Annotated in this window: 97 protein-coding genes and 1 pseudogene (1 of these 98 only partly in view); 44 read left to right on the plus strand and 54 right to left on the minus strand. The window is 69.1% G+C overall.

Annotated features, from left to right (window positions below; all coding sequences use genetic code 11):
* Positions 1-2,785, minus strand: partial view of an AAA domain-containing protein gene (locus ABH920_RS27920; RefSeq protein WP_370352120.1) — the 5' portion only. 962 nt of this gene lie to the left of the window's left edge; only the first 2,785 of its 3,747 coding nucleotides appear in the window; the start codon lies at positions 2,783-2,785; its stop codon lies off the left edge, out of view.
* Positions 2,782-3,153 carry a hypothetical protein gene (locus ABH920_RS27925; RefSeq protein WP_370352121.1) on the minus strand — a complete coding sequence of 124 codons (372 nt, stop codon included), beginning with the start codon at positions 3,151-3,153 and terminating at the stop codon, positions 2,782-2,784. Before ABH920_RS27925 ends, ABH920_RS27920 begins: the two co-directional genes overlap by 4 nt.
* 110 nt (positions 3,154-3,263) lie before the next feature.
* Between ABH920_RS27925 and ABH920_RS27930 the strand changes: the two genes are divergently transcribed.
* A complete protein-coding gene (locus tag ABH920_RS27930; protein WP_370352122.1) occupies positions 3,264-3,605 on the plus strand; it encodes a metallopeptidase family protein in 342 nt (113 codons plus the stop codon).
* A 118-nt stretch (positions 3,606-3,723) separates the two neighbouring features.
* Here the strand turns inward: ABH920_RS27930 and ABH920_RS27935 are convergent, their stop codons facing one another.
* Positions 3,724-4,719 carry a hypothetical protein gene (locus ABH920_RS27935; RefSeq protein ID WP_370352123.1) on the minus strand — a complete coding sequence of 332 codons (996 nt, stop codon included), beginning with the start codon at positions 4,717-4,719 and terminating at the stop codon, positions 3,724-3,726.
* 171 nt (positions 4,720-4,890) lie between these two features.
* Complete coding sequence (locus ABH920_RS27940; RefSeq protein ID WP_370352124.1) at positions 4,891-6,048, minus strand: serine hydrolase domain-containing protein; 1,158 nt, start codon at positions 6,046-6,048, stop codon at positions 4,891-4,893.
* Between the two features lie 128 nt (positions 6,049-6,176).
* Between ABH920_RS27940 and ABH920_RS27945 the strand changes: the two genes are divergently transcribed.
* The 8 genes from ABH920_RS27945 to ABH920_RS27980 all read left to right on the plus strand — a co-directional run bounded on the left by ABH920_RS27945 (position 6,177) and on the right by ABH920_RS27980 (position 16,468).
* Positions 6,177-6,971 (plus strand): TIGR03084 family metal-binding protein, encoded by a 795-nt coding sequence (locus ABH920_RS27945; RefSeq protein ID WP_370352125.1) that lies wholly within the window; start codon positions 6,177-6,179, stop codon positions 6,969-6,971.
* On the plus strand, positions 6,968-8,752 hold the full coding sequence (locus tag ABH920_RS27950) for an acyclic terpene utilization AtuA family protein (RefSeq protein WP_370352126.1): 1,785 nt from the start codon (positions 6,968-6,970) through the stop codon (positions 8,750-8,752). Before ABH920_RS27945 ends, ABH920_RS27950 begins: the two co-directional genes overlap by 4 nt.
* On the plus strand, positions 8,749-9,927 hold the full coding sequence (locus ABH920_RS27955; protein ID WP_370352127.1) for an acyl-CoA dehydrogenase family protein: 1,179 nt from the start codon (positions 8,749-8,751) through the stop codon (positions 9,925-9,927). Before ABH920_RS27950 ends, ABH920_RS27955 begins: the two co-directional genes overlap by 4 nt.
* 59 nt (positions 9,928-9,986) lie before the next feature.
* On the plus strand, positions 9,987-11,522 hold the full coding sequence (locus ABH920_RS27960) for an acyl-CoA carboxylase subunit beta (RefSeq protein ID WP_370352220.1): 1,536 nt from the start codon (positions 9,987-9,989) through the stop codon (positions 11,520-11,522).
* 16 nt (positions 11,523-11,538) lie between these two features.
* Complete coding sequence (locus tag ABH920_RS27965) at positions 11,539-13,551, plus strand: biotin carboxylase N-terminal domain-containing protein (protein WP_370352128.1); 2,013 nt, start codon at positions 11,539-11,541, stop codon at positions 13,549-13,551.
* Positions 13,548-14,324 (plus strand): enoyl-CoA hydratase family protein, encoded by a 777-nt coding sequence (locus ABH920_RS27970; RefSeq protein WP_370352129.1) that lies wholly within the window; start codon positions 13,548-13,550, stop codon positions 14,322-14,324. Before ABH920_RS27965 ends, ABH920_RS27970 begins: the two co-directional genes overlap by 4 nt.
* A 60-nt stretch (positions 14,325-14,384) precedes the next feature.
* Positions 14,385-14,984, plus strand: a complete 600-nt coding sequence (locus ABH920_RS27975; protein WP_370352130.1) for a TetR/AcrR family transcriptional regulator — start codon at positions 14,385-14,387, stop codon at positions 14,982-14,984.
* A gap of 98 nt (positions 14,985-15,082) precedes the next feature.
* A complete protein-coding gene (locus ABH920_RS27980; protein ID WP_370352131.1) occupies positions 15,083-16,468 on the plus strand; it encodes a DUF4190 domain-containing protein in 1,386 nt (461 codons plus the stop codon).
* Positions 16,469-16,514: 46 nt separating this feature from the next.
* Here the strand turns inward: ABH920_RS27980 and ABH920_RS27985 are convergent, their stop codons facing one another.
* From ABH920_RS27985 to ABH920_RS27995, 3 genes are all read right to left on the minus strand, one after another.
* Entirely contained in the window at positions 16,515-17,564 is a 1,050-nt protein-coding gene (locus tag ABH920_RS27985; protein WP_370352132.1) for a LacI family DNA-binding transcriptional regulator, read from the minus strand.
* Positions 17,565-17,676: 112 nt separating this feature from the next.
* Entirely contained in the window at positions 17,677-18,465 is a 789-nt protein-coding gene (locus ABH920_RS27990) for a heparin lyase I family protein (RefSeq protein WP_370352133.1), read from the minus strand.
* A 125-nt stretch (positions 18,466-18,590) separates the two neighbouring features.
* On the minus strand, positions 18,591-20,813 hold the full coding sequence (locus ABH920_RS27995; RefSeq protein WP_370352134.1) for an NEW3 domain-containing protein: 2,223 nt from the start codon (positions 20,811-20,813) through the stop codon (positions 18,591-18,593).
* A 175-nt stretch (positions 20,814-20,988) separates the two neighbouring features.
* Here ABH920_RS27995 and ABH920_RS28000 point away from each other — a divergent pair, with 175 nt between their 5' ends.
* The gene (locus ABH920_RS28000; protein ID WP_370352135.1) at positions 20,989-22,995 is read left to right on the plus strand and encodes an ABC transporter ATP-binding protein; all 2,007 of its coding nucleotides are present in this window, start codon (positions 20,989-20,991) and stop codon (positions 22,993-22,995) included.
* Here the strand turns inward: ABH920_RS28000 and ABH920_RS28005 are convergent.
* Together ABH920_RS28005 and ABH920_RS28010 are read right to left on the minus strand one after the other, a co-directional pair.
* Positions 22,929-25,808, minus strand: a complete 2,880-nt coding sequence (locus tag ABH920_RS28005) for a type 2 lanthipeptide synthetase LanM family protein (RefSeq protein ID WP_370352136.1) — start codon at positions 25,806-25,808, stop codon at positions 22,929-22,931. The two genes, ABH920_RS28000 and ABH920_RS28005, sit on opposite strands and share 67 nt — an antisense overlap.
* Positions 25,809-25,815: 7 nt before the next feature.
* Positions 25,816-26,010, minus strand: a complete 195-nt coding sequence (locus tag ABH920_RS28010; protein WP_370352137.1) for a DUF6229 family protein — start codon at positions 26,008-26,010, stop codon at positions 25,816-25,818.
* A 175-nt stretch (positions 26,011-26,185) separates the two neighbouring features.
* Between ABH920_RS28010 and ABH920_RS28015 the strand changes: the two genes are divergently transcribed.
* Both ABH920_RS28015 and ABH920_RS28020 read left to right on the plus strand, forming a co-directional pair.
* Positions 26,186-27,097, plus strand: a complete 912-nt coding sequence (locus ABH920_RS28015; protein WP_370352138.1) for a hypothetical protein — start codon at positions 26,186-26,188, stop codon at positions 27,095-27,097.
* Positions 27,098-27,158: 61 nt separating this feature from the next.
* The gene (locus ABH920_RS28020) at positions 27,159-29,531 is read left to right on the plus strand and encodes an SGNH/GDSL hydrolase family protein (protein WP_370352139.1); all 2,373 of its coding nucleotides are present in this window, start codon (positions 27,159-27,161) and stop codon (positions 29,529-29,531) included.
* 71 nt (positions 29,532-29,602) lie between these two features.
* On the opposite strand, the gene ABH920_RS28025 is transcribed toward ABH920_RS28020, so the two are convergent.
* The 5 genes and pseudogenes from ABH920_RS28025 to ABH920_RS28045 all read right to left on the minus strand — a co-directional run bounded on the left by ABH920_RS28025 (position 29,603) and on the right by ABH920_RS28045 (position 38,638).
* The gene (locus ABH920_RS28025; protein ID WP_370352140.1) at positions 29,603-30,787 is read right to left on the minus strand and encodes a DUF6236 family protein; all 1,185 of its coding nucleotides are present in this window, start codon (positions 30,785-30,787) and stop codon (positions 29,603-29,605) included.
* Between the two features lie 146 nt (positions 30,788-30,933).
* Positions 30,934-36,474 carry a carboxyl transferase domain-containing protein gene (locus tag ABH920_RS28030; RefSeq protein ID WP_370352141.1) on the minus strand — a complete coding sequence of 1,847 codons (5,541 nt, stop codon included), beginning with the start codon at positions 36,472-36,474 and terminating at the stop codon, positions 30,934-30,936.
* A gap of 350 nt (positions 36,475-36,824) precedes the next feature.
* Positions 36,825-37,091 (minus strand): annotated as a pseudogene (locus ABH920_RS28035) (Ada metal-binding domain-containing protein); the annotation flags it as partial.
* Between the two features lie 266 nt (positions 37,092-37,357).
* Positions 37,358-38,083: a 2OG-Fe(II) oxygenase gene (locus ABH920_RS28040; RefSeq protein ID WP_370352142.1), complete on the minus strand. Its 726-nt coding sequence runs from the start codon at positions 38,081-38,083 to the stop codon at positions 37,358-37,360.
* A gap of 48 nt (positions 38,084-38,131) precedes the next feature.
* Complete coding sequence (locus ABH920_RS28045) at positions 38,132-38,638, minus strand: methylated-DNA--[protein]-cysteine S-methyltransferase (RefSeq protein ID WP_370352143.1); 507 nt, start codon at positions 38,636-38,638, stop codon at positions 38,132-38,134.
* 125 nt (positions 38,639-38,763) lie between these two features.
* On the opposite strand from ABH920_RS28045, the gene ABH920_RS28050 reads away from it, so the two are divergent.
* Positions 38,764-39,516 carry an NAD-dependent epimerase/dehydratase family protein gene (locus ABH920_RS28050; protein WP_370352144.1) on the plus strand — a complete coding sequence of 251 codons (753 nt, stop codon included), beginning with the start codon at positions 38,764-38,766 and terminating at the stop codon, positions 39,514-39,516.
* Positions 39,517-39,726: 210 nt separating this feature from the next.
* On the opposite strand, the gene ABH920_RS28055 is transcribed toward ABH920_RS28050, so the two are convergent.
* From ABH920_RS28055 to ABH920_RS28065, 3 genes are all read right to left on the minus strand, one after another.
* Positions 39,727-40,239, minus strand: coding sequence for a GNAT family N-acetyltransferase (locus ABH920_RS28055; RefSeq protein ID WP_370352145.1), 513 nt, complete (start codon positions 40,237-40,239; stop codon positions 39,727-39,729).
* A gap of 104 nt (positions 40,240-40,343) precedes the next feature.
* On the minus strand, positions 40,344-42,584 hold the full coding sequence (gene katG / locus ABH920_RS28060; protein WP_370352146.1) for a catalase/peroxidase HPI: 2,241 nt from the start codon (positions 42,582-42,584) through the stop codon (positions 40,344-40,346).
* A 121-nt stretch (positions 42,585-42,705) separates the two neighbouring features.
* Positions 42,706-43,149: a Fur family transcriptional regulator gene (locus tag ABH920_RS28065; RefSeq protein WP_370352147.1), complete on the minus strand. Its 444-nt coding sequence runs from the start codon at positions 43,147-43,149 to the stop codon at positions 42,706-42,708.
* A gap of 124 nt (positions 43,150-43,273) precedes the next feature.
* Here ABH920_RS28065 and ABH920_RS28070 point away from each other — a divergent pair, with 124 nt between their 5' ends.
* Together ABH920_RS28070 and ABH920_RS28075 are read left to right on the plus strand one after the other, a co-directional pair.
* Positions 43,274-44,197: a nucleotidyl transferase AbiEii/AbiGii toxin family protein gene (locus ABH920_RS28070; protein ID WP_370352148.1), complete on the plus strand. Its 924-nt coding sequence runs from the start codon at positions 43,274-43,276 to the stop codon at positions 44,195-44,197.
* The gene (locus ABH920_RS28075; RefSeq protein ID WP_370352149.1) at positions 44,194-44,802 is read left to right on the plus strand and encodes a hypothetical protein; all 609 of its coding nucleotides are present in this window, start codon (positions 44,194-44,196) and stop codon (positions 44,800-44,802) included. Before ABH920_RS28070 ends, ABH920_RS28075 begins: the two co-directional genes overlap by 4 nt.
* 24 nt (positions 44,803-44,826) lie before the next feature.
* Here the strand turns inward: ABH920_RS28075 and ABH920_RS28080 are convergent, their stop codons facing one another.
* Together ABH920_RS28080 and ABH920_RS28085 are read right to left on the minus strand one after the other, a co-directional pair.
* Positions 44,827-45,468 (minus strand): LuxR C-terminal-related transcriptional regulator, encoded by a 642-nt coding sequence (locus ABH920_RS28080; protein ID WP_370352150.1) that lies wholly within the window; start codon positions 45,466-45,468, stop codon positions 44,827-44,829.
* Positions 45,456-46,688, minus strand: coding sequence for a sensor histidine kinase (locus tag ABH920_RS28085; protein ID WP_370352151.1), 1,233 nt, complete (start codon positions 46,686-46,688; stop codon positions 45,456-45,458). The genes ABH920_RS28080 and ABH920_RS28085 overlap by 13 nt, the downstream gene beginning before the upstream one ends.
* Positions 46,689-46,851: 163 nt before the next feature.
* On the opposite strand from ABH920_RS28085, the gene ABH920_RS28090 reads away from it, so the two are divergent.
* From ABH920_RS28090 to ABH920_RS28110, 5 genes are all read left to right on the plus strand, one after another.
* Positions 46,852-47,637, plus strand: coding sequence for an ABC transporter ATP-binding protein (locus ABH920_RS28090; RefSeq protein WP_370352152.1), 786 nt, complete (start codon positions 46,852-46,854; stop codon positions 47,635-47,637).
* Positions 47,634-50,129, plus strand: a complete 2,496-nt coding sequence (locus tag ABH920_RS28095) for an FtsX-like permease family protein (protein WP_370352153.1) — start codon at positions 47,634-47,636, stop codon at positions 50,127-50,129. Before ABH920_RS28090 ends, ABH920_RS28095 begins: the two co-directional genes overlap by 4 nt.
* Before the next feature lie 839 nt (positions 50,130-50,968).
* Entirely contained in the window at positions 50,969-51,346 is a 378-nt protein-coding gene (locus ABH920_RS28100) for a hypothetical protein (RefSeq protein WP_370352154.1), read from the plus strand.
* Positions 51,347-51,573: 227 nt separating this feature from the next.
* Positions 51,574-52,080, plus strand: a complete 507-nt coding sequence (locus ABH920_RS28105; RefSeq protein WP_370352155.1) for a hypothetical protein — start codon at positions 51,574-51,576, stop codon at positions 52,078-52,080.
* Positions 52,081-52,164: 84 nt separating this feature from the next.
* Positions 52,165-53,793 (plus strand): GMC family oxidoreductase, encoded by a 1,629-nt coding sequence (locus ABH920_RS28110; RefSeq protein ID WP_370352156.1) that lies wholly within the window; start codon positions 52,165-52,167, stop codon positions 53,791-53,793.
* A 103-nt stretch (positions 53,794-53,896) separates the two neighbouring features.
* On the opposite strand, the gene ABH920_RS28115 is transcribed toward ABH920_RS28110, so the two are convergent.
* Complete coding sequence (locus ABH920_RS28115) at positions 53,897-56,557, minus strand: VIT domain-containing protein (protein ID WP_370352157.1); 2,661 nt, start codon at positions 56,555-56,557, stop codon at positions 53,897-53,899.
* A gap of 70 nt (positions 56,558-56,627) precedes the next feature.
* The gene (locus tag ABH920_RS28120; RefSeq protein ID WP_370352158.1) at positions 56,628-57,371 is read right to left on the minus strand and encodes a MerR family transcriptional regulator; all 744 of its coding nucleotides are present in this window, start codon (positions 57,369-57,371) and stop codon (positions 56,628-56,630) included.
* 117 nt (positions 57,372-57,488) lie between these two features.
* On the opposite strand from ABH920_RS28120, the gene ABH920_RS28125 reads away from it, so the two are divergent.
* On the plus strand, positions 57,489-58,745 hold the full coding sequence (locus tag ABH920_RS28125; RefSeq protein ID WP_370352159.1) for a D-alanyl-D-alanine carboxypeptidase family protein: 1,257 nt from the start codon (positions 57,489-57,491) through the stop codon (positions 58,743-58,745).
* 7 nt (positions 58,746-58,752) lie between these two features.
* A complete protein-coding gene (locus tag ABH920_RS28130) occupies positions 58,753-59,538 on the plus strand; it encodes a nucleotidyltransferase domain-containing protein (RefSeq protein ID WP_370352160.1) in 786 nt (261 codons plus the stop codon).
* Between the two features lie 99 nt (positions 59,539-59,637).
* Here the strand turns inward: ABH920_RS28130 and ABH920_RS28135 are convergent, their stop codons facing one another.
* Positions 59,638-62,091 (minus strand): PQQ-binding-like beta-propeller repeat protein, encoded by a 2,454-nt coding sequence (locus ABH920_RS28135; protein ID WP_370352161.1) that lies wholly within the window; start codon positions 62,089-62,091, stop codon positions 59,638-59,640.
* A 361-nt stretch (positions 62,092-62,452) separates the two neighbouring features.
* On the opposite strand from ABH920_RS28135, the gene ABH920_RS28140 reads away from it, so the two are divergent.
* Entirely contained in the window at positions 62,453-62,647 is a 195-nt protein-coding gene (locus tag ABH920_RS28140; protein ID WP_370352162.1) for a hypothetical protein, read from the plus strand.
* A gap of 229 nt (positions 62,648-62,876) precedes the next feature.
* On the opposite strand, the gene ABH920_RS28145 is transcribed toward ABH920_RS28140, so the two are convergent.
* Positions 62,877-65,864, minus strand: coding sequence for a BTAD domain-containing putative transcriptional regulator (locus ABH920_RS28145; protein ID WP_370352221.1), 2,988 nt, complete (start codon positions 65,862-65,864; stop codon positions 62,877-62,879).
* Positions 65,865-66,086: 222 nt separating this feature from the next.
* Complete coding sequence (locus ABH920_RS28150) at positions 66,087-66,575, minus strand: hypothetical protein (RefSeq protein WP_370352163.1); 489 nt, start codon at positions 66,573-66,575, stop codon at positions 66,087-66,089.
* A 363-nt stretch (positions 66,576-66,938) separates the two neighbouring features.
* On the opposite strand from ABH920_RS28150, the gene ABH920_RS28155 reads away from it, so the two are divergent.
* Both ABH920_RS28155 and ABH920_RS28160 read left to right on the plus strand, forming a co-directional pair.
* Positions 66,939-67,445: a hypothetical protein gene (locus ABH920_RS28155; RefSeq protein ID WP_370352164.1), complete on the plus strand. Its 507-nt coding sequence runs from the start codon at positions 66,939-66,941 to the stop codon at positions 67,443-67,445.
* A gap of 275 nt (positions 67,446-67,720) precedes the next feature.
* Positions 67,721-68,470 (plus strand): methyltransferase, encoded by a 750-nt coding sequence (locus tag ABH920_RS28160; RefSeq protein ID WP_370352165.1) that lies wholly within the window; start codon positions 67,721-67,723, stop codon positions 68,468-68,470.
* A 110-nt stretch (positions 68,471-68,580) separates the two neighbouring features.
* On the opposite strand, the gene ABH920_RS28165 is transcribed toward ABH920_RS28160, so the two are convergent.
* Both ABH920_RS28165 and ABH920_RS28170 read right to left on the minus strand, forming a co-directional pair.
* Complete coding sequence (locus tag ABH920_RS28165; RefSeq protein ID WP_370352166.1) at positions 68,581-70,617, minus strand: LuxR C-terminal-related transcriptional regulator; 2,037 nt, start codon at positions 70,615-70,617, stop codon at positions 68,581-68,583.
* A gap of 227 nt (positions 70,618-70,844) precedes the next feature.
* Entirely contained in the window at positions 70,845-71,387 is a 543-nt protein-coding gene (locus tag ABH920_RS28170) for an N-acetyltransferase family protein (RefSeq protein ID WP_370352167.1), read from the minus strand.
* A gap of 331 nt (positions 71,388-71,718) precedes the next feature.
* Here ABH920_RS28170 and fusA point away from each other — a divergent pair, with 331 nt between their 5' ends.
* Positions 71,719-73,749 carry an elongation factor G gene (fusA, locus tag ABH920_RS28175; protein ID WP_370352168.1) on the plus strand — a complete coding sequence of 677 codons (2,031 nt, stop codon included), beginning with the start codon at positions 71,719-71,721 and terminating at the stop codon, positions 73,747-73,749.
* A gap of 851 nt (positions 73,750-74,600) precedes the next feature.
* Here the strand turns inward: fusA and ABH920_RS28180 are convergent.
* From ABH920_RS28180 to ABH920_RS28200, 5 genes are read right to left on the minus strand one after another with little or no spacing between them, the layout of a single operon-like run.
* Positions 74,601-75,215 carry a hypothetical protein gene (locus ABH920_RS28180; protein ID WP_370352169.1) on the minus strand — a complete coding sequence of 205 codons (615 nt, stop codon included), beginning with the start codon at positions 75,213-75,215 and terminating at the stop codon, positions 74,601-74,603.
* 32 nt (positions 75,216-75,247) lie between these two features.
* Complete coding sequence (gene narI / locus ABH920_RS28185; protein ID WP_370352170.1) at positions 75,248-75,973, minus strand: respiratory nitrate reductase subunit gamma; 726 nt, start codon at positions 75,971-75,973, stop codon at positions 75,248-75,250.
* 13 nt (positions 75,974-75,986) lie between these two features.
* Positions 75,987-76,697, minus strand: coding sequence for a nitrate reductase molybdenum cofactor assembly chaperone (narJ, locus tag ABH920_RS28190; RefSeq protein WP_370352171.1), 711 nt, complete (start codon positions 76,695-76,697; stop codon positions 75,987-75,989).
* Positions 76,697-78,277 (minus strand): nitrate reductase subunit beta, encoded by a 1,581-nt coding sequence (narH, locus tag ABH920_RS28195; RefSeq protein WP_370352172.1) that lies wholly within the window; start codon positions 78,275-78,277, stop codon positions 76,697-76,699. Before narH ends, narJ begins: the two co-directional genes overlap by 1 nt.
* Positions 78,277-82,062 (minus strand): nitrate reductase subunit alpha, encoded by a 3,786-nt coding sequence (locus tag ABH920_RS28200; RefSeq protein WP_370352173.1) that lies wholly within the window; start codon positions 82,060-82,062, stop codon positions 78,277-78,279. Before ABH920_RS28200 ends, narH begins: the two co-directional genes overlap by 1 nt.
* Before the next feature lie 179 nt (positions 82,063-82,241).
* On the opposite strand from ABH920_RS28200, the gene ABH920_RS28205 reads away from it, so the two are divergent.
* The gene (locus tag ABH920_RS28205; RefSeq protein ID WP_370352174.1) at positions 82,242-82,682 is read left to right on the plus strand and encodes an SRPBCC domain-containing protein; all 441 of its coding nucleotides are present in this window, start codon (positions 82,242-82,244) and stop codon (positions 82,680-82,682) included.
* 17 nt (positions 82,683-82,699) lie between these two features.
* Positions 82,700-83,092: an ArsR/SmtB family transcription factor gene (locus tag ABH920_RS28210; RefSeq protein WP_370352175.1), complete on the plus strand. Its 393-nt coding sequence runs from the start codon at positions 82,700-82,702 to the stop codon at positions 83,090-83,092.
* A 233-nt stretch (positions 83,093-83,325) separates the two neighbouring features.
* Here ABH920_RS28210 and ABH920_RS28215 read toward each other — a convergent pair whose 3' ends face one another.
* From ABH920_RS28215 to paaI, 3 genes are all read right to left on the minus strand, one after another.
* Positions 83,326-84,327 (minus strand): N-acetylglucosamine kinase, encoded by a 1,002-nt coding sequence (locus ABH920_RS28215; protein ID WP_370352176.1) that lies wholly within the window; start codon positions 84,325-84,327, stop codon positions 83,326-83,328.
* Positions 84,328-84,361: 34 nt separating this feature from the next.
* Positions 84,362-84,580 carry a hypothetical protein gene (locus tag ABH920_RS28220; RefSeq protein ID WP_370352177.1) on the minus strand — a complete coding sequence of 73 codons (219 nt, stop codon included), beginning with the start codon at positions 84,578-84,580 and terminating at the stop codon, positions 84,362-84,364.
* A gap of 133 nt (positions 84,581-84,713) precedes the next feature.
* Positions 84,714-85,166 carry a hydroxyphenylacetyl-CoA thioesterase PaaI gene (gene paaI, locus ABH920_RS28225; protein ID WP_370352178.1) on the minus strand — a complete coding sequence of 151 codons (453 nt, stop codon included), beginning with the start codon at positions 85,164-85,166 and terminating at the stop codon, positions 84,714-84,716.
* 155 nt (positions 85,167-85,321) lie between these two features.
* Here paaI and ABH920_RS28230 point away from each other — a divergent pair, with 155 nt between their 5' ends.
* Both ABH920_RS28230 and ABH920_RS28235 read left to right on the plus strand, forming a co-directional pair.
* Positions 85,322-86,743 (plus strand): recombinase family protein, encoded by a 1,422-nt coding sequence (locus ABH920_RS28230; RefSeq protein WP_370352179.1) that lies wholly within the window; start codon positions 85,322-85,324, stop codon positions 86,741-86,743.
* A 309-nt stretch (positions 86,744-87,052) separates the two neighbouring features.
* Positions 87,053-87,376, plus strand: a complete 324-nt coding sequence (locus ABH920_RS28235; RefSeq protein ID WP_370352180.1) for a hypothetical protein — start codon at positions 87,053-87,055, stop codon at positions 87,374-87,376.
* Between the two features lie 113 nt (positions 87,377-87,489).
* On the opposite strand, the gene ABH920_RS28240 is transcribed toward ABH920_RS28235, so the two are convergent.
* A complete protein-coding gene (locus ABH920_RS28240) occupies positions 87,490-88,332 on the minus strand; it encodes a hypothetical protein (RefSeq protein WP_370352181.1) in 843 nt (280 codons plus the stop codon).
* Positions 88,333-88,609: 277 nt separating this feature from the next.
* Here ABH920_RS28240 and ABH920_RS28245 point away from each other — a divergent pair, with 277 nt between their 5' ends.
* Both ABH920_RS28245 and ABH920_RS28250 read left to right on the plus strand, forming a co-directional pair.
* On the plus strand, positions 88,610-89,863 hold the full coding sequence (locus tag ABH920_RS28245; RefSeq protein ID WP_370352182.1) for a CHAP domain-containing protein: 1,254 nt from the start codon (positions 88,610-88,612) through the stop codon (positions 89,861-89,863).
* A gap of 459 nt (positions 89,864-90,322) precedes the next feature.
* On the plus strand, positions 90,323-90,670 hold the full coding sequence (locus tag ABH920_RS28250) for a hypothetical protein (protein ID WP_370352183.1): 348 nt from the start codon (positions 90,323-90,325) through the stop codon (positions 90,668-90,670).
* A gap of 5 nt (positions 90,671-90,675) precedes the next feature.
* Here the strand turns inward: ABH920_RS28250 and ABH920_RS28255 are convergent, their stop codons facing one another.
* Together ABH920_RS28255 and ABH920_RS28260 are read right to left on the minus strand one after the other, a co-directional pair.
* A complete protein-coding gene (locus tag ABH920_RS28255; protein ID WP_370352184.1) occupies positions 90,676-91,071 on the minus strand; it encodes a hypothetical protein in 396 nt (131 codons plus the stop codon).
* The gene (locus ABH920_RS28260) at positions 91,064-91,843 is read right to left on the minus strand and encodes a ParA family protein (RefSeq protein ID WP_370352185.1); all 780 of its coding nucleotides are present in this window, start codon (positions 91,841-91,843) and stop codon (positions 91,064-91,066) included. The genes ABH920_RS28255 and ABH920_RS28260 overlap by 8 nt, the downstream gene beginning before the upstream one ends.
* Before the next feature lie 166 nt (positions 91,844-92,009).
* On the opposite strand from ABH920_RS28260, the gene ABH920_RS28265 reads away from it, so the two are divergent.
* The 5 genes from ABH920_RS28265 to ABH920_RS28285 all read left to right on the plus strand — a co-directional run bounded on the left by ABH920_RS28265 (position 92,010) and on the right by ABH920_RS28285 (position 95,271).
* A complete protein-coding gene (locus ABH920_RS28265) occupies positions 92,010-92,219 on the plus strand; it encodes a hypothetical protein (RefSeq protein WP_370352186.1) in 210 nt (69 codons plus the stop codon).
* On the plus strand, positions 92,216-92,446 hold the full coding sequence (locus ABH920_RS28270) for a hypothetical protein (protein ID WP_370352187.1): 231 nt from the start codon (positions 92,216-92,218) through the stop codon (positions 92,444-92,446). The genes ABH920_RS28265 and ABH920_RS28270 overlap by 4 nt, the downstream gene beginning before the upstream one ends.
* Positions 92,447-92,458: 12 nt before the next feature.
* Entirely contained in the window at positions 92,459-92,734 is a 276-nt protein-coding gene (locus ABH920_RS28275) for a hypothetical protein (protein WP_370352188.1), read from the plus strand.
* Between the two features lie 361 nt (positions 92,735-93,095).
* The gene (locus tag ABH920_RS28280; RefSeq protein ID WP_370352189.1) at positions 93,096-93,626 is read left to right on the plus strand and encodes a hypothetical protein; all 531 of its coding nucleotides are present in this window, start codon (positions 93,096-93,098) and stop codon (positions 93,624-93,626) included.
* A 382-nt stretch (positions 93,627-94,008) separates the two neighbouring features.
* Complete coding sequence (locus tag ABH920_RS28285; protein WP_370352190.1) at positions 94,009-95,271, plus strand: AAA family ATPase; 1,263 nt, start codon at positions 94,009-94,011, stop codon at positions 95,269-95,271.
* On the opposite strand, the gene ABH920_RS28290 is transcribed toward ABH920_RS28285, so the two are convergent.
* The 5 genes from ABH920_RS28290 to ABH920_RS28310 all read right to left on the minus strand — a co-directional run bounded on the left by ABH920_RS28290 (position 95,272) and on the right by ABH920_RS28310 (position 99,299).
* Complete coding sequence (locus tag ABH920_RS28290) at positions 95,272-95,949, minus strand: replication-relaxation family protein (RefSeq protein ID WP_370352191.1); 678 nt, start codon at positions 95,947-95,949, stop codon at positions 95,272-95,274.
* 161 nt (positions 95,950-96,110) lie between these two features.
* Positions 96,111-98,321, minus strand: coding sequence for a type IV secretory system conjugative DNA transfer family protein (locus ABH920_RS28295; RefSeq protein ID WP_370352192.1), 2,211 nt, complete (start codon positions 98,319-98,321; stop codon positions 96,111-96,113).
* A gap of 121 nt (positions 98,322-98,442) precedes the next feature.
* Positions 98,443-98,601, minus strand: a complete 159-nt coding sequence (locus tag ABH920_RS28300) for a hypothetical protein (protein ID WP_370352193.1) — start codon at positions 98,599-98,601, stop codon at positions 98,443-98,445.
* Positions 98,602-98,773: 172 nt separating this feature from the next.
* Positions 98,774-98,974, minus strand: a complete 201-nt coding sequence (locus ABH920_RS28305) for a hypothetical protein (RefSeq protein ID WP_370352194.1) — start codon at positions 98,972-98,974, stop codon at positions 98,774-98,776.
* A gap of 1 nt (position 98,975) precedes the next feature.
* On the minus strand, positions 98,976-99,299 hold the full coding sequence (locus ABH920_RS28310; RefSeq protein ID WP_370352195.1) for a hypothetical protein: 324 nt from the start codon (positions 99,297-99,299) through the stop codon (positions 98,976-98,978).
* Positions 99,300-99,497: 198 nt separating this feature from the next.
* On the opposite strand from ABH920_RS28310, the gene ABH920_RS28315 reads away from it, so the two are divergent.
* Both ABH920_RS28315 and ABH920_RS28320 read left to right on the plus strand, forming a co-directional pair.
* Positions 99,498-100,325 (plus strand): TetR/AcrR family transcriptional regulator, encoded by an 828-nt coding sequence (locus tag ABH920_RS28315; protein ID WP_370352196.1) that lies wholly within the window; start codon positions 99,498-99,500, stop codon positions 100,323-100,325.
* A 166-nt stretch (positions 100,326-100,491) separates the two neighbouring features.
* Positions 100,492-100,806: a hypothetical protein gene (locus tag ABH920_RS28320; protein WP_370352197.1), complete on the plus strand. Its 315-nt coding sequence runs from the start codon at positions 100,492-100,494 to the stop codon at positions 100,804-100,806.
* A 98-nt stretch (positions 100,807-100,904) separates the two neighbouring features.
* Here ABH920_RS28320 and ABH920_RS28325 read toward each other — a convergent pair whose 3' ends face one another.
* The 12 genes from ABH920_RS28325 to ABH920_RS28380 all read right to left on the minus strand — a co-directional run bounded on the left by ABH920_RS28325 (position 100,905) and on the right by ABH920_RS28380 (position 108,286).
* Entirely contained in the window at positions 100,905-101,072 is a 168-nt protein-coding gene (locus tag ABH920_RS28325; protein ID WP_370352198.1) for a hypothetical protein, read from the minus strand.
* A 319-nt stretch (positions 101,073-101,391) separates the two neighbouring features.
* Positions 101,392-101,973, minus strand: a complete 582-nt coding sequence (locus ABH920_RS28330) for an ATP-binding protein (protein ID WP_370352199.1) — start codon at positions 101,971-101,973, stop codon at positions 101,392-101,394.
* Positions 101,936-102,211 (minus strand): hypothetical protein, encoded by a 276-nt coding sequence (locus ABH920_RS28335; RefSeq protein WP_370352200.1) that lies wholly within the window; start codon positions 102,209-102,211, stop codon positions 101,936-101,938. The genes ABH920_RS28330 and ABH920_RS28335 overlap by 38 nt, the downstream gene beginning before the upstream one ends.
* Complete coding sequence (locus ABH920_RS28340; RefSeq protein WP_370352201.1) at positions 102,211-102,576, minus strand: recombinase family protein; 366 nt, start codon at positions 102,574-102,576, stop codon at positions 102,211-102,213. Before ABH920_RS28340 ends, ABH920_RS28335 begins: the two co-directional genes overlap by 1 nt.
* Before the next feature lie 241 nt (positions 102,577-102,817).
* Complete coding sequence (gene tmk, locus ABH920_RS28345; RefSeq protein WP_370352202.1) at positions 102,818-103,465, minus strand: dTMP kinase; 648 nt, start codon at positions 103,463-103,465, stop codon at positions 102,818-102,820.
* Complete coding sequence (locus ABH920_RS28350; protein WP_370352203.1) at positions 103,443-104,030, minus strand: exonuclease domain-containing protein; 588 nt, start codon at positions 104,028-104,030, stop codon at positions 103,443-103,445. The genes tmk and ABH920_RS28350 overlap by 23 nt, the downstream gene beginning before the upstream one ends.
* Positions 104,014-105,171, minus strand: coding sequence for a radical SAM protein (locus ABH920_RS28355; RefSeq protein WP_370352204.1), 1,158 nt, complete (start codon positions 105,169-105,171; stop codon positions 104,014-104,016). Before ABH920_RS28355 ends, ABH920_RS28350 begins: the two co-directional genes overlap by 17 nt.
* A 138-nt stretch (positions 105,172-105,309) precedes the next feature.
* Positions 105,310-106,158, minus strand: a complete 849-nt coding sequence (locus tag ABH920_RS28360) for a helix-turn-helix domain-containing protein (protein ID WP_370352205.1) — start codon at positions 106,156-106,158, stop codon at positions 105,310-105,312.
* A 19-nt stretch (positions 106,159-106,177) separates the two neighbouring features.
* Positions 106,178-106,696: a DUF6879 family protein gene (locus tag ABH920_RS28365; protein ID WP_370352222.1), complete on the minus strand. Its 519-nt coding sequence runs from the start codon at positions 106,694-106,696 to the stop codon at positions 106,178-106,180.
* Positions 106,693-106,923 (minus strand): hypothetical protein, encoded by a 231-nt coding sequence (locus ABH920_RS28370; protein WP_370352206.1) that lies wholly within the window; start codon positions 106,921-106,923, stop codon positions 106,693-106,695. Before ABH920_RS28370 ends, ABH920_RS28365 begins: the two co-directional genes overlap by 4 nt.
* A gap of 173 nt (positions 106,924-107,096) precedes the next feature.
* A complete protein-coding gene (gene mug / locus ABH920_RS28375; RefSeq protein ID WP_370352207.1) occupies positions 107,097-107,714 on the minus strand; it encodes a G/U mismatch-specific DNA glycosylase in 618 nt (205 codons plus the stop codon).
* On the minus strand, positions 107,711-108,286 hold the full coding sequence (locus ABH920_RS28380; RefSeq protein WP_370352208.1) for a TetR/AcrR family transcriptional regulator: 576 nt from the start codon (positions 108,284-108,286) through the stop codon (positions 107,711-107,713). The genes mug and ABH920_RS28380 overlap by 4 nt, the downstream gene beginning before the upstream one ends.
* Before the next feature lie 77 nt (positions 108,287-108,363).
* On the opposite strand from ABH920_RS28380, the gene ABH920_RS28385 reads away from it, so the two are divergent.
* The 5 genes from ABH920_RS28385 (at position 108,364) to iolC (ending at position 113,888) form a co-directional block, all read left to right on the plus strand.
* The gene (locus ABH920_RS28385) at positions 108,364-109,539 is read left to right on the plus strand and encodes an FAD-dependent monooxygenase (RefSeq protein WP_370352209.1); all 1,176 of its coding nucleotides are present in this window, start codon (positions 108,364-108,366) and stop codon (positions 109,537-109,539) included.
* Positions 109,540-109,610: 71 nt separating this feature from the next.
* A complete protein-coding gene (locus tag ABH920_RS28390) occupies positions 109,611-110,918 on the plus strand; it encodes a cytochrome P450 (protein ID WP_370352210.1) in 1,308 nt (435 codons plus the stop codon).
* A 131-nt stretch (positions 110,919-111,049) separates the two neighbouring features.
* Positions 111,050-112,057 carry a Gfo/Idh/MocA family oxidoreductase gene (locus ABH920_RS28395; protein WP_370352211.1) on the plus strand — a complete coding sequence of 336 codons (1,008 nt, stop codon included), beginning with the start codon at positions 111,050-111,052 and terminating at the stop codon, positions 112,055-112,057.
* The gene (locus ABH920_RS28400) at positions 112,054-112,929 is read left to right on the plus strand and encodes a sugar phosphate isomerase/epimerase family protein (protein ID WP_370352212.1); all 876 of its coding nucleotides are present in this window, start codon (positions 112,054-112,056) and stop codon (positions 112,927-112,929) included. Before ABH920_RS28395 ends, ABH920_RS28400 begins: the two co-directional genes overlap by 4 nt.
* Positions 112,926-113,888, plus strand: coding sequence for a 5-dehydro-2-deoxygluconokinase (iolC, locus tag ABH920_RS28405; RefSeq protein WP_370352213.1), 963 nt, complete (start codon positions 112,926-112,928; stop codon positions 113,886-113,888). The genes ABH920_RS28400 and iolC overlap by 4 nt, the downstream gene beginning before the upstream one ends.
* Positions 113,889-114,223: the final 335 nt, after the last annotated feature.

The raw sequence follows: 114,223 nt of genomic DNA on the forward strand, positions 1-114,223 counted from the left end.
GCTTTTCCCGGATGGTCGCCTCTTCCGGGGCCTTCAACGTGGCGACGTGGGGGAGTTGGAGCGGGTCTCCGATGACGACCGCGCGCTTGGCTCGGAACAGGACCGGCAGAACGGCGGGGATCGAGCACTGGCTGGCCTCGTCGATGACGACCAGGTCGAACATGCCTGCGTTCGGCGGGAAGCGGCGTGCCGACAGACAGGTGACGGCCCACGCCGGAACGGCGGGCAGTGCGGCGCGCAGCTTGCCCCAGTCCGAGCTGCTGGAATCGGTGTGGTCGGCCAGGGCCTGGAGCGCGGTGCGGCCGCCGGTGTGCAGGTCGTGGATTTTCGACGCCGCCAGGTCCAGGGCCCTCGCCTGACGCCTGTCCTCGGCGCCGGAAAGGGATGCGGTCAGTTCCTCGTCCGTGGGATGCGTCCGCGCGCTCAGCGTGCGCCACGCGCCTTCGCCGTCGGCGAAGGCGCCGACCGCCAGGCACAGGGTGTCAGCGCTCTGTGGCGTCGCGTCGATGCCCAGACGGTTGAGGAACCTGCGGCGTCGTCGATCCGCGAACCAGCGGGCGCGGTGCAGCTTGTCGGCGCGGGACCGCATCCGGGCGAGGTCCTGGTCGGAGGCGCCGGACAGCCGATCGGGAACCGTGGCGCTCGGGCCTTCGCCGCCGGCCAGGATGGCGTCGAGCGCCTGCGCACGCTGCTGACCGGCCGCGAGCAGGGACGCCTCGGTCGCGGCCTTGTCGGCGGCGGCTTGCCGGAACACGCCGAGCTCGCGCGTCGCCGCGGCGTACGCGGCTCGGGCGGTCGGGAGCGTTCTGCCAGTGCCAGTGCCAGTGCCAGTGCCAGTGCCGGTGCCGGTGCCGGTGGAGGGCGCGGCGGCGGTGCCGGTGGCGGCCAAGGCCCCGCGCAGGATTTCCCGCTCGACGGCCTCGTAGTTCGTGCGCTCGCCGTTGCCCCGGCTGCCGGTCCGGACGATCAGCCCTTCGACCGCGCGTTCACAGCGGTGCCACACCTCGTCGACGGCCGCGTTGTTGGTCGACGCGACGAGGACGGACTGCCCGGCCGCGACCGCGGTGGCGACCAGGTTGACGATCAGGGCGCTCTTCCCGGTGCCGGGCGGCCCGGTCGCCACGGTCAGCCTCCGGGTCAGCGCGGCGTCGAGGACGTCGCTCTGGGCGTCGTTGACCGGCCCCAGGACGACCTGCTCGACGGCGCCGGCCGCCGAGGAGCCCGCAAGCCCGTCGAGCAGGGCGCCCATCGCGGTCTTCCCGATGGCGGGTTCCTTGCCGGCGATGTCCTCCAGGTCTTTCAGGAGCCTGCGGACGGTCGCGCCGGAGTCCAGGACCATGAGCACGGCGGTGTTCCGGGCCCCGCTCTGGGGTACCCCGGGGTTCAGGCGGTCGGCCATCCGGTCCGGGAGGATCTGGTCGATCCAGTCGAGTTCGAACTCGTCGCGAAGCAGATGGTTGATCTCCCGTGCCAGGCCCGCGTGATCGCTCGCGCCCCAGTTGGGACTGTAGGTGCGCAGCAGGTTCTCGGCGCCGTCCTCGCCCAGCCAGTACCTGCTCAGCACGGGATTCGGCTCCGGCTCCCCGTAAGGACGAAGCCGGACCGAGCCGTCGTCGGCCTGAACGATCTCCAGGCGGCGGATCAGGAGGGGAGCGCATTGCGGCACTTTGAGGTTCACGCCTTGTGCGTCCTGGAGCAGCACGATGACGGGGTAGCCGTAGAGGAGGTCGGAGCCCTTCTTGGCCGCGTCGTCGATGTGGTCGGCGAACTCGGCCGGTACGGGGAACATGCCGTCCGGATCGGCTCCGGTGCCGCTGAGCAGTTGCTCCGTCCCGCCGATGAACACGGCTCGGGACTCCGTCGGAGCGAACTTCAGGAGTTTGTCCTCGGCGTTCTCGGCGCGGATGCAGTGCGCGTAGTACTCCAGCAAGGGCTTCCAGGCGACGGCTCCACCCGCGGGCCCCGCATCCTTCGCGGTGGAACCCGAACGCGGCGCCTTCGACGTGCCGTCGCGCGGATCCCTCCGCCGCACCGGTGCCTTGGCCAGGTAGATGTCGCCGCCGCTCACCCCGATCGAGGAGGTCACGGGCGTCTGGCGCGTGCCTGCGGGCCGCGCGTTGAGCACCGCGCTGACGTGCTCGTACAGCTCGGCCATACCGACCCGGCCGTCCCGGTCCCGGTCTCCGGCCCCGCTTCGCAGCGCCTCCACGATGGTGCCGGTGAACAACGACGGGGAGTCGTCGCCGTCGCCGGCCCAGGACGCCTCCTGGGCCTGGGAGGAGGCCAGGATGTACACGCCCTTGGTCTGCATGGGCGGACCGACGGGATCGGAGCTCTTCGGCGTGCGGATCGTGGTGATCCCGGCGGCGAACCCGCCGCTTTCGCAGCAGTCGAGGATGAGGACCTTCTGCCGTGCCGCACAGTCCTTCAGATGTTCGTTGAGATACGCGGCCGGTACCGCGGTCTCGGCCAGGTCGGCCGTGTCGGTGTCCCGGGTCACGACGTGGAACTCGCCGGTCGCTGCGCTGCGCAGCCCGTGGCCGCTGATGTAGACGACGGTCAGTTCGTCCGGCTCGCTGCGGTCGAGGAAGTCGGCGATCCGCCGGCGCAGCGCCGCCGCGTCCGGATCCGAGGCCCGCTCGATGACGTCGAATCCGCCGACCGCCGTGTCGCCCAGCACCTCGGCCATGACCGCGATGTCGACCGCGACCCCCGGCAGGGCCGGGAAGTTCTGATAATCGGTCGCGCCGACCAGGAGGGCGCGGCGCCGTGCCGGGGCCGTCACTTCTGCAGCTCGTCGAGGACTTTCGACAACAGCTCGGCCTGTTCCGGGCTCGGGTCGCCGGAGATCTCGACGTAGTCCTGGCCGACGGTCACTCGGACCCGCTCGCGCTTGTGGCGCGAGCACAGCTTCTTGACCGCCTCGGCGACCAGCGGTGCCGCGGCCGGCCAGGCGTAGTCGACGATCGCGTGCAGGACCTCCGGACCCTGGCCCTTGGCGCCCAGGCGTGCTTCGCCGCCGGGGTACTCGAGGCGGACCGCGACGTCCTGGACCCCGGTCAGATCCGAGCTCAACGCGCGCGTCGCGTCCTCGCTGCGGAGCACGTCGTCGCCGAACACCGCGATCACCGCCATGGCCGTCCTGGAGCTCATCACTGTCCCCGTTCATGTCAGAGGTCTGATTTCTAAAGCGAATGAGTATCGTAGCCGACGGGTAGCGGCCGGGGCACGTTGCGTAGCGTGGCGCGTGCGACAATGAGACGGTGATCAGCATCGAGCCCGAACAGTTCGAACAACTGGTCGGCGAAGCGCTGGACTCCATCCCGGAGGCGCTGGCGCGCCAGATCCGGAACGTGGCGGTGGTCGTCGAGGCCGAGGCGCCGTATGCCGGGCTGCTGGGGTTGTACGAGGGCATTCCGCTGACCGGGCGGGGGGAGTGGTACTCCGGGGTGCTGCCGGATCGGATCACCATCTACCGCACCGAGATTCTGAAGATCTGCCACAGTTACGAGGACGTGGTGCGCGAGGTGCGCACCACGGTCATCCACGAGGTGGGGCACCACTTCGGGATCGACGACGAGCGGTTGCACGAGCTCGGGTGGTGAGGCGGCGGCTCGGGGGTCGCCGAGCCGCCGAGGATCTGTGCTGTTCCGAGGATCTGTGCTGTTCCGAGGATCTGTGCCGCCCCGCAACCGTGTGCCGCTCCGCGGGCCCGCGCTGCCCCTACTTGCTGACCAGGTCCGGCTGTTCGTTCGCGAGCAGCTCGTGCCCGGTGAGCCGGATCTGGGTGTTCGAGGGGGCCTGGCGGACGACCGTGTAGTGCTGCGTCGCCGCCTCGGGGTGCGCGGCGGCGTACTCGGCGGTGAAGTTCCATTCGCACGTGTAGAGCGTGGTGAACGCGTTGGTGTCGGTCTGGGTGACGACATGGGTCGTGTAGCTGTCGACGATCGTGACGCTGACCAGCTCCCGCTTCTGGTCGTCCTGCAGCGGCAGGTCCCACTTCGGGCCGTCGTCGGCCGTCAGGATCGTCGGCGCGTCCGGGGCGAGCTGCACGGACGCGCCCTTGATCCACGGCCGCTCCACGCTGTCCAAGGCGTTCTGGAACGATCTGCGAACCGTGGTCCCGTCGTTGAACGTGGCGGTCCGGTCGCTGGAGGCGAACTGCAGGACGCCCATCGTGGGCTGACCCTTCTGGGCCGCCGGCGCCCGGAACCCGGCCACGATCTCGAACAGGCCCGCGCCGATGGTGACGTCGTCCTTGTTGGTGTACCCGATGCTGCCCCTCCGTCCGGATCCCTTCCCCTTGGTGACGACCGGTTGGCTGACGACGACCAGGGGCAGGCTCCCGGCGATGGCCCCGGCCGCCGCAGGCTGGAAGGGGAGTACGTCGGTACCCAAGCAGTGCTTGTAGAACGCTGCGGCTTCCAGGCCGGTCTCGGCGTCCAAGCCGGCGGCGTAGCCGGTGAGGGCGGTCTCCCACGACGCGCCCAGCCCGCGGAGCGCCGCGGCCCGCTGAAGCCACGTGCGGATATCCCACATGTCCAGAACGGCGGTGTACTCCGGCGCGGTGAGACCGTTCAGCATCGCCTCGACCAACGCCTGGTGCCCCGCCAGCCCGGAGTCGTCCACGAGGGACTGCAGCCGCAGGATCGCAGCCTCGGTGGGCTTGTTCTTCACCTTCGCGTACCGATCGTTCACGTATTTGCTCGCCGAGAACATGGTCCCCTCCGCCTTGTCGCGAAAACCGCCGTGCGCGATCCCCATTCGTAAGTTAGAGGTCTGATTCAGTTCGCGTCGACGAAACCGGGGACCCCGGAGCCCTGTGATTACCCTGATGTGACGCGGCGTGGGTTCAGTGATAGGGAGCAGGCGCAGGACCAGCGACAAGCTCTATCCGCGCGCCGTGTACGTCCAGAAAGCCTTGTGCAGCGGCACCGGCGCCGGGTCCGGCATCGCGGTCGTGGACAGCAGGATCGCCACGGTCCCGGTGGCCGGGATGACGTGCCCGGTCTGGCCGGTGCCGCCGGTCCAGCCGTAGCGGCCGACCACGTTCCAGGGGTCGATCTCCGCGACGTCCACCGCGCCGCCGACGCCCCAGCCCTGGCCCTCCAGGAACCGGCGGGAGGCCGCGCGCTGCTCGGCGGTCAGGTGGTCGGTGACCATCTCCCGCACCGATTGCGGCGACAGCAGGCCCGGCGCGTCGGACCGTCCCGACACCCCCGCCAGCAGTGTGCGCGCGAAGGCGAGGTAGTCGTCGATCGTGCCGACCAGCCCTCCCGCCCCGGACGGGAACGCCGGCGCGCCGTCCCACTCCCCGTGCACCGGATCGGCCTGCGTCATGCCGTCCGCGGTCGGGCGGTAGTACGGAGTGAACCGGTCGAGCTGGTCCGGCCGCGCCCCGAAACCGGTGTCCGTCATGCCCAGCGGGTCGAAGATCCGCTCGGCCATCAGCTCCGGCAGCGGCGTCTCGGCGGCCCGCGCCAGCAGGACGCCGAGCAGGTCGCTGCACGTGTTGTACAGCCAGCGCTCGCCCGGCTGGTACACCAGCGGCACCTCGCTGAGGTTCTTCACCCATTCGTCGGGCGCCGGAACGTGCTTCGGCTGCAAGCCGTACGCCTGCGAGCCCTGCTCGAACAACGCGCCCACGGCCGGCCAGCTGAACTCGTCGGGGAAGCCCCAGCCGGCGCGGGAGGTCAGCAGGTCGGCCACGGTGATCGGGCGCGCCGCCGGGACCACGTCGTCCAGCGGGGCGTCGGGGGTGCGCACGACCATCGGGTGCGCCAGCTCCGGCAGCCACCGCGCGATCGGGTCGTCGTGCCCGACGCGGCCCTCCTCGATCAGCAGCATCGCCAGCGCCGCGGTGATCGGCTTGGTGAGGGAGGCGATGCGGAAGAGGGTGTCGCGCGCCATCGGCGTGGAGCCGCCGAGCTCGGTCGTCCCGGCGCTCGCGAACTCGAGGTCGTCGCCGCGCGCGACGAGCGCCACGACGCCGGGCGTCTGGCCGTTGTCTACCGCGGACTGGAGGACGTCTTGCAGGTCGGTCGCCACGCCTGCCACCGTACGCGCCGCCACAGACAGCCGCCCGGGGAAGAAATCAAGCGTGCATGATTGATTTTTTGTTGCCGAGCTGAAAGGCTCGCGGTGGCTCCGAACCGAACACCGACCCGGGAGACGCGATGGCAGTGCTCGACGACCTGCTCGAAGACCTGGCCGCGGAAAGCGGCGTACTGGACGCCCTGGTCACCCCGCTCGACGCCGCGGCCTGGCGCACCGAGACCCCGGCCCCCGGCTGGACGATCGCGCACCAGATCGCGCACCTGGCCTGGACCGACCGCGTCGCCGCGCTCGCCGCCCGCGACCCGGACGCCTTCAACGCCATGCTGGCCCGCGCCCTGCGGGAAGGCGGCGCCGGCTTCGTCGATCAGCAGGCTGAGCACGGTGCGGGGCTGGAACCGGCCGAGCTGCTGGCGGCCTGGCGCGCCGATCGCCACGACCTCGCCACGGCGCTCCCCGAAGTCCCGCCCGGCGGCAAGCTGCCCTGGTTCGGCCCGCCGATGGGCGCCGGGACGATGGCCACCGCCCGCCTCATGGAGACCTGGGCCCACGGCCAGGACGTCGCCGACGCCCTCGGCGTGCGGCGCGAGCCGACCGCGCGGCTGCGCAACGTCGCGCACCTCGGCGTTCGCACCCGCGACTTCGCCTTCGTCTCGCGCGGCCTGCCGGTGCCGGACGCCGAGTTCCGCATCGAGCTCACCGCGCCGGACGGCGGTACGTGGACCTGGGGCCCGGAGACGGCGGCCGAGCGGGTGACCGGCCCGGCGCTCGACTTCTGCCTGCTGGTGGCCCAGCGCCGGCACCGCGACGACCTGGCCGTGCAGGCTGTCGGCGGCCAGGCGGATCAGTGGCTTGACATCGCGCAGGTGTTCGCCGGCCCGAGCGGGCCCGGCCGGAGCAAGGGACAGTTTGCATGACTGACACCAACGGGTTGCCGCAGAACGGGTCGCAGAACCGGTCGCACAATCGGTCGCACAGCCTGTCGCAGAACCCGGACATCATCCGCATCGGCAACGCCTCCGGCTTCTACGGCGACCGTTTCAGCGCCGTCCGCGAAATGCTCGAAGGCGGCGAGCTGGACGTCCTGACCGGCGACTACCTCGCCGAGCTGACCATGCTCATTCTCGGCCGCGACCGGATGAAGAACCCTGACGCCGGCTACGCCAAGACCTTCCTGCGTCAGATGGAGGACGCCCTCGGCCTCGCGCTGGAACGCGGCGTCAAGATCGTCGCGAACGCCGGCGGGCTGAACCCGGCGGGACTGGCCGACAAGCTGCGGGAAGTGGCTGCGAAACTCGGCCTGGACGCCGCGATCGCGCACGTCGCGGGCGACGACCTCCTGCCGCGGGCGGCAGAGCTCGGATTCGCCGGAGCGCTGACCGCGAACGCCTACCTCGGCGGCTTCGGCATCGCCGCCTGCCTGCGTGCCGGCGCCGACGTGGTGGTCACCGGCCGCGTCACGGACGCCTCGCTGGTCGTCGGCCCCGCCGTCGCGCACTTCGGCTGGCAGCCCGCCGACCACGACCGGCTGGCCGGCGCCGTGGCCGCCGGGCACGTCATCGAGTGCGGCGCACAGGCCACCGGCGGCAACTACGCCTTCTTCACCGAGATCCCCGACCTGCGCCACCCCGGCTTCCCGATCGCCGAGTTGCACGCCGACGGCTCCAGCGTCATCACCAAGCACCCCGGGACCGGCGGCGCCGTCAGCGTCGGAACGGTCACCGCGCAGCTGCTGTACGAGATCACCGGCCACCGGTATGCGAACCCTGACGTCACCACCCGCCTGGACAGCGTGACGCTCACGCAGGACGGCCCGGACCGCGTCGGCATCAGCGGCGTCGTCGGCGAAGCCCCGCCTCCGCAGCTCAAGGTGGCGCTGAACAAGCTCTGCGGCTTCCGCAACCAGGTCGAGTTCGTCCTCACCGGCCTGTCGATCGAGTCCAAGGCGGACCTGGCGAAGGAACAACTGCTCGCCGGGCTGACCAGCGCCCCCGAGTCGATCGAGTGGACCCTGGTCCGCACCGACCAGCCCGACGCCGACACCGAGGAGACCGCCAGCGCGCTGCTGCGCTGCGTGGTCCGCGATCAGAACGCTGACACGATCGGCCGTGCCTTCACCGGCGCAGCGGTGGAACTCGCGCTTTCCGGCTACCCCGGCTTCCACGTGACCGCCCCGCCCGGGACGGCCTCGCCCTACGGCGTCTACACCGCCGCCTACGTCGACGCCGCCGAGGTCACGCACGTCGCGGTGCTTCCCGACGGCGAGCGCGTCGTCGTCCCACATCCCGACCTAACGCTGGTGCTCGATACAGCGCCGGATCCCGTTCTGCCGCAACGACTTCCCGCCGAGGAGACCCACCTGGCCCCGCTCGGACTGGTCTTCGGCGCGCGCAGCGGCGACAAGGGCGGCGACGCGAACGTCGGCGTCTGGGCCCGCAGCGACGAGGCCTGGCGCTGGCTCGCGCACGAGCTCACCGTCGAGCGTTTCAAGGCTCTGCTTCCCGAGACCGCCGATCTGGACGTCACCCGCCACGCGTTCCCGAACCTGCGTGCCGTGAACTTCGTCGTCGAGGGCGTCCTCGGCGCCGGCGTCGCTTCCCAAGCCCGCTTCGACCCGCAGGCCAAGGGCCTGGGCGAATGGCTGCGGGCCCGCAACGTCGAGCTTCCGGTGTCCCTGCTGAAAGGAAGTGAGCGGTGAACCGCCTGTCCAGTCCCGCGTGGTCGACGGAGGAACGCAGCGCCCTGAGGGAGACCGTCCGCAGGTTCACCGAGCAGGAAGTGCTGCCGAACCTCGACGGCTGGGAACGGGCCGGTGAGCTGCCGCGCGAGCTGTCGAAGAAGGCCGGCTCGCTCGGCCTGCTCGGCGTCGCACATCCGGTCGAGGTGGGCGGCGGAGGCGGAGACCTGATCGACGCCATCACCGTCAACGAGGAGATGCACTACGCCGGCGGCTCCGGCGGCTTGTTCGCATCCTTGTTCACCTGCGGCATATCCACGCCGCACCTGGTGGCCGCAGGCGATCGCGCGCAGATTGCGCGCTGGGTCAAGCCGACGCTGGCCGGCCAGCTGATCGGGGCGCTGGCCGTGACCGAACCCGGCGGCGGCAGCGACGTCGCACGCATCCAGACCACGGCCCGCCGCGACGGCGACCACTTCGTCGTGAACGGCGCGAAGACCTTCATCACCTCCGGCGTGCGTGCGGACTACGTGGTCGCCGCCGTGCGTACCGGCGACTCCGGAGCCGCCGGGATCTCCTTGCTGGTCATCGAGAAGGGCACGCCGGGTTTCACGGTCAGCCGTCGGCTGGAGAAGCTGGGATGGCTGTGCTCCGATACGGCCGAACTGGCGTTCCAGGACGCGCGCGTCCCGGCCGAGAACCTGGTCGGCGCCGAGAACAGCGGCTTCTTCCAGCTCGCCGAGCACTTCCTGTCCGAACGCGTCGCGCTGGCCGCACAGGCCTACTCGCACGCGCAGCGCTGCCTGGACCTGGCCGTGGAGTGGACGCGGAACCGCGAGACGTTCGGCAAGCCGCTGATCGGCCGGCAACTCGTCCAGAACACCCTCACCGAAATGGCCCGGAAGATCGACGTGTCGCGTACCTATACCCATGCGCTGATCGACCGATCCATCGCAGGTGCGGACCAGGGAGGCCAGCCGGACCTGATCGCAGAGGTCTGTTTCGCCAAGAACACCGCCGTCGAGACCGCCGAATGGGTCGCGACGCAAGCTCTACAACTGTTCGGAGGCCTGGGCTACATGCGCGAATCAGAGGTCGAACGCCACTACCGCGACGTCCGGATCCTGGGCATCGGCGGCGGCGCGACCGAGGTGATGAACGGCCTGGCGGCCCGCGTGCTGGGCTTCCGCTCGTGACCGGGCTGCGTACGGCCCTGGACGCCGCCTCCGCCGAGCACCTGGCCAACACCGAGGCGATGCGCGCCAAGCTCGCCGAGATCGAGACCGAGCATGCCAAGGCCCTGATCGGCGGCGGCGAGAAGTACGTCGCCCGGCACCACGAGCGCGGCAAGCTGCTCGCCCGCGAGCGCATCGAGCTGCTGCTCGACCCCGACTCGCCGTTCCTGGAACTGTGTCCGCTGGCCGGCTGGGGCAGCGAGTTCACGGTCGGCGCGGCGCTGGTCACCGGCATCGGCGTGGTGTCCGGCGTGGAGTGCCTGATCGTCGCCAACGACCCGACGGTGCGCGGCGGGGCGACCAACCCCTGGACGCTGCGCAAGTCGTTCCGGGCGCACGAGGTCGCCGAGCAGAACCGGCTGCCGGTGATCGCGCTGGTCGAGTCCGGCGGCGCGGATCTGCCGACACAGAAAGAGGTCTTCATCCCCGGCGGCCGCACCTTCCGCGACATCACCCGCGCCTCGGCTGCCGGCATCCCGACGATCGCCATCGTCTTCGGCAACTCCACGGCCGGCGGCGCGTACATCCCCGGCATGTCCGACCACGTGGTGATGATCAAGGAGCAGTCCAAGGTCTTCCTGGGCGGCCCGCCGTTGGTGAAGATGGCCACCGGCGAGGAGTCCGACGACGAGTCGCTCGGCGGCGCCGAGATGCACGCGCGGACCTCGGGCCTGGCCGACTACCTGGCGGCCGACGAGCACGACGCGATCCGGATCGGACGGCGGATCGTCAGCAGGCTGAATTGGCGGAAACAGGGTCCTGAGCCGCGTGCGACGGTGCTCCCACCGCTGTTCGCGGAGGAGGAACTGCTCGGCATCGTGCCGCCGGACCTGAAGACGCCGTTCGATCCGCGCGAGGTGATCGCCCGGGTCGTCGACGCCTCGGACTTCGACGAGTTCAAGCCGCTGTACGGCTCGTCCCTGGCCACCGGGTGGGCGGAGATCCACGGCTACCCGGTCGGCATCCTGGCCAACACGCGCGGCGTGCTGTTCAGCGAGGAAGCACAGAAGGCGACGCAGTTCATCCAGCTGGCGAACCGGTACGACACCCCGCTGCTGTTCCTGCACAACACCACCGGCTACATGGTCGGCAAGGAGTACGAACAGAAGGGGATCATCAAGCACGGCGCGCAGATGATCAACGCGGTGTCGAACTCGACGGTGCCGCACCTCTCGATCCTGATGGGCGCCTCCTACGGCGCCGGGCACTACGGGATGTGCGGCCGGGCCTACGATCCGCGCTTCCTGTTCGCCTGGCCCAGCGCCAAGTCGGCGGTGATGGGGCCGGCGCAGCTCGCGGGCGTCATCTCGCTGGTGATGCGGGGTTCGGCGGCGGCGAAGGGGCAGCCGTTCGACGAGACCGCCGACGCACAGATGCGGGAGCTGGTCGAGGCGCAGATCGAGGCCGAGTCGCTGCCGTTGTTCCTGTCCGGGCGGGTGTACGACGACGGGGTCATCGATCCGCGCGACACCCGGACGATCGTCGGGTTCTGTCTGTCCGTGATCGCCAACGCGCCGGTTCAGGGCACTGAGAAGTTCGGCGTGTTCCGTCTTTAGAAGGGAGGACTCTGTTATGGCTGACTTCACGACGGGACCGCTGAACACCGTCCTGGTTGCGAACCGCGGCGAGATCGCGCGGCGGGTGTTCGCGACGTGCCGGCGTCTCGGGTACGGGACGGTCGCGGTGTTCTCCGACGCCGACTCGGATGCCTTGCACGCTCGGGAGGCCGACGTCGCGGTCCGGCTTCCGGGTAGCACGTCCGCCGAAACGTATCTGCGTTCTGATCTGCTGGTCGCGGCGGCGCTGGCGGCCGGGGCGGACGCGGTCCACCCGGGCTATGGGTTCCTGTCCGAGAAGGAGGACTTCGCGCAGGCGGTGGTGGACGCGGGACTGCGCTGGCTGGGGCCGCCGCCGTCGGCGATCGCCGCGATGGGATCGAAGGTCGCGGCGAAGAAGATGATGGCCGCCGCCGGGGTCCCGGTGCTGCGGGAGCTGAGCGCGGAGGAGGTCGGCGAGGCCGATCTGCCGGTGCTGATCAAGGCCTCGGCCGGTGGCGGCGGGCGCGGGATGCGCGTGGTGCGCAGCCTCGCGGAGCTGCCGGGGCAGTGGGAGGCGGCGCAGGCCGAGGCGGCGTCGGCGTTCGGCGACGGGACGGTGTTCTGCGAGCAGTACATCGAGACCGGGCGGCACATCGAGGTGCAGGTTCTGGCTGACGCCCACGGCACGGTGTGGGCCGTGGGGGAGCGGGAGTGCTCGATTCAGCGGCGGCACCAGAAGGTGGTGGAGGAGGCGCCGTCGCCGTTCGTGGAGGCGCGTCCGGAGCTGCGGGAGAAACTGTTCGCGGCGGCTCGGGACGCGGCAGCCGTGATCGGGTATGTCGGCGCGGGGACCGTGGAGTTCCTGGTGGCGCCGGACGGGTCGTTCGCCTTTCTGGAGATGAACACGCGGTTGCAGGTCGAACATCCGGTCACGGAGCTGACGACGGGCCTCGACCTGGTCGCCTGGCAGCTGCGGATCGCGGCGGGGGAGGCGTTGCCGGCGTCGGGGGAGCCCGGGACCTGCGGGTCGGCGATCGAGGTGCGGCTGTACGCCGAGGATCCGGCGAAGGACTGGCAGCCGGCTTCGGGGACGCTGCACCGGTTCGCGGTGCCGGGGGTGTCGTGCGAGTTCGAGGTCGTGGACACGGCTGTACGCACGGAACCGTTGCTGCGCCTGGACTCCGGCGTCGAGTCGGGGTCGGTCGTGGGGGTGTACTACGACCCGATGCTGGCGAAGGTGATCGCTTGGGCGCCGCGGCGTGCTGAGGCGGCTCGGGTGTTGGCTTCGGCGCTTGCGGGGTCGGAGATCCATGGTGTCGTGACCAACCGGGACCTGTTGGTCAACGTGCTGCGACACCCGGCTTTCCTCGCCGGTGACACGGATACGGCGTTCTTCTCGACCTACGGGCTCGACGTGCTGGCCGCGCCTTTGGCGTCGCCGGAGACCGAGCGGATCTCGGCGCTCGCCGGGGCGTTGGCGGTGGCGGCGGGGCATCGGGCCGAGGCGCCGGTGCTCGGCGGGTTGCCGAGCGGGTGGCGGAACGTGCCGTCGCAGGCTCAGCGGCGGGTGCTTGCTGCGGGCTCGTCCGAATATGAGGTGCGATATCGCTTCGGGCGCGACGGGCTTGTCGCCTCGGGATACGACGGGGTCGGGTTGGTCTCGGCCACGCCCGCCGATGTCGTTCTTGACGTCAGGGGTTTGCGACGCGCCTTCCGGGTCGGCCGGCACGACGGCGCGGTCGTCGTCGACTCGCCGCTGGGTTCGGTGACGTTCACGCTGGTGCCGACGTTCACCGACCCGGCGGACGCGGTTGCGGCTGGATCGTTGTTGGCGCCGATGCCGGGATCGGTGGTGCGGCTTGGCGTGGCGGGCGTCGGTGATGTGGTCGAGGCGGGGCAGCCGATCCTGTGGCTGGAGGCGATGAAGATGGAGCACCAGGTGTCCGCGCCGGTCGCGGGGGTGCTGAGTGCGCTGCCGGTTTCGGTCGGCAGTCAGGTGGATGTCGGGACCGTGTTGGCAGTCGTCGAGGAGGCCGGGGCAGCATGACCGAAACTTTGGTGCGGTACGTGGCCGAGGGTGGCGTCGCGACGTTGACGCTCGATTCGCCGGGTAACCGCAACGCGCTGTCGTCGACTTTGGTGGCGGAGCTGCACGCGGGTTTGCGGGAGGCGGCGGCTGATCCGGCGGTGCGGGTCGTCGTGCTCGGGCATACCGGCAACACGTTCTGCGCCGGGGCCGATCTGTCGGAGGCGACGTCGGAGCCGGTGGATCCCGAGGGGCCGGTGGCCGGACGTGCGCGGGCGCTCGCGGGGCTGTTGCGTGCGCTGGTGGAGCTGCCGAAGCCGGTCGTCGCGGCGGTGGACGGTCATGTGCGGGCCGGCGGGATGGGCCTGGTCGCGGCGTGCGACCTGGCGGTGGCCGGACCCGCGGCGAGCTTCGCGCTGACCGAGGCGCGGCTCGGGGTCGCGCCGTCGATCATCTCGCTGACGGTGCTGCCCAGGCTCACGTCCCGGGCCGCCTCGCGCTACTTCCTGACCGGCGAGAAGTTCGACGCGGCGCGCGCCGAGGCGCTGGGCCTGGTCACGCTGGCGGCCGAGGACGTACCGGCGGCCGTCGCCGAGCTGGTCGCAGCGTTGCGCCAGGGCTCGCCGCAGGGGCTGGCGGAGTCGAAGAAGCTGGTCACGGCCCCGGTCCTGGCCGCGTTCGACGCCGATGCCGACGTGCTGGCCACGGCTTCGGCGCGGCTGTTCGCGTCGGAGGAGGCGCGGGAGGGGATGACCGCCTTCTTGCAGCGGCGGGCTCCGAGGTGGGCAGAATAAGCGTCCCATCAGCCACCCACCCACCAGCCACCCACCCGACCGGACAGGCGACCACCACCGATGCGCGAACCTCAGCAGGACCGAAGCCGGGCCACCCGCCGCCGCTTGCTGGAGGCGTGCGTGGAGTGCCTGGCGGACACGGGGTGGAGTGCGACGACCGTGGCGGTGGTGGCCGAGCACGCGGGGGTCTCCCGGGGCGCGGCGCAGCACCACTTCCCGACCCGCGAGGACCTGATCACCGCCGCGTTGGAGCACATGTTCGACGAGCGCATCGAGTCGGCGCGGGCCGAGCTCAGCGCGCCCGGCAGCGTCGTCACCACCGAGGCGGTGGTCTCGCGGCTGGTCGAGCACTTCACCGGCACGCTGTTCAAGGCGGCGCTGCAAGTGTGGACGGCGGCCGCCGCCGACGAGGCGCTGCGTGAGCGCGTGGTGCCGCTGGAGCAGAAGTTCGGGCGCGTCGCGTACCGGATGGCGATCGAGGCGCTCGGGGTCGGCGATGAGGACGAGACGGTCCATCGTCTGGTGCAGGCCACGCTCGATCTGGCGCGCGGGCTGGGGCTCGCCGACGTGCTGACGGACGACTCCGCGCGGCGGGCCGAGGTGGTGCGGGCGTGGTCGGCGCACCTGGACGCGGTGCTGCGCGAGCGCGCGGCGGCGTGACGGGCACGGGGCGACGAGCGTGGTAATCATGTGCCTGACCTGCGGTGTATGCTCCCTGGGCCGACCCACGGGCGGTCGGTCAGGGAGAGGAACCGGGGATGGACACCGAGATAGGACCCGACGCGAGCGACTCGTCACGCTCCGCCGAGGCCGCCGCTGACGGCACGCAGTTCGTAGCGGTCGAGCCGACTCCGCCGACGGTTTCCCCGCCGCCGCAGACGGAGGCTCCGCAGCCGATGTCCCCGCCGCTCGCGCAGTCTCCGGCGCCGGCGAGCCCGCCGCCGCCCGCGCAGCCGCCGTACCCGGCGCAAGCGTGGCCCGCGCCGCCCTACGACCAGCAGCCGCCGAACCCCTACGCCTACCCGCCGCCTCCGCCCTACGGACCCGGCTACGGACCCGGCTATGGCTATGGCTACCCCTACGGCCAACCGCAGACGCCGACCGGCACCAACGGCCTGGCGATCGCCGCGTTCGTGCTCGGCATCTGCGGCTTCTTCCTCGTCACCCCGATCATCGGCCTGATCTTCGGCATCGTCTCGCTCGCCGCCGTCCGCCGCACCGGCCAGAAGGGCAAGCGCCTGGCGGTCAGCGGGATCGTGCTGTCGAGCGCGTGGATCGTCGGTCTCGGTGCGCTCATCACGGTCGCCGTCATCAACACGCCGGACCCCGCGCAGCGGAGCGCCGACGGTACTGTCGTCGGCTCGGGCACGGTCCCGGTGTTCGGGCTGCACCCGAAGGACTGCTTCACCCTCCCGGCGGGCGCGATCGGCTCCACCGACAACAACACCCGGACCTTCACCGTCGTCCCCTGTACGAAAGCGCACGACAGCGAGGCCTTCGGCTCGTTCCCCGCCGCCGAGAGCACCTTCCCCGGCATAGACGGCCTGCGCACCGAGAGCTTGTCGCAGTGCCCGCAGCTGCTCAGCTCGTTCGTCCCGGACCCGGTGACGCTGCCGCCCGGCACCAGACTGCAGTTCATTTACCCGAACCAGCAGGCCTGGGACGCCGGCGAGCGCCGCGTGACATGCTTCCTGCAGTTCAGCACGGCCACGATGACGCACTCGGTGTACCGCGACCCGTCGACTTACAACGCCGACCAACTGCGCTTCCTCAATGCCATCGGCCCGCTGTCGACGGCCGTCGGCCAGTTGGCGGCGACGCCGGAGTCGGCGGACATCTCGGTCTTCCAGCAGCGTGCGAACGACATCGTGGCCGCCGCGCAGGCCGAGGTGTCGGCGCTGTCGGGCGCGTCGTGGCCGGGGCCCGTGCAGCCGGCGATGGCCGCGCTCGTCGCCAACCACACCAAGGCGGCCGCGGTCTGGGAGCAGCTCGCGAGCGACACGGACGTCACGTCGTTCATGGACGACGCGCGCAACGCCGAAGCGGCCTTCGACGCTCAGGGCGAGATCGCGGTCCGGACGGCGCTCGGTCTGGCGACCCCGGCGCCGGGCGCGAGCGGCGGGACCGGCCAGGCGTCAGCCTGATCGGCGGCCCGAGACCCTAGACCGGAGACCGGAGACCGGAGAACAGCTAACGCGCCCCCGGCGTCCTCTCCGCCTCGGCCCCGCAAGACCCCCGCACCACCAACCGCGTAGCCACCTGCAAAGGCGCACTGGCCGACCCGTCATCCGCGTCCAGCGCGTCCACCAACGCCTCGACCGCCCCCGCGCCGAGCGCCACCCGGTCCTGCGCGACCGTCGTCAGCGTCGGCCGCACCAGCGCCGCGGCCTCGATGTCGTCGAACCCGACGACCGCCATGTCCTGCGGCACCCGCAGCCCGGCGTCGGCCAGCGCGTGCAGCGCGCCGATCGCCATCTCGTCGCCGGCGGCGAAGATCGCGGTCGGCGGCTTGGGCAGCTCGATCAGCCGGCGCGCCGCCTCGTAGCCGCTGGCGAGGAAGAAGTCTCCATCGACGACGTGCTGCGGGTCCGGCGTGAGGCCCAGCCGCGCCATCTCCGCGTGGTACCCCGCCAGCCGCTCGGTCGCCGGCATCAGGCTCAGCGGCCCGGTGATCGTGGCGATCGCGGTGTGGCCGAGGCCGTGCAGGTGCCGGACCGCGGTGGCCGCCCCGGCCCGGTTGTCCGACGTGACGTACGTCGTCCGGTTCCGGTGCAGCGGCAGGTCGATCCCGACGCACGGCGTCCCGGCGTCCACCAGCGCCGTGATCGCCGGGTGCGTGGCGTCCACGCCCATCATGATCACGCCCGCGAGGCTGTGCTGCTGCGCCGCGCGCAGGTAGAGCGTCACGTCGCCGGGGCTCGCCGCGCCGGCCGTGGACAGCACCATCAGGTGGTAGCCGGACTCGGCTAGCGTCTGCTTAATCCCGACGAACAGGTCCAGGAGGAACGGATGCCTGCGGTCCTGGTTGGTGTACCCGGTGTCCCAGATCAGCCCGATCATGTCCGACCGCCGCCGCACCAGGGTGCGCGCCGGCTGGTTCGGCGAGTAGCCTAGCCGCTCGGCCATCTCCAGGATCCGCCGCCGGGTCTCCGGGCTCACCTCGGCACGGTCGTTCAGGGCGCGCGAGACCGTGGCGGGGGAGACGCCGCTGAGGCGTGCCAGCTCGCGGATGTCCACCATGGAGTGTGACCCTAGCGGAAGACAGCTAGCTGCGATAGATCGTTAGGCGCGTGGGCGGAAACGTATCCGGGCAGAACAGGGGCGCCGACACAGGTCCGCGCCGGCGCACGTCTCACGACCCGGCGGTCGCCAACGGCAACGTCGTCGCCATCGTCGGGCTGGTGAACGTGTCGGACGCGGCCCCGGGCGAGGGATGGTACGAGCCCCACTTCAGGTAGTCGCTGGTCCCGTCGTACGTGGTCCCGGTGAAGGTGCCGGAGCCTGTCGTGAACGTCTGCTTCGCCCCGTCGTACCAGAAGTCGATGGTCCCGCCGCTGCGAGCCAGGTGGATCTTCAACGCGTAGGAGTGCCACTGGTTGTTCGCGATCGGCGCGGTCCAGATCGGGTGCGCGACATGGTTCAGGTCCCACTCCTGCAGCCGCACGCGGCCGTTCGTGGCGTCGATCTCGATCGGGTGATTGGCGGTCCCGGTGCTCGGGTCGCACTTGAGCTGGAAGACGTAGCGGTCGTCGTTGTCGGCGATGGCGACCTTGGACGACCAGCCGACGTAGAACGTCTGCCCCTCGGTCAGGGTCGGGCCCAGCGCCTCGCAGCGTTCCTGGCCGGCGGCTTGGTACGCCTGCCAGACCTTGCCCTTCACGCCGCCGCTGACGACCTTGAAGTTCCCCGTCGCGCACTGCACCGAGGCGAACGAGGACGGCCCGACCGCCGTGTCCGGCTTCCACAGCACCTTGCCGGCTGACGTGCTGGTGACTGACGTGCCGGTGACTGGCGTGCCGGCGGACGACGTGCCGGTGGCCGAAGCCGCCTCGGCCACGACGATCGCCCCGCCGGTCAACGCCAGCGCGGCGGCACCGGCACCCCATACCGTGAGTCTTCTGCGATGAAAGGCAGTGGTCATGGCGTGAAGGCTAAACGCCGCAGGCCCCGAGTGTGAGGAATCCTCAACAACCCGTTGCGCAACCGCGAGTATCCGTGTGAACAGGAGCGCCGCCGGGCAACGAGAACCCGGCGGCGCGCCCGGTCCTAGGGCTGAACCGTCATCGCGAAGATGTGGATCGCCGGATCGTTCGGCACGGTCACCGTCTTCACCGTCTTCGAGGCGTCGATCGCGATCGAGTTGTAGAACACGTCGTAGTCGATCCCGAAGTTCGCCGGTCCGCTCGGCGTGTTCCGATGCGTGGTGACGATCGCCGGCGTCGCCCCGTACGCGGTCGGCGACGAGCAGCACCAGTTCGGGAAGCCGAGGCTCCCGCTGCTGGACGAGCCGTCCGTGTACGTCACCGTGACCGTGTCCGTGTCGAACCCGGCCTCCGCGCCGAGGAAGCCGAGCTTCGACCCCTGTCCGGTGACGTTCACCATCACGCCGCTGCCGGCCACGTTGTCGTTCGTCCCGGTCGCCGACGACGGCCAGGTGAACGTCGTGCCGCCGGCTTTGACCGAGGCTCCCGGGGTGGCCCCGGCGGTCGCGAGTGCCTGCGCCGAGTAGCTGTCGTTGTCGCCGTCGAAGTTCCCGGGGCCGGTGTTGGTCTCGTCAGTGACGGCTATGTTGTTGAACGCCGCGGCCAACGTCGGGAACGGTGTGTTCGTGACGTTCGACAAGTCGGCGCCGTCGACCGAAGGCGTCCCGCGATCGCGGTAGGCGACCGCGGCGCTCAGCGTCGTCGTCACCTTCCCCGGTGGCGGAGCGCTCGCGGTGACCATGAACGTGGCCGTCGCCGACGTTCCCGGCTTGACGTTCTTCAACCGCACCGACGACGGCGTCGCGGTCCACCCGGCCGGCAGCTTCAGCGTGACAGAGGGCTGTTGCGCATCGAAGTACCCGTAGTTGCCGAACGACACGCTCACCGGCGTCGGCACCCCGGCGGCCAGCGGCGCACCGCTGATCGTGGCCGCGGTGTGGATCGGCAGGTGCTTGTCGCCCCGGGGATGGACCCGGTAGATGACCGTCGCGTGCGGCGCCAGGGATGCGGAGATCGTGCCGTCGCTGGCGCTCTTGGCCTTGCTCACCAGATCGGTCAGCTGGAGCGGCGCGCCGCCGGCCCGCAGGCCGATGGTCGCGGCGTTGGTCGTCACCGTCTGCGCGGTGTCGCCCTTGTTGAACAACACGACCGAGACGTCGCCGTTCGCCAACGGCTTGGCCAGCACGTCATATCCGGTGCCCGACTGCACGATCGTGCCCTGCGCGCCGAGCTTGTCCTGGTCCACGGCCACCACGTCGGGGTTCGCCACGATCCCGACCTCGGTCGGCGTCAGCTTCGACAGGTCCGTGGACAGCAGGATCGGCGAGGCCATCTCGGCCCACAGCGTCATCTGGGTCTGCTCCTCGGTCGGGCTCAGCCCGCCGTTGCCGACCTCCAGCATGTCCGCGTCGTTCCAGTGCCCGGGGCCGGCCCACTGCGCGAGGCCTGGCGTGTTGTCCTCGCTGTAGTTCTCCAGCACGCTCGGCCAGGCGTCGTAGATGTCCGAGCCGAAGCGCCACAGGTTGCCGTGCTGGTAGAGCCAGGTCAGCTCGTTGGTGAAGTCCGCGCCGGAGCAGCAGGCGTAGGCCGGGGCCGACTCGGAGAACATCATCGGCCGGTGCTCGTTCAGCAGCGCCTGGCTGGCCTCGGTGTAGACGATCTGCGCGACCTGGCTGGCGGTCTTGCCGGGGAACTGGTCCATCGGCTGGTAGCAGTAGTCGAGCTTGAGGTAGTCCACGCCCCAGGAGGCGTAGAGGTCGGCGTCCTGCTGGAAGTGGCCGTAGCTGCCGGCCGCGCCCTGGCAGGTCTGGTAGCCGGCGTCCTCGTAGATGCCGAACTTCAGGCCCTTGCTGTGGATGTAGTCGCCGAGCCACTTCAGGCCGTGCGGGAAGCGGGTGGCGTCGACCTGGAGGTTGCCGTTGGCGTCCCGGGTCTTCTGCATCCAGCAGTCGTCGATGTTGACGTAGTCGTAGCCGAGCTTGTTCAGGCCCAGTTTGACGATCTGGTCGGCGGTCTTGGTGAACAGCGTCTCGTTCATGTCGCTGTTGCACTCGAAGCCGGCCCAGTCGTTGAAGCCCATCGGCGGGGTCAGCGCGAGGCCGTTGTAGGAGGGGTGGGTGTTGATCGGCGGCGGGGCCGTCGGGGCGGCGCTACCGGTGCTGCCAGTACTGCCGGCGCTGCCGGTGGCGGCTGAGACCGCCGGCGTGGCGGCCGTCAGGGCGCCGAACACCATCACGGTCGCGGCGACGGCGCCGAACAGCCGCCGGCGGGGGGTGGTGCGGGACATTACACCTCCGAGGGAGAGGACTGATCTCGCCGAGTCACCGTAAGAAGCGCGAGCGCCGTGCGCAAGTGTTTGGGAAGGGTCAGTTTCAATCAGTTTCGCGCAGGGATCGTGCACGAGCGCCCGTTCCGCACTATCAGCCCTCGACGATCGACGGCAGGTCGGCGAGACTGATCTGATGACTCGATGGGCCGGGCTCTGGCGGCGGATGACCCGGGCGTTCGACGTGGACGCGGTGCCCGTCACCGTCATCGACGACATGGCGCCGGACCCGGACGGCTGGAACACCGGCTACGCCGACACCGCCGGGACCGGCTACCGCACCGTGGCGCGCCGCCTGCCGCTGCTGATCGCGACCTCGATCCGGCTGGCCGCCGAGGCGTCCAAGGCCCGCACGATCGCGCTGCTGGTCGTACAGACGGCTTCCTCGCTGGCCGGGGCCTTCAGCCTGTACGCCACCACCGACGTGCTGGCCCCGCTGTTCGGCGCCGGCGCCACCCCGGACCGGATCCGCGCGGCACTGCCGTCGATGCTCGTGGTGCTGGTGCTGACTGCTTCCCGGTCGTTGTGCGACTCGATCGCCAAGGCGTTCGCGCAGCAGCTCGGGCCGATGATGGACGCCCGGGCGATGATCCGGCTGCAGGAGCTGTGCACGCGCGCCGAGCTCGTCGCCTTCGACAAGGCCGACTGGGTCGACGCATCGCAGCGCGCCGAGCGCGGCTCCATCTCGGCGCGCAGCATGCTGGCCATCACGCAGCAGGTGTTGCAGAGCCTTGCGACGCTCATCGGCGTGGCCGGGGTGCTTGCCGTGCTGCATCCCGTGCTGGTGCCGCTGCTTCTGCTGTCGGTGGTGCCGCGCTGGTGGGCCGCGGTGCGGGTGGCCCGGTTGGACTACAAGGTCTTCGTGCGCTGGGTCGAGGGCCGGCGCCGGCAGAACCTGTTGATCGGGCTGGCGGTGACGACCACGTCGGCCGCCGCCGTCCGCGCGCTGTCGCTGTCCGGGTACCTGGTCGAGCGCTACCGCCGCATCACCGACGCCTACCTGGCCGAGCGGTTGCAGCTGGTCCGCGCGGAGACATCGTCCATGATTGTGGGGAACGCCATCGCGGGGTTCTTCACCGGTGTGGTCTACGCCGTGCTCGCGTTTCTGTTGTGGCGGCAGGCGATTCCGCTGGCCGTCGGCGGGACGGCGTACCTGGCCGTGAGCCGGGTGCAGCAGGCGCTGCTCGGACTTGCCATGGATATCAATGAACTGTATGCCGAGGGTCTGTACCTGGAGGACTACCGCTCGTTCTGCGACGACGCCGCCGGTCACCTGCCGCCGGCTGGGAGCGAGTCGACGCCCGAGGAGTTCGACGAGATCCGTGTCGAGGACGTGGTGTTCGCTTATCAGGGGGCGAAGACGCCGGCGGTCGCGGGCGTCTCGCTGCGGGTGCGGCGCGGGCAGGTGGTCGCGTTCGTGGGGGAGAACGGCGCGGCCAAGACGACGATGGCCAAGCTGCTCGGCCGGCTGTACTTGCCCGATTCGGGGCGCATCACCTGGGACGGCCGCGACAGCGCGCAGATGGACATCGACACGCTGCGCTCCCGGATCGCCTTCATCGACCAGGACCACACGCGCTTCCCGTTCACCGCGGGGGAGAACATCCGCATCGGGGAGTGGACCGCGGAGCCGGACCCGGCACGGATCGAGGAGGCGGCCCGGCACGCCGGCGCGCACCAGTTCATCAGTGCTCTGCCGCGCGGCTACGACACGCTGCTGGAGCGCAGCCTCAGCGGCGGTCTGTCGGTCTCCGGCGGCCAGTGGCAGCGGCTTGCGCTGGCCCGCGGCTTCTTCCGGCGTGCGGCGCTGGTGATCGCCGACGAGCCCACGTCCAGCCTCGACGCCGCCGCCGAAGCAGCGTTCTACCATCGGCTGCGCGAGTACGGCGGCACGATCGTGATGATCACGCACCGGCTGGGGAACGTCGCCGAATGCGCGGACTACATCTACGTCTTCGCCGAGGGCCGGGTCGCCGAGCAGGGGACGCACGCGGAGCTGGTCTCGGCCGACGGCTGGTACGCGCGGTCCTACCTGCTTCAGCGACAGAGCTTTGAGAAGGTCGAGACCGTCAAGCGTCAGAACGGATCGTCGAGCACCAGCACCGACGGCAACTCGCTGCCGGCGCCCATCCGCAGCAGCTGATACGCCACGCCGCCGAGCCCGGACATCATCGCCGGGGAGAACGCCTTGCGCGCCATGCCGCTGATCGCGCCGTTCTCCTCCAGGCTGGCCACGATGTGCGCCTCGAAGCCCTTCCGGTCCACGCCGTCCGGAGCGAAGCCGTCCCGCAGCGCGGCGTCCATCAGCTCCCAGACACCGAGTTCGCCGTGGCACAGCGTGTGGTTCCAGCCCATGCCGTGCGTGTAGGCGGCGGACGCGGCGCGTGTCAGGATGCTGTCGACGTTGCCGGACGGCCAGCCGCGCCGCGCCAGGTCCAGCTGGGTCAGGGCGATCCCGACCGAGCCGTGGCACCAGGCGTTCGCGGTCAGGCCGGGCTCGATCTCGCGCAGGTCGGTCCAGCCGCCGACGGTCGGGTCGTAGCAGGACTCCTCGAAGGCGAACGCGGCGCGCGCCGTCTCGGACGCCCGGGCGTCACCGGTGGCCAGCGCGAGGCGGGCCAGGGCCCAGCCGATGCCGGACGCGCCGTGCGCGCAGCCGCCGAGGCCGCCGGGCCAGCGGGTCGTCGGCCAGGTCACGCCGGCGTCCTTGGTCAGCGCGGCGTCGCACAGGACCGTGCCGATGTGCGCGGCGATGTCGGTCCAGCGCTGCTCGCCGGTGGTGGCGGTGAGCTGGAGCAGCGGGACGATGGCGCCGGCCGGGCCGGAGACGAGTTCGTACTCCTCGGCGTCGCCGATCGCGCCGGGGACCAGGGCGGCCAGGGTTCGGGCCCGGTCCAGGGCCTCGTCGCCGACCGCGCCGAAGCGGCGCAGGGTCAGCCAGGTCCACAGCTCCGAGCCCAGACCGACCCAGCCGCCGGGTTCGCGGGGGCGGATGGCGATGCCGTCGGCGCGCAGCTTCGCGGAGTGGTCGCCGGCCAGGCGGATGGTCTGGACGGTCGCGTCGAGGAGCGTGGCGACGCCTTCGACGGTGTCGGCGCGGCCGGCCTCGGCCTCTTGCTGATAGGCGGCCAGCAGCAGCGCCACGCCGGGCAGACCGCTGTACAGATCAGGACTCAGCGGCTGGACGACCCAGCCCGTGAGGCTCAGGACCGGTGCGATCCAGGTGGCCGTGCCGTCCGTGCCGCGGGTCGCGCTGTCGCGGACCTGGCGGACCAGCTCGGCTGCCAGGGCTCTGCGACGCCTGTCGACGCCGCCGGTGCTGACGGTCGTTGGTTTGCGCAGGCCCTTGCTCGGCGTCCAGTCAGCATTCAGATACGCGCTGACCAGCGTCGCGCGGATGATGCTGCGGTCGAAGTCCAGATCGGCGCCGCGCCAGCGGATCAGCGCGTCGGCGACCAGGTCCTGTTCGGGCAGCCAGTGCGTGCCGCCGGGGCCGGTGAGCCGGCCGGTGCGGGGCGTGGTGCCGAAGTAGGGGATGTCGCCGGTCAGCAGGTCGGCGATCTCCGCCGCGACGACGTCCGGTTCGCCCGGCGCCGCCGAGGACTGCTGGGCCATCTGGACGAACAGGTCGGTGGCGCGGTGCACGGCCGCGGGCTCGTCGTGCAGCGAGACCGGGTGCCAGAGCATGCGGGCGACTTCTTCGTAGACGTCCGTGGCGCGCAGCACCATGCGGATCTGGCAGTCTCCGAACGCCGCCATCGCCGGTTCCAGGACGCCGGCCTGGTCGGCGTCGGCCAGCGCGTCGCAGCCTTCTTCGAATCCCGCGGCGACGGTCTCCCAGTACTCGGCCAGCGCCGGCTTCGGGCTCGGCAGACTCGCGGCGGGTTGGGGTGTGGCCTCGGCGAAGCCCAGGCGGGCGTGGTCGGTGCCGGCGTCGACGATGACCGGGACCTGGCCGGAGGGCTGCTCGTCCGGGAGCGCGCCGACGGAGGAGGAGTCCACGCCGCGCCAGCCCAGGGCCGCACCGCGGTTCGGGAGCATGCCGACCCGCAACACGGTCTCGTCGACCAGCTTGGCGGCGGTGTCGACGGCGTGGCCCAGGCCCGAGGGCGGGCCTTCGGGGATGGTGCTGAACAGGGTTTCGCAGTCCACGACGACCGGGACCGGGCCGTGCGCGATGACGTTCTCGGTGTGCAGGTCGCTGCCGCCGAGCAGGCGCATCACGGCCAGCCAGTGGCCGACGCCGCGGTAGAAGGCGGTCAGCTCGGCGTCGGAGTCGCAGTAGCGGTGCTCGATGAACTCGCTCCAGCCGTAGCCGTCGCGGGCTATGACGGCCGGTACGCGGATGCGCGTGGCGGCCGGGACGTCGGGGAGCACGGTTTCGAGCAGCCGTGTCAGGGCTTTGTCGACCTCGACGGGACGCGGCTTGTAGACGACCTTGGCCTCGGCCAGCTCCAGGATCGCGACCGACTGTCCGCCCCGGTGGCTGTCGCCGGCGCCGAACTCGACGTGCCGGAGTTCTCCGGGGTCGATGCCGGTCAGCTCCGTCAGGGTGCTGCGATCGGTGGCGAAGCGGCGGGCCAGCGCCAAGGCGGCGTCGGCGCGGCGCTGCATGACGGCGTCCAGGCGCTGCTGGAGCGTGGGATAGCGGCCCGACAGGGAGTGCCAGAACTCTGTGTTGTCGGCCATCGCCAGGAACTCGTCCCAGCGCGCGGCGGGATCCTCGGCGGTGAGCCGGCCGGTCAGGCGCGCGGCGTTGAGTTCGAGCAGCAGAACCCTGCTGACCTTGCGGTGGACGGTTTCCAGAACGGCGCGCTCGGCGGCCTCGGCGATCGCCGCGCGCTCGGGCCCGCCCAGGGCCTCGACGGCGGCGAGCCGGGCCGCCAGGCCGGCCGTGACCGGCGCGGCCAGGCAGCCCAGTGCTCCGGCGAACTCACCGGAGAAACGGGAGGTCACCTGCGGTTCAGCAGCACTCGCCGCCGCGCGAGGCGGTGCAGGAGCTGCACGTGCCCCGGGTCTCGCGGATGATCGCGCCGATGATGTCGGCCTCGGCGTACTTGCCGCCGGTGAACAGGGGGCCGGCCGGGCTCTCGTCGTCGCCCGAGCTCAGCCAGCTGCTGACGACGCTGTCGGTGTCGAGGAGTTCGGTTTTGGGCATGCGAGACCTCCAGAGGTGGGGGGAAGGTGACGGGAGCACGAACCGGGATCACCGTCTTCGATCGTGCTCGATGTGTTCTGTATATATCTGGCTGTACGTAGTGACAAGGAGAAACATACGATAGTTTGTACCTAGACCGGCCTTGACAGAGTCTTGATATCAGAAGGTGGAGAAAGTGGCGGATGTCCCGGCCGCGGGCCGCGACGCTATGCGTTCGTTGGCAGCGTCTTTGGGTGATCGGGCGAACGAGATGGCCGCTGCCGGCCAGGTCGCCGACGTGCCGGCGCTGTGGGAGGAGGCGATCGCCGGGCTGGCCGACGAGGGTTCGCGGGCGCTGATCACGCTGGCGTATGCCTGGTATCAGGCGCTGCACGGGGAAGTCGAGCACGGGATGCGGCTGGCCGTGGGGCTCCTGGACTGCCCGGTGTCGTCGGTGCGCGGTCAGATCAGAGTGCTGGTTCGCAATCGGGTGCGGGTCGAGCCGGACCTGGTCGGGCGGACGTGGTTCGCCCTGACGCAGACGGGCCTTCCTTCGTGGGCGTCGCTGTCGGATCGGGACATCGACGCGGTGGGGGAGTGGCTTGCGGCGGCGTCGTGGGAGGAGTCCAGGGCGATTTATGACGCTGGTGTAAGCGGAATCCGGTCGCAGGATATTGATGATGCGCTGGAGGAGATCGCGCTGGGCGACCCTCGGTTGCGGGCGCCGGTGGCTGTTCATCGGACGGTTCTGGTTCTCGGCGTCGATGTCGGGTACCGGTGTTTGAACGATGCGCGGGAGGCGGCACGGGTCGCCGGGGCGGCTGCGGTGGCCGGTGATTGGGGCGCTTTGCGGGCGTGCGCGACGATCGAGTTGACGGTGCACGGGCTTGGTTTTCTGGGCGCGGTGCACGGGGTCGCCGCGGATGTGATGGCCGGCGGTGGCGGTCGTGACGTGGCGATCAGCCCTTTGATGTCCGAGCGGATCGCCGTTCTGGCGCGGGACGCGGAGCCTTGGGAGCGTGCGCAGGCAGCCTCGGATCTGGCGGCGGTCGGGGATGGTTCGCTCGTCGCTTTGCTGGCCGCGATCCCGGATTCCCTTCAGCGGTAACGTTCCCTCGCTCGATAGCAGGCCATTGACAGCATGTCAGGGGAATTCGACACTTCGGGGTGTGAACGTTCCCTTCGTCCGGGACCGGCTGCGCCGGCCCGCAGTGCTCCTGTTCGCCTCGTGCCTGTGTTTCGCAGGCCTCATGCACGGCACGGCGCGTGCCGCGTCCGCGACATCGCACGCGAGCTCGAACGGATTGGCGGCGACCTTCAACAACGCCGGGATCAGCGACGACGCCGCGCAGTCGGCGGCGAATCTGGACGGCGGCGGGTCCAGCTTCTCCGCCGAGGCGCTGGCTGCCGACGGCTGGTCGCCGGGTGCGGCGTACACGCTGGCCGACGGCGCGACCGTGCGCGTGCCGCAGATCGCGCCTGGTCAGGCCGACAACACGGTTGCCGCCGGGCAGACGTTCGCTGACGTCGGGTCCGGCGGTGCGTTGGATCTGGTGGCGACCAGTACCGACGGGACCACGAGCGGGACTGGGACGGTGACGTACGCCGACGGGTCGACGCAGAGCTTTGCGATGTCCGTGCCGGACTGGTGGGCCGGGACCGTCGCGATCGCGGCGGTGTCGCCGTACCGGAACTCGACCGGCGGCCGGCAGGTGCACCAGGTGAGCCTGTTCCTGACCTCGGTGCCGCTGGTGGCGGGCAAGGCGGTGGCGTCGGTGACGCTGCCGAACGCGACCGGCGGTAGCGGCGCGGCGATGCACGTGTTCGCCGCGGCGTTCGGGCCGGCCGCGCCGGTGGCTTCTCTGGCGTCGGCGTTCGACAACGTCGGGATCAGCGACGACGGCAGCGTCACCGGGGCGAATCTGGACGGCTCGGGCAACAGCTTCTCGCAGCAGGACCTCATCGCCGCGGGCTGGCTGCCCGGAGCGCAGGTGGTCGCCGGCGCTGCGCGGTTGGCGTTGCCGCAGGTCGCGGCCGGGAAGCCGGACAACGTGGTGGCCAACGGGCAGCAGATCTCTTATTCGGCCGCCGGCAGTGCCCTGAGTTTCCTGGCGACGAGCACCGACGGTGCCGCGTCCGGGTCCGGGACGCTGACGTACAGCGACGGCAGCACGCAGGGCTACACGATCGGCACGCCGGACTGGATCGTCGGGGCGACGGACACGATGGCCGTCTCGCTGCCGCACTGGAACCAGGCCGGCGGCCAGGCGGCGGCGTCGGCGAAGCTGTACGTGGAGTCCGTGCCGCTGGCGCCGGGCAAGACGCTGGCCTCACTGACGCTGCCGACCTTGGCGTCGCCACCGGCCGGCAACGAGCTGCACATCTTCGCGCTCGGCCTGCGGGCGTCGGCCGGAGCCTGGAGCGGGAGCTGGGCCGCGGCCGCCGACGACGGGCTGGTGCCGGGACCGTGGACCGACCGGACGCTGCGGATGGTCGAGCACTCCAGCGTCGGCGGCTCGCAGGTGCGGGTGCGGCTGGACAACGCATTCGTCGGCGCGCCGGTGAACGTCGGGCACGTGACGGTCGCGGTGCAGAGCAGCACCTCGGTGGCGACCGGCACGCCGGCCACGCTGACGTTCAACGGGAATCAGGCCACGACGATCCCGGGCGGCGGCCAGGCGATCAGCGACGCGGTGCCGTTCACCGTCCCGCCGGACGCGAACCTGCTGGTCAGCGTGTACTTCCCGGGCACGGTGCAGCTGGAGTCCGTGCACAGCCTCGGCACGCAGGACATGTATTCGACCGCTGACGAAGCAGGGGATCAGACCACTGACGTGAGCAACTACCCGGTGAACAACACCTTCAGCTTCTGGACGCTGCTGTCCGGCGTGGACGTCGTACCCAGCGGCCCGCCGGTCGGCACGGTCGTGGCACTCGGCGACTCGATCACCGACGGCGTCGGCTCCACGTACAACGGCAACGACCGCTGGCCGAACGACCTGTGGCGCCGCCTGAGCGCGAGCTCGGACCCACACCGCGGCGTGATCGACGAGGGCATCAGCGCCAACCGCGTGGTGAGCGACGACTTCACCGGCATCCAGGGCACCGGCAACGGCGGCATTAGCGCGGTGAGCCGCCTGGACCGCGACGTACTGAGCCAAAGCAATGTCAGGACACTGATCATCCTGGAAGGCGTCAACGACATCAAGTCCGGCACCTCCGCCGACGCGGTGATCACCGGCCTGAAGCAGATAGCGGCAGAGGCACACGCCGAAGGCATCACAGTCCTCGGCGGCACAGTAACCCCCTTCGAGGGCTACAGCGCCTGGACCAGCGCCTACGAGGCACAACGCCAGGCGGTGAACACCTTCGTACGGTCAAGCGGCGGCGTCTTCGACGGCTACGTCGACTTCGACGCCGCCGTACGCGACCCCGCCAACCCGCCGGCCCTGCTGGCCGCCTACGACAGCGGCGACCACCTGCACCCGAGCGCGGCGGGGTACCAGGTGATGGCGGGGGCGGTGGATCTTTCGAAGCTGTGAGCGAGTAGTGGGTTGCTGAACTGAGATTGCGGCCGCTTCGGGTGGTGAGTGTGCCCGGGGCGGCCGTGGGATCAGTTGCCGGAATCCTTCCCCGTGCCGATACGGCTGATTTTTTGGGCGACCTTGGCCAAGTGGCTCGGTGGCGTGAGAGCGCGCCGCATGTCGTACAGGTATGTTGCGCCCGATGGCGCCAGGATTTCCTTGCGCTGCTCCCGCATCCGCGTATACACGCCAAGCAGGCCGGCGGCGACCGCGCTTGACCCCGCCACCAGGGGCTGGTGCGCCATGACGCCTGCCGCCGTGACGCTCAGCAGCGCGGGGACCTCGAACTTGGTGGTGACGGTGGTGGAAGCTGTCGCGATGTTCAGGCCGCGAAGAGCCTTCTCCAGGTCCTCCGCGCGTTTGACGAACCGGTTCTCCACCTCGGATTTCACATACGCTTCGAGGACTGACGCCTCGGCGATGTCGGCGAGTGCGGCGCTGAGGTCGGCGGCGGCTGCTTCGATCTCGTCCAGGAACGCCAGGAACTCCGCGTGGTAGCGCTCGCGGATCTCGACGACTTTCTTTGCGGGGACCTCATGCGCGTTGTCGGGGAGGAAAACGCGCACGGCGAGCAGTCCGATGCCGTTGTACAGCGCTGACGAGCTGGTGTTCGGGAGCCCGGGACTGCGGCCGTGCTGCATGAGCGCGGCGACGATCGCATCGGATGTCCAATCGCAGACGTATCCGAAGTCCCACTCATGGTTGGTGACGGCCTGCATGTGGTTCTGCCGGGCAAGTTCTTCGGCCAGCACGCAGAGATAGACGTTGGCGACGCCGCGTTCCACCAGCAACCAGGGCGCCAGCGGGTCATTCGTTTCCTTGGCCAGTCCGAGCGCTTTGAAGGCTTCCTCAACCGTGCTGTCGAGCTTTTCATGGTGGATTTCGGAATCCACGATGATTTTGGCCGAGCGCAGCGTGGTCTCGGAAGGTGCCCAGTGCACCGATGTGTGTCGGCCTTGGACATAGGGATGCTCGCGTCCGGTGTACCGCTCGATGGCCTCAACGAACTTTGGTGCGATCGCCTGCGCCGCCGCGCGCGGATCGACATCGACGATCAGGTCGAGTTCATTGCGCAGTTCGGTGACTTCGGAGTCCTCGTAGATCGTGAAATCGCGAGGCCGCATCAGGGCGATCTTCGGATAGAAGAGTGCCGCGGGCAGCAACATCCCCCAGCGCGGAGTCAGTTCCGGGTAGTGGAGAGCGATCTTTCGCATGGTCTTCTCCGTTCACCGGGGGCGATCGAGTGCCCGAATGCTCTGGAGAAGCCTACGCCGCAGAGTGGCCGGAAAATCACCGTATGCCGCAGGCCCGGCGAAGAGTCTTCGCCGGGCCCGCGCTAACCGGTACAAAACCAGTACCCCTACCCCAACCGGGCCTCGATCGCCGCGATGATCTTCGGTCGCATCTCCGCCGCCTTGATCACCTCGTCCACCGACCCGACCTGCACCGCGCGCTGGATGCTGTGCACCCGGTCGAACTCCGTCGCGACCTCGCCCAGCTTCTCGGCGCGCACCGACACCCGCAGCTCGTCGAGCTCCGCCGCCAGTGCAGCGCGGTCGGTGCCGGCGGCCGCCGTCACGCGTGCCTCCAGGTCGCGGATGCGCGGGTCGTTCGCGGTGCGGGAGTTCACGTCTCCGGCGAACACCACCGCGGCCGCCGGGGCGCCGCCGAGGACCGAGGCGAACGATCCCTCCAGGGCCAGCACCGTCATGTTCGGGTTCAGGGCCTTGGAGAACACCACGAATGCGCCGCCGTGGTAGCGGGAGATCACGCAGAAGACGATCGGGCCCTGGAAGTTCACGATCGCGCGCCCGATTTCGGCGCCGTACTCCAGCTGCAGCTTGCGCATCGACTCCGGAGAGCCGTCGAAGCCTGACAAGTTCGCCAGCACCACCAGCGGCCGGTTGCCGCTGGCCGAGTTGATGGCCCGTGCCACCTTCTTCGAGGACTGCGGGAACAGTGTGCCGGCGGTGTACGTGTCCGGGCCGTCGGTGGGCGGGAACCCCCGGCGGGGCACGGCCCGCGACTCGATGCCGACCAGGCAGACCGGCAGCCCGCCCAGGTGCACGTCCTGCACCACCGACGTCTCCGCGCCCGCCATGCCGGCCCAGCGCTCCAGGACCGGGTGGTCCTGGTCGGACAGCGCGCGCATCACGGTCCTGATGTCGAACGCCTTCTTGCGGTCCGGGTTCGCCGCGGCGCTGAAGATCTCGCCGACCGTGCTGAAGTCCGAGCCCGCGAAGGTGTGCGGGAAGGGGCTGATGTCGCGGTTGTGCGGGTCGTCGGTGGCGGCCCGGCGCGGTGTGGTCTCGCCGGGGGCGATGTACGTGTGGTCGTAGTGCGCCATCAGCACGTCCCGAGCCGCCGCCAGCGAAGGCGCCCAGTACTGCGCCTGGCCGTTGGGGCCCATGACGCGGTCATAGCCGCCGATGCCGAAGTTGTCCTCGGCCGAGACGCCGCCGGAGAAGTCCAGCGCCTGCTTGCCGGTCAGCACCATCGCCGAGTCCGGGGTCATCACCAGCACGCCGCGCGTGTGCATCAGCATCGTGGCCTCGGCGTTCCAGTACGGCTGCGCCCCGACGTTGATGCCGTTGACCACGACGTTGATCTCGCCGCCGTCCTGCGTGAACTCCACGATCCGCTTCAGCGCCGCGGCCACCCAGTCCATGTTCTCGGTGCCGGACTGCATCGAGATGCGCGCGCCGGAGGACAGCGCGTACCACTCCAGCGGGACCTTTATCTGCTCGGCCAGGTCCAGGGCGGCGATCACCCGGCGGCACTCCGGCTCCGACAGCGCGCCCAGGGACTTCGTCGGGTCGCCGAGCAGCAGCACGCGCGTGACGCCCTGGCGGTGCCGCCGGGTGCGGGTGGTGATCACGCCGGCCACCATCGCGGCCTTGTTCTGGCCCTTGGGCCGGTCCACCGGGACCAGTCGGTGCTTCCCGGCCGCGTCGGCCGAGCCGGCCGGGTCGTCCAGGTCGTACTCGGCGAAGTCGCCGAGCTGGTCCACGAGCTCGTACGGGTACACCGTGCCGCGGCTGGCCGCGCGCAGCACCTTCAGCCGGTAGTCGTCCAGCGGCTCGATCGGGTCCAGGGTGGGCTCGCCGACGCTCAGCGAGGGGTTGCCCGCGGTGTCGAAGCGGACCCGGACCGCGATCTTGATCAGCTCGCCGGTCTGCCACGAGCGCTGCCGCCCGATCAGCTCGATCTCCTCCAGACCCGCGCCGGCCGTCGAGGGCAGGATGCGCTGCGCGATCAGGAACAGTTCCGAGCGCTTGATGTTCGACACCGGCCACAGGTAGACCACGACCCGGTTGGTGCTGAACCGCTTGTTGGACGGCCGCCGCAGCTGCGCGCGGCGGATGGAGTCCACGCACGCCGCGATCGCGTCCTCGGCGGTCGGCAGTGCCACCAGGCGGCCGTCGTGGTCGCGCAGCTCGGTCAGGTCGCGGACCTGGGTGAAGGCGACCAGCCGGTCGTCGGCCGGGTTCTCCCGCGCCACGCACTGGTACAGGTACACGTCCTCGTCGGAGGACGGCTGGCGCGTCAGGTCGAACTTGGTCAGGCGCTCCAGCTGCATCCGCTCGGCGATGTACGGGTGCAGGCCGCGGATCAGCCGCTCCTCGGTCATCCCGGTGGTGGTGCGGCGGAAGGTGAAGTGGTGGTGCATCACCGCGCCGCGCCGGCCGGCCACCGTGGCCGTCACCCGCCGCACCTGCTGCGGCAGCGGGTGCGCGCTCATCACGCGCTGCAGCGCGGTCGCGGCCTCGTCGGTGTCCGGCTGGTTCTCCCACAGCAGGTAGATGTCGGCGTCCAGCGCGCCGTCGGAGGCCGCCAGCTGGCCCAGGCCGTCCAGCGTGTCGCCGAGCCGGTCGAAGGGCACGGCCGCCGACACCAGGCGCGAGCTGTCGTGCTCGGCGACCACGAAGGAGCTCCCGGCGACCTCGGTGGTCTGCACGCCGGTCAGGCCCTTGTTGCCGTAGTAGCGCCGGGTCAGGACTTCGAGCATGACGCTGTTGTCCAGCTCGGTGTGCACCAGGCGCTGCCCCAGCAGCCGCACCAGCGGCTCGGTGCTGCGCACCATCTCCGCGATCCGCTCGGCGCGGTCCTCGGCCTGCGGGTTCTCGTCCAGGTACCGCAGGTTCTTGCGGACCTCGGCGTAGACGCGGGCCCGGTTGCGGCGCAGCAGCGGCTGGCCGAACCAGGCGTAGACCACGCCGCGCGCCAGGTCGGCGATGGTCGGGAAGCGGACCTGCGTGGCCGCGATCAGCTGCTCCAGGGCCAGGCCGGTGGGCTCGCGCAGCAGCTCGTCCGGCGGCAGTTCGCGCAGCCAGGCGCGCAGCAGCGTGGTCACCACGGTGGCGTCCGTGGCAGCACGCTGCCGGGCCAGGAAGATGCGGAACACCGCCGCTTCCAGCTCCGGCGAGCGGTCCAGCTCGGTGATGCCGTAGTGCGCCAGGGCCTTGCGCAGGGCCGCCTGGAAGGACTCCGGCAGGCCCGCGCGCTCGACGTCCAGGCTCTGCAGGTAGGTGTGGAAGTACTCGTGCGCGCTGTGCAGCTGGCTTTCGCCGGCCTCGTCCTTCTCGGCCCCGGCCGGGCGGTTCTGGCCCAGGTCGGCCAGGTCGGCGAAGACCTCGATCAGGCTCAGCTCGCCGGCCCGGGGCCGCAGGCCCTGTTCGCCGGCGGTAGTGCGGGCCTCCAGGTAGGCCTCCAGGATGCGGTCCTCGTCGTGCGGGTCCACGTCGAAGCCCAGCAGCAGGCTGCGAAGGTCCTCCTGGCCCTGCGCCACGCGGGTGCGGATGGGGACCTCGGCCGGGGCCGGGGGCAGGTCCAGCTCGACGGCCTCGGACGCGTGCGCCGCGCCGCCGTCGGAGGCCGCGTCTTCGGGGTCCTCCTCGACGATCTGCTCCAACCGCAGCAGCGGGGCGCCGGTCTCCACCTGGCTGCCGACGCTGACCGCCAGCTCCTTGAGCCGGGCCTTGAACGGCGCGCGCAGCACCGTCTCCATCTTCATGCTCTCCAGCACGACGACCGGCGCGCCGGCCTCGACCTCCGCGCCGACCTCCAGCGGCGTGGCGATCACCAGCGCCGGGGCCGGGGAGCGGACCACGCCGCCCTCGTCGCGGCTGACGCGGTGCGTGACGCCGTCGACCTCGACCTGGTGGACCGAGCCGTGGGTGGCGGTCAGCAGCCGGAAGCGCCGGCCGTTGACGACGATCTGGCCGGTGTGCCGGTCGAAGCGGTCCAGCACCACGTCCGCGGTCTGTGTCTGTGTCTGAGTCTGCGACTGCGCGCCGTGGCCGTCGCCGGCCTCTATCCCGACCCGGAAGCGCGCCGCGCCGACCCGGGCCACCCGGACCCGGTAGCCCACGCCGCGCAGCTTCAGGTCCAGCGGACGGCCGGACTCGTGCTGCACCTGCGGACGGCCGCCGGAGGCGGTGGACAGCAGCCGGGCCCGCTCGACCCGCTCCTCGTCCTCGTAGGCGTCGATCGCGGCGGCGGCCAGCGCGACCGCGGCGTTGCGGTGCGAGACCAGGCGGCCCTGGGCGCGGACCCGGTCGATCCAGCCGGTGTCGGCCGAGGCGTCGATGACCTCGGGCTGGTCCAGCAGGTCCAGCACGAAGCTCTTGTTGGTGGTGCCGCCCTCGATGACCACGGAGGTCTCGGCCATCGCGCGGCGCAAACGGCCCAGGGCCTCGTCGCGGTCCCGGCCGTAGGCGATGACCTTGGCGATCATCGAGTCGAAGTCGGCGGGGATGGTGTCGCCCTCGGACACGCCGGTGTCGACCCGGACGCCGGGGCCGGCGGGCAGGTCCAGACGCGTGATGCGGCCCGGGGAGGGGGCGAAGTCGCGGTCCGGGTCCTCGGCGTTGAGCCGGGCCTCGATGGCGTGCCCGCGCTCGGCCGGCGGGCGGCCTTCGAGCTTGCCGCCGGAGGCCACGTGCAGCTGCGCCTTGACCAGGTCGAAGCCGGTGGTCAGCTCGGTGATCGGGTGCTCGACCTGCAGGCGGGTGTTGACCTCCAGGAAGGCGAACTGCTGGTCGCCGGGGTGGTACAGGAACTCCACGGTCGCCGCGCCCCGGTAGCCGACGCGGACCGCCAGGCGCTCGGCGGAGGTCTTCAGCTGCTCGACCTGCTCGGGGCTGAGGACCGGCGAGGCGGACTCCTCGATCACCTTCTGGTTGCGGCGCTGCACCGAGCAGTCGCGGACGCCCAGGGCCCAGGCGGTGCCCTGGCCGTCGGCGATCACCTGGACCTCGACGTGGCGGGCGCCGGTGACCAGGCGCTCCAGGAAGACGATGCCGGAGCCGAAGGCGCGCGCCGCCTCCTGGCTGGTGCGCTCGTAGGCGTCGACGAGTTCGGCCTCGTCGGTGATCACGCGGATACCGCGTCCGCCGCCGCCGGCGGTGGCCTTGAGCATCAGCGGGTAGCCGATCTGCCCGGCCGCCTCGATCGCCGCCTCCAGCGTCTCCACCGCGCCGCGGCTCCACGGCGCCACCGGGACGCCGACCTCCTCGGCCAGCAGCTTCGCGCCGATCTTGTCGCCGAGCTGGCGCATCGCCTCGGCGTCCGGGCCGATGAAGGTGACGCCGATCCGGTCGCAGAGCTCTGCGAAGGCGGGGTCCTCGGCGACGAAGCCCCAGCCCACCCAGGCCGCGTCCGCGCCGGAGGCCACCAGCGCGCGCTCCAGCAGCTTCAGGTCCAGGTAGGGGCGCGCGGCGGCGGGGCCGAGGTCGTAGGCGACGTCGGCCTCGCGCACGAACGTGGCGTCGCGGTCCACGTCCGTGTGCAGGGCAACGGTCTCGATCGGCGCGGCGCTTTGCGCGCTCAGCTCCCGGACCGCGTGGATGAGCCGCATCGCGGCCTCACCACGGTTGACGATGGCGACACGACTGAACACCGGCCGGGGCCCTTCCTCTATTCCAAGGCACCAGTCGTGCGACCGGTCGTGGGCTGGCCGGTTTCCCCGCGCAGTCGTTGGTGTCGGCCGGACGAGCTGGTTGTGACTGGTCGGAGTGTAGTGCAACGGGGGCGGGGGTCCGTGGAGCGTGGGGTGGGCTGCGGGCTACCGGTCGGTAGGGTGCCGGGCGGTGGCGTGGTGGTTACGGACACGGTTTCGACGCTAGCGCGGGGGTTGGGGTGGGTCTGCCGGTGTTATTGCTCAGTTGGGGAGGCGGGGTCGGTGCCAGACCTCGAAGACGCGATGTGGGATTTCGGCGCCGCCGGTGAGGTGGAGCGGGGCGGTCGTGGTCAGCGCGCAATCGTAGAAGTGCTCTGTAACCAGGCGCGGTAACGCTCGGGGAGGCAGCGGGCGCAGGGGCGGTAGCCGGCGGCGAGGGCGGTGGGTTCGTCGGGGAAGAAGACGCGGTGGGGGGTGTAGTGGCCGGCGGCTATGTGGCGGAGGGCGGAGGGGCAGTCGAGGCGGCCGTAGATGTGGAGGCGGCGGTGGCCGCCGAGGGTGCCGGGGGTGGGGCTTTGGTAGGGGCGGGCGTCGGGGGCTAGGAGGGTCCAGGTGCGGGGGGTTGGGGGTGGTGCGGTGTCGGGGGTGGTGCTGGCGGTGGCGGTGGTTTCGGCGGCGGGCTCGGCGGTGGCGGGCTCGGGCTCGGGGTCGGCGGTGGTGCCGGGGTTGGGCTTGGGCTCGGCATCGGGCTCGGGCTCGGCGGTGGCGGTGCGGGGGTTGGGCTTGTGCTCGGCATCGGGCTCGGTGTCGGCGGCGGCATCGGGGTCGGCGTTGGGCTCGGTGTCGGTTTCGGTGGCGGTGTTGGTTGCGGTGTCGGCGCCGCTCATGCCGCGTCGTGGAAGACCAGGCCGAGGGCGTGGCGGCGGCCGGAGCGCACGGTGCTGACGCCGTGCCGCACTGGGCCGGTGGACCAGCCGCGGGCCGAGGGGACGGGGCGGTCGCGGGTGGTGAAGATCAGCGCGTGGCCCTGCGGGAGCGGGGTGGCGGTGCCGCGGGATTGGGCGCGGGGGCGTTGCTCGACGAGTAGGAACTCGCCGCCGGTGTAGTCCGTGCCGTACGCGTCCAGGCCGATGACCGCTTGGAGTGGGAACACCATGTCGCCGAAGATGTCGCGGTGCAGGGCGTTCCAGTCGCCGGGGCCGTAGCGGAGCAGGATCTGGGCCGAGCGGGCCTGGCCGGCGGCGTGGCAGTGCGCCAGCCACTCGTCGAGGTCGTCGGGCCACGGTGCCGGACGTCCCAGGCGCTCGGCCCAGTCGCGGGCGATGGGGAGCAGGTGCGGCCAGAGGGCGTGGCGCAGGGTTTTGACGGTGTCGGGGAGGTCGTGGGTGAAGTAGCGGTACTGGCCGGAGCCGAAGCGGTGGCGCGCCATGTCGACGGTCGTGCGGAAGAGTTCGGGGCGGTCGTAGAGGGCTGCGATGGTGGCGCACTGCTCGGGGGTGAGGAGTTGCGGGGTGGGGGCGCAGCCGTACGCGTCGAGCTCGGTGGTGATGGACGGCCAGTCGGCGGCGGCGAGGGTGAGGGCTGGGGACGTAGCGGTCGCAGTGGGCATGGCAGGTTCCTTGCTCGGCGGGGTGGGGCGGTGCGGCGGCGCGGGGGCTCAGACCAGCAGCGGCGCGATGGCTCCCTCCAGCGCCAGCAACCACTGCTTGCGCTCCACGCCTCCGGCGTACCCGCGCATCGACCCGTCGGCGCCGACGACGCGGTGGCACGGCCGCACGATCAGCAGCGGGTTCGCCCCGATCGCCGCGCCCAGCGCCTGGACCCGGTCGCGCGGCAGGCCGAGCTGCGCCGCGAGTGCGCCGTAGGTGGTGGTCGTGCCGTGCGGGACGGTGTCGAGCGCGTCCCAGACGCGGCGCTGGAAGTCGGTGCCCGTGACCGCGTAGTCGAGCGAGAACTCGGTGCGGGTCCCGTCGAAGTACTCCCGCAGCTGCCGCGTCACCTCGGCGAACGCTTCGGGGTCGGCGGTCCAGGTGTCGCGGACCTTCGGCGCGTACCGCTGTCCGTCCATCGACAGCGACGCCAACCGCACCGCACCGTCCGCGCTCTTCTCGCCGACCAGCAACAGCGGTCCGACGGGGCTTTCGATCTCGGTGTAAACGTTCATGGATCCAGTCTGAGCCGGATCGGCGCGCGCTACTGGCGGGATTCGGACATGGCGTCGAGCGGCGGACGGCGCGGCCGGGCGGAAATTCCGGTGAGCAGTCGGTACCTGCCTGCTACGGTACGTGAATGCGCATCCTGCTAGTCGGTGGTTCGGGCTATGTCGGCACGCTGATGCTTCCGTGGCTGGCCGCGGAGCACGAGATCCGGGTCCTGGACCTGGTGCCGCCGCACGGGGGCCATGACCACGTCATCGGCAGCGCGACGGATCCGGAGGCGCTGGCGACCGCGCTGGACGGGATGGACGCCGTGGTGCACGCCGCGATGGGCCTGCGCTCCCAGACCGCCTGGCCGGAGCCGGACACGGCCAGCTCGTTCGAGGTGAACGTGGCCTCGATCTACACGACTCTGGAGGCCGCGCACACCGCCGGCGTCTCGCGGGTGGTGCTGATCGGCAGCATGTCGGTGTTCGCGAACGAGCCGGTGCGGCTGTCCTCCCGCGATGTCGACGAGACCACCGAGCCGGACGCCACGAACCTGTACGGCGTGACGAAGCGCCTGGCCGAGCAGGTGGGCCGGATCGCCGCGCAGGCCCACGGCCTGACGGTCACGGTCCTGCGCCTCGCCTGGCCGACGCCGGAGGATGTCTGGCCGCTGTGGGCGCTTCCGGTCCTCGACGAACCGATGGACATCCGACGCGCCGACGGCACGCAGATCCCGGCGCTCGCCGCCTCGGACCTGGCCGCCGCGGTATCGGCTGCGGTCGGCCGGGACGCCGGGGGCTTCGACGTGTTCCACATCTTCGGAGCGGACGATTCCGGGCGCGGCTGGAGTGCGGCCAAGGCGCGCGATGAGCTCGGGTGGGTCGCGCGGCGCCGGTGAGAGCGGCCGGCCATGGCGCTCGGTCGCGCTGAGCTCAAGCAGCGCCGGCCTCGGGCGGTGCTGAGGTCAGGCGATGCCGAGGTCTGGTGGCGCTGTGGCCGGGTCGCGCCGGGATCAGGCGATGCCGAGATCAGGTGGCGCTGAGGCCAGGTTGCGCCGAGATCTGGTGGCGCCGAGGCCACGCGTCGCCGAGGCCAGCCGGCGCCGAGCTCAATCAGCCGTCAGATCGAGCCGCCACACGTTCGAGCGCATGAAGTGCCCCTTCGGATACTCGAACTCGGACTCCCCGACCAGCTCGAACCCCGCCTTCCGGCACACCGCGTTCGACGCCCCGTGCTCGACCGACGGGAACGCGTACAGCCACCGGTGCCGACCATCGGCACGCGCCGCCTCCGCCGCCGCGATCGTCGCGGCCACCGCGAGCCCGCGGCCCTGGAACTCGGGCAGGATGCCGTATCCGGTCTCGTAGGCGGCCTCGCCGTCCCACTCGTGGTCCCAGAAGCCCGTCGAGCCCGCGACCTCGCCGCTCGGCAGGACCACGCGGAACATGGACCCGTTCTCGGTCGGATCGAGATAGCGCCGGTGCCGGTCGGCCAGCTTCTCCTCGCTTTCCGGCCCGCCCAAGTGCTCGGTCATCTCCGGCGTGTTCTGTCGGCGGAGCACGTCGAAGTCGGCGTCGGACCAGGGTTCGAGTTTCACCGGCGGGATGGTGGCGTCGGACATGGTCACCACACTACGACCGGGCACTGACAAGCCACGCACAACGAAGGCCCCGCCCGAACGCCGAAGCGTCCGAGCGGGGCCCGAGGCAAATCCCGCAACCAGCTCTACCGGTGCAGGTCGAACCGGTCCAGCTCCAGCACCTTCCCGAACGCCGCCGCGAACTCCGTCGCGAACTTCTCCTTCGCGTCGTCGCCCGCGTACACCTCGGCCAGCGCGCGCAGCTCGGAGTTCGAGCCGAACACCAGGTCGGCACGCGTGCCGGTCCACTTCACCGTGCCGGAGGCGTCGCTGCCCTCGAACGTCGTGGCGTCGGCGTCGACCGGCTTCCAGGTGGTGTCCAGGTCCAGCAGGTTGACGAAGAAGTCGTTCGTCAGCACGCCGGGGGAGTCCGTGAACACCCCCGCGGTGCTGCCGCCGTGGTTGGCGCCGAGCACGCGCAGGCCGCCGACCAGGACCGTCAGCTCCGGGGCCGACAGGTTCAGCAGGTTCGCCTTGTCCAGCAGCAGGTACTCCGCCGGGAGCGAGGTGTCCTTGCCCTGGTAGTTGCGGAAGCCGTCGGCGCGGGGCTCCAGGTAGGACACCGACTCGACGTCGGTCTGCTCGGCCGTGGCGTCGGTGCGGCCCGGGTGGAAGGGCACGGTGACGTCGAAGCCGGCGTCCTTGGCCGCCTTCTCCACGCCCGCGGCGCCGGCCAGGGCGATGACGTCGGCCAGCGAGACCTTCTTGCCGCCGCTCGCGCCGCCGTTGAACTCCGAGACGACGCCTTCGAGCTTGCGCAGCACCGGCGCCAGCTTCTCCGGCTCGTTGACCTCCCAGCCGGACTGCGGCTCCAGGCGGATGCGGGCGCCGTTCACGCCGCCGCGCTTGTCGCTGCCGCGGAAGGAGGCCGCGGCGGCCCAGGCGGTGGTGACCAGCTGCTGCACCGTCAGGCCCGAGGCCAGGATGCTCGCCTTGATCGCGGTGGCGTCCGCGTCGTCGATCAGCGGGTAGTCGACGGCCGGCAGCGGGTCCTGCCACAGCAGGCGCTCGCTGGGGACCTCGGGGCCGAGGTAGCGGACGATCGGGCCCATGTCGCGGTGCGTCAGCTTGTACCACGCGCGGGCGAAGGCGTCGGCGAACGCCTGCGGGTCCTCCTTGAAGCGGCGCGAGATCGGCTCGTAGATCGGGTCGAAGCGCAGCGACAGGTCGGTGGTGAGCATCGTCGGCTGGTGCTTCTTGGCGCCGTCGAACGCGTCCGGGACGGTGCCGGCGCCGCCGTTCTCCTTCGGGCGCCACTGGTTGGCGCCGGCCGGGCTCTTGAACAGCTCCCACTCGTAGCCGAACAGGATCTCGAAGAAGCTGTTGTCCCAGGTGATCGGCGTGTTGGTCCAGATGCCCTCCAGGCCGGAGGTGATCGCGTCCGCGCCGACGCCGCTGCCGTGGCTGCTCTTCCAGCCCAGGCCCTGGTTCTCCAGCGGGGCGTCCTCGGGGTCCGGGCCGACGGCCTCGGACGGGCCGGCGCCGTGGGTCTTGCCGAAGGTGTGGCCGCCGGCGATCAGCGCGACGGTCTCCTCGTCGTTCATCGCCATCCGGCCGAAGGTCTCGCGGATGTCGCGGGCCGCGGCGACCGGGTCCGGGTTGCCGTTCGGGCCCTCGGGGTTGACGTAGATCAGGCCCATCTGGACCGCCGCCAGCGGCTCCTCCAGCTTGCGGTCGCCGGTGTAGCGCTGGTCGTCCAGCCACACCTGCTCCGGGCCCCAGTAGACGTCGTCGTCCGGCTCCCAGACGTCGGGGCGGCCGCCGGCGAAGCCGAAGGTCTTGAAGCCCATCGTCTCCAGCGCCACGTTGCCGGTCAGGATGATCAGGTCGGCCCAGGACAGGTTCTGGCCGTACTTCTTCTTCACCGGCCACAGCAGGCGGCGGGCCTTGTCCAGGCTGGCGTTGTCCGGCCAGGAGTCCAGCGGCGCGAAGCGCTGCTGGCCGGTGCCGCCGCCACCGCGGCCGTCGTGCACGCGGTAGGTGCCGGCGCTGTGCCAGGCCATGCGGATCATGAACGGGCCGTAGTGCCCGAAGTCGGCCGGCCACCAGGGGCGGGAGTCGGAGAGCACGGCGGCGATGTCGGCCTTGACGGCCGCCAGGTCCAGCGTGTTGAACGCGGCGGCGTAGTCGAAGTCCGCGCCGTTCGGGTTCGCCACCGCGGGGTTCTTCGCCAGGATCTTCAAGTTCAGCCGGTTCGGCCACCACTGCCGGTTGCCGCCGCCGGCGGTCGGGTGCGCGGCCCGGCCGTGCGGGACCGGGCAGCCGCCTACACTCGCCTGCGCGCCGTGATCGATGTCGACGTCGATGTCGCCATGCTTCTCAGACATCTTAGGGGGAGTCCTTCCGGGTTCTGGCGGTTCACGCTTGTTCGGATGTTCTCTGATGTACTCGGACGTTCTTTGGTGCTCTGTGCTGCTGGTGTTCTGAGCTGCCGGCGGCTACCCCTGGCTACCCCTGGGGACCGGCCGGGACGGCGCAGTCGGGGCACAGGCCCCAGTAGACGACCTCGGCCTCGTCGATGGTGAAGCCGTGGTCGTCGACCGGGTCCAGGCAGGGCGCCGCGCCGACCGCGCAGTCGACGTCGACCACCGTGCCGCAGGTCCGGCAGACCAGATGGTGGTGGTTGTCGCCGACCCGGCCCTCGTAGCGCGCCGGGCTGCCGGCCGGCTCGATGCGCCGGACCAGCCGGGCCGCGGTCAGCGCGTGCAGCGCTTCGTAGACGGCTTGCAGCGAGACGTGGCCGACCCGCGCGCGGACCCCGGAGGCGATGGCGTCGGCGTCCAGGTGGTCGCCGCCGCGCACGGTCTCCAGCAGGGCCACGCGCGCCGCGGTCACCCGGAGTCCGGCGCCGCGCAACTCCTCCGCGGCGGTCGGCGGGTGTGGTGCGGTCATGGCTTCAACCTATCGGGCTAGAGGCGAACAATTCAAGATAACGAGTCATACAAGTTTTTGTGTGTCTCATTGCTCCGTCCGGGGGAAGGGGCGGTGTCGGAGCGGTCCGCCATAATCGGCGGCCATGGACGACCTCGGGCTGCCGCGCGACCGCGACACCTGCCACCGCCTGGCCTTGGACCACGTTCTGGCGCTGATCGCGGACGCGCCGTGGAGCAGTTGCCTGGTGCTTCGCGGAAGCATGTTGCTGACGGCATACGCCGGATCGGCCGCGCGCAAACCAGCCGATTTGGACTTCATCGTGGTGAAGGACGGCTGGCCGGTCGACGACGAGGAGCCCTTTCCGTACGTGGACGACCTGGCGACGGTGCAGCAGTGGCCGGAGGTCGCCGACGGGGCGGGACGTGCCGAGCTCTGGGCCGACGGGGAGTTCGACACCGGGGGACTGCGCCCGCGGGTGTCGCCGGAAGGCGTGAACTGGATCCGGGACGAGGAGTGGGAGGAATCGGCGCCGTACGAGGATCTGCGGCAGCGGATCCGGGAGAACCCGAGCGCGGGGCACGGGATCGTGCTCGATCCGGAGAAGTTCGACGAGTCGGGGGACTGGACGTATTCGGGCTATGCGATGCGCGGCGCGCGGGTGACGATCCCGTGGAAGACGCGCGGCGGTCCGGGGCGGCGGCTGTCCGGGGTGGTGCAGCTGGACTTCGCCGCCGACGAGCCGATGCCGAGGCGGCCGGTGTGGACGCGGATACCGCGGCTGGCCGGGGGGTTCAGCGTGGTGTGGGCGGCCAGTCCGGAGCTGTCGTTGGTGTGGAAGCTGATGTGGCTGGTCGAGGACTCCAGCGACGGCGGGGCCAGCCGGGGCAAGGACCTGTACGACGCGGTCGTGCTGGCCGAGCTCACCACGGCACAGGCCGGGCTTAGGCGTCGCGATGTGGAGGGTTTGGACGTCGACTGGGAGTCGTTCGTCGCCGAGAATCCGCAGGTCGAGGGCTCGGTCGAGGAGTGGAAGCAGCGGCTGATGAGCGCACTGGGGCTGGTGTGAGCGAGGTTGTGGGGGACTTCGAGTTCCACATCACTGTTTCCGATGATGATGCTGGCGCGCTCGCGGCGTGGGCGGGGGAACGCGGGGTGAAGTTCACGCACATCGTGTTGGCGCGCGGCGAGACGGTGTCGCAGCCGATGCTGACCGTGCGCGGTGCGGGGACGGCTGCCGCGGTGCTCGCCGACGCTGAGGCGGCGGCGGGGGAGTTGCGAGAGGCGGGATTCCAGGTCACGCGGTTGAAGGTCGAGTCCTCTCCGTTCGCGGACGGAGTGCCTGCGACGGGCGACCACGCGGCGGACGACAAGTACTTCGAGCATCATCTCAAGCTGCTGCTGCCGCCGGGGGTCGATGAGGCGGCGCTCGCTGACCTGGTGATGCCGCACGGTGCGCATCTGTCGCGGAACGCGCGCCGGGTGCGGGAGGACGGATACGCGGAGCGGTTTGTGACGCAGCGCTGCCATCTGGTCGGGACCGATACTGCGGTCGCGGCCCTGGACCGACTCATCGACACACTGCGCAACGCCGGCCACGAGATACTCAGCATCGAGCGCGAATACGTGGTCTACGACAGCAGTCCCGCGGTGGACGCCGGCTGGATCGGCTGAAGGACAGACCAGAGGCGCGCCCCCTCAGTCCCCAGCCTCCAAGAAAGCCAGCACCGCCCGCACCCGCCGGTCCCCGGCCTCGTCCGGTGGCAGCCCGAGCTTGCCGAAGATGTTCCCCACGTGCTTGCTCACCGAGCGCTCGGTGATCACCAGCGTCGTGGCGATGGTCGTGTTGTCCAGCCCCTGCGCCATCAGCGACAGCACCTCGCGCTCGCGCGGCGTCAGGGCGTCCAGGGGGTCGCGGCGGGTCAGCAGCTGGGAGACCACCTCGGGGTCCAGGGCGGTGCCGCCGGCGGCGACGCGCTCCAGCGCCTCCTGGAACTCCGAGACGCGGGCCACGCGGTCCTTCAGGAGGTAGCCGATGCCGGCGGCGCCTTCGGCCAGGAGTTCGGCGGCGTAGGTCTCCTCCACGTACTGCGACAGGACCAGGATCGGCAGGCCCGGCAGCATCTTGCGGGCCTGGATCGCGGCGCGCAGGCCTTCGTCGCGGAAGCCCGGGGGGAGGCGGACGTCCAGGATCGCGGCGTCCGGCCGGTGCTCCAGCAGCGTCGGGAGCACCTCCGGGCCGCTGCCGGCGACCGCCACCACCTCGTGGCCGACCGTGGTCAGCAGCAGTTGCAGGCCCTCGCGCAGCAGCACGTTGTCCTCGGCGATCACAAGCCGCACGGCAGCTCCACCTCCACGTTCGTCCCGGTTCCGTCCGTGCGGCTGTCGACGCGGGTCACGCCGTCCAGTGCCGCCACCCGGCGGCGGATCCCGGCCAGGCCGCTGCCCAGCGCCGGGTCCGCGCCGCCGTGGCCGTCGTCGCGGATCCGCACCGTCAGGTAGGGGCCATCATGCCGCAGCGACACCCAGGCGTGCGCCGCGCCGCTGTGCTTGGCGACGTTGGTCAGCGCCTCGGCGACCACGAAGTACGCCGCCGCCTCCACCGCCGCCGGGCAGCGCCGGTCCGGCTCCGGGATGTCGACGGCCACCGGCATCGGGCGGCCGGCGGCCAGCGCGCGCACCGCCCCGGGCAGGCCGCGGTCGCTGAGGATCGGCGGGTGGATGCCGCGGATGACGGTGCGCAGCTCGGCCAGCGCGTCCTCGATGCCGGCGCGCGCGTCCAGCATCAGGGTCCTGGCACCGCCCGGGTCGGCGTCGAAGCGCTGGTCGGCCAGGCCCAGCCGGAGCGCGGCGCTGACCAGCTGGGCCTGCGTGCCGTCGTGCAGGTCGCGCTCGATGCGGCGCAGCTCGGCGCCGTGCGCCTCCAGCGCCTGTGCCCGGGTCTCGGTCAGCGACTCCACGCGCGCGGCCAGCTCGGTGCGGCGGGTCGGGCCCAGCAGGCGCTTGGCGTACCAGCCCTGGAACCGCGCCAGCTGCGGCTGGAGCCACAGTTGCAGCGCCGTCAGACCCACCGCCATCAGCAGCGGGTAGGCGATGGCCTGGGGCCAGGTGTAGATCTGCGCGCCGGCGCCGAGCGTGCCCGGCTTCACCGTCCACCACCAGAACGGCAGCGCCAGGTCCCACGGGATCCCGATCCAGAGCTCGACCGACACGACGCCGATGAGCAGCCCGAGGAAGCCGTGCACGATCATCCACGCGATGTCCCGCCACACCGAGGCGGACCGCATCAGCGCGAAGTATTGCCGGTACGGGTCGGCCGCCACCGGTGTGGACGGCTCCCGGATCGGATACCCCAGCACCTTGGCCGCCCGGCGGCGCTCGATGTTGGTCAGCACCCGGATCCGGCCGGCCACCCACGGCAGCCCCGGCACCCCGAAGGCCAGCAGCAGGGCCAGCGGGAGTAGACAGACGCCGAGCAGCGCGGGCAGTACGGTGCGCAGGCCCGCGACCAGGTACCACGTCGAGCGCAGGCTTCGGGCGAACAGGGCGCGGATCTTCATGATCCCCCCACTCTAAAGGCCAGGTCGGCCCGAGTCGGCACGGCAGGCCCCACCACCATGGTGTAGCGCGCTACACCCCCAAGAGGGGACCGGGGCCGCTGGGGCCGGCGAAGATCCAGAACTAGCGTCGAAGGCGTACTGATCCACCGACGCTGGAGCGCTTATGACCGCCCCGAACACCGTGCCCGCCGGGACCCCCGGGTACGCCGCGCCCGCCGCCGGCCACGCCGACCCCGGCGGCGCCGCCGTGACGCTGGAACGCGTGACCAAGTCCTACGACCGCGGCCGCGTGACCGCGCTGGACAACGTCAGCTGGGCCTTCCGGCGCGGCACGTTCACCGCGATCATGGGTGCCTCCGGCTCCGGCAAGAGCACCTTCCTGCACTGTGCCTCCGGCCTGGACCGGCCCACCTCCGGCACCGTCCGGCTCGGCGAGACCGACCTCGGCGCGCTGAAGGAGACCGCGCTCACCCGGCTGCGCCGGGACCGCGTCGGCTTCGTGTTCCAGGGCTACAACCTGGTGCCCTCGATGGACGTCCGGCGCAACATCACGCTGCCGCTGTTCCTCGGCGGACGCCGCGCCGACTCCGGCTGGCTCGACGAGGTCGTCTACCGGGTCGGGATGGCCGACCGGCTGAACCACAAGCCCTCCGAGCTCTCCGGCGGCCAGCAGCAGCGGGTCGCGGTGGCCCGGGCGCTGGTGACCCGGCCGGAGATCGTGTTCGCCGACGAGCCCACCGCCGCGCTCGACCCGCGCACCGCCGGGCACGTGCTGCGGCTGCTGCGCGAGGCCGTGGACGCCACCGGGCAGACCGTGGTCCTGGTCACGCACGACCCCACCGCCGCCGCGTGGGCCGACAGCGTCGTGTTCCTGTCCCAGGGCCGGATCGTCGACGAACTCCACCGCCCGACCGCCGCGACGGTCCTGAACCGCTGGGAGACGCTGTGAGGAAGGGCATCGCCTTCGGGGTCGCCGCCGCGCTGGCGGTCGCGGCCATGGTGCTCGGCGCCTTCGGGGTGCTGCTCGAGTCCGGCGTGCGAGCGCACGGCACGCTCGACCGCTACGCCTCGGCCGCCGCGGTCGTGCACGGCGAGCAGAGCGTGACCTACGCCAAGGGCAGCGGGGACAACAAGAACTCTGAGAGCCGGCCGCTCGTCGAGCCCGCGCGAGTGCCGGTGGCGCTCAGCGGGGCGTTGACGACGGTGCCCGGGGTCGGGGACGTGGTCGCCGACTTCTCGATGCCGGTGGTCGCGGTGCCCGCAAATGCTGTGCCGGCAAACGCTGTGCCCGCGAACAGTGGGAGCGGCGCGGTCCCGACGCTCACCGGCCACGGCTGGGACTCGGCGAAGCTCACGCCGACCACCCTCACCTCGGGCCGCGCGCCGTCCTCGGCGCACGACGTGGTCCTCGACGCCGCCACGGCTGCCGACCTCGGCGTCCACACCGGCTCCGAGGTCCGCCTGCAACTCGATGACGCGCCGCAGAGCTACGCCGTCTCCGGGATCAGCTCCGGCGGTCCGGCCGCGACGCTGTACTTCACCCAGCAGCAGGCCGCGACCCTCTCCGGTCACCCGGACCGCGCCGACGCGCTGGTCGTGCTGCCGGCCGCCGGCGCCCACGTCTCCGCCTCCGCGCTGCGGCACGCCGCGCCCGGCCTGGACGTCGCCACCGGCGCGGCGCGCGGCGACGTCGAACACCCGGCGATCCAGGCCGGCCGCCTCGACAACCTGGGCTCGGCCGGCACCCTCGGCGGCGCCGGGCTCCTGGTCGCGCTGCTGGTCGTCTCCGGGCTGCTGGAGCTGTCGGTGCGCGACCGCACCCGCGAGCTGGCCGTGATGCGCGCCGTCGGCGCCACCCCGCGCCAGGTGCGGCGGGTCATCGTGCGCGAGATGCTGAAGATCGCCGTGCCCTCGGCGCTGGTCGGGGCGGTGGCCTCGCTCGGGCTCGGGGCGTGGCTCAAGGCGGTCATGAGCTCCCAGGGCGTGCTGCCCGCAGGCTTCGAACTCTCCCTGAGCCCGATCCCGGTGGCCGGCTCGGCGCTGCTCACCGTCCTGGCCGCGGTCGGGACCGGCTGGCTCGCCTCCCGGCGGGTGTCGAAGATCAGGCCGGTGCAGGCGCTCGGTGAGAGCGCGGTGGAGCCGACCCGGCCGCCGCGCTGGCGGGTGATCACGGGGCTGGTGTTCGTGGTGCTCGGCGGGGCGATGCTGGTGCTGACCTTCACCGTCGGCGGCCCCGCGGCCCAGTCCTCGGTCGCTGGCCTGGTGATCTCGCTGATGTGGGCGGTGGCGCTGCTCGGGCCGTGGATCGCGCGGTTCGGCGTCAGGGTCCTGGGAGCGCCGCTGCGCCGGCTCTCGCCGATCGCCGGCGACCTGGCCGCCACCTCGGCGCGCGCCGCCGCGGTCCGGATGGCCGCCGTCATCACACCGATCGCGCTCGCGCTGTCTTTCGGCGGCACGCAATTGTTCGTGCAGACCACCAGCGCGAACGCCACGTCGGCCGAGGCCCGCGACGGGCTGCACGCGGCGCGCGTGCTGACGTCCTCCGGCCCTGGCATCCCGCACGCCGCCTACGACGCCGCCCGCGCGCTGCCGGGGGTGACCGACGTGACCGCGGTGAAGCGGACCACGGTGCTGATGCCGGTGTGGAACCTGGACACCTCGCTGCAGTCGTTGCAGGCGCAGGGGCTGGCGGGCGGAGCGGCCGCGACGCTGGATCCGAAGCTCACGGCCGGGTCGCTGGCCGGGCTGAACGAGCCCGGGACCGTGGCACTGAGCTCGGCGGTCGCGCACGACACGAAGGTGGGCGACACGCGGCAGCTGTGGCTCGGCGACGGGACGCAGGTCACGCTGAAGGTGGTGGCGCTGTACGAGCGGGGGCTCGGGTTCGGGGACGTGCTGCTGCCCCGGGATCTGGTGGCCGCCCACGCCACCACGACGTTGGACGACGACCTGCTGGTCAACGGCAGCGGCGATCTCAGCCCACTGACGAAGCAGTTCGCCGGACTCCACCCCGCGAGCGCGGCGGACTACGGCTCGACGCTGAGCGAGCAGGCACGCCACGACGGTCTCATGGGCCTGATCGCGGTGGTCGCGATCGCCGGGTTCATCCTGGTCGGGGTGGTCACCACGCTCGGGGTGGCGACGGCCTCGCGACGCCGGGAGCTGACCCTGCTGCGGCTGGTCGGCGCGACCCGGGACCAGCTGATGCGGTCGCTGCGGCTGGAGACGGTGCTCATCGTCGGGACCGGCACGGTGGTCGGCGCGGCGGTGGCGGGGCTGACGCTGTTCGCGTACGCCGCCGGGGTGACCGGGCTGCCGATGCTGTCGATCCCGCCGCTGGCGGTCGCGGGGATGGTGGCGGCGGTGGCTGTTCCGGGGGCGGCCGCGGTGCTGGTGCCCGGTCGCAGGATCCTGCGACGGCGGTCGCCGCGGATCGAGTAGCGTGCGCGGGCGGGCTGCGTCCGGGAAATTGCGAGAAATAGTGAGGCCGGGGCTGGTTGGAATGGTGCCTTAGTCGCCTCCAGAGGGGTCGTGTGCGCTTTTTCGCGGGGGTTCGCAACCCGGGAGTCGAGGGCCGGCGGGCAGGTGCTCACCGGCCCTCTCGTGCCGTCGCCGCGCCTATGTTGACCTGGCCTTTTCGCGGATCTGAGCTACGCTCGCAGGTGGCCTGGAAGACACGCCTCGGAGGGGATTTTCATGAGCCAGGAACCTTTCACGTACGACGCGAGCCACATTACGGTTTTATCGGCTCGCCCGGCGAACGTGGCCTTCATCTCTTGGTGATGGAGGCCACGGGGGCCTCGATGAGATTCTGCACGGCCGCGCGAGCCGGTTGGACGTAATGCTGCTGAGCGATGGTGGGGTGCGGATCGCCGACGACGGTCCCGGGTTCGAATTCGGGACCGGCCCGAGTCTCACGATCGCGCTGACGGTGCTCACTGCGGGCTCGAGCACGGTCGGGCCGCGGAATTCGATGAGCGCGTGATGGGGCCGGTGTCGAGCCGACTGGTGGCCGAGGTCCGGCGCGACGGTCGGCGGTACGTGCAGGAGTTCGCGCGCGGCGTGCCGGTCGCCCCGGTCGCGGACGCCGGGCCGACGAGCGGTAGCGGGACCGCCATCACGTTCTGGCCGGACGCCGACATCTTCGAGAGCATGGAGTTCTCGTTCGAGACTCTGGTGGAACGCTTCAGGGAGCTGGCGTTTCTCAACCGGGAGTTGGACATCTCGCTGACGCCGAGATCGTCGGCTTCACGGAGGAAGAACCCGAGACGGAGACGACGATGGAAATCGCCCGGCGCTGGCGCGGCTCCGAACCAGAGCGGATCCGCAGCTTCGCCAACAGCCAGCCGACTCCCGGAGGCGGCACGCACCTGCTGGGCTTCCGCGACGGAATGGCCGCCGCGCTCACCGGCTACGCGCGGGAGCGGCGCCTGCTCGCGTCAACGGACCCTGACATCGGCGCCGACCGGATCGGTCGGGGCCTGACGGCAGTCGTGTCGGTGAAAGTGAAGTATCCCCAGTTCGAGGGCTGCACGAGGGACGCACTGGGCAACGCCCACGTCCGCGGCTACCTCCGCCAAGCCGTCCAGAACCGCCTCGCCGACTGGCTGGCCGCCAACCCGCAGCAGGCAACAGAGATCCTCGACCAGATCCGCTGACGGCGCCCCCGCCACACACCGAGCCCGGTTGCTATGGTGCATCTGAACCGCTGTGCCCCATGGCGCGTAATACAGGCATACACGCCACCGGGGCGTGATATGCGCGGCGTGTCCGTCAGGGAGGGTCCCGCAGCCTCCGTTCACTCCCCAGTGGTTGGCGGGCACGCCGCTTCCGAGGATCGGCAAAGGTGTGGGCGCCGGTTTCGGTGTCCCGATATTGTCGCGCGGTGAGTTTGGTGGCGCGCCTGGCGCGGTTCGCCGATTCGGCGTCGCTCGGCGAGATGCGGGTCGGGGCGTCGATCGATGACGTCGCGCGGTTTCATGGCGAGCACTTCGATTTCGCGACCCAGCGGCGAGGGAAGTGGCCGCGCCTGTTCGTGTTCGGCGATGTGGAGCTCTATGTCTGCCGGTGCCGGCGCGTGAACATGATCTCCATCCAGACCTGGCGCGCCGAGACCGAGCTTCCTTACGAAAACCGTGTCGGCTGCGAGACTTTCGCCGGCCAACCCACCTACGACGAGGTCACGGATGCCCTGGACGCGGCTGGAGTCGGCTGGCGGCCGCATCCGCCGCTGACACTCCCGGGCCAGACCGCGCTCGTCGCCGACGTCACCGCCGTCTCGTTCGTGTTCGAGCTCGAAGACGGCGAGCCGCCCTTGCTGAACGTCGTCGGCGTGCCGGGCGACTTCCACGAGTGCCCCAAAGGCCCCCAGCCGCGCCCCGCCCGAAGATGACCCTTGTACCCTCACGCCGTCCCTCCTACAGTGCAGCGACCTACCGTGATCACGCGGCTCCGGCCGTGGGAGGGGGTGCGCCCGATGGGACAGCGTTCGAAGCGTGCGGTGCCTGGGGAGGCCGACTACGTCGTGGTCGGTGCCGGGAGTGCGGGGTGTGTGCTGGCCGCGCGGCTTGCGGCGAGTGGGGCGCGGGTGGTGCTGATCGAGGCCGGGGGGTCTGATCGGACGACGCTTGTGCGTAAGCCGGGGCTGATCGCCGCGGTGCACAGTGTGCCGCAGCTGAAGGCGCGGCTGGACTGGGGCTACTACTCGGTGCCGCAGGCTGATGCGCTGGAGCGCCGGATTCCGCAGACGAGGGGCAAGGTGCTCGGCGGGTCCGGGTCGGTCAACGGGATGCTGTTCGTGCGGGGGAATGCCGCGAACTACGATTCGTGGGCCACTGAGGGCTGTGAGGGCTGGTCCTATGCGGACGTGCTGCCCAGCTTCAAGAAGTTGGAGAGCTGGGAGGACGGCGAGGGCGACTTCCGGGGTGGCTCCGGGCCGATCAAGGTGCGGCGTCAGACCGACGTCACCACCGCCACGCTCGGCTTCATGGAGGCGTTCGCCGACACCGCCGGTGTGAAGGTTCTCGACGACTACAACGGTGAGTCGCAGGAGGGCATCGCGATCGTGCAGCAGAGCGCCGACGGCGGGCTGCGCTACAGCTCGTCGGTGGGCTACCTCGACGATCACGGCATGGCGCAGCTCGACATCGTCACCGGGGTCACCGTCGCGCGTGTGGTGCTGGAGAAGGGCCGCGCCGTCGGGGTCGAGATCGTCGCCGACGGCGGTGCGCGCCAGGTGGTGCGGGCCACGCATGAGGTGGTCCTCAGCGCCGGGGTGTTCGGATCGGCGCAGCTGCTGCAGTTGTCCGGGCTCGGGCCCGCGGAGCACCTGCGGTCGGTCGGCGTCGAGGTGGTCGAGAACCTGCCGGTCGGCGACAACCTGCACGACCACCTGTTCGTTCCGATGTGCTTCCTGATGCCCGAGGCCCGGAACAAGGGCACGGCGCCGTACTTCGCGCGCGGCTTCCTGAAGGAGGTCACGCGCGGTGGGACGTGGGTCGGGCGCACGGTGTTCGAGGCGGTGGGGTTCGTGCGGAGCCCATCGGCCGACACCGTGCCGGACCTGCAGGTCCACGTGCTGCCCTGGTCGTACCCGGGACCGAACCAGGACGCCCCGGTACGGCACAAGGCCGACCCGCGCCGCACGCTCACGGTGATGCCGACGCTGATCTACCCCAAGAGCCGCGGGACCGTGCGCCTGGCCTCCGCCGATCCGCTGGCCGCGCCGCTGATCGACCCGGCGTACCTGCACGACCCGGCGGACGCCGCGCTGCTGCTGGACGGTATGGAGATGGTGCGCGAGGCGATGGCCCACCGGTCTCTGTCGGGGCGGGTGCACGGGGAGACGTCGCCGGGCTCGGTGCACGCGAACCGGGCGGCGCTGGCCGCCGAGCTGCCGAACCGCGCGACCACGGTCTACCACCCGGTCGGGACGTGCCGGATGGGCGTCGACGAGCGCGCGGTGGTCGACCCGGCGCTGCGGGTGCGCGGGGTGGAGGGGCTGCGGGTCGCCGACGCGTCGATCATGCCGAGCATCGTCGGGGGGAACACGAACGCGGCGGCGCTGATGATCGGCGAGCATGCGGCGTCGTTGATTCTGGGGTGAGGGGGGAGGGGGAGGGAGCAAGACGGCCCGGCTCGGAGGGATTCCGAGCCGGGACTGATTTGTTGCCGGGTAACGGTTTTTCGAGCTGTTCTTAACTCCCGTCTTAACGCTTCCAGAAGGGCGCGCGTCGCGGCTTGGCGGCCGATTCCGCCGACGCCGCCGGCTCCAGCGGCTCCAGCGACTCCAGGAACGTGACAGCGCTCTGCCAGCGCTCGCCGACCGGCTTGTCGGACGCGGTCAGTGTGCTGAGCAGGTCGGCCACCTCGGAGGCGTGCGAGGCCGGGACGTGTGGAGCCAGCTCTTGCAACCGTGCGGCGAACTCGGCCAGCAGCTCCTCCTGGGCCTCGTCGCTGTCGTTCGCGGCGGCGGTGAGGCGGGGGAGCCAGGCCGCTGCGAAGGTAGGGAAGTCCTCGATCGGCTCCCGCTCCTTGGCCTGCTTCGGCAGCGGGGGCAGCAGCGGCGCCGCGGGCTTCGACACCATCGGCGGGGTGACCGGCGCCGGAGCCGGAGGAGTGGCGCTGCCCGGGCTGGGGAGGGCGGGAGCGGGTCCGCCCGGACCGGCGGGCATGCCGCGGGACCGGTGGGAGAAGGTCTTCGTGGACTTCACCGAGAACGTGTCGAGCTTCGCGCGCTCGTCGTAGGCGGCGTCGGCGAACATCTCGGGCATCACGGCGCTCGCCGACACCGCGAGGCTGTCGGCTTCGAAGCCGGTCCAGCCCGCGGGCAGGTCGACCGGTTGCGTCACCTGCTTCAGCGCGCCGCTCTTGTTCACGACGCGCGTGTCGATCGCGACGAACGCCGTGAAGCGCGACAGCACGCTGTGGCCCACCGATGTGGCGGCGATCGCGCGCTCGAGCTCCGGTTGGCCCGTGTACGTCGAGACGTACTGGTCCTCCAGGTCGCGGATGCGGCCGCGGGCCCAGAACTGGGCCAGTCCGGCGTCCTCGGTCTGGACTGCGGGGACGCGCCGAGTCCACGACGAGCCGTCGGCGGCGGTGCCGGTGACGACGATGGCCGGTCCGGTGTCGGATTCCGCCGTAGCCGTAGCCGTAGCCGTAGCCGTAGCCGTAGCCGTAGGAGTGGCGCTTGCCGTCGTCGCGGTCGTCGCGACCGTCGCCGCAACCGGGGTACCGCCGAGCCGCCCGGCCACCACCAGCGGCGCCCCGACGAACAGGTCGGGCAGCCGGGTCGGCGTGACCGAGTCCTGATCCAGCTCCAGGCCGCCGGCCCCGGCCAGCCGCAGCCCGGTCACCAGCGGCGTGCCGATGCGGTGGTGGATGGCGTCCATGGCCTCGTCGAGGCGGTCCTCGGACTCCACCAGCTCGCAGTGCCCGCCGCCGAGCGCGGCCAGGCGCTGCAGGAAGCCGGCGTTGACGGCGGTGTCGATGCCGACCGTGTGGATGCGCAGGGCGGAGAGCTGCGGGCGGAGCGTGGACAGGACCCGGTCCTCGTTGCCGATCTGGCCGTCGGTCACCAGGATCAGGACTCTGTCGCGCTCGGCGCCGCCGTCCCGGGTGAGCAGGGCGCCGGCCTGCTTCAGCGGCGCCACCATCTCGGTACCGCCGCGGGCGTCGACGGCGGCCAGGTGCTGCACGGCGCGGAACCGGTGCCGGTCCGTGGCCTCGGCCAGCGCGTCGGACGGCAGGCCGTCGGGGGTGTCGATCTCGTCATCGAAGGTCAGCACGGCGAAGCGGTCGGCGGCGGTCAGGGTGTCGACGATGCGGGCCGCGGCCCGGCGCGCGGCCGTCATCTTCCAGCCGTCCATGCTGCCGGAGCGGTCCAGGACCAGGGCGACGTCGCGGGGGCGGGTCGTGCCGGTCGGTTCGGGCGGGAGGATGGTCAGCAGGAACGTGCCGGCGGATTCCTTCGTCCCGTCGGTGGCCGCGTCCCGGGCCACGGCCAACGACGTCGCCGCCACCGGACCGCTGTACGCCAACCGCAGCACGAAGTCACGGTCGGCGCGGGCTCCGGGGTCGAGGCGGACCAGGTACCGAGTACCGGCCGCCGCGGCCTCGCTTTCCGTGCCCTCGCCGGTCGCCGCCTCGCCGATCTCCTCCACGCTCACCCCGTGCAGGCTCGACGTCAGCCCGGCCAGCGGCAGCCCCACCGGATCCACCGCCACCTCGATCGACAGCCGCACCGGATTCGGGAACCCGGGCAGCAGGATCGGCGGGCTGATCCGCGAGGCGTCGGGCACCTCGTCGGTGTCCGCCGCCGTGCCGCTGCCGACCTGGTCGCCGGGCAGTTCGCGGCCGGGGATGTAGCGGGGCGCGACGACGAGCGGGAAGCGGAACGTGGCCTGGCCGTCCTCGTACGGGAGCCGGCCGGACAGCGTCGTGCGGATCACGACCCGCTCGCCGGGCATGATGTTGCCGACCCGCAGCGTGAAGACCCCGGGACGCTCCTCCTCGGCGATCGAGGCGCGCTTGCCCTCGGAGATCGCGGTGTCGTAGTCGGCGCGCGCCTCCTCCCGCTCCTTCACGATGCCCTCGACCACGCGGTCCGCGGCCTCCATCCGCAGCCGCGTCACCGCCGCGCGGTCCGGCAGCGGGAAGATGTACGTGGCCTCCAACGGCACGTCGTACGGGTTGCGGAAGCCCTGCGCCAGCTCGGTGCGGACGGCCAGGCCGGCCACCGCGGAGCGGACCTCGATCAGCTCCAGCGGCAGGTTCCCGCGCTCGGTTCGCAGTGCCCCGAGGCCGCCCTCCGGCTCCGGGCGCGGCGCCTCCTCGACGACCTCGATGACGCCGGTGCGAACTGTCATGGATGGTTCCCCCTCTGTGTCTCAGCGCTTCTGTGCATCTGTGCATCTGTGTGTGCGGGTGTCAGGTGTGTCAGGCCTCGGACAGGCCGAGGCGGTCCAGCAGGGCCAGCAGCGGCTCGGCCGCCTCGGCGATGGCGGCGCGGGCGGCGGCGTCGGGGACGCGGCCGGGCGGGAGGAGCAGGGTGACGTCGGCGGCGAGGCGGATGCCGTGGACGGGGGCTGGTGGTGCGGCATCGGGGGTGGCGGGCGTGGTGGGCCTGGCGGGCCTGGCGGGCCTGGCGGGCGTGGCGCGTACGGCTGAGCCGGCGGGCGCGTCGAGGGTGGATGGTTCGTCAGCGGACGTCGTCGCCGGCGTCGCCCAGAAGCGGGCCCGAGCAGCGGTCTGCGCTCCTTCTCGGTGCGGCTTCGAGCTCGCGGTCGCCGGCTCACCCGCCGCCTCGATCTGAGCCGCCAGCCCGTCCAGATCGTCCAGATCGGCCGGCAGCCCGGCGATGTCCTCGATGGCGGCCGCGTCGGCACCCAGCAGCCGCTCCTGCACCGCCGCCACGGTCAGCCCCTCGGCCTGCAGCCGCTTGATCGCGACCAGCTGCGCCAGGTGCGCCCGGCCGTACAGCGCGGTCCGGCCGCGCATCGCCGCCGGGCGGCCGAGCAGGCCGATGGAGGTGTACCAGCGGATGGTCCGCACGTCGGGCACCTCCCTGATCCGGCCGTTGGGTTGCGTCGGGACTGGTGGGATCGGGGCCCCGGCCGCCAATGCCGCCGCGGCCAGCCGGGCCAGCCGGTCGATGGTCCAGGTCGCCGAGTCACCGTTCACGGGACTGATGATGACACTGTCATATGACAGTGTCAATGGAACAGTGACGGTGACAGTTGGGCGACGGTGATCCCGTCGGCGTTGATCTCGCCGAAGGGCGCTGATACGGTCCCGCGTGTGGTCGTGAGCCTCCGGTTCCGTGTGCTCGTCCTGCTCGGCGCCGTCGTCACGGCGTCGGCGGTGGTGCCGTCGGCGGGAGCGGCTCCAGGAGCGGCCATACCGGCCTCCGTGCCGGCGCCCCCGGACGTGGACGTCGCCTCCTACGTGGTCGTCGACTACGACACCGGCCAGATCCTCGCCGAGCAGAGCCCGCACCGTGAGCTCTATCCGGCCAGCACGCTCAAGGTCCTGACCGCCGACACGCTCATCCCGCGCCTGGACCCGAACCGGGAGATCACGCCGCAGGCCTCGGACTTCGCCGCCGAGCCGGACGGGAGCGTCGTGGGGATGACGGCCGGCGTCACGTACTCCATCGCCGACCTGTGGCGCGCGACGTTCGTGGAGTCGGCCAACGACGCCGTCGCGGAGCTGGCGCACCTGTCCGGTGGGCTGGACGCCACCGTCGCGGCGATGCAGCAGAAGGCGCGCAGCCTCGGTGCGCACGACACGACGGTCGTCGACGCCGACGGTTACGACCAGGACGGGCAGCTGACCAGCGCTTACGACCTCGCGCTGTTCGCCCGCGCGGGCCTGCACATCCCGGCGTTCCGCCAGTACTGCGACCTGAAGCAGACCACGTTCCCCGGGCCGAAGGGCACGACGCTCACGCTCACCAGCCACGACCCGATGGTCAAGGCGTATCCGGGCATGATCGGCATCAAGGGCGGGCTGACGACGAAGGCCGGCCACACGTATGTCGGGGCCGCGACGCGCGACGGTCACACGGTCATCGAGACGATGATGCTCGGCGGGACGGACATTTTCGATCAGGCGGCGCGGTTGATGGACTGGGCTTTCGAGGTCGATGGGAAGGCCGCGCCGGTGGGGGTGCTCGGGGGCGGGTCGGGTTCGGGGCGGGGCTCGGGTCCGAGCTCGGCGCCGAGTTCGAGTCAGGGGCCGAGTTCGCCTTCGGGATCAAGCTCGGGATCGGGATCGAAGCTGGCTGCGGCCTCATCGTCGGCGCCCACACCGACATCCGCGCCGGTCTCGCCGGTGCCGTCGGAGGTTCAGAGCGGCTCGGCGGCGCCCGTGACCATCACGCTCGCGCTGAGGCGGTCGTCGTCAAGCCCGATCACGCGGGTCGACGCGGCCTCGCGTCCGCCGTCGCCGGTACCGCCCTGGCCGGGTGCCGCCTGGTTCGGGGCGGCGGCGGCGCTGGCGGCGGTCGCCGTGCCGGTGGGGGCGCGGGGAGTGCATCGAAGCCGACGGAGGTAGCTGTCGCGTGCCCGAGCCGTTCCTGGACCACATCGTCGAAGTGCTGGAGTCGGAGCCGCGCATCCTCGCGGCCTGGCTCCTGGGCAGCCACGCGCGGGGGACCGCTGACCGGCACAGCGATCTCGACCTCTGGCTCGTCGTCGAGTCTGAGGCCAAGGCTGCGTTCGTCGATGAGTGGCCGGAGCTCTCGGACCGCATCGCACCCTCGGTGCTCAGGCAGCGAGTCTTCGGCAGCACTTTCCTGCACATCACGCCCGACTGGCGGCGCTGGGACGTCTCGATCGGCGTGCCGGACGACGTGGCGCACCGGACGAGCAGCACCGTGCAGCCGCTGTTCGACCGCGCCGGCCTCAACGACCGGCTGGCGCCGCCCGGCGGTCCGACCGCGCCCGACCCGGCCAGGATCAGCGCCCTGACCGCCGAGTTCCTGCGGGTGATGGGACTGCTTCCGGTGGTGCTCGGGCGCCGGGAGCACGTGGTCGGGGTGTCGGGCGCCGGGTTGTTGCGCGGGCTGATCGTCCAGCTGTTCCTGGAGGACGTGGCGGTCGAGGACCGCGGCGGCGCGCTGCATCTCAATGGCCTGCTTCCGCCGGAGCGGCTGCGGCAGCTGACGGACCTGCCGACGGCCGAGGCGACGCATGACAGCGTGCTGGAGGCGCATATGGCGTGTGCGCGTTTGTTTCTGCCGGTCGCGCGGGAACTCGCCGCCGCCACCGACGCGCCGTGGCCGGCAGAGCTCGAAGAGGCGCTGCGGCTTCATCTGCGCCGCGAACTCGGAGTCGAACTCACCTGATTCCGGCAACGCCAGCGGCGCCCGGCCCCGAAGGACCGGACGCCGCCCGAAGAACCCGCGCCTATGCGCCTAAGCGCAGCCGCGGCCTCCTACATCCCGCTACTTCCCGTTCGCGTTGAACGCCAGCACAGCCTGCCCCGACGTGTAGTACACCTTCCCGCCGCCGGCGGTCAGTGTCGACACGTTCTGGCCCGCCATCAGCGAGTTCGAGTACGACCAGTTGCACTTGCCGCTGTTCGCGTCGACCGCGTACAGCGCCAGCTTGTAGTCCGCGACGTACACCTGGCCGTCAGCAGTGGCCGTGGCGCCGTCGACCTGGAACTGGTCGGAGGCCGCCAGCGAGGACTGCCACAGCACCTTGCCGTTCTTGGAGTCGACCGCCGCCAGGTAGCCGTCGGCCGTGACGTACACGCGGCCGCTGCCGTCGGTGAAGGGGTGGTTGGCGATGCTGCCGCCGAGGGTGGAGTCGCCGACCTGGGTCTGCCACACCGTCTTGCCGCTGGCCGGGTCGATGGCGGTGAGCTTGTCGCCGCCGGCGATCAGGTAGCCGTTGGCGTAGGCGAAGGGGTCCGAGCCGGCGCCGCCGAGCGTGGCGCTCTTGCGGGAGACCTGCCAGACCTTGTTGCCCGTGGTGATGTCCAGGCAGGTGATCGTGGAGTCGGTGTCGGAGCTGGAGGAGTCGTGGCCGGTGAAGATGTACTTGCCGGTCGGCGGGACGTGGATGGCGCCGATGTCGGCGTTGTTCTGCTTCCACACCACCTTGTGGGTGTTCTTGTCGACCGCGAACAGGCCGTCGCCCTGGACGTTCACGTTGGCCGAGACGATCACCAGGTTGCCGTTGACGCCCGCCGCGCCCTGCGCCTGCCACTGGTTGTCGAACTGCGGCAGCGTCCACAGGACCTTGCCGCTCTCGATGTCGATGGCGAACAGCGGGTCGCCGCCGGTGCCGTCCAGGCCCGTGCAGTAGACCGTGTTGCCGTCGGTGGCGGTCATGATGCCGATGGTGCCGCTGCCGCAGGTGATGTCGTTCCACTTGGGCTTGCCCTGGCTGTTCAGGCCGTGGGTCTTGTCCGTGCCGATCAGCAGGACCGCGTCCTGGCCGATGGCGCTGCCCCAGATCTGGTCGCTGGTGGTCTGGTTCCAGGCCGGGTTCGCCTGCGGGGCGCCGCCGAGCTGGGCCGAGGCCGCGGTGTTCGGGTCCTGGATCGGTGCGCTGTTGGTCGGTCCGCTCAGCGCGCCGGAGGACTGGCTGCTGGGGCCGCTGCTGCCGCCGGGGGAGGACGGGCCGGTGCTGCCGCCGCTGGTGGTGGTGCCGTTCGCCACCGGCGTGTTCGGCTTGTTGCTGGAGCCGCCCGACATGGCTATCGCGGTCGCGCCGCCGCCGAGGACGACCACGCCGCCGCCGACGATGCCGAACAGCGCGCGGCGGCTCAGCTTGCCGGCGCCACCGCTCTGCTGCTGCGGACCGGTGTTCGGGCCGTTCGGGCCGTGGCCGTAGGGACCGACGCCCATCATGCCGCTCTGCGCGGTCGGGGCGTAGGCCGGCGCCCCGTAGGTGTTGTTGCCCTGCGGGGGAGTGCCGGGGCCCTGGTAGCCGGGCGCGCCGTAGGGGGGCGTGCCCGGCCCGGAGGCCTGGCCGCCCATGTGGTTGGCCGGGCCGGAGTTGATGCCCATGTGCGTCATGACGCTGCTGGCCTGCACGATGGCGTCGGTGTAGTGCGGGGGCAGCCAGCCGCCGGTGGTCGGCGCCGGGGCGTTGGCGTCCAGGTAGTCCAGGATCTGCTGCGTGGTGGGCCGGCGCGCCGGCTCCTTGTGCAGACAGGCTGAGATCATGTCGCGCAGCGAGTCCGGGACCCCCGTGATGTCCGGCTCCTGACTCACCACGCGGTACAGCAGCGCCGGCGTCGGCCCGTCCCCGAACGGGCTGCGCGCGGTCGCGGCGTACACCAGGGTGGCGCCCAGGGAGAACATGTCCGTCTCCGGACCCACGCGCACGCCCGAGGCCTGCTCCGGCGACATGAAGCCGGGCGAGCCCATCACGGTGCCGGCCGTGGTCAGCGCCGTGCCCTCGGTGGCGCGGGTGATGCCGAAGTCGATGACGTACGGACCGTCCAGCGCCAGCAGCACGTTCGCCGGCTTCAGGTCCCGGTGGATGATCCCCGCGCGGTGCACGGCCGTGATGGCCTCGGCCAGGCCGGCGGTCAACGTGCGCAGAGCCGTCTCGGGCAGAGCGCCGAAACGCGCCACGGCGTCCCCCAGGGAGATGCCGGCGATGAACGCGGTGGCGAACCAGGGCACGGGCGCCTCGGTGTCGGAGTCGACGACCGCCGCCGTGAACGCCCCCGAGACGGACTTGGCGGCTTCGATCTCGTTGCGGAACCGCTGACGGAACTGGGCGTCGTCAGCCAGTTCGGGCCGCACCGCCTTGACCGCCACCGTCCGGCCCCCTGTGGAACGGCCGAGGTAGACCTTCCCCATGCCGCCGCTGCCGAGCACGCCGAGAATGGCATATGGGCCGATGCGTGTCGGATCCCCCGCTTCCAGCGGTTGCATTCGCTGACCCCCATCAAGAATCGTTGTTTTGTCATGCCCGAGCCGGAACAGCATGTTAGGGCTTCCGCCTGGAAGGATTCACCCCAACCCCCGGGGCAAACGGTAACTCGTTTCCGCCACGGAGCGTCAAGGTATTGCAGAACTCCTGCGTGACAGCCGGTGTGAGGGGGACGCGATGCCCAGGGTGCGGCACGTGTAACGGTTTGGGATCGGTCGGGCCGGGGTCGGCGGCGGCGGACGTTTTGGGGCTCTTCAACGGTTTTACGCCACCGCCGATCGACGGCCGAGCAGGCCGTAGATCGTATGTAGACGCCGACTGTGGCAAGGTGGGCGGACCGCTCGTCCCCCCGGAAGGAACACGATGGCTCCCCGGCGTCACCCCGCCCTGTCGAGGCTTGCGATCGCCGCTGCCCTCGGCGCCACTGCCCTGGCCACCACGGCGGCCGCCGAGCACGCCGCGGCGCGTCCGGCCGGGACTCACAGTGCCTCGACCGGCGACGTTCTGGACTGGAACACCATGGTCCCCGAAGGCGGGCATCCGGCGCAGGCGTCCTGAGCGACGCGCTGCGCGCCGGCCGCTTCGGCGAACGCGGCCCCACCGGGGTTCGCCGAAGCGGGCCGGGCCATGGGTTCCAGGGCTCCGGGGCTCGCATCGCTGTCGACAGCAGCAGTGCGACAGCAGCGGTGTCGGCGACAGCAGTGTGACGGCGGGCGGTTTCGGTGGCCCGGTCGCCAACCGCCGACGGCCGACGGCCAACACCCGGCCGCCCCACCCGGACGTGACGTCAGTCCCGCGCCACGTCCAGATCAGCGAGCAGCGCGCGCACTGCTCGCTGATCGGCCGCGTGTCCGTCGGCCTCGAACTCGGCCAGCGCGGCGTGCGCGTGGTCGCGGGCGGATTCGTCGGCGCCGAGCGTGTGCAGCGCCTTGGCCAGCTGGAACCGGGCCCGCGCGGCACGGTCCAGCGCACCCAGGGTGTTCCAGTCCGTGGCCGCCGTCTCGAACCGCTCCGCGGCCTCGGCCGGACGCGCCAGGGCCGCCAGTGCCAGGCCGCTGACATACCGGGTCTGCGCCGCCGTCGCCGGGTCCCCGCGCTCGCGCGCCGAGGCCAGCATCCCCTCGCAGTCGGCGAGCACTTCGGCGGCGCGGCCGGCGCGCAGCCGGGACACCGCCATGTTCAACAGCGAGCCGGCCTCGCCGCTGTGGTGCCCCAGCGCTCGGGCCAGCGCCACCGCCTCGCCGAACAGGCCCGCGGCCTCGTCGTACGCGCCGCGGCCGTGCGCGATCACCCCCAGGTCGTTGAGCACCTGCCGGGCGATCACCGGGTCCTCGGCCAGCGTGCACAGCTCCAGCGCCCACCGGCCGTGCTGCGAGGCCTCGTCGAACCGGCCGGCGGCCAGTGCGGTGTTCCCGGCCAGGAACCAGGCCCGGCCCTGCCCGCGCACGTCCCCGGCCCGCTCGGCGGCCCGCGCCAGGTCCTGCACGGCGATCGCCGTCCTGCGGCCCCACGGCCCCGGACCGAACGGGCTCATCGCGATCAGCAGGTTGATGGCCGCCGGGACCAGCTCCCGATACCGCGCGGCCTGCGCGCCCTCGCCCAGCGCCTCGGTCGCGATCCGCGCCGTCAGCTCCGCGGCGGTGGCCGCCTCGCCGCGGGCCCAGGCGCGCGCGGCGGCGGGGGAGTCGAACGCGAACTCGCCGATGCCCTGCGGCGCCAGCGTCTCGCGGATCGGGTCCCCGGGCACCGCCGACTCGAACGCCGCGCACGCCCCGGCGAGCAGGAACCGCAGCAGCCGCGAGCGCGCCGCGAGCCCTTCGGCCGCCGCGCGGTCCGGGTCGCCGACGGCGCCGTGCGCGAAGTCCCGCAGCAGGCTGTGATGCCGGTAGCGGTGCTCGGCGGGGGATTCCAGCATCGCCACGTCCACGAGCGATTCCAGGACCGCCTCGGCGTCCGCCTCCGGGAGCGCCAGTACGGCTGCCGCGGCCGGCAGCCCGATCTCCACCGCCTCCACCGCCCCGAGCAGCCGGAAGGCTGTGGCCTGGAGCGCGGTCAGCTGCTGGTATCCGACCTCGAACGCCGGCGCCACCGCCAGCTCGCCGATCCGCAGCTCGCGCAGCCGGGAGCGCTCGTCGGCCAGCCGTCCGGCCAGGGAGGCGACGGTCCAGGCGGGGCGCGCGGCCAGGCGCGCGGCCACGATCCGGACCGCCAGCGGCAGCCGTCCGCAGGCGTCGACCAGCAGCCGGGCCGCCTCGGGTTCGGCGTGCGGACGTTCGGGGCCGGCGACGCGCCCCAGCAGCCCGAGCGCTTCCTCGTCGTCGAACACGTCCAGCCAGACCTGCGCCGACTTCGGCAGCGCGACCAGCCGGGCCCGGCTGGTGACCAGCACCGCGCAGCCGGCGGCGCCCGGCAGTAGGGGCCTGACCTGCGCGGCGTTGGCCGCGTCGTCGAGCACGATGAGCAGGCGGCGGCCGTCGAGCACGGTCCGGAACAGCGACGAGCGCGCCGCCGTGCCCTCCGGGATCTCCTGGGCCGGGACGCCCAGCGCGTGCAGGAAGTCCTCCAGCACGGCCTGCGGCGGGACCGGCGAGGCGCCGGTGCCGTGCAGATCGGCGTAGAGCTGGCCGTCGGGGAAGGCGGGCCGGGCCCGGTGCGCGATGTGCAGGGCCAGCGTGCTCTTGCCGACGCCTCCCATCCCGGCCAGGGCCAGGACGGCCGGCGCGGCGTACTTGTGCTCGATGGAGCTCAGCTCGGCGCCGAGCCGTTCGGCGAGCGCGCCGCGGCCGACGAAGTCCGGTTCGGCCGGGGGGAGCTGGGCCGGACGCGGGACCGCAGGAGTCTTGTCTTGTGTGCTCTGACCTGCGGGGATCATGGAGGATGAGGCTGCGGCGGGCGGCAGCGCCGAACGGCTTGACCGGCTCGACGGGCTCGGCGACAGCGATCCGCCGGCCAGCACCTCGGCGTGCACCGCGCGCAGCTCGGCGCCCGGCTCGACGCCGAGTTCGCCGATCAGCAGGCGGCGGGCCGCGGTGAACGCCGCCAGCGCGTCGGCCTGGCGTCCGGACTGCGACAATGCCCGCATCAGCAGCGCGTACAGCCGCTCCCGCAGCGGGAACTCGTCGCTGAGCGCCCGCAGCTCCGGGACGCACGACGCCCCGCGCCCCAGCTCCACGTCCAGCGCGATCCGCCGCTCCAGCAGGCTCAGCCGCAGCTCGGCGAAGCGCCGGCGCTGCCGCTCGGCGAACGGCCCCGGGACCCCGGCCAACGGCACCCCGGTCCACAGGTCCACGGCCCGCCGGAGCAGCTCCCGAGCCTGCTCCGGCCGGCCCTCGGCACCGGCCTTGTCCGCGTCGGAGGCCCAGCGCTCGGCCTGTTCGGCGTCGACCGGCAGGCTCTCGGCTTCGGAGCCGTCGAACCTGGTCCCGTCAAACCTGGTGCCGTCGAACCGGGAGCCGTCGAACGCGGCCGGCGCGCCGAGCGGCGGGCCGGCGGGCTCGGCCGACCCGTCCGTCGCGCCCCGCGAGGAGCCCGGCGCGGAGCCCGCGCCGCCGCTTCCGAACGCCGGCAGCGCCAGCCGATAGCCGCCGGCCAGCGAGACCAGGACCTCGGACGCGGCGCCGTCGGCGGACTCCGGGTCCAGCACCCGCCGCCAGCGCCAGGCGTAGGTCCTCAGGATGGAGCGCGCCCGGCTCGGCGGCTCTTCGCCCCACAGGGCGTCGATGAGCTCCGCCGAACTCGCGGTCCGGCCCGGCAGCAGCAACAGCGCGGCCAGCATGGCCTGCTGCTGCGGGCTCCCCGTGGCCAGCTCCTCCTCGCCGCGAAGGCCCCGCAGCGGACCGAGGACCTGAAACCGGATCGCGTTCACGTTCTGACCAGATCCCTGCACTTCTCTCGTTTTCCGCCGGGGCGCAGTTCAGGCTAAGAGGGCCGACCCGGCGCGGGCAAGAGAGGCCGATCAGACGGAGTGATCATGGGGGCCGCGATGTTCAACGGATTGTCATTCCGGAGAACGCGTCGGTCCCGGTGGGCCCGGTGGCCCCGGCGGTCCGGGCGCCGCCGGGGGTCCGGTGACTCCCAGCAGTCCGGTCACGGCCGGTGCTCCCGGGCCGACCGGGATCGCCAGCGACGGCGCCTCGGGACCGGTGTGGGCCCCGGCGCGCGGGGCGGCGTGGGCTCCGGTGTGAGCTCCGGTGTGAGCTCCGGAGTGCGAACCCGGGTGCGATCCGGGCTGCGAACCCGGGTGCGAAGCTGGATGCGAACCCGGATGCGAACCCGGGTGCGGTTCCCGGGACCCGCCGCCGGCGCCGCCGCCGGGCCCGGAGCCCGGCAGGGGCTCGTCGTCGAGCACCGGGCGCAGCAGCTCGGTGTACCGGTCCAGGGCGGCGAACAGCACCCGCAGCGGCACGTCCGGGCGCACCGCGCGGTCGATCAGCTCTTCGAGCTCGGCTCGGCCCATGGCGGCGATGTCCGCTTCCCTGATCTCCACGCTTGGCAAACGCCGGGTGCCCGGCTGCGTTACGCGCAGTTCCGCGGTTTGTTCGGCGCGACAAAGCGGGGCCGCTCCGGGTTGTGGCGGACACCAGTCGTTGCTCCGAACGCGTGGCGGCTTCAGCCGGGGTCGGCGCGCTGGGAGCGCCGGCCCCGGCGGCTCCGGGGCGCTGCCCGGCAAAGTGCTGCCCGACAACCGCTGCGTGTCAGGACTCTAAAGAAGATCGCAGAGCACTCACACCCACCCGTTCGGGTAGGTGATCACCGCCCTCCGCCCGTCACCCACCCGGCCGGCCCCGCGACCCCCGCCTACCCCAACGGGCAGTTGTCGCCCCCGCCGGTCGGGACGAAGCTGATCCACATGAGTCAGCTCATCATCGGCGACCAGCTCACCGAGGAGACCGCCGAGGGCGAAGGCGCCCTGCCGTCGGGTTTCCGGCGGTTCCTGTCCCCGACCGCGCACCCCGTGGTGCGGTCCGGGCAGGACGGTGAGGTTCTGGTGCCGCCGTCGCGCCCCGGCTTGGGGTTCCCGGCATACGTCCGGCGGGTGAACGGATCGGCGGAGGGCGAGCCGCTGATCCAGGTCCCGCCGCCGGGCCGCCCGGGTGCGGAGCTGCTCTCTGACGACCGGCTCGTCGCCCCGGAGTTCGTGGCGGGTCTCCGACCGTCCGGCGGGGTGGCGTTCCCCGCGGGGCGAGGCGGCGAGCTGGTCGACCACAGGACCGCCAGGGTCCTGATCTCCCGTAATCAGGTGCCCTGGCCCAGCTTCCTCGGAGCCGGGGCGCCGCCGCCCGGCGCCGAGGCCGATACCGGCGCCGACCCCGACGCCGACCGCGACGCCCGCCCGGCGTCCGAATCAGAGGTCTGACCATGCGCGCGGACGGACCGGCCGGGAGGATCGCCCCGGCGATCCTCGCCCCCCGGACCGCCGCGACGCGGGAGCGGACCATCGAGCTGGCCGACAAGACGACCGCTGTGTGGGGCGGCGAGTCGTTTCTGGGCGGCCAACCCTGGGCGCCGGCTGCGAGGGCCGGCGCCCAGGCACACCTCGTGCCGGAGGAGAAAGCCGATGCTCGTCCAGTTGTTCCAGGAAGGTCGTGACGGCCGCCTGCCGCTGTGTACCGGCTGCGAAGCGGTGCCGAGATGACCGCCGACCAGATCGGCGTCGCGGGGCCGCCCCGAGAGGTCGCGGTCCAGGCCACCATCGAGTTCGCCGACCGGATGGCCGCCGGCGCCGCCCTGACCGACCAGCACGGCGCCGTCGAGGGCCGCCCCGAGCAGTTCGCCATGCTCGGCCGCACCTGGACGCTGCTGCCCGGGGTGTTCGCCCCGGTCCACACCGCCTCCACCGAGCTGTTCTCCTCCTGGCTGCCCTTCCCGGTCGGCGGGGCGTTTCTGGAGATCGGCTCGGGCGCCGGGGTCACCGCCGTGACCGCCGCGCTCGCCGGCTGCGCGCACGTCACCGCCCTGGACATCTCCCGCGCCGCGGTGGCGAACACCGAGGCGAACGCCCGGCGGCACGGCGTGGCCGACCGGGTCAGAGTCCTGCGAAGCAACCTGTTCGACGCCCTGGACGCCGGCGAGCGGTACGACGTCATCTACTGGAACTCCAACGTCATCGACGCACCGCCGGAGTTCGAGTACCTGGATGAGCTGCAGTGGGCCTTCTTCGACCGCGACTACGCCACGCACGGCAGGTTCCTGAGTCAGGGCCCGAAGTTGCTGGCCCCGGGCGGCCGGATGTTCCTCGGCTTCAACACGCTGGGCAACAAGGAGCGGCTGCGGGTCATGGCCGACCGGCTCGGGCTGGAGCTGGCCACGTTCCGCCGCCGCTCCGGCGCGGTCGGCGGGATCGGTGTGGAGCTCAGCCTGCTGGAGGTGCTGGTCGGCTGACCGTGCCGGCCAGCACGCCGGCACGCCGGCACGCCGGCACGCCGGCACGCCGGCACGCCAGCACGCCAGCACGCCAGCACGCCAGCCCGCCAGCCCGCTGGCCCGACGACCTAGCTCGGCGCCCCCGAGGCCAGCACGAACCGGGCGATCTCCACACGCGACCCGATCTCCAGCTTGCGGAAGATGTTCCGCAGGTGAAACTTCACCGTCTCCGGCGAACACCGGATCCGTTTGGCGATCTGCTGGTTGGTCAGCCCCTGCACCACCAGCCGCGCCACGGTCTGCTCGCGGCGGCTGAGAACCGACCACTCCTCGGCTGCCGCGGCGTCGTGGCCGGGCTGTGGGACGTCGGACGTCTCGGCAGCCGCGGGCAGGTTCTCGGCGCCGGCCTGGCCTTCGGCTTCGGGAATGTCGATGTCCGGTACCGCCGAGTTCAGCCGCAGATCCAGCCGCTCGTTCAGATCCGCCCACAGCGACAGGTACTTCTCCGAGGTGGCCGTGTCGCCCTGCGCCAGCGCCACCCCGGCCAGGTTGCGGTACGCCACGGCCTCGATCTCCTGCCAGCCCGAGCCCAGCCCGAGTTCGACAGTGCGCTGATAGTGGTCCTCGGCGTCCGCGACCCGGTTCGCCGCGAAGCCGGCCATGCCGAGCGTCAGGTGCATGGCGGCCTGCGCGCGCAGGTTCCGCTCGTGGCGCGCGGCGGCCAGCCCGATCTCCGCCATGCGTGTCCACTCCCGCAGGTGTCGGCGCTGGTGGTAGTAGCCGCGCAGGGCGTCCGGGATCGTCCAGCAGACCGCCGGGTCGCCGAGCCGGCGGTGGTGCCGGACCAGCGTCAGCAGGTTGTGGCGCTCGGCGTCCAGCCAGGCCAGCGCGGCCTCGCGGTGCGCCGGGGCGCTGTCGGCCGGGCTGCTGCCGGGAGGGTGGGTCCCGGGGCGGCCGACGGTGTGGGTCAGCACGTCGGGGTCGTCGGCACGGGTGCCGGCACCGGCACCGGCCCTGGTGTCGCCGTCGGTCCCGGCCGCGCCGTCCGTGCACGGCAGCCGCACCATGCGCGGATTCACCAGATCCGCCGCGGCCCGCACCCGGGACAGCACCCACCGCAGATGCCCGGCTTCGGCGGTCACGACCGCCTCAGGCTCCTCATCCACCGTCAGCCGGTCGGCCGCGAACAGCCGCGCCAGCGAGTGCAGGCTGTAGCGTCCCGGCTCGGACTCCGCGCGGACCACGCTGCGGTCGGCCATCCGGTCCAGCGACTCCTGCGCCTCCTCCCGGGTGATCCCCGCGACCTGCGCCGCGGCCTCCGGGCAGAAGTCGTAGCCGCGCAGCAGCGCCAGGCGTCGGAACGTCCTGCGGTCCCCGGGCTCCAGCGCGTCGTAGGAGGAGGTCAGCACGCCGTGCACGGTGATGTCGCCGGCGGTGAGCCGCTTGAGCCGGCGGCGCTCGTCGCGCAGCTGGTCGCAGAGGTCGTCGACGCTCATCTGCGGCCGGGACAACAGGCGCGCCGCGGCGATCCGGATCGCCAGCGGCAGGTGCCCGCACAGCGCCAGCAGGCCGTCCACGTCCTCGGTGCCGGTCCAGCGGGAGCCCAGCACGCGCGCCAGCATCGCCGCGGCCTCGGGGTCCGACATCGGGCCGAGCCGCACCGGCAGCGCCCCGGCCAGCCCGCCGAGCCAGTTGCGGCTGGTCACGATGGCCAGCGCGTCCGGGCCGGTGGGCAGCAGCGGCCGCACCTGCGCCTCGTCGGCGGCGTCGTCCAGGACCACCAGGCAGCGCTGGCCGGCCAGCGCGGTGCGGAACATGCCGACGAGCTCGTCCTGGTCCTGCGGCAGCGGGCCGGCGGCGCCCAGGGCTCGCAGGAAGCGGCGCAGCACGTCCGGGACCGGGGTCGGCGATCCGGTGTAGCCGCCGAGGTCGGCGTACAGGTGCGCGTCCGGGTAGTCGTCCCCGGCCAGCCGCGCGGCGCGCACGGCCAGGGCGGTCTTGCCGGTGCCGCCGGCGCCGATCACGACGAACAGACCGGCGGTGTGTGCGGGGAACGTGGAGGAGTCGGTGAGAGCCGTCAGCTCGCTGAGCCGTCCGGTGAAGTCGGTGGTGTCCGGTGGCAGCAACCGGGCGCGCGTCGGCGCCCAGTCGAGAGCTGACCGCATGCTCCCCCCTGGCAAGAGGTCTGATTTCACCTCGTGGTGCCGAGGCGTGCGATGGTCGGAACCAATGTTCAGTTCTTGTGAAGAGTATCGCACAGAGGGTTATCAGTGGCTACTGAGGATGATCTGAGAATCGCTCACGGTTGTCGAAATCGTCGAACGGCGGCGGGATACCGACATCCGGGACCTGATTCCGGCCGATCCGGCCACGATCAGGGCCCTGTCACGTGTCAACCGATCACGAGGGTGGCGGGGATCACTTTTCTGGAACCCTCGGCCGGCCCCACGGTGCGGTTCCCGCCGCCGGGCGCGACCGGCGCGGAGAAGTCGGCGCCCAGGGCGGCCAGGAACTTGCGGCCCGGGGCCCAGCCCTCGGCGACGTGCGTGCTGATCTGCGCGATGTCCTGCGCGGCGGCCTCGGCCGACAGCGCGCGGACCACGCCGCGTCCGATGCCCAGGCGCCGGAACTCCGGGCGGATCAGGAACGTGCCGATGCCCACCGAGGCGGTGTGCGGGTAGCGGCGCAGGGCGTCGACGAACCCGACGACCTCCCCGTCGGCCTCGATGACCAGCAGGACCTTGTCGTCGAAGTCGTAGCCCTCGGGCAGCGAGTAGTAGGCGCTCTGCACGTCGCCGGGCGCCGAGGGCTGGCCGGTGGCGGCGAGGAACCAGTCGTCGGAGGCGTCGAAGACGGCCAGGACCGCCTGCTCGTCGGCGGGCTCCAGGTCCCGGACGACGACCGGGTGGCCGTCCACGGAGAGATCGATGCGCATGGCGCCAGTGTGACGGAATTCGGTTTCGCCGTCTCGGGGGATCGGCTAGCCTCACCGCATCGGGTTCGGAGCTGACCGGCCCGGACCATCGCATGCTTCGAAGACGGGGAGGGATCATGGCTCGCGGCGCTATCGCCATCGCGTTCGTCCGGGGACATGGCACGGCTTCCCGGCATCCGTTCGAGGTGATCCTGGTGTCTTCGCCGGCTCGGCGCCGGCTGCGCGGCTTGCGCTGAGACACTTTCCCGGGCTTTTCCCTTCGGCTTCTGCGCCGTGCCCGGGTATCGCGCTGTCCTGATTCACGGCAGCGATTACGAAGGACCGACCGATCATGCGTGCTGATTCGACACGCCGTTTCCAGTCCCTTTCCCTTGTTCGCAACCTGGGCATTCTGGCTCACGTGGACGCGGGCAAGACCACCGTCACCGAACGCGTGCTGTTCCTGACCGGCGCCGTGCACAAGCGCGGCGAGGTGCACGACGGCACCACCGTCACCGATTTCGACTCCCAGGAGCGCGATCGCGGTATCACGATCTTCGCCGCCGCGGTCAGCTGCGACTGGGACGGGCATCGGCTGAACCTGATCGACACCCCTGGTCACGTCGACTTCTCGGCGGAGGTCGAGCGGGCGTTGCGCGTGCTGGACGGCGCGGTCGCGGTGTTCGACGCCGTGGCGGGGGTCGAGCCGCAGAGCGAGTCGGTGTGGCGGCTGGCCGATCGGTACGGGGTGCCGCGGATCGCTTTCGTCAACAAGATGGATCGTGTCGGCGCCGATCTCGATGCGGCGGTCTCCTCGATCCGCGATCGGCTGCATCCGGTGCCGTTGACGGTGCAGATGCCCATCGGGAGCGAGGGGGAGTTCGTCGGGGTCGTCGACCTGGTCGGTATGCGGGCTCTGACATGGGCCGATCCTGGTTCCGGTGGGATGAGCTCCGGTGCTGTTCCCGCTTCGCTGATCGAGGAGGCTGCTCGGCGTCGGCGGGTGCTGGAGGAGGCGGTGGCTGAGCGGAGTGCGGTCGCGCTGGAGGAGTTCGTCTCGCGTTCCGGTCTCTCTGCGGAGACGTTGAGGGCTGCGCTGCGCGAGTTGACGGCCTCGGGCGAGATCGTCGTGGTGCTGTGCGGCGCGGCGTACAAGAACCGGGGCGTCGAGCCGCTGCTGGACGCAGCGGTCGCCTACCTGCCTTCCCCGCTGGACCGGACGGACGCCGACCCGGAGCAGCCGCTGGCGGCTCTGGTGTTCAAGGTGCAGTCGACCGGGACGGGACGGCTGACGTTCGTGCGCGTGTACTCCGGGACGCTGCGCAAGGGCGACGCGGTGCTGGACGTCGGCGCGGGACGGACGGAGCGCGTCGGCCGGATCCTGCGGGTGCAGGCCGACCGGCACACCGAGGTCGAGCAGGCGGCGGCCGGCGACATCGTCGCCCTGGTCGGGCCGAAGCACGCGGCGACGGGCGCGACGTTGGCGGCGCCGGGCGCCTCGGCCCTGCTCGAGGCACCGACCACCTCCGAGCCGGTGGTGTCGGTCGCCGTCGAGGCGGACCGCAACGCCGACACCGGCCGCCTGTCAGCGGCGCTGGCGCGCGCGGTTGAGGAGGACCCGTCGCTGTCGGTGCGCACCGACGCCGAGACAGGGCAGACGCTGCTGTCGGGGCTGGGCGAGCTGCACTTGGAGGTGGCAGTGGAGAAGATCAGGCGAGAGAGGGGGATCGCGGTGACCGTCGGCCGACCGCAGGTCGCGCTGCGCGAGGCGGTGGTGTCAGGCGTGTCCGGCTTCGTCTACCGGCATGTCAAGCAGGAGGGCGGCTCGGGCCAGTGGGCGCACGTGGTCCTGGACATCAGGCCACTGACCGGCACCCTCGGCGACACGGGCTTCACCTTCGAATCCCACGTCACCGGCGGCCGCGTCCCCCGCGAGTACATCCGCGCAGTCGAAGCCGGCTGCCGCGACGCCCTCGCGAGCGGACCCCTGGCCGGCCACCCGGTGACCGGCCTGCACGTGACGCTGGTCGACGGCGCGACGCACGTGAAGGACTCCTCGGAACTGGCCTTCCGCACGGCCGGCGCGCAAGGCCTGCGCGCAGCGCTGCGCGCGAGCAGGCTGGCGCTGCTGGAGCCGATCGCGCAACTGACGGTGACGACCCCGGAGGACACGGTCGGCGCAGTCCTCGGCGACCTCGCAGCCCGCCGCGGGCGGGTGACGGACTCGACGAGCCGCGGCCGGACCGCGGTCGTGACGGCGACGGTGCCGCTGGCGGAGGTGTTCGGCTACGCGACGAGGCTGCGGAGCCGGACGCAGGGGCGGGGGGCTTTCGCGATGGTGGCGGCGGGGTATGCGGCGAGCCGGCTCGGGGTTGATGGCTAGGGGCCTGATGGCTGGTGGCTGGCAGCTCGGGGTAGCGGCTCTCGGTGAGTGGCGGCGCTGGTGGTGACGCTCGGGTGCTGATGCTTGCGGCGGCTTGGTGCGAGCGCTGGTGCGGGTGGTGGGCTCGGCCGGCCTGTCCGTCGGGGCGGGTCGGCCGAGTCGACTGTGGATAACGGGCCCCAAGCGGTGGGGAGGCGGCGGTGTCTGCGGCGAGGTTCGGGCGCTGGAGTCCGGGGTGTGGCCGGTGGCAAGGATAACAGGCCCCATAGTCATTAGCTGAACACTCACCAGCCAAAACACCCCCACCTGGCGGACGCCAACCACCGAAACGAACAATTAGACCCCAGGTGCCCACTAAGCGCTGATACCGGACAAACATTCGCAGTCGCACCAACGCACACCGGTCATGCTCGGCACGGTGGCTTGAGCGCTGACGCCAGCCACAATCGCACCAACGCGCACCGGTCATGCTCGGCACGGTGGCTTGAGCGCTGACGCCAGCCACAACCGCACCAACGCGCACCGGTCGAACTCAGCCCTTGGCTCGGCACGGTGGCTTGAGCGCTGACACAGCCACATTCGCACAGACGCGCACCGGTCAAGCTCAGCCTTGTCAGGGCACGATGGCCCGTGGTTTACGTTCGCTAGTGAGCCGACTTCGAGATTCGCCAGCACAATTGGCGCAGATCTCGAAGTCGGCTCACTAGCCTGCTTGAGCCACCACTGGCCAAAGCTCGGCCTTGGCGCGGGGGCATGACCTGCGGATGGCTCGTCGGCGCTTCTATCGGCGTGGTCGCTGGTCGAGCGAAATGTGGCCGGCGCGGGCGTGCCTCAGTGGTCCGTCGGCGGCATCAGTCCTGCGGCGGCTGCTCGCTGGTGCCGGCGCGGACCTTCCGCAGTGCCCGTACCTGCGTGTTCGACGTGATGCGGATCAGTTTGGCTGCGTGGTGTTCCTCGGCGAGGGTGAGGGTTGGGGGCTTCAGGTCGCGGTTGGTGGTGAGGCGGGGGGAGTTGAGGGCTGTGTCGAGGAGGTAGGCGGGGCCGGCGGTGCGGTTCGACTTGCGTTGGTGGTGGCGGGCGCGGGCTTGGCGGAAGCGGAGGCGCGTGGTGCCGAGGCCGGGGTAGGCGAGGCGGATGGCCATGGTGGTGACGCGGTGGGTTTCGATCGACAGGATCGCGGTGGCGCGGGGCAGGAAGTGCGGGGCCCACTCCTCGCCTTCGGCGATCCAGCGGTCGGTGGCGGCGAGGGATGTGGCTGTCGTCGCCAGGTCGCCGCGGCGGCTGTACTCGATGAGGCGGAGCGGCTTCAGGCCCAGGGTCTGGGGGAGGTAGAGCTCGAAGATGCTGCGGTTCATCGGTGGGCTCAGGACGACGACTCGGGTGCAGTTCCCGGCGAGTAGTCGGGCCCAGAGGTCGGCGTTGATGGGCGGCCGGTCCGTGGCTTCGTCCCCCGAGTCGGAGTGCATGGGCGCAGGCTAGTGCGCCAGCCCGCACGGCGTCAGCTCCCGATTCGCTCCCAGCCGCGGCGTGCCGGGGCCTCGGAGAGGCCGCGGGGGTCGCGGCTGCGGTAGACGATGTACGGGCGGAACAGGTACTGGACTGGCGCGCTGAACATGTGCACGAGGCGTGTGAAGGGCAGCAGGGCGAAGAGCAGCAGGCCGATCGCCGCGTGCACCTGGAACACCACCGGTGCCTGAGCCATCAGGCCGGTCTTCGGTTGCAGCACGAACAGGCTGCGGGCCCAGGGCGCGATGGTCGCGCGGTAGTCGTAGCCTGCGTGGATGCCGGCGTGCGTCAGCTTGGCGACCAGGCCCATGACGATCGCCGCCAGTAGCACCACGTACATCAGCTTGTCGTTGCGGGTGGCGGCGCGGAACACCGCCGGCGTCGTGCGGCGGCGGTAGATCAGCGTCAGGATGCCGATGACGGCCAGCGCCCCGGCAGCGGTGCCGCCGAACAGGGACAGCAGGTTGTATCCGTGCTCGGTCAGCCCCAGAGCGTTCGTCCAGGAAGAAGGGATGAACAGCCCCATCAGGTGTCCGACGAACACGAACAGGATCCCGTAGTGGAACATCGGCGAGGCGATGTTCAGAATCCGCCGCTCGTAGCTCTCCGAGGACCGCGTCGTCCAGCCGAACTTGTCGTACCGGTAGCGCCACGCCAGGCCGGTGACCAGGATCGCGGCGGCGACATAGGGAAGCGCGCCCCAAAGGAACGTCTTCACGTCGAGAGCTCCTCTAACGGTCCGGGGCCAGAATGGGCAGCAGGTCGAGGTGACCGTACGGACGCAACGCCGCAGTGTCCGGATCCAGCCCGACGGTCTCGCGCGGCGGCCCGGCGGAGGCCAGCGCACGTGCGGCGGCCCGGTCCTTCGGCGACGCGCCCGGCAACGTGGAGCACACCGCCTCCAGCACGGAGGCGTAGGCGGTGCCGTGTTCGGCGAGCGCCAGCCTCAGCAGTTCCAGGCCGGGACGGTGACGCAGCAGGAGCCCGCGATCCCCGCTCGCGGCGACGAACTCCAGGACCACCGGCAGGTAGTCCGGAAGCTCTGCCTCGGTGAACAGAAACCCGGCATCCCGGAACACGGCCTTCAGCTCGACCAGCGACGCGCCACGGCGCCGCGTGTCCCCGTCGAGCCACCACGTCAGATACAGGCTGTGCCGGTTCTTGAAGTCGAACACGTCGACGTAGTGGGAGCAGGCGTCGACCATCGGGGTCGAAGAAGCTTGATCGAGGAAAGCGATCAGCTTGCGGGCAGCAGCGCCGCCAGCCGACTCCAGTGCGGACCGCACTAAGGGAAGACGCTCGCGCCACGCGGCATCGGGATAGTCGAGCAGACGCGCAGAGGCCTGAAGTACCACCCGGTCGCGTCGGCTGATCGATGTCGCGCCGGGCGATCCAGAACCTTTGAAGCCGTGGGATCCAGAGCCTTTGAAGAGGCCGGCCATCAGACCTCCTCCTCCCGATCCGCCGTCTGCCGCCGCCGCATAGCGTGGAAACTCTCCAGAGATATCAACGGCAGCGCCTTCTTCCCCGAGTCGTCCCCGAACGGCCCGGCCACACCGTCCGCCTCACCATCGGCGCTGTCGTAGTCAACGCTGCACCCGCCGCCGAGCGCCGCCTCCTCTATAGCGTGCGCATCAGCCATCGCCGCAGTAGGAATCACATAGCGTTCCTCGTACTTGGCGATCGCCAGAAGCCGGTACATCTCCTCGATCTCCACCGATGGCACTTCAGGTGTAGTATCGAGGTTCAGCTCCCGCATATAAGCGCGCATCGCAGCGAGGCGTCCGAGCGCTGTGCGTACCGGAACCACATCCCCTGCGGTGAACAATCCAGCGAGGTATTCGATCGGGATCCGCAGCGCATCGATTGCGCCGAACAGGTTGTCCGCGTCCTCGCCGTCATACCCGGACTCCGAGACCGCCTCGACAACCGGCGACAGAGGCGGGATGTACCAGACCATCGGCATAGTGCGGAACTCCGGATGCAACGGCAGCGCCACCTTGTAGTCGCAGATCAGCTTGCGGACTGGAGAACGCCGCGCTGCCTCCATCCACTCAAAAGGGATGCCGGCAGCCTCTGCGGCGCGCGCGACCTCTGCGTCGTTCGGATCCAGGAACACGCCGAGTTGCGCCTCATACAAGTCGCGGTCATCAGCAGTCTCCGCCGCAGCCGCTACCCGATCCGCGTCGTAAAGCATCACCCCGAGATACCGCAGCCGCCCCGGACACGTCTCTGAGCAGACAGTGGGAAGCCCCACCTCTACCCGCGGATAGCAGAACGTGCACTTCTCCGCCTTACCGGTCCGGTGGTTGAAGTAGATCTTCTTGTACGGACACGCAGTGACGCACTGCCGCCACCCCCTGCACCGGTCCTGATCGACCAACACGATGCCGTCCTCGCTCCGCTTATAGAGCGCACCGGACGGACAAGAAGCCACACACGCAGGGTTCAGACAGTGTTCGCAGATCCGCGGCAGATAGAACATGAACGCTTCCTCAAAGGAGAAGCGCACCTTCTCCCCGATCTCCTCGCGCATCTTCTGCACGATCGGATCGTCAGGCCCATGCTCAGGTGCCCCGCCGAGGTCGTCGTCCCAGTTCGCGCTCCAGCGCACGGTGTCCATCGGCTTGCCGGTGAGCAGCGACCGGGGCCGCGCGACCGGATAGTCGTTGCCCAGGGGCGCCTGCTGGAGGTTCCCGTAGTCGTACGTCCAGGGCTCGTAGTAGTCCTCGACAGTCGGCAGCACCGGATTGGCGAAGATCTCAGCGAGCTTCTTCAGCCGCCCGCCCTGCTTCAGCTTCAACCGGCCGCGCCGGTTCAGCTCCCAGCCGCCCTTCCACTTCTCCTGGTCGGAGTACCGCCGCGGATATCCCAGCCCGGGACGCGTCTCCACGTTGTTGAACCAGACGTACTCCATCCCGCGCCGGTTGGTCCACGTCTGCTTGCACGTCACCGAGCACGCATGGCAGCCGATGCACTTGTCGAGGTTCATCACCATCGCGATCTGAGCCATGACGCGCATCAGTACTCGACCTCCTGCGAACGCCGCCGGATGACAGTGACCTCGTCGCGCTGGTTCCCGGTCGGCCCCAGATAGTTGAAGGCCCAGGACAACTGGGCATAGCCGCCGATGAGGTGAGTCGGCTTGAGCATGACCCGGGTCAGGGAGTTGTGGATCCCGCCGCGCTTGCCCGTGGTCTCGGTCTTGGGGACGCCTACCGTGCGGTCCTGCGCGTGGTGCATATAGACCGTCCCCTGCGGCATCCGATGGGAGACGATCGCGCGCGCCACCACCACGCCGTTGCGGTTGACCGCCTCGATCCAGTCGTTGTCGCGCACGCCGATCGCGGCGGCGTCCTTCTCCGACATCCAGATGACCTGTCCGCCGCGCGACAGCGAGAGCATGAACAGGTTGTCCTGGTACTCGGAGTGGATGGACCACTTGTTGTGCGGGGTCAGGTACCTGACGGTGACCTCGTTCTGCCCGTCCGGTCCGAGCCGCGGCTCCCCGAACAGCCGGTTCATGTCCAGCGGCGGCCGGTAGACCGGCAGCGCCTCGCCGAACTCGTGGATCCAGTCGTGGTCGAGGTAGAAGTGCTGGCGGCCGGTGAGGGTGTGCCAGGGCTTGAGGTGTTCGGTGTTCAGCGTGAACGGCGCGTAGCGGCGTCCGCCGGCTTCGCTGCCGGACCACTCCGGCGAGGTGATCACCGGGACCGGGGCGGCCTGGGTGTCGGCGTAGGTGATCTGCTTGCCCTCGTGTTCGGCTGCCAGGTGCGCGAACTCCTTGCCGACGCGCTTTTCCAGCTGGTGGAAGCCCTGGACGGCCAGCCGTCCGTTGCTGGTGCCCGACAGGTGCAGGATCGCGTTGCAGGCCTTGACGTCGGTGTCCAGCAGCGGCCGGCCGTCGGCGGGGCCGCCGCGCGCCGTGCCGTTGAGCGCCTTGAGCGCGGTGACTTCCTCGTCGGGGACGAACTTCAGGCCCTTGACCGGCAGCCCGAGCTTCTCCACGTTCGGCCCGAGCGCCGCCATCTTCGCCGCGACCGCCGTGTAGTCGCGCTCGACGACGGCCAGCGCCGGCATCGTCCTGCCCGGCACGGGTTCGCACTGGCCGAGCCGCCAGTCCCGGACGACGCCGCCGGGCTGCGCGGTCTCGCCGGGCGTGTCGTGCTGCAGCGGCGTGGCGACGAGGTCGTGCCGGGTGTCCAGGCGGCCCTCGGCCAGTTCGCTGAAGCGCCGCGCGATGGTGTGGAACGCAGTGAAGTCGGTGCGCGCCTGCCACGGCGGGTCGACGGCGGGGCTGAAGGAGTGGATGAAGGGGTGCATGTCCGTGGAGGACAAGTCGTGCTTCTCGTACCAGGTGGCGGCGGGCAGCACGACGTCGGACAGCAGCGCCGAGGACGTCATCCGGAAGTCCAGTGACAGCAGCAGGTCGAGCTTGCCCTGCGGCGCCTCCGGGTGCCATTTCACGTCGCGGGGTCGCACGTCATCGCGTGCTTCCTCGGCGCTGAGTGAGGAGTGCGTTCCCAGCAGGTGCTTGGCGAAGTACTCCGCGCCCTTGGCGGAGGACCCCAGCAGGTTCGCGCGCCACAGTGTTAGGACCCGTGGCCAGTTCTCCGGCGCGTCGGGGTCTTCGCCGGCGAATCCGAGCCGTCCGGCCTTGAGCTCGTCGACGACGTGGTCGGCCGGTTCCTTCCCGGCGGCCTTCGCCTCGTCGACGAGGTCCAGCGGGTTCCGGTCGAACGTCGGGTAGGACGGCATCCAGCCCAGGCGTGAGGCGCGCGCCAGGCAGTCCGCGCCGGACATGCCCTTCATGGCGCCGGAGGCCAGGGGCGAGGTGAGGACTTCGGTGCGGAACTGGTCGTAGCGCCACTGGTCGGTGTTCAGGTAGAAGAACCCTGCGCCGATGGCCTGGCGGGGCGGCCGGGACCAGTCGTTGGCCGAGGCCAGGGTGGCCCAGCCGGTGGCGGGGCGGCATTTCTCCTGGCCGACGTAGTGGGCCCAGCCGCCGCCGTTGCGGCCCTGGCAGCCGGTGAGGGTGAGCAGGGCCAGGAAGGACCGGTAGATGGTCTCGGAGTGGAACCAGTGGTTGGTGCCGGCGCCCATCAGGATCATGCAGCGGCCGCCGGACTTGGTCGCGGTGTCGGCGAACTCGCGGGCGATCTTGACGGCGAGCCGGGCCGGGACCGAGGTCTGCGCCTCGGCCCAGGCCGGGGTGCCGGGGGCGGTGGCGTCGTCGTAGCCGGTGGGCCAGATGCCGGGCAGGTCCGCGCGGGCCACGCCGTACTGGGCCAGGAGCAGGTCGTAGACCGTGGTGACGAGCGGGCCGCCGGGGTGCAGGCGGACGGCCGGGACGCCGCGGGTGTGGATCTCGCCGCGGCCCTGGCCGTGCCGGCCGCCGTCGGTGTCGAAGCGGGTGAGCAGGACCTCGGCGGGGATGGCTTCGGGCAGGCCGAGCAGGCTCAGGCGGGGTTCGACGTCGTCCAGGTCCAGGTTCCAGCGGCCTTCGCCGGAGGCGGTCCAGCGGAAGCCGAGGGAGCCGTTGGGGACGACGGGGCGGCCGGTGGCGGTGTCGAGGATGACGGTTTTCCAGTCGGCGCCTTCGGTTTCGGCGGTGGTTTCGGCGGTGGTCTCGGCGGTGGTCTCGTCAGCGGTCTCGTCAGCGGTTTCGTCAGCGCCGGTGTCCAGATCCGCGGCGCGGACGAACTTGTCGGGGACGTAGTAGCCGCCCCTGTCGTGTTCGGTCAGCGTGACCAGGAACGGCAGGTCGGTGAACTGTTTGACGTAGGAGTCGAAGAACTCGTTGTGGGTGTCGACGAAGTGCTCTTTGAGGATGACGTGCCCCATGGCGATGGCCAGCGCGGCGTCGGTGCCGGGATGCGGGTGCAGCCATTCGTCGGCGAACTTGGCGTTGTCGGCGTAGTCGGGGGCGACGACCACGACCTTCTGGCCGCGATAGCGCGCCTCGGCCATCCAGTGCGCGTCGGGGGTTCGGGTCACCGGGACGTTGGAGCCCCACATGATCAGGTAGGCGGCGTCCCACCAGTCGCCGGACTCGGGGACGTCGGTCTGGTCGCCGAAAACCTGCGGGGAGGCGACGGGGAGGTCGGCGTACCAATCGTAGAACGACAGCATGGTGCCGCCGATGAGCGACATGAAGCGCGCGCCGGAGGCGTGGGAGACCATGGACATGGCCGGGATCGGGGAGAAGCCGGCGATGCGGTCGGGGCCGTGTTCCTTGATGGTGTGGACGTGTGCCGCGGCGATGATGTCCACTGCTTCGTCCCAGGTGGCGCGGACCAGGCCGCCTTTGCCGCGGGCGTTCTGGTAGGCGCGGCGGCGTTCGGGGTCTGACTGGATCGCGGCCCAGGCGGCGATCGGATCCCCGCCGGCGGCCTTCTTGGCGGCGCGGAACTGTTCGAGCAGTACGCCGCGGATGTAGGGGTGGCGTACGCGCGAGGGGGAGTAGGTGTACCAGGAGAAGGAGGCGCCGCGCGGGCAGCCGCGCGGCTCGTATTCGGGGCGGTCCGGGCCGACGGAGGGGTAGTCGGTGGCCTGCGTCTCCCAGGTGATGATGCCGTCTTTGACGTAGACCTTCCAGCGGCACGAGCCGGTGCAGTTGACGCCGTGGGTGGAGTACACGATCTTGTCGTGGTTCCAGCGGTCGCGGTAGAAGACGTCGCCTTCGCGGCCGCCCTGGTAGGCGACGCTGTGCAGGTCCGGGGAGGTGGTGCCGCGGTGGAAGTACTTGCCGGCGGCAAGCAGGAGCGCGTCGGGCTCCTTCGGCTGCTTGGATCCGTCGCGCGGCACCGGGCCTCCTCGCTCGCAGATGGTCTTCACCCTTGGTGGTGACCCGTGTGGGGGCGGCGAACCGATCGGTCACCTGTCCGGAGCAGCGGTGATGGCATATGTGCAACCTTAGGGTTGCGCGTCGCGGAGCAATGTGCAACTCTGGAGTTGCAGGTTACGAACGAGCGAAGGAGCACATCATGACCACCGACATCCAGGACCGCATCGAGCGCGAGACCCTGATCGCCGCCTCCCAGGACCGCGTCTGGTCGCTGGTGACCGAGCCCGGCTTCTGGGTCGCCCCGACCGGCGCCACCGCGGCCGTCGGCCAGACCACGGTCGCCCACGACGACAAGTACGGCGACTTCCCGGTGCGAGTGGAGAAGGTCGACCCCAAGAGCTACGTCTCCTACCGGTGGGCCAGTGCCTACGGCGGCGAGGCGCTGCGCGAGGGCATCACGACGCTGATCGAGTTCACGCTCACCCCCGAGGGTGACGGCACCCGGCTGCGCGTGGTCGAGAGCGGCTTCGCGGTGCTGGACGGGAGCGAGGACGTGCGGCGCGGGGCGCTGAAGGACAATACGTCGGGGTGGGCTGAGGTGATGGACGCGTTCAAGAAGCGCGCTGAAGAGGCGGCGTGAGGTCGCAGGGGGTTTCGATGGATGAGGCGGGTTCGGAGGGCGGCGTTCTGGCCGAGCCGGTCGACGAGGTGCTGACGGCGCTCGCCGATCCGACCCGGCGGCGTCTGCTGGACCTGCTGGCTGCGCGGGGGGCCGCGTCGGCGACGGAGTTGGCGGGGGATCTGCCGGTGACCAGGCAGGCGGTGGTGAAGCACCTGGCGGTGCTGGACGCCGCCGGGCTGGTCGCCGGCCGCCGCATGGGGCGCGAGGTGCGCTACGAGGTGCGGTCGGCGGCGCTGGACGCGACGGCGCGGTGGATGGCGACCTTGGCCGCGGACTGGGATCGGCGGCTGGCGCGGATCAAGGCGGTCGCGGAGGCCGCCGAGGCGGCGGAGGCTGCGGAGGTTGCGGCGCGCGACGGCGATCGGTGAACGTGGCGTGCTCGCGACAGCGGCCGGTGAGGGTGCCGACCGTGCACGCGTCGCAACACTGCGCTTACCCGACACTTGCTTCTCAACGCATGTATGGCGCGCACGTCCCCGGATGACGGCTGGCCGCCGCTCTTAACGTGTTTTTCAGGTCGATCTGCGACCCTTTCGAGCTCCGGTGATTCGCGCTGCTGTCGACAGCGCGAATCACCGGAGCCTGCTTTCCGGGGTGTGCCTCAGGCCGGGATCGGCGCGTCGGCGCCCCAGCGTCCCACCCCGTAGCGCACCGCGCCGACGACCGGTGCGTCGGTCACCACGGTGATCGGGCCGGGGGCGCGTTCCCGGACACGTGCCAGCAACCTGGGATGTCCCGCGGCCGCCACCGAGCCGCCGAGCAGCACGTCCGGGGCGTCCAGGTCCAGGCGGCGGGCGGCCGAGGCGGCCATGCCGGCGATCTCGTCGGCTAGGACGTCGATCAGCCAGCCCGCGATCTCGTCGCCGGCGTCGGCGGCCGCGAACACCGCCGGGGCCAGTTCGGCCAGGCGGCGGTCGGACTCCTGGCCGCGGTGGATGGCCAGGACTACGTCCAGGGCCTGCGGGCGCCCGAAGTGCGACGTGACCGCGTCGAGCAGCAGGGTCGCCGGGCCGCGGCCGTCCTCGGCGCGCACCGCCCACCACAGCGCCGCGCGTCCCAGGTCCCCGCCGCCGCCCCAGTCGCCGGACTCCCAGCCCAGGCCCGGGAACGTCGCGGTGCGGCCGTCGGGGGCGACCGCCACGCAGTTGATGCCGGTGCCGCAGACGACTGCGACGCCCTGGCGGCGCGGCGAGCCCGCGTAGAGGACGGCGAAGGTGTCGTTGGCGACGTAGACCTCGTCGGCCCAGCCGCGCGCCTCGACCTCGGCCTGGAGGGTGGAGATCTCCTCCGGGAGGTCGGCGCCGGCCAGGAAGGCCGCGATGCCGCGGACCCGGGTGACGGGGCCGATGGTGATCTGCTCTTCGCCGGTGTCGGCGGCGCCGTCGTGCGTCAGCTGATCGCCGTCGCCCGACAGCACCTGCGCCACCAGCCCGTCCAGCACGGCCATCGCCGCCGGCACGCCCAGCGCCTGCGGCCGGAACGGCCCGCCGATCGCCCGGCGCACCGGCGTGCCGTCTGCCCGGACCAGGCGCACGTCGGTCTTGCTGTTGCCGCCGTCGACCGCGAGCAGCAGATCGGCGTGGCGTCGCTCGGCGGTGCTCATGGGCGGCACCCTATCGGGACGCGGCGATCACCACTCACTCGCCGCTGGGCGGCACCTTCGGACGCGGCTTGACCGCCAGCGGACTGATCCCCACCATCGTCAGTCCGGCCCGCGCGTAGCTCCGGAACACCGCGCTCGCCGCCCGGCACATCACGCACCGGGCCCGCTCCCGTCGCCAGGCCCCGGACAGCTCGCGCCCGAGTTCGTCGGCGTACTGCTCGAACACCACCCGGTCCCGGTCGGCGACGGACATCGGCGGCTCCTGACTGTGACAGACAGATGTGATCTGGGTTACAGGCATATTGCCGACACCTGCTTGAAAGGTCAACGACCATCGAGCACCCATCGAGAACCGGCAAGCGAGCGGCGATGACCAGCGAGGGCCGTCAGCGGCCGCCGATGACCCGGCTGCGGCCGCGGAACTCCGCGACGATCTCCTCGGCCGCCCCGGCCGCCCCGCTCGCGGCGTCCGAACCCCCGCGCGCCACCGTCACGTCGTAGATCCCGCTCCGCCCGAACACCACCCGCTCGACCGCCCGCGCCGTCAGCACGTCCCCCTCGGCCACCGGCGCCAGAAAGCTGACGTCCGCCCCGGCGGCGACCGTCGCCGGCCCGTGGCTGTTGCAGGCCAGCGCGAACGCGGTGTCGGCGAGCAGGAACACGTACCCGCCGTGCCCGATCGCGTGCCCGTTCAGCATCGACGCGGCCACCCGCATCCGCGCCACGGCCCGCCCCGGCGCCAGCTCGACCAGCTCGATCCCCAGCCCCGCCGAGGCCTTGTCCGCGTCGAACATCCGGCGTGCCGCGGCCAGCCCGGCCGCCTCTTCATCGGTGTGCATGCCAGCGACTTTATGACGCCGCCGATCCCGCCGGCCGCACCGCCTCCCGCAGCTCGCCGTAGGCCGCGGCGAGGGAGTCGAGGTTGTAGTGCGCGTTCAGCCCTCTCAATGTATTGAGGATTATACCCAAAATGGTATAATGAGGGTATATCCATATGAAGCGGGACAACTCAACACCACTCGTCACTCCGTACGCCCGTATCTCAGATACGGATGAAGAGCGTGCACCTGGTCTCGACCGGCAGCTTCGTAGTGTCCTGCCACTCATCGAGGCGCGTGGTGGAGTCGCAACGCGCGAGTACATCGACAACGACAAGTCAGCGTATAAGCCAGAGGTCATCCGCGACGAAGGCTTTGAACCCTGGCTTCAAGACTTCATCGCCGCTAAGAACGACGGCATCGCTGGTTGGGATCTGGATCGGATCTTTCGGCAGCCTACTGACCTGGAGCGGGTCATCAAGGCGTACTGTGACGCCTACTTCAAGCAGAAGCGCCCCAAGCCTGTTCTCTGGCTTCCCTCCATGAGCATCGACCTCACGGATGAGGACGGTCAGATGATCGCTCGCATGTTGGTGAATATCGCCAACCACTCCAGCGCGAAGACGGTAAAGCGGGTGACCAACTTCTACCGAGACGAAGCGCTGAGGGGGAACGTCTTCAGCAACTACCCAGCGTTCTACCGCAACGCTGACGGCTCGATCAACGAGGACAAGGCTGTCATCACAACCAAGGCCATCGCGGATGTGTTCGCTGGTATGCGTCCTACAGCTATCGCTGAAGAGTGGCGGGAGAAGTGCATCACGACCGCTCGTGGCGGTCGAGTCACGGGGGAGACCGTGCGCCGTATCTTGATCGCGCCGGGTATCGCTGGCCTGGCGGTGTACAAGAAGGAACTCCTGCTCGACAAGGAGGGCCAGCGGGTCAAGCGGGCTGATGGTGGGCTCATCGACGTGCCGACCTGGGAAGCGCTCTGCGAACTCTTGAAGCCAAAGCCTGATCGCCGTCGTCCAACGAGGGGGCTCCTGAGCCGAGTTCTGCGGTGCGGTCGGTGTGGCTCAAAGCTAGTGCGTGCTCCTAAGAGTGACCACTACTTCACGTACAACTGCCAGTCCAAGGATGCAGGCGGGTGCGCTGGTCTGGGCATCTCAGGCCCGAGACTCGATCAGCAGATCACGGCCCTTGTACTGGCGTACCTCGACCAACCGATCGAAGCGTCTGAGCCGGAGGTCGCTCCCGACACGACCCGACTCGACGAGGTAACTGCGAAAATCACCGAACTCATGACGGCGTACCGAGCTGGTGAGATGTCGGGCTCGCTGGTGTTCCCGTCCATTAAAGAGCTTGAGGATGAACAGAAGACGCTGCGTTCACAGGTAGCGCGCCAGGTGCGAAAGACGAGGCAGGTCACGTCAGTGGCCGAGGAGTGGCCGACGCTCGCATTCGACCGGAAACAAGCGATTCTTGATGAGCTCTTCGAGGCGATAGTCATCGCACCCGCACATGGGGTGCGCGAGAAGGGGCGTCAGACTACGTACGACGAGAATCGGGTGACAGTGGTGTGGCGGTCATCCAAGTAGGAGCTGACGCATCTTAGCTAGACGAGCCTTCGACAGCTTCGGTGCGTGAGCAAGTTGAAGCGTCACCCAGTCCCGCTCTTTGACGAGGGCGGGACTTTTAGGTTGTCGCTGTTCGATTTGCGATGGTGTGGGCGCTTGCATGGAGGTGGAGGCCATAATCTGTAATCAATTATATTACAAAACTTCCAGCAAGTCATCAGATACGACGACCGTTGCCAATTCCACCATATCTATCTACGCATGTTGTGTGTAATAAATAGTTAGTGGGCCGTGAACGTATCGGTCTAACCTTCAAACAGTGGAGCAGAAATGGCAATCGTTTCTCGCAAGGTGTCCGACCTGAGCGGTCAGGACGGCGCGGATCACGAGTTCGCGACGGTCGTCGTCAGGCAGCACCCCGAACTCGACCAGCCGAAAGCCCTGGACGTCCTGGCCGCCGAGGTCGAGGGGTTCAAGGAGATCGGCGACCTGGTGGTGCTGGAGGTGAGTCTGCCGACCGGCCACACCAAGAACGTGGCCATGAAGTTGGCGGACTTCAACAAGCTGGCGCCCGACATGGCGAAGGTGCTCAACGAGGCGCGCGGCACTCGCGGGCGCGTTCCCGGTACCCGTGTCGGTAACGGCAACGGGTAATCCCCCAAGCTCCATCTCCTACCAACGCTCCCGGTAGTTGAGATGGAAAACCCCCGTCCTGACGATCCGCAAGGGTTGTCGGGACGGGGGCGTTTTAATTGTTGCTGCGGAGTCTAGTAGCTCAAAGACTTGATGATGAGGAGTGCGTCGTTGTAGGAGGCGTCGCTTTGGAAAGCGCTCACCGGCTTCGAAGTCGGGGTGCCGCTAGCACTGCTATAGAGCATGCTAATGACATCATATAGCGGCGCACCTGATTTGTCCGTAACATTTTTACTCGGTGGAAGTGCTGCGGAACTTGTCGGAGCTGTACCAACAGATCCAGCAGCCGTGACATTCGAGCCAGAAGCACCACCTGAGCCAAACCCAAGGTAGTAGTTGCCACCCAGTGTCGATATGGGCGTTGCTGAAAGCACCGTACCGAAGTACGCTCCGCCGTTCGCGCCGCCATCTCCTGTGTCTATCGAGAGCGTGAGGCCAGTAGGGCTGACCAACTTCGCGTAGTCAATTCCAGGAGTTGCTGGTATATCAGCTGTCCCGCCGGGCGTGCTGGAGTTCGTAAGCGTCCAAGTCGATGGGTACTTAAAACTAGCCTTCTCATACTTCAACGTTGCACTCTGCCAACCAGCATACGGATCAGTCGTTGGCGTTGTTGTAGGTGTTGTCTTCGCTGGAGCCGCCTGCTTCTGTAACTCAGCTATCTGGTTGTTCTTGGCGGTGACATCAGAACTGAGCTGACGATTTTGCTGCCAGGCGTAGACGGAGAAGGCAATCGCAGCTACGGCGATTACGCCGAGGACTATAGCGCTCGTGATTAAGAGTGACTTCTGGCGGCCGGCTGCACCGTCATGCTTTAGTGGGTTGTGGGTTAGTGGGTTTTCGTTCATACTTCTCAGAATAATATCATAAACTGGCTCGATTTCCACCCCTTGGTCGTGTTCTCGCGCCATAGTTCTCATGCTTTGGATTATAGAGGCGTTCATTTAAAATGAGCGATCAGACGCGTTTCTCATCTGTAACCAGAAAGGGTTTAGGCATTCCCGCCACGCGTCCCCTTTAGCGTCCAGGGAAAGGATGAGAACCTTGAAAACTAAAAAGGTAAGACGGAAGACGCTCACGCGTCTTCGTGCCCTCCTGTTGGCTGTGAGCCTTGTGCTTGCTGGCTTGACGGGGGTGGTGGGTAGCGCGGGGCCAGCGCGGGCGGACGTAACCCCGCTCCTCCAGGGGAGCGTGTGGTTGAACGGCAGCGGCGTTAACGTCTGTGCACCCAGCACCGACCCGACCTGCGGTGGTCAGACACACGTAGGCGGCTGGAGCGGCGTCAACTGGTACGAGTGTGTTGAACTCGCTCAGCGTCTCTACAAGAGCATGGGCTGGTACGGCGGCATCTTCGCGGGTGTCAGCTACGCCACGGACATCTACAACAATGCTGCCAACCTGGGTATGACTACCCAAGCCAATGGCAGTATTACGTCCATCGTTCCCGGCGACATGATCGTGTCGGCAGGATCGACGTACGACGGCGGGGCTGGGCACGTGGCGATCGTTGATTCGGTCGACATCGCCAACTCCAAAGTGAACGCGGTTGAGCAGAACAGCTACAACAACCAGCCGCGCACGAGCTACGGTTTCTCCAACAAAACGCTCACGCGTACCGATGGAGCAACCGGGCCAATCATGGGGTTGGTACACAGCCCGAACGACACTTTGTCGGGCTCGTCCACCTCCACCGCCGTCTGGCAGTGGTACCTCCGAAGCGACGACACCACGAGTGGTGCGGCGTACACGTCATTCAGCTACGGCGCGGTGGCAACCGACCACCCTGTGACCGGCGACTGGGACGGAAACGGGACCTACACACCGGGCATCGTTCGCAATGTGAACGGTGCGTGGGAGTGGGATCTCCGTAACGACAACAGCGACGGTGGTGCGTTCATCTCGTACACCTTCGGGCTCGCTACCGACATCCCAATCGTCGGCAAGTGGGGTACGTCGGGGATTTCTACGCCAGGAGTCGTTCGCAACGTGAACGGCGCGCTGGTGTGGTACCTGCGGAACAACAACGACCCATCGGGCGGTGCATTCACCTCGTTCAGTTACGGAGCAGCGGCCACGGATCACGTGGTCGTTGGTGACTGGACGGGCGACGGCATCACGAAGGCTGGTCTTGCCCGCAACCAGAACGGGAGCTGGGTGTGGTACCTCCGGAATAACAACGATGCTTCTGGTGGTGCCTTCGTTTCATTCAGCTACGGCGCGGTGGCAACTGACACACCGGAAGCGGGTGCGTGGCTCGGGAACGGCGTGTTCACGCCTGGGCTCGCCCGGAGCAACAATGGTGTGTTGACGTGGTATCTGCGTAACAACAACGACCCGTCAGGCGGTGCGTTTGTGTCGTTCGACTACGGGTCGGCTACCGACATCCCGATCGTCGGGGACTGGCGCGGCAACGGGCTGAGTACGCCGGGAGTAGTTCGCGCGAGTAGTTAGCTTGTGGTGGTGCAAGCTGGCTGGGCGATACGTCGCCTCCAGCGACGACACCCAGCCAGCCACGCCCTGTTCCATATAAACAGACTCGCTTCCGATGGAGCTTGAGTTCACGAACCTGCTCGGTGGGAGCAGGATTTTTTATGCCCCGAGCCAGAAGAAGGCTGGGTTCAACGTCCGCAGCCGGCGCTGCGGAAGACCCTGAGCGCCATGGCGGCAGCGTGTGGATGGTTGGTCGCAGTGACCAGCGACACGTCGTGAACCGATGTGTTCTAATATGTCCTCCAACAGGGGTGGGAGTGTGCAGGCACAGCCCTTGACATGGCCTCTCTCGGTAAGTTGACCCGTTCCACCCCTGTTAGCTAACGTCGCAAAATGGTTGTTGTGCGACGCATAGTCTCTAGTAATCTTCCTTCTTGAGAGTATACTGAGAGCATTGAGTAATTTTTGGAGATTTAGAATATGTATAGTTCCGTTCGTCTAACAAAGCAGCAGGTCAACGAGGGTATGATATCGCGGATAGGCGACGCCATCCGCGGCGCATTTATACAGTCGGCTAAGGCAATACTTGAACAGGGTTTGCGCGGTGAAAAGCAGGCGATGAGAGTCCTCTTCGAAGCCTCACCTGCCGATTCAGAATTTTGGAACCAATACGACGACGACATCAGCGACATCCTGTATCTGAATGATGCAGCTAAGTCTGCGGTCGAGGCAGCTGGGATAGGTCTCGCCGTCGCTGAAGTTATCGACGCTGAACCAAAGAACTTTGGCGTCTTGACTCAGATGCCTCGATACGTAAACCTTCGCTAACCCCTCTAGCGGCGCTTGTACTGCTTCCCGTAGTGCTTGATGACGTACTCTTCAAGAGCGTCCTCGATGATCGCCCACGGCCGTCTTCCCTCGATGAACGCCAAGTCTCGTACGACCTGGGTGTGTCTGCTGGGGTACATGGCGAAGCCCCGGTTTGTTGGCTGCTCCTCTGTGCTCACGAGTGTGAGGTAGATCGGTCGCTCCATCGGAGCGGGGCCGGCTGCAACCGCGGTGCTCGCTTGAACCTCTGGCTCTACCCGCTCTACAGCGACCGTTGGTTGGACGAGAGCTACCGGCTCGGCCGGCGTCGGCTTAGGTGCCTCTGGGTCAACCTGCGGGATGGCGACGCGAGGTGCGCTCTCCTTCCGCTCGCTCATCTGCTTCTTGAAGTTGCTAGCCATGGATCAGGATCTCCGCGACCTGCTTATACCCCTGCGCGGCTGGGCTCTCCGGGTCATAGAGCACTACCGGTTGGTTCAGTTGCTCGGCTTCATCGACAGCAGTGGACTCCACGATGAGCTGAGGGATGATGAGGTCGCTGTACGCCTCCCCTATCCCATCGAAGACGGCCGAGGATGCGTTCGTGCGCTTGAAGCGCGTCACCAAGATGCCTCGAAGCTTGAGGGATGGGTTGTAGCTCTTTACCGCTCGCTCGTACGCCTCGATGGTGCGAGCCAAGCCGTCTTGGCTGTACGCGCTCGCTGCCGCTGGGATCAACAGCTCGTCGGCTGCGGCGAGAGCGTTGATAGTCATGTAGCCCAAGCTGGGCGGTGTGTCGAGGATGATGAAGTCGTAGCGATCGTCCAGCTCAGCCAAGATGCCCTTGAGAGCGTCGATCGGGTCAGGCGCTGTCGGGTCAGTCCCTCGAAGCGTGGCCATACCAGTCTCAGTGCGCGAGAGGTCTGGATGCCCTGCTATCAGATGGAGGCCGTCTATCAGGGTGGTGAGTACCGCCGAGGACGGAGCAAGATCCGGGTTCATAAACAAGTGGTTCAGCGTGACCGGTAGTTGGGCGGGATCAACCCCCAAGCCCTTGGTGGCGTTGGCCTGTTCGTCCAGGTCTACCAAGAGGGTCGTCTTCCCTGCCTGCGCCAAGGCTGCCGCGAGGTTCTTTGCGGTGGTGGTCTTCCCTACTCCACCTTTATGGATGGCGACTGCTATCTTCTTGGCCATTATTCATTTGTTCTCCTATGCAATTACGTTAACACGAGAGTGAACACAAAAGCAATCTCTCACTCTCCAGCTCGTGCTTACTCTAGAACTCTAGAGTTCTAGAACGTGAGAGCTCTTGAATTCTAGAGCACTATTGTATTAGAATGAAAGAGTAAGGAGAAAAGCAATGAACAAGAACGCAGGGATTATCTCGCCCGACCTCCTAGGCCAGCTCTCAAAGGTCTTCGTGACCGAGAGGCTAGGGATCAGGCCGGAGCACCACGAACTGACATCGGATACGACGTGGATTCGTCTCGCCGAGCGTCTGATGAAAGCACCCGCATCAAAGATGCGCAGGCAATCAAGCAAAGCTAAGAGACAAGGAGGGAAGCGATGAACGCACCAACACTGGCCAATGACCACAGACCTACAAGTGGGGAAGTGGGCAAGCCCACAACACCGTTAGTGGTCAAGTACACCACCCACCTGCCAAAGGAATGGGTCAAGTGGGTGAAGCGCGAGGCCGTAGAGCGGGAAGTCAAAGACTACGAGGTAGTCATGATGGCGCTTGACGCCTTCCGCCGAACCCGTCAACCCTTGATTTCGCTAGAAAATGGCTCATAATAGACCCTAGTTATGACAAACGAAGAACTATTCAACGACCTCAAGCAATTCATTGACGCGAGACTTTCGCAGGAAATGACGCATGTCGCCACGAAAGAAGACTTAGCCGGCCTTGCCACTAAGGAAGAGCTTGCGCGCCTTGCTACCAAAGACGATATCAAGGGCCTCAACACTCGTATCGACGGACTTGAGACCACGATGAACGAACGCTTCGACGAGATGATGGATGCCGAGATAGTCAAGGATCACGAGCGCCGCATCACGCGACTTGAACACAAGCTTGCTTAGAACGAATCACCCCGACAGGGGTGATCTTTTTGATGATTGCAATGATGCCTCAAAATGCTTATACTGGAGTCAAGCTAGCGTCTACCCAATGCTATGGATTTATTCGCTAGCCATCGGTTTCGGAGGGTATCTCGTCCCGTTGTAAATTTGCTCACAAAAGAGTGTTGCTTTTTCTGTTAGTTTTGTTTATTATGGAGACATAGCATTGCGGTAAGACGCGGAGAGCCCTCGAAAGAGGGCTCTTTCCTTTTATTAGAACCCTTGCCACCACGCAGGTACGCCGAGCCGCGCAATCAACTTAAACCATCCTCATCGAGGGCAGCTTTTGTGTTGCCCGGAATCAGAAACAGGAGAACGCCGCATGGCTGAACGAATCGGATCAACACTAAAGAGCCTGGAGTTCTATAGAAATAAGGCAAGCGATAGCTCCTCCGTTACTTCTATAGAAGGAGAGCAGGATCTACCAAGGGAAATTGACGACCTCATCGATAACAAGATGTACCGTCGCAAGTTCAGAGCGCTCATACGCAGGGGGCACCTGCAAGACTTGCTCGATCTGGCAGAGGTAGCGGGAGGGAAGGACAAGCCGAGCCACTGGTTCGCACGCGCCACCAGGACGACCCCTGTACCGGGGAACGAGAGCAAGCCGACCTTCTGGGAGCGCTCGCTTAGGTTCCTCGCCAAGCTGCGCAAGGTACGTCGCATCGCTCAAGAGGTCGGTCAGCGCATCAAGGTGCCAGCCGACAGCGTGAACGCTGTATTCAAGGCTGCATGGAAGCACAACGAGGGCGCCGTTCGGATGGCGGTCACCGCCGCTGAAACAGGGAAGAAGCATCCGTTCGGACTGTTCTGCACCCTCGCGTTGAAGAAGCTAGACACACAGGCCGTCTGATACCTCGTAGGACACGCTGAGATCGGCTGTGAGAGGCGCCTAGCGTGGAAGACGATCATGTCTCCGCCCAACCCCGATTTTTTGACCTGTAGGGCCTGTGAGACGGTCGCTCCGTAGAAGACCAGCACACCAAGTGCGCACGTCTCGGCGTCGAGATCGCACCCACCAAGGCCATGCCGGCCACGACCCATAGAACGGGTCTGTTCAGTGCGTACCGCGGCCACCTCTGGTCGACGTCGATCCACCGAGCGGAGTTCGTGCTATAGGTGCGGGCGTCCTTGACCGTGGCCGGCGAGGAGGGTAGATCGAGACGACCTCAGTCATTGCTGTTGGTCTCACTAAAGATCGTGTTCTACTCAAGCTAACGTGACATACTGTCAGAATGACATCCGAAGCACTTCTTGCCCGAGCTACTGACTTCTACTGCGCGTCGGATGACTTCAACGGTCTACCGGTACATAGTCTCGACATTGAGCTAGAGACTCTCCGTCAACTGTTGCGACCCCTGATTGAGGATGGGTCGCTGTATGTCAACTATGGTGATCGGCACCCCAATCCGCATGTGCTGGCGTTCGAGCCGGAGTCGGTGGACAAGCAGCTAGATAAGCTTGCCGTAAGCGACCTACGCGCGGCATGCCTCTATCCGACCGTCGCTCATCTCGAATCAGTAGTCGATCCTCAAGACTACGCTGGTCGCCCCTACACGCTTGAACTAGCGCTCGGGCATCCCGTGTTGGGCTTTCACTTCTTCGACCTCTCGGTCTTAGAGTCATATCGCAACGATCCACGTTACTACTACGAATTTGACATCGACGGCATCATCGGCGTCCATGACGAGTATTACGAGCGGTCAACCATGGCCGAGCGCGATCAGGTACTTCTCCAGACCTTCGGCCTCGCCATGGCTAAGGATCGCTATTGGGCCATTGTAGTCTTTCGGCGCTACCTCGCTTCTCTGTCCCCTGAGCACCAGCAGATCTGGAAGGCAAAGGAAGAAGACGGATCAGACGAATTTACACCGCACCCTGCCTACTGGCAGATGAGTATGGGCGAGTGGCCGGACAAGGTTTCCTTGTTCAACGCGTTCCTCGGAGAGATCGAGCAGATCAACGCGCTTTGTGAGCAGATCGGCCGACCGCCTCTGTTCAATAAGTCGTACAAGGATGAGCGTCCTCGCGACTTTGGGTATCTGATCCGTCCCACAGCTCGGGAGCTTGCAAACTTTGCTGGCGTGCTCGACAAGATGCTGTCAGACAACATGAGCCGGAAGTTCTTTCAGAATGAAGTGCCTTACGAGGATGAAGCGACCGACAAGAAGGGGCGAACCGTCGTAACGCAGCGCGGCACCATTCGCATCCTAGAAGAGTGGATTCAAGAGAAGTTCCACACCGAGGACGCTGACACTCGGCAACTTCTCGAAGAAGCCATCAAAACGCTCAAAGCTGTTCGTGCGATGCGCAATCCGAACGCTCACAAGATCGGCCTGGACGCCTACGACATCGGCCTCTTTAAGGAACAGATCAAGCTTATGCGCGGCGCCTATCGGGCTGTGCTCACCGTACGCCAGATGCTCCAGTGCTATCCGGGGTCGGAAGGCCACGAAGTCCCCGAGCATCTTGAGTTGCGGCAGGTGTGGGATTTCTAGTCAGAGCTGCATCAGCTGCGGGATGACTTCCGCGAGCATGACTACCTTGACCATCTCCCTCTGTTCCCCGGGGAGCTTCCGGATGATCCGCCCGATCTCCACCTTACGTGCCTGCTGCTTCACCACGAAGACCACGTAAGGGAAGTACTCCTCACTGCTGTTCTCCGCAGCACGCCAGTAGCCGGAGATCTTCTCCGTCAAGCGGATGGGCCGCTCAGTCCCGAGGTCGATCTCTAGGAAATAGCTTCCTGTCCGTTGCTGGTGGGGGAAGTCGAGCACGATAAACAGGTCTGCTCGCACCGGTGGAACGGAGAGTTCTACGTCCCAGCGCTTCAGCACAAGGACACCAGATTTCTCCGCCCGCCGGAGTTCTAGGTAGGCATCTGCAATCATGAGGGCATGGTCACTCACCACTGTTGACGGGCGGCCCTCCAGGTCGAGCAACGCCCGCCCATACCTACCGAGCTGATACACGTAGGGGCTCGTTCCACCTTTATCGCCGTGGGCTCGACGCCCCACCCGTGCCAGATAGCCGAGTCGTACCAACCGCCGCAGCACGGTATTAGGGACGGAGTGCGAGCGGTCGGCGAAGAGCAGTTCGCTTATATGCAGCGAGGAGAGCTGGGTGAAGGTGCCAACTAGCTTCAGGATGTCAGTGTCTCGGGTGGTCATTTCCATGGGTTCAGGTTCCTATACAGTCACGCAGTGATAGAGGTGGGTGATCTCCCTGGTCAGAGGGGGTACAGGGGTAGTTCAACGACTGGGGCTGTTCTACCCCTGTGCTAGGGGGCTGGGCTGGGCCTGCGCTACAAGTCCGCTACAAGTCTTGGACGCCGGGATTACTCGTTCCATGCCTTTCCGCCGAACTTTCGTTTCTTGCTCGTCGCTTGGCCGAGCGGCGGCGTTCCACGCCGCCGTGAGATTTCTTCTTCTACCTCGGCAACAGGTCTTCCATATGCCTTACGCGAAAGCTCCCGCACCCGGTCGGCGAATCCTGTCGGGTCACGGGGCGGCAGGGTGACCGCTGTCATTGGGGCACTCACGCCCGTCGCTGTGGCGAGGCGCATAATTACCTCGAAGCGCGCCTGGTTGGTGAAGTCGTCCTCGGTGACGCTGCGGCCAAACTGGCGTGCAAACGATCGGGCCTCATCAGCTGAGGTCTGGAACACCACCGTAGAACGGGCGTTGTTCTGGGTGGCATCCTGCAACTCTTTGGTGAGCTGGCCGAGGAACTGATGCGCCACCGTCATCGCGAGGCCGAGGCTGCGCGCTTGGGCGAACATGTCGGCCGGTGAGATGGGGAGGTTCAGGAAGTCCTGGAACTCATCGAGGTAGAGCATCGTAGGTTGGGTCGGATTGGCGACACCGCTCTGTACCGTGCTCCAGATCGAGTTAAGCAGCAGACTGCCGAGCAGGCCGGCTGTCTCCTTGCCCTCGGTAGAACGGCCGAGATTAACGAGCAGGATCTTGTTTCCTCGGATCACCTCTCGGAGGTCGATGGTGCTGGAGCTCTGCCCGATGATGTTCCGGATTGAGCGGCGGTTGTTGAGCTGCCAGATGCGATCTGAGAGCGGCTTGAAGTACTGCTCTCTCTGCGCACGAGGCAGGGCAGTGATTTCCTGCCACCAATGAGCAAGCTCCTCGACGTGTGAGACGCCACGGATCAGGTCATCCGAGAACTGCTGTTGGTTGCCCCTCGGCACGCTCAGCGCCCCCATGTCCGCGAACGTCATTTGCCCGCGTGCACCCTCGCTCATGAGAAGCGTCAGGATCAGGTGGTAGAACCCTTGCCTGACGCGCACTCCTCGGGCGTCCTGAGGGTACAAGTGGTCAAAAAGCCGCTGGATGTCGGCAGCGACCACGTAGGGCGAGCCCTGCAAGATATTGAAGCCCACCGGGTATTCCGTGTCGGTCACGTCCAGGAGCACGACGTCTTGAAGACGGTGTTTTGGCACACGGTCAAGTGCCGCTTGAAAGAGGTCACCTTTGCTCTCGATGAGGATGACCCCGCGGCCCGCCTCCATATCCTGAACAATCAAGTTGCTCAGTAGCGCCGTCTTGCCTGAACCCGTCGGCCCAACCACCTGGAGGTGCTGAGCTGATTCGACCGGATCAAGCGCCAGCATCCGTTCAGCGCCAGGGAAGTTAGACCTGGCCATCACGCGCCCTGCACTCAGCACCGCTCCGGTAGCGGGGAGATGACGAGTGCGACTTCGAGGCAGGCCCGCGATATGAGGACTGCCGATCGGCCAGGAGATGAGCGAGACCAGTTCTGTGGTCGAGAGCTTTGCCGGGTACAAGACTGAACCGCTCGCGTGCTTAATGCGCTCCATCAACCGGCCTGACGTCACCAGGCGCTTCTTGAACCGGTTGTCTGGGCTATGCACACTCGTCAGGCTGTTTCGGACGTTCAAGAGCAGGCCGGCCGCCCTGACGTGGTCGCTGGCTTTTGCGGCCACCCGCAGCACCGCGATGAAGTTGGGTTCAGCAAGCTTCGCGCGACGGTCGGCAATCTCGTCTTTGTCGGCGCTGCGGGTGCCAGAGAGAAGCTGACCAACCACGCTGTACTTGCTGGTGCTCTGCTCACGGCCCTGCTTGGGAAGCGTCTCCTTCGCCGCAGGCCGCACCACCCACTGAATCAACAGCGCTTCGCCCCTGGCGAGACTCTGCATGTTAGTGAGGACGCTCGTCGAAAGAGCCTCAGCGTCATGGATGTTGAGCGTGCGGCTTGGGTTCGTCTGACCCAGCTCCACCGCGGTCGTCCACTGATGCTCGGGTTCTTCGTTCTCGGGCGTCACCGTCATGCCGGGCACCAAAGAACGGAGCTGGGGGACGATGTAGCCCGCAGAGTTCTTCGGTACCCGGATGCGGTGCGTGATGCCCAGCTCCGTTGCCCACGACTCGAACGCCATGGTCGGTACGTTCAAGAGGTGAGTCCCAGCACGGAGCGTTCCTGAGACGGCATTGAGCCACTTCGCCACCTCAGCGGCTGCCAGTTCGGCGGGGAAGGTGAGCCGGTACGACGCACGGGTGTCATCGGAAGTCTGCATGCTGATCCGTCCCAAAAAGAGAGCGCTGGAAAGCGCTAGGACAGCTGAGAGGGTGAGAAAAGCTGGCGGATTCATACATGTCTATTTTCTCACATTGACATACGCCTGGGATGTGTAGTTTTTACCACCGCGTCATGCGGTGATAGATCGCGCCCATCACGACGACGATAATCAGTGCGCTGATGAGGTACGGCACCATCGGTGCAACCACCCACCACACCGCCTTGACGGCGAAGGCCCCCAACAGCAGTGTGACGAGCCAACTCCGAGCCTTCTTCACGGCAGTACCTCTCTGCTGGAATCTGCCGACCTATCCCGGAGGCCGGCGGAGAGTTGGGTCGGGAAGCTCAAAGACCACCTGCCCCGTCTCGTAGTCGCTCGGTTCCACACGCCCAAGCTTCTCGGCCGTAGTGACCTCGGGACGCGACTACGAGACGGGGCAGGCTCAGTGATTAGCGGCGGTATTCGCGAGCAAGCCGCCGCATGTCGTCCATGGCCTTCAACTTTCGGAAGTGCATCCGGTTGGCGACGATGACCATCCGACGCTGCCGCTGGCGACGATAGTTGTGCTGCTCGTAGATCCCCTCAATCAGCCACCAGAGGGGAAGCAGGCCAACGGGGCCAAGGATGATCACGAGATTCAGCCAGCTCATATCAGTAGCCTCGTCCCAACGCCCGCACGTCATACGCCGTCTGGCGAGCAAACTCCTCGACGACGGGAACAAGCAGGCTACCTAGGAACGGGTCACCGTCCGCCAACTCCCGCGCAAGGTTGCCCACGTCGGCGATGTCATGCATTCCTTGCTCGGCTCGGCGTTTGCGAAGCATAGCGGTGAACTCCTGCTTTCCCGCCTGGTACATCAGCTCCGCTCCCGTACGCTCCGCCCGCCGCTCGATCTCGCGCTGTACGCCAGAACGCCGGGTCAACGCGCCGTGCCGTTCGTCCGGTTGGCCACCGAACATCAGGTCTTTCCCCATGACTCCCTCTCCTTCGTGTCCGGGCGCAGGCAGTTAGAACCTGCCCTTCAACCGTCGGCCAGCCAGGTGGCTAGGTCGTTGAGACCAAACTGACAGACGTGACAGCTTGAGTCAAGACCTATCGTTCGACTTTTGTGTCGGTTGGGCATGGAGCTCACGTCTTGACCGACCTGTTGGTTGAGCTTAGCCTCTGGTGACATGGCAGAAGAAGAGATCAGCCCTCGACAGAGGGCCGCAGAGACCAAACGTCGACGGACACGCGAAGCGATCATCATGGCCACACTCGACCTCTATGACGGGCTAGATCATGGCGACTTCACACGCGACCAGGTTGCCGAGGCGGCCGACGTTGGGACGGCAACCGTCCACAACCACTTCAACACCAAGTTTGAAATGCTTCGGGCGGCGCACGAACGCTTGCTCGCCCCGATCATCCAGCCAATCGTGCGCGGCCACGAGGATGGTACCTACCACCCAACTGACGGTGTGCATGAGCTGATCCGCTACGTCTACAGCATCGCCAAGATGAGCCATGAATACCGGGCGCTCACAGTCGCGATGATCCGCGCCTACTTCGAAACGCCGCCGGAGAATAGGGAGGAACTGTCTACCTCCGATGGCATTTACCAACGCCGCCGTGATCGCCTGCTCGCTGGTCACATCACCGATGGCCTGCATCCCATCACCATGCAACCGCCCTTCGTGCCACCGGAGTCGGAGGGAGTGGCGTTCGCGTTTACGTTTCTCTCTGACAAGCATCTCTTGGGGCCGGGTACGCTCAACTACCACGCAACCGCCCTGCTCATGGAGCTCTATCATCAGCCGCTCAGCCCTGGATCTTCGGATGAGCAAACAGATGAAAGGCTGACTGGAATCACCTCCACCGTCTGCGGCGAGCTACTTCCTGTCTTGCTGCCAGGTGAGGCTAGGAAATCAATGCTCGAACAGGTTCGAGAGATTGCCCCTAAGGTCGAAGAGCAGTTCGAGCAGTGGAAACGCCGAAAAGAGATGCAGGGCTGGCAGTAGCACCCGCGAGTCACTAGAGCATCCGGCCATAGCTATGGCCGGATGCTCTTTGTCTCTGGGTTGCGGATGAAATTGCTTGTGCTTGCATTTATGACTAAATCCTTCATAATACCCCTCGGCGAATTGGTATTCATCTTCGCCAAGAGGATTCATGAAGGGAACTCTTATGAGCAGCGGTCCCGACTCATTTCCGGATATCTCCGGCAGTTTCGCCGCCGTCTCGGCCCAGATGCGACAGCGCAAGCTGGACGCCGTGGCCGAGATGCGGCGCATCGTCCAGGAGCACACTGGCACCACCATGACCCATGAGGAGTTCGCCAAACTGCTGCTCTCCTCTCGGGATGCCCCCCAGCACCACACCCACGATGAGGTTATCGCCGACCTGCGGAACCTGGCCGAGGACTACCGGTGTCATGGGAGCGCTGACCTGGCCGCCAAGTTCAACGAACTCGCGGATCTGGCTGAAACCTTCAACAACTGACGCGACTGCGTCGGCATAGCCCCGCACCACCCAACGAAGAACACCCCGTGTCCGTTGGTCGGTCGCGGGGTGTTCTTCGTTTTCAGGGTCGAGCGTGCTTACTGCTTCACTTGAATCGTCGCGGTGCCGTCGTCGTTCCTGGTCGTCTCAATGACGACGAACCCGTTCTTGTTGAGGGTGTTCTTGCACCCCTCGCAGTTGTCGGGGTCGAGCCCCGTCATAATCGGCCCGGACGCGACACCTGGCTTCACCCAGCCGTCAGTCACGGTGCCTGTCTTGCCACACTCTGGGCACGTAGCTGAAGTGACGGACATTAGTACCCATCCGTTCGTAGATCGCCTGGTAGTTCCGATCAGCCATCGTATCGCCCTCGGGAGACTCGGTGCAGGTCGCCGAGATCCACCCACCGAAGCCCGGTACCTTCCGTGCGCACCAGAGCGACAGGAAGACAGCACACGTCAATAGGTGGCATGTCGTCCGGGATGTCCTCGGGGTTTGGCTTGCAGTACGAAGGCAGCACCACGACGCTTAAGCGTGGCTCGTCACCGACGCGCACCACGTCGCCCTTGTCGAAATGGTCAACCATTAGAGATCCCGCAGTCCGTCACGGACGCGCTCGATCAGGGCGACGTTCTCCTCAACCTTGATCGGCTGCACGGGTGGTGCGTTCGACCTATGGCGCTTCGGCAAGGGGCCTTGAACCATCGAAATGGCTAGCTCGGCCCACACCCACTTACCGCCGCCCTCGGGGCGGTAGAAGTTCCACCTTCGACTCAGAGTCTCGACAATGAACAGCCCTCTGCCGCTCTCATCGAGCTCTTCCACACTGCTGACGACGGGTGCGGTGGTGTCCCGATCCCACACCTCAACGATCAGGCCGTCACGCAGAACAACCAACCGGACTTGCAACATGGCGAGGCCCGCCAGCTCGGTGAATCGGGGCGACGGCCTGGTGATGCCGGTCTTCTTCACGGCGTTCGTCACCAGCTCGGACGCGATGAGTTCAGCATCGTCAGTGAGGTGCTGTAGGTTCCACTGCTTCAAGGTGGAGCCGACGAACAGCCTGGAGCAGCTGACTGCCGTTGCAACAGCCGCGAGGTTGATCGAGCTCATCAGGCTCGGCCGCGGGCTAGTCATGGCCGGCTGCGGCTTGGTCGTGTCGTTCATCTGACGCGCCGACGGACGTTCGGCCGTTGCCCTCATCGGAGTTGCCACCTTCCGCGTCGTAGCCGTGGGTTTGCCGCGCTCGATCTCGGATCGTCGCTGCGCAGTCAAGGAGGTGATCTGCGAACCTAAGCTGTTCCTCGCGGCTGATGTCGCCCTTCAGGACGCCGACCACATACCGGCCCGTGGTTGCCGCAATAACGTTGATCTGCACGAAAATCAGCTCGTCGCGCTCGTCCACTAGATGCCGCCCAACGTGGCGTCGTCAGCTCCAATGGGAGCATCGCCCTCGACAGTCCAGAGGCACGCCGATGCCTCTTGGCTCAGCCGCTCGACCATGATTTGAAACAGGATGGGGTGAGCCGACAGATGCTCATAGGAGGGCACGATCACCGCTCTGGCCTCGACTCGCTGAATCTCGGCGATCAGTTCCTCGAACGTGGAATGATCCCCTGACACGTACTCGTAGAAGGTGCGCTCGTAGCTGAACCCCTCGGCTCTAGCGAGGTGCTTCATGCGCTGCTCGGCTTGCTGTATGTCGTCCTCGGACGAACCGTCCTCGATGCGCACGTAGCCGTAGATCAGAGGCTTCACGGTGATCTCCACAGGTGTGGATGGCAGGACTGACAACGGAGGCGGGTCACGTCGCCAGTCCTGCCGGTCTTAGGACGCCCTCTCTAAAGGGCGAGATTGTGTTCAGCGAGAACGGCCAACTCACAGGGGAAGTCGGAACCGCACGCTGCACACTGGTCGTGATCGCTTCAGTGCTCCGTGATGACTTCGGCCGCGAGGGAGTGAAGCGCCTCGACTACGCTGCTGGCCGCGTCATCCTTGGTGGTTTCGGCTATCACGGCGACACCTCGCTCACTGCGAAGAGGCTCAGCAAGTGGTCGCGGATGAGACCAGCCGATTGCTCAGGTGGCCGCTGGTTACAGTTCACGAGAAGCACCTCAAAGCCCGCCGCCACCAGGCGTTCGGTGGCCTCCTCGTAGAAGCGCACTTCATCGTGCGAACTTCCGGGCTGGAGCTGGAAGCGGTTATGAGCGCCACGCTCGTGCAGTCGCTCGGAGACGATCCACGGGTCAGCCTGGAGGATCACAGCGAGGTCGGGACGATCTGCCTCGGCGTTGAGTTGCCAGAGAAACGCCGGTTCTACGGCGTCGAAGCGCTGCATGACCAAGCCTGAGGGGATGTACCGGTCACTCAACACGATGCGCCCGGCCCGCATATTCGGCCGGATCTCGGTCTCGACGTGGTGGTACCGATCCGCCGTGTACAAGCACGCGAGCGTGTGACCCGTAGTGGTCTCGGTCAACTCCCGACACAGCTTGCCGATAGGGCCATCACTTGGCTCCTGCGTGACGTGAACGTCTTTGCCACCGGCGACGAGCAGTTGCGCTAGGTGATTGACGATCGTCGTCTTGCCTGCGCCGCTCGGGCCGTCAATGCTGACGAACAACCCGCGACGAGGTTCAGAAGAGGGTCGGTACTTCATCGTCGCCCCCTCCCGCTACTTGGCGGAGTTCATCGAGCGAACCCGCACGGGCGACAAGTGCCGCGAACAACCCGGCGGTGACAAGCGCGTCATGCGTTGCCCGATGAGGGCCGAGGCCATCAGGCAGGCCGGCGCCGAACCCTAAAGCGTCCACCAAAGCGCCGAGCTTGTAACTTGAGTGGCCAGGCATCAGGCGACGGGCGAGCTTGAGTGTGTCGAACACCTCGGGACAGTGCCAGTCAGGAAGCTGGCGACGCAGGACGCTAACGTCAACGTGGGCGTTGTGCGCCACGATGGCGTCAGCATCAAGCATGCTGAGAACGTCGTCGCGGTACTCGGCGAATGGTGGAAGGTCGGCCACGTCGTCGTTACGGATGCCATGAATGGCCGTCTCCATGTATTTGATGGGCTCTCCGGGCCTGACCATCCAGCACACCGGGTCATCGATGACGCCCCCGATAATCGGCACGATAGCCAGCTCGACCAGCTCGGGTGGCTGCTGGCCGTTGCCCTCCACGTCCACGACGACGTAGGTGAGGCTCTTCCAATCAGTCACCTTGCTCACGACCCTTCCACCCGATATCGGCGCGACCATGCCGACCGACATGATGCGGATGTGCGGCGTCGTGAACCTGGAAGCCGAGCGTGTGTTGCAGGTAGTAGCGCGGTTGCTCGCTGACGAGTCCGGACACCACGGCCGCGCGAGCGGTGATGTCCTTGACCACGAGGTCGCGCGCCTCCGGCAAGACCTCGGCGACTTCCCACAACTGCTCCACCGTTGGCACCTGGTGAGCCTCGGCGCAGCGACGGAGCTGACTCAGCGGACAGATGTCACAGAGTTCCCGGATGCCGTAGTGGCCGTTGTAGTCGGGAAGGGCATGCGCATAGGCCACGGCGCAGGATGTCTTGCGGAACAACGCCTCCGAGGTGGCGAAGGTCGCAAGAACCCGCCGTTCCAACGTTTCGGGTACGATTTTCCGTCGCGCCGTGTCCTCGTAGGGCTCCGGCAGCCCGTTTTGCTTGTAGTACTCGGCGATCTGGTCACGGTAGAACAGGCCAGTAAACACGGTGGCGTCCGCGACCTGGCTCAGGTGAAACGCCTCATCGAGATGTTCCGGTGAGTCGTTGAGCCCTGGCACGAGCGGACGCCAGTAGAGGATCGTCCGGTACTTCCGACGCTCCGGTGTACTCATGAGCTTCAGCGAGTCGGCCGCCACCGATGACGGGAAGGGTTCTATCCTCTCGTCGTCGATGCCTGAATACGTGAAGAGCAGCGTCACCTTGAGACGCACCAGGTTGTTGAGGCGGGCGATGTCCTCGGGCTGCATTCGGTGCCTGGTGATGACGAGCACGTGGTTAGTCAGCCCACGCTTGTCGAGGTCGTTCAAGACGGCGAAGGTGTGCGGCCGGACTGCCGGGAGGAACGGGTCGGTTGCCCGGTTGAAAAGCTGGATCGGCGTCACATGCGCCTGGAAGTACCGGTGATTGACCAGTTCTTCCACTGCTTGGGCGTCGGTCATGAGGGCGCGGGGCTGACGCTGACCCCAGAGCTCGTAGATATGGCGGATGCAGTACGCACAGTCCAGCGTGCACCCCTGGATGTGGTTGAGGCTGAGCCCTGACTTGCGGTACTCCACGACATCGCGGGCGCGCTCGGGCAAACGTTCGATTTGTTCCCTGCTCAGCAGGGGAACGATGGTGGCCACCTGGATTTCTCCCAGCTCACTCGGTCGAAGGACGCAGATATAGGCGTCCCTCGGCGAGACTAGAGCGCTGGCGGGCACGTGGATAGAAAGTTTCTCGGCATTTCTAGCAACGCCACGAAAGAGTGAGGTGGCGCGAAATCAGTCGCTACCCTCTGACTCCTCGGGAGCAAGATCCTCGATCACTCTATTGATGATCGCCCGCGCGCTCCGGCCATAGCTGGCGACCGCCGCGAGCGACTCAAAGATGCCGCTGTACAGGGAAATCTCTTGCGGCTGAGCAAGGTTCAGCTCCGCTGAGAAGGTCTCGACCATCACGCGGTCGTGGTCGAGAATCCAGAAGCCGTGAGCCGGTGCGACCACATACGCGGTCTCGAACCCGATGATCCCGAGCTTCACATTCGGCAGCGACGTCAGCGAGACGAGTCGATCCAACTGACCGATCATCACCTCTGGCGGACAGAGCCGGTATCTGAGCGCTGCCTCGGTGAGAACGAGGTGGAACCGCTTGTCAGGCCGGTACAGGATCTCTTGCCGCTGCACCCGCGCAGCTACAGCCTCGTTGATGTCGTTGCGCACCTTGAAGACAGTGATGCTCTGGGCAAAGCGATACCGCGCGTACTCGGCTGTCTGGAGAAGCCCAGGGATAAAGGTGGACTCGAACGCTCGGAAGAGCCGTGTACGCGCGTCCAGTTCGGCGATCTCTTGTTGGTGCGGCTTCAGACCCGTCTTGAGCTGCCGCTGCCACTCCGCGTGCTGGACTTCGAGTGTGTGCAGCGAGGCAAGCAAGGCTTCGGTTTCGCCCTCGCTGCCAGTTGCCCCCGTCCAACTACGGATATCGTCATCGGTCGGTGTCTGTCGGCCGTTCTCCAGTTTGGAGACCTTGGATGGTGGCCATGACAAAGACTCCGCGAGCTGCCTGCCGCTTAGTCCTGCGGCAGAGCGGAGCTCACGGAGTCGTTTGCCCAGCGCATCACGTGCCTCATGCACGTTGGTGGCACCGGTCGTTCTATTCGGTGGCAAAGTCGTCCCGTCGTACGGCGCGGTGCCAGGCGGCATCTCGCCAGTAGTTGTGTTGCACGATCACGGCGGGGTCTTCGATGAGTTCACCGCCCAAGAAGTTCTCGTCGTCATCGAACCGCATCCGCACCAGTTTGGACGAGTCGAACAACCAGTAGTCGTAGTCCGGGAGGCCGGCTGCGGCTTGACGGGTGAGGTACCGGATGTCTTCCCCGGCGTCGTTGGTGTACTTCGAGCAGAACACACCGAAACGGCTGTAGTCGGTGAGCGGCACCGTCACTACTCGGACGCGCATGAAGCGGCGGCCTTCGGCCGACGCCTGCTGAATCATCGTCAGCCAGTTCTGGAACCAGCCCATTTCAACCGGCTCGCCCGCGACGAACTGACGCAGGGCCTCCGACTCGTTGGCGGACTTGTAATGGTCGCGCGTCTCCAGTCGAAAGGCGCTGTGCTCGAAGTCGCGGAAGAGCTGGCCGAACTCTGGGCCGGGCTCGATGATCCGGCTCAGTTGCCCTCCTCCATGTACCGGAGCGCGTACATCTTGAGCACGTCTTCCGGGATCTCGATCAGGGTCTCGTGGTCGGGCACGTCACCGATGTCGGCGAGCGCCTGGGAGTCGGTGACCTTCCACCCCTGCGCGATGAACGTCACGCGGTCGGTGCGGTCGGTCGCGAACAGGGTAGGCGACTGGCCTTCCTGCGAGTTGGGATCTTTGCCGAGGAACCGAGCACGCATGGCGCCCCTCCATTGCTAGAAATGTGGCGAACCGTTCTCGGTCATGATGAGGCGACGGTGCGACAGCGTCAAGGAAGGGGGATGTGACCAGGCAACTCTAAGAAGAGAACACGTGCTCGGATGGTCATCGGAACCAATGGCCCCCGCGCCTGGTCAGCGGACGAGTAGGGTCGTCACGAAGGGTGCGGCGTCGGGGGAGTTCGACTAACATCGTTATCTGACAGGGGCGCACACGAGGCGTCAGGCACCTCTGTGACCAGCCGAAACGCGCGGAACGCGTCAGTCAGTCTGGGTGTAGTCCACAGCGCATTGAGGCCGCTCGGATTGGGCAACACCCACAGCCCGGTCTCGCCGACCACGCGATCCTGCCGCCCCACCACGGCCTTCGGCGCGTCGAACGCGATCCGGTACGCCCCGATCCCCACGACCGCCAGCCACCGCGGCCGGAACTGCTCGACCTTCGCCCGCAGCACCTCGCCGCCGGCGCGGTACTCCTCGGGGCGCAGCTCGGCGGCGCCGGCGGTGGCGCGCGCCACGACGTTGGTGATGCCCAGGCCCCAGCCGAGGAGCTGCTGCTGGTCGGCGGGGGCCAGCTGGCGCGGGGTGAAGCCGGAGCGGTGCAGCGTCGGCCAGAACCTGTTGCCGGGGCGGGCGAAGTGGTGGCCGGTCAGGGCCGAGAGCAGACCGGGGTTGATGCCGCAGAACAGGACGTCCAGGTCCGGGGCGATGACGTCGTCGAGCGTGCGGCCGGTGGCGGCGGCCAGGTCTTCGGGGGTGTGGCGGGCGGTCATGAGGCAGGCCGCAGTCCGTCGAGCAGGACCGTGAGGTAGGCCTCGACAAGGTCCTGCGACAGGGGCCGGGTGCGCGAGACGGCGTGCGTGGTCTCGGCGACGAGGGTGCTCAGGACTTCCGGATCGAGATCGGAGCGGATCGCGCCCTCGTGTCGCGCGCCGGCGATCATCTTCTTCACGGCCGCGACCAGGTCGGCGCGTAGCGCGGTGGTGGCCGGCAGGTCCAGGCCGTGGAGCTGGTCGCTGATCGCGTGGTGCGCCGACTGGAAGGCGATCAGTTCGCGGAGATAGGTGCGCAGAGACTCCTCCGCCGTCGTCTCGGCGAGCAGGTCGTGTGCCCGCCGGACGACCGGTTCGAGCAACCGGGAGACGGCGGCGTCCAGCAGCGCGTCCTTGCCGCCGAAGGCGCGCACGACCGTCGCGGCGCCGAGCCCGGCCTGCTTCGCGATGGCCTCGACGGTGAGCGTGGCATCCGGGCTGGCCAGCAGCGACATCGCGGCGTCCAGGGCGAGCTGGCGGTTGCGGACGGCGTCGGCGCGGCTTCGGCCGCCGGGTTCAGGGTGAGTTGACAACTGGAATGCTCATTCCACATGCTAAATGGAGTGTACGTTTCAGATAAGCCTAGCGCGAGAAACCGCGAGGACCCTCGATGAACGAGCAGATCCTGATCTCCGGCGCCGGCATCGCCGGCCTGACCTTGGCGCACTGGCTCACCCGGCACGGCTTCGAGCCGACCGTCGTCGAGCGCGCCCCGGCCTTGCGCGCCGGCGGCAACGGCGTGGACCTCCGCGGCCACGCCGCGGAGGTGGTCCGGCGCATGGGCCTCATGCCGCGGGTGCGCGAACTGGCCGCCGACGTGCGCGGCCTGAAGTTCGTGGACGCCGCCGACCGGGCCGTCGCCCGCATCGACATGCGGGCGCTGGATCCCGACGGGGTGGAGATCATGCGCGGCGATCTGGTCGCGCTGCTGCATGAGACGACTGGCATACCGATCCTGTTCGGCGACTCCATCCGCACCTTGGAACAGGACCGGGACGGAGTGGACGTCACGTTCGAGAAGGCTCCCGCGCGCCGCTTCGACCTGGTCGTCGGCGCCGACGGCATGCACTCGCACCTGCGACGGCTGGCCTTCGGGGCTCGGGAGGAGTTCATCCGGCACAAGGGCCACTACTTCGCCTTCGCCGACGCCGACAGCGCCCTCGGCGAGGACCGCTGGGTCACGATGTTCAACACCCCGGGCCGCATGGCCGGGATCTATCGGTCGGGAAACCATGCGCAGGCCAAGGCGTACTTCGCCTTCCGCTCCGCCCCGCTGGACTACGACCACCGGGACCCGGCTGTGCAGAAGCGCCTCCTCGGCGACGCGTTCGCCGAGCAGACGTCCTGGCGGACCAGGGAACTGCTCGACGTCGCCCTGGCCGACCCCGACTTCTACTTCGACGCCTGCGCGCAGGTCCACATGCCGTCCTGGGCCACCGGCCGCGTCGCGCTGGTCGGCGATGCCGCCTGGTGCCCTTCCCCGGCCTCCGGCGCGGGTGCCGAGCTGGCCCTGATCGGCGCGTACCGGCTGGCCGGGGAGCTGGCCGCCGCGGGCCGCGACCACCAGGCGGCCTTCGACCGCTACGACACCGCCCTGCGGCCGCTGGTCGCCGCGAGGCAGCGGATCGGCATGAATCTCCGCCTCATGGTGCCCCGGACGCACGGGGGTCGATACGTTCGCAATGTTCTGGCTCACTTGCCGCTGATGAAAGCCGCGAGCGCGGTGGAGCGCCGGGTCCAGGGCGGGAGGGCCCGTCCGCTGCCGGAGTACACAGTGGCTGGATAGGAACGTGACCTCCCCGACGCCGCCCGCGCGCCACCGTGACTCGGCGCGCCTAGCGAGTCAGAATTCTGATTATGTCGGATCTTCCTGTACTGAACACGTCGGACCCCGAATACGCGCGCGATCCCTATGCGTTGCTGGCCCCGATCGCCGAGAGCGGGCCGGTGGCGCGCGTCGTGCTGGACGGTCTGCCGGTGTGGCTGGTCACCGGGTACGACGAGGCCTTGGTCGTCATGTCCTCGCCGCAGATGAGCAACGACGGGATCAAGAACGCCGGGGCGGCGGCGCGGTCGGTGTTCTGGACCGGGGCGGCTGATCGCGGCTTGCAGTCGCACATGGGCCGGCTGGATCCGCCGGACCACACGCGGCTGCGGGGGTTGGTGCAGCAGACGTTCACGCCGCGCCGCGTGGCCGCGTTGGAGCCGTGGATCCGGCAGGTCGCGCGGGATCTGATCGCGGCGTTCCCCGGCGGCGGCGGGGCCGGCCGGACCGGCGAGACCGGCGAGACGGGCCAGACCGAGACCGACGTGGTCGACCTCATGTCCGCCTACGCCCTGCCCCTGCCGATCACGGTGATCGCCGAGCTCCTGGGCATCGACCCCGCCGAGCGCCCCGACTTCCGGCACTGGGCCGACACCTACCTGCACGCCGACGAGCGGCACGTGGAGGAGGCCGCCGAGGCGGGGCGCCGGGTCGGGAAGTTGTTGGCCGGGCTGGTGGCGCAGCGCCGCGCGCATCTCGGCGACGCGCCGCTGGACATCTCCCACGAAGGCACCCTCGTCGACGGTCTGATCCGGGCCCGGGACGAGGGCGACGCGCTGGACGAGCCCGAGCTGTTGTCGTTGCTGTTCCTGCTGCTCGGCGCCGGATATGAGACCACTGTCAACCTGATCGGCAACGGCTCCCTGATGCTGCTGTCGGACCTCGAGCGGCTGGCCGCGCTCCGCGAAGATCCGGCGCTCGTGCCGGCGGCGGTCGAGGAGTTCCTGCGGCTGGATCCGCCGGTGAAGGCGGTGTTTCCGCGTTATCCGCTGGTCGATGTGGAGCTCGGCGGCGTGCTGATCCAGGCCGGGGAGCCGGTGGTCGTGCACTTCAGCGCGGTGAGCCGCGACGAGCGCCGCTACAGCGATCCGGCTGTCTACCGCCCAGGCCGCGGCGCCGATCGCTCCGAGCCGTCGCACCTGACGTTCGGCTACGGCCTGCACCACTGCCTCGGCGCTCCGCTGGCGCGGCTGGAGGGCCGCGTGGCGTTCGATGAACTGCTGCGCGCGTATCCGCACCTTGAATTGGCCGTGCCGGTCGAGGAGTTGCGCTGGGAGCACAGCCGGCTGTTCCGCGGGGTGTCGGCGCTGCCGGTGCGCCTGGGGCCGCCGGCCGTCTGACAGGTATCAAGGCCATGATGACAATGTGTCCGGACGTTAAAATGTCATAACATTCGGTTGACCGGCTGCCCGGTCCGCGCGAAGCTCCGAAGCAGTGGTCACCACAGGCACCCGTAGCGACGGAGGCTGGCATGACACTGTTGGGGCTGGTCGGCGTCGGACGCATCGGGGCGTTGCACGCCAGGACGCTGCACGGACTCCCGGACGTCGAGGTGGTGGTCGCCGACGTCCAGTCCGGCCGGGCCGAGGCGCTGGCCGGGAGCCTGGGCGTGCGGTGGGCCCCGGACATCGACTCGCTGCTGCGCACCGAGCTCGACGCGCTGGTCGTCGCCACCCCCACCGGCAGCCACGCCGAGCTGATCGAGCGCGGCGTCGCCGCCGGGGTGCCGGTGTTCTGCGAGAAGCCGGTCGCCGAGAACAGCGCCAAGACGCTGGAGGTCATCAAGAGCGTCGACAAGTACGGCGGCCGCGTGCAGATCGGCTTCCAGCGGCGCTTCGACGCCGGGTACGCGGCGGCGCGTGCCGAGGTGCGCGCCGGGGCGCTGGGACGCGTGCACACGCTGCGCGCGCAGACCTGCGATCCGTTCCCGCCGCCCGCCGGTTACATCGCGACCTCCGGCGGCATCTTCCGGGACTGCAGCGTGCACGACTTCGACGCGATCCGGTGGGTGACCGGACGGGAGGTGGTCTCGGTGTTCGCCTCCGGTTCGGATCGGGGTGAGGCGTTCTTCGCCGAGTTCGGGGACGCTGATACCGCGGCTGCCGTGGTGCACCTGGACGACGGCTCTTTGGCGGTGGTGACGGCGACTCGGTATCACGGCGCGGGGTACGCGGTGACGTTGGACGTGCAGGGCTCCCGGGGCAGTGTCGGGGCCGGGTACGACGACGGGCTGCCGCTGCGGCCGGTGGGTGCCGACGGCGGCGGAACCTGGCCGAAAGGCCCGGCGCACGCCGGTTTCCTGGAGCGCTTCCGCCAGGCCTACGTTGGCGAGCTGGAGGCGTTCGTGGAGTACGCGAAGGGCCGGATCGAGAACCCCTGCCCGGTGGGCGACGCGTTGGAAGCGTTGTATGTCGCCGAGGCCTGCGACCTGTCGCGGGCCGAGAACCGGCCGGTGACGATCGCGGAGGTGCGGCGGTGACGGGGGTCGCGGACCGGATCGCCGGGGCCCCGATCTCGTGGGGCGTGTGCGAGGTGCCGGGCTGGGGCCACCAGCTGACGGCCGAGCGGGTGCTGACGGAGATGGCCGAGGCCGGTCTGCGGGCCACGGAGTTCGGGCCGGACGGGTTCCTGCCCGAGGACCCGCACGAGCGGCGCTCGCTGCTGAAGGAGTACCAGCTCCTCGCGGTCGGCGGGTTCGTGCCGGCGGTGCTGCACGAGCCGGGCCACGATCCGTGGCCGGCCGTGGCCGAGGCGCTGGCCGGGTTCACCGCGGCCGGGGCGGATCTGCTGGTGCTCGCCGCCGCGACCGGGTCCGACGGCTACGACTCGCGGCCGGTGCTGGACGTCGAGGGCTGGCGGCTGCTGTTCCAGAACCTGGACCGGATCCGGGCGCGGGCCGTGGGGTTGGGGATCCGCACGTGTCTGCACCCGCACGTCGGGACGATGATCGAGACCGGCGAGGAGGTGGAGCGGCTGCTGGAGTCCTCGGACACGCCGCTGTGCCTGGACACCGGACATCTGCTGATCGGCGGCGGGGATCCGGCGTCGCTGGCGTCGCGGGCGGCGGACCGGATCGTGCACACGCACCTCAAGGACGTGGACGCGGCCCTCGCGGAGCGGGTGCGCGCCGGCGAGCTGACGTACTACGACGCGGTGCGCGCCGGGATGTACCGACCGCTGGGCGGCGGGGACGCGGACATCGCAGGAGTCGTATCCGCCCTGGAAGGGAACGAATATCAGGGCTGGTACGTGCTGGAGCAGGACACGGTCCTGGCGGCCGAGCCGGCGCCCGGCGCCGGTCCGGCTGCCGACGTGCGGGCGTGCGTCGCCTACCTGGAGGGCCTGGCATGACCTACGACGTCGTCACGATGGGCCGGGTCGGGGTGGACGTGTATCCGCTGCAGGTCGGCGTGGGGCTGGAGGACGTGGAAACGTTCGGGAAGTTCCTGGGCGGCAGCGCCACGAACGTCGCGGTCGCCGCCGCCCGGCACGGACGGCGGGTCGCGGTGGTGACGCGGGTCGGCGCGGACCCGTTCGGGCGCTTCGTACGGCGCGCGATCCGCGGCTTCGGGGTCGACGACGCGTTCGTGGCGGAGGTCGAGGGGCTGCCGACACCGGTGACGTTCTGCGAGATGTTCCCGCCGGACGACTTCCCGATCTACTTCTACCGCTGGCCCAAGGCCCCGGACCTGATGATCGCCCCCGACGAGCTGGACCTGGACGCGATCGCCTCGGCGGGAGTGTTCTGGGCGACGCTGACCGGCCTGTCGGCCGAGCCGAGCCGCTCGGCACACCACGCGGCGTGGCAGGCGCGGTCCCGCCGGCCGCACACGATCCTGGACCTGGACTACCGGCCGCAGTTCTGGGAGTCGGGCCCGGCGGCGGGCCGCGCGGCCCGCAGGGCGCTGCCGAGCGTCACGGCCGCGGTCGGGAACGTGGAGGAGTGCTACACGGCGGTGGGGGAGCGCGACCCGCACCGCGCGGCCGAGGCGCTGCTGGGCCTGGGGCCGGAGCTGGTGGTGGTGAAACTCGGCGGCGACGGAGTGCTGGCGCGCACGGCGGAGCAGACGCTGGAGGTACCGGCGCCGCCGGTGAAGGTGCTGAACGGCCTCGGCGCCGGCGACGCGTTCGGCGGCGCACTGTGCCACGGCCTGCTGGAGGGCTGGCCGCTGGAGCGCACGCTGCGCTTCGCGAACACCGCCGGGGCGCTGGTCGCGGCACGGATCGAGTGCTCGACGGCGATGCCGGGGACCGGCGAGGTGCTGGCGGCGCTGGCGGCGCTGGCGGCGCTGGAGGCCGGGGATGGGTGAGGCGGCGGCCGGGCGGGTGCGGTGGCGCTGTGCTGCGGTGGGGCCTGAGCCGCGGGCACAGCAGTGGGCCGACCGGCGGGATCGGCGCGGCGAGCAGCAGGCTGATTGCGGCGGGCCGGTGGTGTGCGGCGTGCGCTTTGCCTGGCCGAGGGCTGACTCGCGGGCTGACCGACGCACTCGGCAGCTGGCTCCGCGCGGTGAGCAGCAGGCTGATTGCGGCGGGCCGGTGGTGCGCGGCGAGCGCTTTGCCTGGCCGAGGGCTGACTCGCGGGCTGACCGACGCACTCGGCAGCTGGCTCCGCGCGGTGAGCAGCAGGCTGATTGCGGCGGGCCGG

Origin of the sequence: Catenulispora sp. EB89 (genome assembly GCF_041261445.1) — a bacterium.
Lineage (GTDB): Bacteria > Actinomycetota > Actinomycetes > Streptomycetales > Catenulisporaceae > Catenulispora.

Bases quoted from the DNA above. Each gene is read 5' to 3' on its own strand.
- ABH920_RS27925 (WP_370352121.1), bottom strand. From the start codon at position 3,153: ATGAGCTCCAGGACGGCCATGGCGGTGATCGCGGTGTTCGGCGACGAC.
- ABH920_RS27935 (WP_370352123.1), bottom strand. From the start codon at position 4,719: ATGTTCTCGGCGAGCAAATACGTGAACGATCGGTACGCGAAGGTGAAG.
- ABH920_RS27945 (WP_370352125.1), top strand. From the start codon at position 6,177: ATGGCAGTGCTCGACGACCTGCTCGAAGACCTGGCCGCGGAAAGCGGC.
- ABH920_RS27950 (WP_370352126.1), top strand. From the start codon at position 6,968: ATGACTGACACCAACGGGTTGCCGCAGAACGGGTCGCAGAACCGGTCG.
- ABH920_RS27960 (WP_370352220.1), top strand. From the start codon at position 9,987: ATGCGCGCCAAGCTCGCCGAGATCGAGACCGAGCATGCCAAGGCCCTG.
- ABH920_RS27965 (WP_370352128.1), top strand. From the start codon at position 11,539: ATGGCTGACTTCACGACGGGACCGCTGAACACCGTCCTGGTTGCGAAC.
- ABH920_RS27970 (WP_370352129.1), top strand. From the start codon at position 13,548: ATGACCGAAACTTTGGTGCGGTACGTGGCCGAGGGTGGCGTCGCGACG.
- ABH920_RS27975 (WP_370352130.1), top strand. From the start codon at position 14,385: ATGCGCGAACCTCAGCAGGACCGAAGCCGGGCCACCCGCCGCCGCTTG.
- ABH920_RS27980 (WP_370352131.1), top strand. From the start codon at position 15,083: ATGGACACCGAGATAGGACCCGACGCGAGCGACTCGTCACGCTCCGCC.
- ABH920_RS27985 (WP_370352132.1), bottom strand. From the start codon at position 17,564: ATGGTGGACATCCGCGAGCTGGCACGCCTCAGCGGCGTCTCCCCCGCC.
- ABH920_RS27990 (WP_370352133.1), bottom strand. From the start codon at position 18,465: ATGACCACTGCCTTTCATCGCAGAAGACTCACGGTATGGGGTGCCGGT.
- ABH920_RS27995 (WP_370352134.1), bottom strand. From the start codon at position 20,813: ATGTCCCGCACCACCCCCCGCCGGCGGCTGTTCGGCGCCGTCGCCGCG.
- ABH920_RS28000 (WP_370352135.1), top strand. From the start codon at position 20,989: ATGACTCGATGGGCCGGGCTCTGGCGGCGGATGACCCGGGCGTTCGAC.
- ABH920_RS28010 (WP_370352137.1), bottom strand. From the start codon at position 26,010: ATGCCCAAAACCGAACTCCTCGACACCGACAGCGTCGTCAGCAGCTGG.
- ABH920_RS28025 (WP_370352140.1), bottom strand. From the start codon at position 30,787: ATGCGAAAGATCGCTCTCCACTACCCGGAACTGACTCCGCGCTGGGGG.
- ABH920_RS28040 (WP_370352142.1), bottom strand. From the start codon at position 38,083: ATGCCCACTGCGACCGCTACGTCCCCAGCCCTCACCCTCGCCGCCGCC.
- ABH920_RS28045 (WP_370352143.1), bottom strand. From the start codon at position 38,638: ATGAACGTTTACACCGAGATCGAAAGCCCCGTCGGACCGCTGTTGCTG.
- ABH920_RS28050 (WP_370352144.1), top strand. From the start codon at position 38,764: ATGCGCATCCTGCTAGTCGGTGGTTCGGGCTATGTCGGCACGCTGATG.
- ABH920_RS28055 (WP_370352145.1), bottom strand. From the start codon at position 40,239: ATGTCCGACGCCACCATCCCGCCGGTGAAACTCGAACCCTGGTCCGAC.
- katG (WP_370352146.1), bottom strand. From the start codon at position 42,584: ATGTCTGAGAAGCATGGCGACATCGACGTCGACATCGATCACGGCGCG.
- ABH920_RS28065 (WP_370352147.1), bottom strand. From the start codon at position 43,149: ATGACCGCACCACACCCGCCGACCGCCGCGGAGGAGTTGCGCGGCGCC.
- ABH920_RS28070 (WP_370352148.1), top strand. From the start codon at position 43,274: ATGGACGACCTCGGGCTGCCGCGCGACCGCGACACCTGCCACCGCCTG.
- ABH920_RS28085 (WP_370352151.1), bottom strand. From the start codon at position 46,688: ATGAAGATCCGCGCCCTGTTCGCCCGAAGCCTGCGCTCGACGTGGTAC.
- ABH920_RS28090 (WP_370352152.1), top strand. From the start codon at position 46,852: ATGACCGCCCCGAACACCGTGCCCGCCGGGACCCCCGGGTACGCCGCG.
- ABH920_RS28100 (WP_370352154.1), top strand. From the start codon at position 50,969: ATGGAAATCGCCCGGCGCTGGCGCGGCTCCGAACCAGAGCGGATCCGC.
- ABH920_RS28110 (WP_370352156.1), top strand. From the start codon at position 52,165: ATGGGACAGCGTTCGAAGCGTGCGGTGCCTGGGGAGGCCGACTACGTC.
- ABH920_RS28115 (WP_370352157.1), bottom strand. From the start codon at position 56,557: ATGACAGTTCGCACCGGCGTCATCGAGGTCGTCGAGGAGGCGCCGCGC.
- ABH920_RS28135 (WP_370352161.1), bottom strand. From the start codon at position 62,091: ATGCAACCGCTGGAAGCGGGGGATCCGACACGCATCGGCCCATATGCC.
- ABH920_RS28140 (WP_370352162.1), top strand. From the start codon at position 62,453: ATGGCTCCCCGGCGTCACCCCGCCCTGTCGAGGCTTGCGATCGCCGCT.
- ABH920_RS28145 (WP_370352221.1), bottom strand. From the start codon at position 65,864: ATGCTGGCCGCGCTGTTGCTGCTGCCGGGCCGGACCGCGAGTTCGGCG.
- ABH920_RS28155 (WP_370352164.1), top strand. From the start codon at position 66,939: ATGAGTCAGCTCATCATCGGCGACCAGCTCACCGAGGAGACCGCCGAG.
- ABH920_RS28160 (WP_370352165.1), top strand. From the start codon at position 67,721: ATGACCGCCGACCAGATCGGCGTCGCGGGGCCGCCCCGAGAGGTCGCG.
- ABH920_RS28165 (WP_370352166.1), bottom strand. From the start codon at position 70,617: ATGCGGTCAGCTCTCGACTGGGCGCCGACGCGCGCCCGGTTGCTGCCA.
- ABH920_RS28170 (WP_370352167.1), bottom strand. From the start codon at position 71,387: ATGCGCATCGATCTCTCCGTGGACGGCCACCCGGTCGTCGTCCGGGAC.
- fusA (WP_370352168.1), top strand. From the start codon at position 71,719: ATGCGTGCTGATTCGACACGCCGTTTCCAGTCCCTTTCCCTTGTTCGC.
- ABH920_RS28180 (WP_370352169.1), bottom strand. From the start codon at position 75,215: ATGCACTCCGACTCGGGGGACGAAGCCACGGACCGGCCGCCCATCAAC.
- narJ (WP_370352171.1), bottom strand. From the start codon at position 76,697: ATGGCCGGCCTCTTCAAAGGCTCTGGATCCCACGGCTTCAAAGGTTCT.
- narH (WP_370352172.1), bottom strand. From the start codon at position 78,277: ATGCGCGTCATGGCTCAGATCGCGATGGTGATGAACCTCGACAAGTGC.
- ABH920_RS28205 (WP_370352174.1), top strand. From the start codon at position 82,242: ATGACCACCGACATCCAGGACCGCATCGAGCGCGAGACCCTGATCGCC.
- ABH920_RS28210 (WP_370352175.1), top strand. From the start codon at position 82,700: ATGGATGAGGCGGGTTCGGAGGGCGGCGTTCTGGCCGAGCCGGTCGAC.
- ABH920_RS28215 (WP_370352176.1), bottom strand. From the start codon at position 84,327: ATGAGCACCGCCGAGCGACGCCACGCCGATCTGCTGCTCGCGGTCGAC.
- ABH920_RS28220 (WP_370352177.1), bottom strand. From the start codon at position 84,580: ATGTCCGTCGCCGACCGGGACCGGGTGGTGTTCGAGCAGTACGCCGAC.
- paaI (WP_370352178.1), bottom strand. From the start codon at position 85,166: ATGCACACCGATGAAGAGGCGGCCGGGCTGGCCGCGGCACGCCGGATG.
- ABH920_RS28230 (WP_370352179.1), top strand. From the start codon at position 85,322: ATGAAGCGGGACAACTCAACACCACTCGTCACTCCGTACGCCCGTATC.
- ABH920_RS28235 (WP_370352180.1), top strand. From the start codon at position 87,053: ATGGCAATCGTTTCTCGCAAGGTGTCCGACCTGAGCGGTCAGGACGGC.
- ABH920_RS28240 (WP_370352181.1), bottom strand. From the start codon at position 88,332: ATGAGAACTATGGCGCGAGAACACGACCAAGGGGTGGAAATCGAGCCA.
- ABH920_RS28250 (WP_370352183.1), top strand. From the start codon at position 90,323: ATGTATAGTTCCGTTCGTCTAACAAAGCAGCAGGTCAACGAGGGTATG.
- ABH920_RS28255 (WP_370352184.1), bottom strand. From the start codon at position 91,071: ATGGCTAGCAACTTCAAGAAGCAGATGAGCGAGCGGAAGGAGAGCGCA.
- ABH920_RS28260 (WP_370352185.1), bottom strand. From the start codon at position 91,843: ATGGCCAAGAAGATAGCAGTCGCCATCCATAAAGGTGGAGTAGGGAAG.
- ABH920_RS28265 (WP_370352186.1), top strand. From the start codon at position 92,010: ATGAACAAGAACGCAGGGATTATCTCGCCCGACCTCCTAGGCCAGCTC.
- ABH920_RS28270 (WP_370352187.1), top strand. From the start codon at position 92,216: ATGAACGCACCAACACTGGCCAATGACCACAGACCTACAAGTGGGGAA.
- ABH920_RS28275 (WP_370352188.1), top strand. From the start codon at position 92,459: ATGACAAACGAAGAACTATTCAACGACCTCAAGCAATTCATTGACGCG.
- ABH920_RS28280 (WP_370352189.1), top strand. From the start codon at position 93,096: ATGGCTGAACGAATCGGATCAACACTAAAGAGCCTGGAGTTCTATAGA.
- ABH920_RS28285 (WP_370352190.1), top strand. From the start codon at position 94,009: ATGACATCCGAAGCACTTCTTGCCCGAGCTACTGACTTCTACTGCGCG.
- ABH920_RS28290 (WP_370352191.1), bottom strand. From the start codon at position 95,949: ATGGAAATGACCACCCGAGACACTGACATCCTGAAGCTAGTTGGCACC.
- ABH920_RS28295 (WP_370352192.1), bottom strand. From the start codon at position 98,321: ATGCAGACTTCCGATGACACCCGTGCGTCGTACCGGCTCACCTTCCCC.
- ABH920_RS28305 (WP_370352194.1), bottom strand. From the start codon at position 98,974: ATGAGCTGGCTGAATCTCGTGATCATCCTTGGCCCCGTTGGCCTGCTT.
- ABH920_RS28310 (WP_370352195.1), bottom strand. From the start codon at position 99,299: ATGGGGAAAGACCTGATGTTCGGTGGCCAACCGGACGAACGGCACGGC.
- ABH920_RS28315 (WP_370352196.1), top strand. From the start codon at position 99,498: ATGGCAGAAGAAGAGATCAGCCCTCGACAGAGGGCCGCAGAGACCAAA.
- ABH920_RS28320 (WP_370352197.1), top strand. From the start codon at position 100,492: ATGAGCAGCGGTCCCGACTCATTTCCGGATATCTCCGGCAGTTTCGCC.
- ABH920_RS28330 (WP_370352199.1), bottom strand. From the start codon at position 101,973: ATGAACGACACGACCAAGCCGCAGCCGGCCATGACTAGCCCGCGGCCG.
- tmk (WP_370352202.1), bottom strand. From the start codon at position 103,465: ATGAAGTACCGACCCTCTTCTGAACCTCGTCGCGGGTTGTTCGTCAGC.
- ABH920_RS28370 (WP_370352206.1), bottom strand. From the start codon at position 106,923: ATGCGTGCTCGGTTCCTCGGCAAAGATCCCAACTCGCAGGAAGGCCAG.
- mug (WP_370352207.1), bottom strand. From the start codon at position 107,714: ATGACCGCCCGCCACACCCCCGAAGACCTGGCCGCCGCCACCGGCCGC.
- ABH920_RS28385 (WP_370352209.1), top strand. From the start codon at position 108,364: ATGAACGAGCAGATCCTGATCTCCGGCGCCGGCATCGCCGGCCTGACC.
- ABH920_RS28390 (WP_370352210.1), top strand. From the start codon at position 109,611: ATGTCGGATCTTCCTGTACTGAACACGTCGGACCCCGAATACGCGCGC.
- ABH920_RS28395 (WP_370352211.1), top strand. From the start codon at position 111,050: ATGACACTGTTGGGGCTGGTCGGCGTCGGACGCATCGGGGCGTTGCAC.
- iolC (WP_370352213.1), top strand. From the start codon at position 112,926: ATGACCTACGACGTCGTCACGATGGGCCGGGTCGGGGTGGACGTGTAT.